General features: G+C 66.7%; 105 protein-coding genes, 3 tRNA genes and 1 riboswitch (1 of these 109 running past the window's edge). Of the genes, 42 read left to right on the top strand and 66 right to left on the bottom strand.

The features are described 5' to 3' along the window. Positions 1–800 precede the first annotated feature (800 nt). Complete coding sequence (locus ACXJJ8_RS10310) at positions 801–1,508, bottom strand: response regulator transcription factor (protein WP_499029617.1); 708 nt, start codon at positions 1,506–1,508, stop codon at positions 801–803. Positions 1,509–2,092: 584 nt separating this feature from the next. Here ACXJJ8_RS10310 and ACXJJ8_RS10315 point away from each other — a divergent pair. Further along, positions 2,093–2,503: a DUF2541 family protein gene (locus ACXJJ8_RS10315; RefSeq protein ID WP_499029619.1), complete on the top strand. Its 411-nt coding sequence runs from the start codon at positions 2,093–2,095 to the stop codon at positions 2,501–2,503. Between the two features lie 308 nt (positions 2,504–2,811). On the opposite strand, the gene ACXJJ8_RS10320 is transcribed toward ACXJJ8_RS10315, so the two are convergent. The 16 genes from ACXJJ8_RS10320 to uvrB all read right to left on the bottom strand — a co-directional run bounded on the left by ACXJJ8_RS10320 (position 2,812) and on the right by uvrB (position 19,642). Continuing rightward, positions 2,812–3,048: a hypothetical protein gene (locus ACXJJ8_RS10320; protein WP_499029621.1), complete on the bottom strand. Its 237-nt coding sequence runs from the start codon at positions 3,046–3,048 to the stop codon at positions 2,812–2,814. Positions 3,049–3,279: 231 nt separating this feature from the next. Further along, on the bottom strand, positions 3,280–4,383 hold the full coding sequence (locus ACXJJ8_RS10325) for a S41 family peptidase (RefSeq protein ID WP_499029623.1): 1,104 nt from the start codon (positions 4,381–4,383) through the stop codon (positions 3,280–3,282). A gap of 13 nt (positions 4,384–4,396) precedes the next feature. Then, entirely contained in the window at positions 4,397–4,861 is a 465-nt protein-coding gene (locus ACXJJ8_RS10330; protein WP_499029625.1) for a MarR family winged helix-turn-helix transcriptional regulator, read from the bottom strand. A gap of 693 nt (positions 4,862–5,554) precedes the next feature. After that, positions 5,555–5,631 (bottom strand) — tRNA-Pro (locus ACXJJ8_RS10335). Between the two features lie 46 nt (positions 5,632–5,677). After that, positions 5,678–6,034 carry a MerR family transcriptional regulator gene (locus ACXJJ8_RS10340; protein ID WP_036169922.1) on the bottom strand — a complete coding sequence of 119 codons (357 nt, stop codon included), beginning with the start codon at positions 6,032–6,034 and terminating at the stop codon, positions 5,678–5,680. Next, positions 6,027–6,329 carry an integration host factor subunit alpha gene (locus ACXJJ8_RS10345; protein ID WP_499029627.1) on the bottom strand — a complete coding sequence of 101 codons (303 nt, stop codon included), beginning with the start codon at positions 6,327–6,329 and terminating at the stop codon, positions 6,027–6,029. Before ACXJJ8_RS10345 ends, ACXJJ8_RS10340 begins: the two co-directional genes overlap by 8 nt. Before the next feature lie 18 nt (positions 6,330–6,347). Further along, the gene (gene pheT, locus ACXJJ8_RS10350; RefSeq protein ID WP_499029629.1) at positions 6,348–8,732 is read right to left on the bottom strand and encodes a phenylalanine--tRNA ligase subunit beta; all 2,385 of its coding nucleotides are present in this window, start codon (positions 8,730–8,732) and stop codon (positions 6,348–6,350) included. Between the two features lie 12 nt (positions 8,733–8,744). Then, a complete protein-coding gene (gene pheS, locus ACXJJ8_RS10355; RefSeq protein WP_499029631.1) occupies positions 8,745–9,740 on the bottom strand; it encodes a phenylalanine--tRNA ligase subunit alpha in 996 nt (331 codons plus the stop codon). 105 nt (positions 9,741–9,845) lie between these two features. After that, positions 9,846–10,205, bottom strand: a complete 360-nt coding sequence (gene rplT / locus ACXJJ8_RS10360; protein WP_055902745.1) for a 50S ribosomal protein L20 — start codon at positions 10,203–10,205, stop codon at positions 9,846–9,848. Between the two features lie 13 nt (positions 10,206–10,218). Continuing rightward, entirely contained in the window at positions 10,219–10,416 is a 198-nt protein-coding gene (gene rpmI, locus ACXJJ8_RS10365) for a 50S ribosomal protein L35 (protein WP_027083463.1), read from the bottom strand. 214 nt (positions 10,417–10,630) lie between these two features. Beyond that, entirely contained in the window at positions 10,631–11,155 is a 525-nt protein-coding gene (gene infC, locus ACXJJ8_RS10370) for a translation initiation factor IF-3 (protein WP_499030516.1), read from the bottom strand. A 66-nt stretch (positions 11,156–11,221) separates the two neighbouring features. Then, positions 11,222–13,138, bottom strand: coding sequence for a threonine--tRNA ligase (gene thrS / locus ACXJJ8_RS10375; RefSeq protein ID WP_499029634.1), 1,917 nt, complete (start codon positions 13,136–13,138; stop codon positions 11,222–11,224). 165 nt (positions 13,139–13,303) lie between these two features. Continuing rightward, positions 13,304–13,378 (bottom strand) — tRNA-Val (locus ACXJJ8_RS10380). Positions 13,379–13,459: 81 nt separating this feature from the next. Next, positions 13,460–16,027: a Calx-beta domain-containing protein gene (locus ACXJJ8_RS10385; protein ID WP_499029636.1), complete on the bottom strand. Its 2,568-nt coding sequence runs from the start codon at positions 16,025–16,027 to the stop codon at positions 13,460–13,462. A 99-nt stretch (positions 16,028–16,126) separates the two neighbouring features. After that, positions 16,127–17,413 carry a reprolysin-like metallopeptidase gene (locus ACXJJ8_RS10390; RefSeq protein WP_499029638.1) on the bottom strand — a complete coding sequence of 429 codons (1,287 nt, stop codon included), beginning with the start codon at positions 17,411–17,413 and terminating at the stop codon, positions 16,127–16,129. Between the two features lie 189 nt (positions 17,414–17,602). Beyond that, positions 17,603–19,642, bottom strand: a complete 2,040-nt coding sequence (uvrB, locus tag ACXJJ8_RS10395; RefSeq protein ID WP_499029641.1) for an excinuclease ABC subunit UvrB — start codon at positions 19,640–19,642, stop codon at positions 17,603–17,605. A 169-nt stretch (positions 19,643–19,811) separates the two neighbouring features. Here uvrB and ACXJJ8_RS10400 point away from each other — a divergent pair, with 169 nt between their 5' ends. Next, a complete protein-coding gene (locus tag ACXJJ8_RS10400) occupies positions 19,812–20,408 on the top strand; it encodes a GspH/FimT family protein (RefSeq protein ID WP_499029643.1) in 597 nt (198 codons plus the stop codon). 63 nt (positions 20,409–20,471) lie between these two features. On the opposite strand, the gene ACXJJ8_RS10405 is transcribed toward ACXJJ8_RS10400, so the two are convergent. From ACXJJ8_RS10405 to ACXJJ8_RS10425, 5 genes are all read right to left on the bottom strand, one after another. Beyond that, positions 20,472–20,548: transfer RNA gene (locus ACXJJ8_RS10405), tRNA-Asn, on the bottom strand. Then, the gene (locus ACXJJ8_RS10410) at positions 20,539–22,302 is read right to left on the bottom strand and encodes a prepilin-type N-terminal cleavage/methylation domain-containing protein (protein WP_499029644.1); all 1,764 of its coding nucleotides are present in this window, start codon (positions 22,300–22,302) and stop codon (positions 20,539–20,541) included. Before ACXJJ8_RS10410 ends, ACXJJ8_RS10405 begins: the two co-directional genes overlap by 10 nt. 11 nt (positions 22,303–22,313) lie before the next feature. Continuing rightward, positions 22,314–23,843, bottom strand: coding sequence for a hypothetical protein (locus tag ACXJJ8_RS10415; RefSeq protein ID WP_499029646.1), 1,530 nt, complete (start codon positions 23,841–23,843; stop codon positions 22,314–22,316). A gap of 30 nt (positions 23,844–23,873) precedes the next feature. Then, positions 23,874–24,365, bottom strand: coding sequence for a prepilin-type N-terminal cleavage/methylation domain-containing protein (locus tag ACXJJ8_RS10420; protein WP_499029649.1), 492 nt, complete (start codon positions 24,363–24,365; stop codon positions 23,874–23,876). Next, positions 24,365–24,940 carry a prepilin-type N-terminal cleavage/methylation domain-containing protein gene (locus ACXJJ8_RS10425; RefSeq protein WP_499029651.1) on the bottom strand — a complete coding sequence of 192 codons (576 nt, stop codon included), beginning with the start codon at positions 24,938–24,940 and terminating at the stop codon, positions 24,365–24,367. Before ACXJJ8_RS10425 ends, ACXJJ8_RS10420 begins: the two co-directional genes overlap by 1 nt. A gap of 164 nt (positions 24,941–25,104) precedes the next feature. Here ACXJJ8_RS10425 and ACXJJ8_RS10430 point away from each other — a divergent pair, with 164 nt between their 5' ends. Next, entirely contained in the window at positions 25,105–25,551 is a 447-nt protein-coding gene (locus tag ACXJJ8_RS10430; RefSeq protein ID WP_499029653.1) for a type IV pilin protein, read from the top strand. A 4-nt stretch (positions 25,552–25,555) separates the two neighbouring features. Here the strand turns inward: ACXJJ8_RS10430 and ppnN are convergent, their stop codons facing one another. From ppnN to grxD, 5 genes are all read right to left on the bottom strand, one after another. Beyond that, a complete protein-coding gene (gene ppnN, locus ACXJJ8_RS10435) occupies positions 25,556–26,929 on the bottom strand; it encodes a nucleotide 5'-monophosphate nucleosidase PpnN (protein ID WP_499029655.1) in 1,374 nt (457 codons plus the stop codon). An 80-nt stretch (positions 26,930–27,009) separates the two neighbouring features. Further along, complete coding sequence (locus ACXJJ8_RS10440) at positions 27,010–30,366, bottom strand: TonB-dependent receptor (RefSeq protein WP_499029657.1); 3,357 nt, start codon at positions 30,364–30,366, stop codon at positions 27,010–27,012. 249 nt (positions 30,367–30,615) lie between these two features. Then, positions 30,616–31,221, bottom strand: a complete 606-nt coding sequence (locus ACXJJ8_RS10445) for a YhgN family NAAT transporter (protein WP_499029659.1) — start codon at positions 31,219–31,221, stop codon at positions 30,616–30,618. After that, complete coding sequence (locus ACXJJ8_RS10450; protein WP_499029661.1) at positions 31,218–31,964, bottom strand: SDR family NAD(P)-dependent oxidoreductase; 747 nt, start codon at positions 31,962–31,964, stop codon at positions 31,218–31,220. The genes ACXJJ8_RS10445 and ACXJJ8_RS10450 overlap by 4 nt, the downstream gene beginning before the upstream one ends. Continuing rightward, on the bottom strand, positions 31,961–32,281 hold the full coding sequence (gene grxD, locus ACXJJ8_RS10455) for a Grx4 family monothiol glutaredoxin (protein ID WP_499030519.1): 321 nt from the start codon (positions 32,279–32,281) through the stop codon (positions 31,961–31,963). The genes ACXJJ8_RS10450 and grxD overlap by 4 nt, the downstream gene beginning before the upstream one ends. Before the next feature lie 89 nt (positions 32,282–32,370). Here grxD and ACXJJ8_RS10460 point away from each other — a divergent pair, with 89 nt between their 5' ends. Continuing rightward, on the top strand, positions 32,371–32,949 hold the full coding sequence (locus ACXJJ8_RS10460) for a superoxide dismutase (RefSeq protein WP_499029663.1): 579 nt from the start codon (positions 32,371–32,373) through the stop codon (positions 32,947–32,949). Positions 32,950–32,959: 10 nt separating this feature from the next. Here ACXJJ8_RS10460 and ACXJJ8_RS10465 read toward each other — a convergent pair whose 3' ends face one another. Both ACXJJ8_RS10465 and purE read right to left on the bottom strand, forming a co-directional pair. Then, positions 32,960–34,102 carry a 5-(carboxyamino)imidazole ribonucleotide synthase gene (locus ACXJJ8_RS10465; RefSeq protein WP_499029665.1) on the bottom strand — a complete coding sequence of 381 codons (1,143 nt, stop codon included), beginning with the start codon at positions 34,100–34,102 and terminating at the stop codon, positions 32,960–32,962. 4 nt (positions 34,103–34,106) lie between these two features. Then, positions 34,107–34,622 carry a 5-(carboxyamino)imidazole ribonucleotide mutase gene (gene purE / locus ACXJJ8_RS10470; protein ID WP_499029667.1) on the bottom strand — a complete coding sequence of 172 codons (516 nt, stop codon included), beginning with the start codon at positions 34,620–34,622 and terminating at the stop codon, positions 34,107–34,109. 79 nt (positions 34,623–34,701) lie between these two features. Between purE and ACXJJ8_RS10475 the strand changes: the two genes are divergently transcribed. After that, positions 34,702–34,971, top strand: coding sequence for a Trm112 family protein (locus tag ACXJJ8_RS10475; protein ID WP_499029669.1), 270 nt, complete (start codon positions 34,702–34,704; stop codon positions 34,969–34,971). Beyond that, positions 34,968–35,816 (top strand): carboxylating nicotinate-nucleotide diphosphorylase, encoded by an 849-nt coding sequence (gene nadC / locus ACXJJ8_RS10480; protein ID WP_499029671.1) that lies wholly within the window; start codon positions 34,968–34,970, stop codon positions 35,814–35,816. Before ACXJJ8_RS10475 ends, nadC begins: the two co-directional genes overlap by 4 nt. A gap of 4 nt (positions 35,817–35,820) precedes the next feature. Here nadC and ACXJJ8_RS10485 read toward each other — a convergent pair whose 3' ends face one another. Continuing rightward, positions 35,821–36,603, bottom strand: a complete 783-nt coding sequence (locus ACXJJ8_RS10485; RefSeq protein ID WP_499029673.1) for an FHA domain-containing protein — start codon at positions 36,601–36,603, stop codon at positions 35,821–35,823. Positions 36,604–36,695: 92 nt separating this feature from the next. Here ACXJJ8_RS10485 and ACXJJ8_RS10490 point away from each other — a divergent pair, with 92 nt between their 5' ends. Continuing rightward, on the top strand, positions 36,696–37,022 hold the full coding sequence (locus ACXJJ8_RS10490; protein WP_499029675.1) for a DUF3301 domain-containing protein: 327 nt from the start codon (positions 36,696–36,698) through the stop codon (positions 37,020–37,022). Between the two features lie 3 nt (positions 37,023–37,025). Here ACXJJ8_RS10490 and ACXJJ8_RS10495 read toward each other — a convergent pair whose 3' ends face one another. From ACXJJ8_RS10495 to ACXJJ8_RS10520, 6 genes are all read right to left on the bottom strand, one after another. Then, the gene (locus ACXJJ8_RS10495; protein ID WP_499029677.1) at positions 37,026–37,466 is read right to left on the bottom strand and encodes a ClpXP protease specificity-enhancing factor; all 441 of its coding nucleotides are present in this window, start codon (positions 37,464–37,466) and stop codon (positions 37,026–37,028) included. A gap of 28 nt (positions 37,467–37,494) precedes the next feature. Next, the gene (locus tag ACXJJ8_RS10500; protein ID WP_498961257.1) at positions 37,495–38,130 is read right to left on the bottom strand and encodes a glutathione S-transferase N-terminal domain-containing protein; all 636 of its coding nucleotides are present in this window, start codon (positions 38,128–38,130) and stop codon (positions 37,495–37,497) included. Between the two features lie 192 nt (positions 38,131–38,322). After that, a complete protein-coding gene (locus tag ACXJJ8_RS10505; protein ID WP_499029679.1) occupies positions 38,323–39,072 on the bottom strand; it encodes a cytochrome c1 in 750 nt (249 codons plus the stop codon). Beyond that, positions 39,065–40,339 carry a cytochrome b gene (locus ACXJJ8_RS10510; protein ID WP_499029681.1) on the bottom strand — a complete coding sequence of 425 codons (1,275 nt, stop codon included), beginning with the start codon at positions 40,337–40,339 and terminating at the stop codon, positions 39,065–39,067. Before ACXJJ8_RS10510 ends, ACXJJ8_RS10505 begins: the two co-directional genes overlap by 8 nt. Before the next feature lie 3 nt (positions 40,340–40,342). Then, positions 40,343–40,987, bottom strand: coding sequence for a ubiquinol-cytochrome c reductase iron-sulfur subunit (petA, locus tag ACXJJ8_RS10515; protein WP_499029683.1), 645 nt, complete (start codon positions 40,985–40,987; stop codon positions 40,343–40,345). 156 nt (positions 40,988–41,143) lie between these two features. Beyond that, on the bottom strand, positions 41,144–42,079 hold the full coding sequence (locus ACXJJ8_RS10520) for a lytic transglycosylase domain-containing protein (RefSeq protein WP_499030522.1): 936 nt from the start codon (positions 42,077–42,079) through the stop codon (positions 41,144–41,146). Between the two features lie 183 nt (positions 42,080–42,262). On the opposite strand from ACXJJ8_RS10520, the gene miaB reads away from it, so the two are divergent. Beyond that, the gene (gene miaB, locus ACXJJ8_RS10525) at positions 42,263–43,648 is read left to right on the top strand and encodes a tRNA (N6-isopentenyl adenosine(37)-C2)-methylthiotransferase MiaB (RefSeq protein WP_499029686.1); all 1,386 of its coding nucleotides are present in this window, start codon (positions 42,263–42,265) and stop codon (positions 43,646–43,648) included. On the opposite strand, the gene ACXJJ8_RS10530 is transcribed toward miaB, so the two are convergent. Genes ACXJJ8_RS10530 through ACXJJ8_RS10545 form a run of 4 tightly spaced genes read right to left on the bottom strand, consistent with a single transcriptional unit; the run spans position 43,645 to position 47,376 of the window. Further along, entirely contained in the window at positions 43,645–44,733 is a 1,089-nt protein-coding gene (locus ACXJJ8_RS10530; RefSeq protein WP_499029688.1) for an ABC transporter permease, read from the bottom strand. The genes miaB and ACXJJ8_RS10530 overlap by 4 nt on opposite strands. Further along, positions 44,730–45,659, bottom strand: a complete 930-nt coding sequence (locus ACXJJ8_RS10535; RefSeq protein WP_499030524.1) for an ABC transporter ATP-binding protein — start codon at positions 45,657–45,659, stop codon at positions 44,730–44,732. Before ACXJJ8_RS10535 ends, ACXJJ8_RS10530 begins: the two co-directional genes overlap by 4 nt. A 23-nt stretch (positions 45,660–45,682) precedes the next feature. Continuing rightward, positions 45,683–46,630, bottom strand: a complete 948-nt coding sequence (locus ACXJJ8_RS10540; RefSeq protein ID WP_499029690.1) for an HlyD family secretion protein — start codon at positions 46,628–46,630, stop codon at positions 45,683–45,685. 14 nt (positions 46,631–46,644) lie between these two features. Continuing rightward, complete coding sequence (locus tag ACXJJ8_RS10545; protein WP_499029692.1) at positions 46,645–47,376, bottom strand: TetR/AcrR family transcriptional regulator; 732 nt, start codon at positions 47,374–47,376, stop codon at positions 46,645–46,647. A 179-nt stretch (positions 47,377–47,555) separates the two neighbouring features. Between ACXJJ8_RS10545 and ACXJJ8_RS10550 the strand changes: the two genes are divergently transcribed. The 8 genes from ACXJJ8_RS10550 to ACXJJ8_RS10585 all read left to right on the top strand — a co-directional run bounded on the left by ACXJJ8_RS10550 (position 47,556) and on the right by ACXJJ8_RS10585 (position 55,410). Next, a complete protein-coding gene (locus ACXJJ8_RS10550; RefSeq protein WP_499029694.1) occupies positions 47,556–48,545 on the top strand; it encodes a PhoH family protein in 990 nt (329 codons plus the stop codon). Then, positions 48,542–49,012, top strand: coding sequence for an rRNA maturation RNase YbeY (ybeY, locus tag ACXJJ8_RS10555; protein ID WP_499029696.1), 471 nt, complete (start codon positions 48,542–48,544; stop codon positions 49,010–49,012). Before ACXJJ8_RS10550 ends, ybeY begins: the two co-directional genes overlap by 4 nt. A gap of 97 nt (positions 49,013–49,109) precedes the next feature. Further along, entirely contained in the window at positions 49,110–49,976 is an 867-nt protein-coding gene (locus ACXJJ8_RS10560; RefSeq protein WP_499029698.1) for a CorC family transporter, read from the top strand. Beyond that, positions 49,963–51,132, top strand: coding sequence for a lipoprotein N-acyltransferase Lnb domain-containing protein (locus tag ACXJJ8_RS10565; protein ID WP_499029700.1), 1,170 nt, complete (start codon positions 49,963–49,965; stop codon positions 51,130–51,132). The genes ACXJJ8_RS10560 and ACXJJ8_RS10565 overlap by 14 nt, the downstream gene beginning before the upstream one ends. A 14-nt stretch (positions 51,133–51,146) precedes the next feature. Next, positions 51,147–52,145, top strand: coding sequence for a magnesium/cobalt transporter CorA (gene corA, locus ACXJJ8_RS10570; protein ID WP_499029702.1), 999 nt, complete (start codon positions 51,147–51,149; stop codon positions 52,143–52,145). A gap of 23 nt (positions 52,146–52,168) precedes the next feature. Continuing rightward, entirely contained in the window at positions 52,169–54,226 is a 2,058-nt protein-coding gene (locus tag ACXJJ8_RS10575) for a carbon starvation CstA family protein (protein WP_499029704.1), read from the top strand. Next, a complete protein-coding gene (locus tag ACXJJ8_RS10580; RefSeq protein WP_499029706.1) occupies positions 54,213–54,413 on the top strand; it encodes a CstA-like transporter-associated (seleno)protein in 201 nt (66 codons plus the stop codon). The genes ACXJJ8_RS10575 and ACXJJ8_RS10580 overlap by 14 nt, the downstream gene beginning before the upstream one ends. Positions 54,414–54,537: 124 nt before the next feature. Then, positions 54,538–55,410: an SdrD B-like domain-containing protein gene (locus tag ACXJJ8_RS10585; RefSeq protein ID WP_499029708.1), complete on the top strand. Its 873-nt coding sequence runs from the start codon at positions 54,538–54,540 to the stop codon at positions 55,408–55,410. A 25-nt stretch (positions 55,411–55,435) separates the two neighbouring features. On the opposite strand, the gene ACXJJ8_RS10590 is transcribed toward ACXJJ8_RS10585, so the two are convergent. From ACXJJ8_RS10590 to ACXJJ8_RS10600, 3 genes are all read right to left on the bottom strand, one after another. After that, positions 55,436–55,624, bottom strand: coding sequence for a hypothetical protein (locus ACXJJ8_RS10590; RefSeq protein ID WP_499029710.1), 189 nt, complete (start codon positions 55,622–55,624; stop codon positions 55,436–55,438). 108 nt (positions 55,625–55,732) lie between these two features. Beyond that, the gene (locus ACXJJ8_RS10595) at positions 55,733–57,799 is read right to left on the bottom strand and encodes a S9 family peptidase (RefSeq protein ID WP_499029712.1); all 2,067 of its coding nucleotides are present in this window, start codon (positions 57,797–57,799) and stop codon (positions 55,733–55,735) included. Positions 57,800–57,827: 28 nt separating this feature from the next. Further along, positions 57,828–59,819: an OPT family oligopeptide transporter gene (locus tag ACXJJ8_RS10600; RefSeq protein ID WP_499029715.1), complete on the bottom strand. Its 1,992-nt coding sequence runs from the start codon at positions 59,817–59,819 to the stop codon at positions 57,828–57,830. Between the two features lie 130 nt (positions 59,820–59,949). Here ACXJJ8_RS10600 and ACXJJ8_RS10605 point away from each other — a divergent pair, with 130 nt between their 5' ends. Continuing rightward, positions 59,950–61,683, top strand: coding sequence for a peptide MFS transporter (locus ACXJJ8_RS10605; RefSeq protein ID WP_499029717.1), 1,734 nt, complete (start codon positions 59,950–59,952; stop codon positions 61,681–61,683). Between the two features lie 5 nt (positions 61,684–61,688). Here ACXJJ8_RS10605 and rfbD read toward each other — a convergent pair whose 3' ends face one another. From rfbD to ssb, 5 genes are all read right to left on the bottom strand, one after another. Continuing rightward, entirely contained in the window at positions 61,689–62,579 is an 891-nt protein-coding gene (rfbD, locus tag ACXJJ8_RS10610) for a dTDP-4-dehydrorhamnose reductase (protein WP_499029719.1), read from the bottom strand. Beyond that, positions 62,576–63,136 (bottom strand): dTDP-4-dehydrorhamnose 3,5-epimerase, encoded by a 561-nt coding sequence (rfbC, locus tag ACXJJ8_RS10615; RefSeq protein ID WP_499029721.1) that lies wholly within the window; start codon positions 63,134–63,136, stop codon positions 62,576–62,578. Before rfbC ends, rfbD begins: the two co-directional genes overlap by 4 nt. Further along, positions 63,133–64,038, bottom strand: coding sequence for a glucose-1-phosphate thymidylyltransferase RfbA (rfbA, locus tag ACXJJ8_RS10620; protein WP_499029723.1), 906 nt, complete (start codon positions 64,036–64,038; stop codon positions 63,133–63,135). Before rfbA ends, rfbC begins: the two co-directional genes overlap by 4 nt. Further along, complete coding sequence (gene rfbB, locus ACXJJ8_RS10625) at positions 64,035–65,090, bottom strand: dTDP-glucose 4,6-dehydratase (protein WP_499029725.1); 1,056 nt, start codon at positions 65,088–65,090, stop codon at positions 64,035–64,037. Before rfbB ends, rfbA begins: the two co-directional genes overlap by 4 nt. 118 nt (positions 65,091–65,208) lie before the next feature. Next, positions 65,209–65,724 carry a single-stranded DNA-binding protein gene (gene ssb / locus ACXJJ8_RS10630; protein WP_499029727.1) on the bottom strand — a complete coding sequence of 172 codons (516 nt, stop codon included), beginning with the start codon at positions 65,722–65,724 and terminating at the stop codon, positions 65,209–65,211. Between the two features lie 454 nt (positions 65,725–66,178). Here ssb and ACXJJ8_RS10635 point away from each other — a divergent pair, with 454 nt between their 5' ends. Then, positions 66,179–66,799 (top strand): response regulator, encoded by a 621-nt coding sequence (locus ACXJJ8_RS10635; protein ID WP_499029729.1) that lies wholly within the window; start codon positions 66,179–66,181, stop codon positions 66,797–66,799. 19 nt (positions 66,800–66,818) lie between these two features. Here ACXJJ8_RS10635 and ACXJJ8_RS10640 read toward each other — a convergent pair whose 3' ends face one another. Next, positions 66,819–67,145 carry a PilZ domain-containing protein gene (locus ACXJJ8_RS10640; RefSeq protein ID WP_499029731.1) on the bottom strand — a complete coding sequence of 109 codons (327 nt, stop codon included), beginning with the start codon at positions 67,143–67,145 and terminating at the stop codon, positions 66,819–66,821. A 152-nt stretch (positions 67,146–67,297) separates the two neighbouring features. Continuing rightward, positions 67,298–70,156, bottom strand: coding sequence for an aminomethyl-transferring glycine dehydrogenase (gene gcvP, locus ACXJJ8_RS10645; RefSeq protein ID WP_499029733.1), 2,859 nt, complete (start codon positions 70,154–70,156; stop codon positions 67,298–67,300). 160 nt (positions 70,157–70,316) lie between these two features. After that, a riboswitch (glycine riboswitch) is annotated at positions 70,317–70,405 on the bottom strand. A gap of 120 nt (positions 70,406–70,525) precedes the next feature. On the opposite strand from gcvP, the gene ACXJJ8_RS10650 reads away from it, so the two are divergent. After that, positions 70,526–71,521 (top strand): polyprenyl synthetase family protein, encoded by a 996-nt coding sequence (locus ACXJJ8_RS10650; RefSeq protein WP_499029735.1) that lies wholly within the window; start codon positions 70,526–70,528, stop codon positions 71,519–71,521. Positions 71,522–71,565: 44 nt separating this feature from the next. On the opposite strand, the gene ACXJJ8_RS10655 is transcribed toward ACXJJ8_RS10650, so the two are convergent. From ACXJJ8_RS10655 to ACXJJ8_RS10670, 4 genes are all read right to left on the bottom strand, one after another. Then, positions 71,566–72,348 (bottom strand): dienelactone hydrolase family protein, encoded by a 783-nt coding sequence (locus ACXJJ8_RS10655; RefSeq protein ID WP_499030526.1) that lies wholly within the window; start codon positions 72,346–72,348, stop codon positions 71,566–71,568. 84 nt (positions 72,349–72,432) lie between these two features. Beyond that, the gene (murD, locus tag ACXJJ8_RS10660; protein WP_499029737.1) at positions 72,433–73,845 is read right to left on the bottom strand and encodes a UDP-N-acetylmuramoyl-L-alanine--D-glutamate ligase; all 1,413 of its coding nucleotides are present in this window, start codon (positions 73,843–73,845) and stop codon (positions 72,433–72,435) included. After that, complete coding sequence (gene murL / locus ACXJJ8_RS10665) at positions 73,826–75,187, bottom strand: UDP-N-acetyl-alpha-D-muramoyl-L-alanyl-L-glutamate epimerase (RefSeq protein WP_499029738.1); 1,362 nt, start codon at positions 75,185–75,187, stop codon at positions 73,826–73,828. The genes murD and murL overlap by 20 nt, the downstream gene beginning before the upstream one ends. Further along, complete coding sequence (locus ACXJJ8_RS10670) at positions 75,184–77,775, bottom strand: bifunctional aspartate kinase/diaminopimelate decarboxylase (RefSeq protein WP_499029739.1); 2,592 nt, start codon at positions 77,773–77,775, stop codon at positions 75,184–75,186. Before ACXJJ8_RS10670 ends, murL begins: the two co-directional genes overlap by 4 nt. An 82-nt stretch (positions 77,776–77,857) precedes the next feature. Here ACXJJ8_RS10670 and ACXJJ8_RS10675 point away from each other — a divergent pair, with 82 nt between their 5' ends. Next, positions 77,858–78,736: a PhzF family phenazine biosynthesis protein gene (locus ACXJJ8_RS10675; protein WP_499029740.1), complete on the top strand. Its 879-nt coding sequence runs from the start codon at positions 77,858–77,860 to the stop codon at positions 78,734–78,736. 42 nt (positions 78,737–78,778) lie between these two features. On the opposite strand, the gene ACXJJ8_RS10680 is transcribed toward ACXJJ8_RS10675, so the two are convergent. Continuing rightward, complete coding sequence (locus ACXJJ8_RS10680; RefSeq protein ID WP_499029742.1) at positions 78,779–79,519, bottom strand: glycine zipper 2TM domain-containing protein; 741 nt, start codon at positions 79,517–79,519, stop codon at positions 78,779–78,781. A gap of 153 nt (positions 79,520–79,672) precedes the next feature. Next, a complete protein-coding gene (locus ACXJJ8_RS10685; protein WP_499029744.1) occupies positions 79,673–80,110 on the bottom strand; it encodes an OsmC family protein in 438 nt (145 codons plus the stop codon). 225 nt (positions 80,111–80,335) lie between these two features. On the opposite strand from ACXJJ8_RS10685, the gene fusA reads away from it, so the two are divergent. The 4 genes from fusA (at position 80,336) to ACXJJ8_RS10705 (ending at position 84,310) form a co-directional block, all read left to right on the top strand. Further along, entirely contained in the window at positions 80,336–82,408 is a 2,073-nt protein-coding gene (gene fusA, locus ACXJJ8_RS10690) for an elongation factor G (protein ID WP_499029745.1), read from the top strand. Between the two features lie 156 nt (positions 82,409–82,564). Next, positions 82,565–82,945 (top strand): HU family DNA-binding protein, encoded by a 381-nt coding sequence (locus ACXJJ8_RS10695; protein WP_498960603.1) that lies wholly within the window; start codon positions 82,565–82,567, stop codon positions 82,943–82,945. 127 nt (positions 82,946–83,072) lie between these two features. Next, the gene (locus tag ACXJJ8_RS10700; RefSeq protein ID WP_499029747.1) at positions 83,073–83,630 is read left to right on the top strand and encodes a DUF1439 domain-containing protein; all 558 of its coding nucleotides are present in this window, start codon (positions 83,073–83,075) and stop codon (positions 83,628–83,630) included. A 14-nt stretch (positions 83,631–83,644) separates the two neighbouring features. Next, a complete protein-coding gene (locus ACXJJ8_RS10705) occupies positions 83,645–84,310 on the top strand; it encodes a hypothetical protein (RefSeq protein ID WP_499029749.1) in 666 nt (221 codons plus the stop codon). 3 nt (positions 84,311–84,313) lie between these two features. On the opposite strand, the gene ACXJJ8_RS10710 is transcribed toward ACXJJ8_RS10705, so the two are convergent. Both ACXJJ8_RS10710 and ACXJJ8_RS10715 read right to left on the bottom strand, forming a co-directional pair. Continuing rightward, positions 84,314–86,590 (bottom strand): DUF5916 domain-containing protein, encoded by a 2,277-nt coding sequence (locus ACXJJ8_RS10710; RefSeq protein WP_499029751.1) that lies wholly within the window; start codon positions 86,588–86,590, stop codon positions 84,314–84,316. A 122-nt stretch (positions 86,591–86,712) separates the two neighbouring features. After that, positions 86,713–87,180 (bottom strand): SET domain-containing protein, encoded by a 468-nt coding sequence (locus ACXJJ8_RS10715; RefSeq protein ID WP_499029753.1) that lies wholly within the window; start codon positions 87,178–87,180, stop codon positions 86,713–86,715. 125 nt (positions 87,181–87,305) lie between these two features. On the opposite strand from ACXJJ8_RS10715, the gene ACXJJ8_RS10720 reads away from it, so the two are divergent. From ACXJJ8_RS10720 to ACXJJ8_RS10765, 10 genes are all read left to right on the top strand, one after another. Next, positions 87,306–87,884 (top strand): cytochrome C, encoded by a 579-nt coding sequence (locus tag ACXJJ8_RS10720; protein ID WP_499029755.1) that lies wholly within the window; start codon positions 87,306–87,308, stop codon positions 87,882–87,884. Positions 87,885–88,004: 120 nt separating this feature from the next. Continuing rightward, a complete protein-coding gene (locus ACXJJ8_RS10725; RefSeq protein WP_499029756.1) occupies positions 88,005–88,454 on the top strand; it encodes an SUF system Fe-S cluster assembly regulator in 450 nt (149 codons plus the stop codon). 2 nt (positions 88,455–88,456) lie between these two features. Further along, complete coding sequence (gene sufB / locus ACXJJ8_RS10730) at positions 88,457–89,899, top strand: Fe-S cluster assembly protein SufB (protein WP_499029757.1); 1,443 nt, start codon at positions 88,457–88,459, stop codon at positions 89,897–89,899. Between the two features lie 22 nt (positions 89,900–89,921). Further along, a complete protein-coding gene (gene sufC / locus ACXJJ8_RS10735) occupies positions 89,922–90,686 on the top strand; it encodes a Fe-S cluster assembly ATPase SufC (protein WP_499029759.1) in 765 nt (254 codons plus the stop codon). Next, positions 90,686–91,915 (top strand): Fe-S cluster assembly protein SufD, encoded by a 1,230-nt coding sequence (gene sufD / locus ACXJJ8_RS10740; protein ID WP_499029762.1) that lies wholly within the window; start codon positions 90,686–90,688, stop codon positions 91,913–91,915. Before sufC ends, sufD begins: the two co-directional genes overlap by 1 nt. Continuing rightward, positions 91,912–93,150: a cysteine desulfurase gene (locus ACXJJ8_RS10745; protein WP_499029764.1), complete on the top strand. Its 1,239-nt coding sequence runs from the start codon at positions 91,912–91,914 to the stop codon at positions 93,148–93,150. Before sufD ends, ACXJJ8_RS10745 begins: the two co-directional genes overlap by 4 nt. Before the next feature lie 35 nt (positions 93,151–93,185). Then, the gene (locus tag ACXJJ8_RS10750; RefSeq protein WP_499029766.1) at positions 93,186–93,710 is read left to right on the top strand and encodes a GNAT family N-acetyltransferase; all 525 of its coding nucleotides are present in this window, start codon (positions 93,186–93,188) and stop codon (positions 93,708–93,710) included. Beyond that, the gene (locus ACXJJ8_RS10755) at positions 93,707–94,024 is read left to right on the top strand and encodes a Rieske (2Fe-2S) protein (protein ID WP_499029768.1); all 318 of its coding nucleotides are present in this window, start codon (positions 93,707–93,709) and stop codon (positions 94,022–94,024) included. The genes ACXJJ8_RS10750 and ACXJJ8_RS10755 overlap by 4 nt, the downstream gene beginning before the upstream one ends. A gap of 120 nt (positions 94,025–94,144) precedes the next feature. Further along, positions 94,145–96,271: a TonB-dependent receptor gene (locus ACXJJ8_RS10760; RefSeq protein WP_499029770.1), complete on the top strand. Its 2,127-nt coding sequence runs from the start codon at positions 94,145–94,147 to the stop codon at positions 96,269–96,271. A 19-nt stretch (positions 96,272–96,290) separates the two neighbouring features. Continuing rightward, on the top strand, positions 96,291–96,965 hold the full coding sequence (locus ACXJJ8_RS10765; protein ID WP_499029773.1) for a PepSY-associated TM helix domain-containing protein: 675 nt from the start codon (positions 96,291–96,293) through the stop codon (positions 96,963–96,965). Between the two features lie 17 nt (positions 96,966–96,982). Here the strand turns inward: ACXJJ8_RS10765 and ACXJJ8_RS10770 are convergent, their stop codons facing one another. Continuing rightward, positions 96,983–97,570, bottom strand: a complete 588-nt coding sequence (locus tag ACXJJ8_RS10770) for a HutD/Ves family protein (RefSeq protein ID WP_499029775.1) — start codon at positions 97,568–97,570, stop codon at positions 96,983–96,985. A gap of 152 nt (positions 97,571–97,722) precedes the next feature. Next, a complete protein-coding gene (locus tag ACXJJ8_RS10775) occupies positions 97,723–98,055 on the bottom strand; it encodes a ComEA family DNA-binding protein (protein WP_499029777.1) in 333 nt (110 codons plus the stop codon). Between the two features lie 209 nt (positions 98,056–98,264). Between ACXJJ8_RS10775 and ACXJJ8_RS10780 the strand changes: the two genes are divergently transcribed. Both ACXJJ8_RS10780 and ACXJJ8_RS10785 read left to right on the top strand, forming a co-directional pair. Beyond that, positions 98,265–99,767 (top strand): M20 family metallopeptidase, encoded by a 1,503-nt coding sequence (locus ACXJJ8_RS10780; protein WP_499029780.1) that lies wholly within the window; start codon positions 98,265–98,267, stop codon positions 99,765–99,767. Between the two features lie 90 nt (positions 99,768–99,857). Further along, entirely contained in the window at positions 99,858–100,118 is a 261-nt protein-coding gene (locus tag ACXJJ8_RS10785) for a GlsB/YeaQ/YmgE family stress response membrane protein (RefSeq protein ID WP_499029782.1), read from the top strand. Positions 100,119–100,163: 45 nt separating this feature from the next. On the opposite strand, the gene cysN is transcribed toward ACXJJ8_RS10785, so the two are convergent. From cysN to ACXJJ8_RS10800, 3 genes are read right to left on the bottom strand one after another with little or no spacing between them, the layout of a single operon-like run. After that, entirely contained in the window at positions 100,164–102,062 is a 1,899-nt protein-coding gene (gene cysN / locus ACXJJ8_RS10790; RefSeq protein ID WP_499029784.1) for a sulfate adenylyltransferase subunit CysN, read from the bottom strand. Continuing rightward, complete coding sequence (gene cysD / locus ACXJJ8_RS10795) at positions 102,062–102,961, bottom strand: sulfate adenylyltransferase subunit CysD (RefSeq protein ID WP_499029786.1); 900 nt, start codon at positions 102,959–102,961, stop codon at positions 102,062–102,064. Before cysD ends, cysN begins: the two co-directional genes overlap by 1 nt. 5 nt (positions 102,962–102,966) lie before the next feature. After that, a complete protein-coding gene (locus ACXJJ8_RS10800) occupies positions 102,967–104,385 on the bottom strand; it encodes a mannose-1-phosphate guanylyltransferase/mannose-6-phosphate isomerase (RefSeq protein WP_499030528.1) in 1,419 nt (472 codons plus the stop codon). Positions 104,386–104,451: 66 nt separating this feature from the next. Between ACXJJ8_RS10800 and ACXJJ8_RS10805 the strand changes: the two genes are divergently transcribed. Together ACXJJ8_RS10805 and murU are read left to right on the top strand one after the other, a co-directional pair. Further along, positions 104,452–105,480 (top strand): aminoglycoside phosphotransferase family protein, encoded by a 1,029-nt coding sequence (locus ACXJJ8_RS10805; protein WP_499029788.1) that lies wholly within the window; start codon positions 104,452–104,454, stop codon positions 105,478–105,480. Further along, on the top strand, positions 105,477–106,178 hold the full coding sequence (gene murU / locus ACXJJ8_RS10810; protein ID WP_499029790.1) for an N-acetylmuramate alpha-1-phosphate uridylyltransferase MurU: 702 nt from the start codon (positions 105,477–105,479) through the stop codon (positions 106,176–106,178). Before ACXJJ8_RS10805 ends, murU begins: the two co-directional genes overlap by 4 nt. Here murU and hda read toward each other — a convergent pair. From hda to ACXJJ8_RS10825, 3 genes are read right to left on the bottom strand one after another with little or no spacing between them, the layout of a single operon-like run. Beyond that, positions 106,164–106,859 (bottom strand): DnaA regulatory inactivator Hda, encoded by a 696-nt coding sequence (gene hda, locus ACXJJ8_RS10815; RefSeq protein WP_499029792.1) that lies wholly within the window; start codon positions 106,857–106,859, stop codon positions 106,164–106,166. The two genes, murU and hda, sit on opposite strands and share 15 nt — an antisense overlap. Positions 106,860–106,863: 4 nt before the next feature. Continuing rightward, positions 106,864–108,012 carry an AI-2E family transporter gene (locus ACXJJ8_RS10820; RefSeq protein WP_499029794.1) on the bottom strand — a complete coding sequence of 383 codons (1,149 nt, stop codon included), beginning with the start codon at positions 108,010–108,012 and terminating at the stop codon, positions 106,864–106,866. Beyond that, a complete protein-coding gene (locus ACXJJ8_RS10825; RefSeq protein WP_499029796.1) occupies positions 108,012–109,094 on the bottom strand; it encodes a DUF2066 domain-containing protein in 1,083 nt (360 codons plus the stop codon). The genes ACXJJ8_RS10820 and ACXJJ8_RS10825 overlap by 1 nt, the downstream gene beginning before the upstream one ends. A 117-nt stretch (positions 109,095–109,211) precedes the next feature. Here ACXJJ8_RS10825 and purM point away from each other — a divergent pair, with 117 nt between their 5' ends. The 4 genes in view from purM to ACXJJ8_RS10845 are tightly spaced (at most 12 nt apart) and all read left to right on the top strand, a layout consistent with a single transcriptional unit that may run on beyond the window. After that, the gene (purM, locus tag ACXJJ8_RS10830; protein ID WP_499029798.1) at positions 109,212–110,258 is read left to right on the top strand and encodes a phosphoribosylformylglycinamidine cyclo-ligase; all 1,047 of its coding nucleotides are present in this window, start codon (positions 109,212–109,214) and stop codon (positions 110,256–110,258) included. An 11-nt stretch (positions 110,259–110,269) separates the two neighbouring features. Further along, positions 110,270–110,935: a phosphoribosylglycinamide formyltransferase gene (gene purN, locus ACXJJ8_RS10835; protein WP_499029801.1), complete on the top strand. Its 666-nt coding sequence runs from the start codon at positions 110,270–110,272 to the stop codon at positions 110,933–110,935. After that, entirely contained in the window at positions 110,932–111,693 is a 762-nt protein-coding gene (locus ACXJJ8_RS10840) for a DUF3108 domain-containing protein (protein WP_499029803.1), read from the top strand. Before purN ends, ACXJJ8_RS10840 begins: the two co-directional genes overlap by 4 nt. Positions 111,694–111,705: 12 nt before the next feature. Beyond that, positions 111,706–112,127 carry the 5' portion of a DUF3108 domain-containing protein gene (locus tag ACXJJ8_RS10845; protein ID WP_499029805.1) on the top strand. Its footprint extends 277 nt past the window's final position, so only the first 422 of its 699 coding nucleotides appear in the window; its start codon is at positions 111,706–111,708; its stop codon lies beyond the right edge, outside the window.

Consider the following 112,127-nt stretch of genomic DNA (forward strand, 5'->3'; position numbering starts at 1 on the left):
AGCGAGAACCATTGGTCTTTTGCCATCGCACCCGGCACCGACAGGAGTGCCAGGGAAGCAATGGCCGCAATGTTGAGCAAACCGATTTTCATCGGTGTCTCCTCAGTTTTCAGAGTGTCGTGGCATGCTACGCAAGCCGTGGCTGCGGTCGGTTACCGCACGTCGGACGACGCAGCGTTTAAGACTTTCGTTCCGCCCACCTAACGTCTCCATAATCTCTCGACATCCCACCGCGTAGCGCTGGCGAATCGATCGACATCTGATGCAAGAGGTCGTCCGTCGTTGCTCCGGAATCCGGGTTTTCCCCTAACACCTGGGAGGCGGAGCCGTCGCTCGCGCGCGCCTTGGCGCCCAACACCGAACCAAGCGTCACGTCTTCCAGGTTGACGGTTTCGGCTTCATGGCGGCGATGCGATTTTGCGCCCCCGAATTGGTCAGAGCACCCGAAAAAGAACTGGAAGCGGCCCCGTAAAACTACGGTTCTCCAACCCTGATCCTTGAATGCTTCAGCATTTTCGAAGCGCGCACCTCTCGACAGAGGCCGGTTCTTGATCGTGGCCTGCGTTCTTCATTGTGTCGGCACGGTGATCCGCGCCGTAGGACCACGCCGAGAGGCGGCTAGCCGACACGCGAATGCGCTCTCCCCAGCACATTCGCGCACCCTCCTACCGAGGCCTCGCTTCCCCTAGCGGGGCCTCGGTTTTTTTGGATTTACACGGACCCGCGGGGCGCTTCCCATGGAATTTCGGGCTGGAATCCAACCATTCCGGAGTACACGGATGCGCGGCAGAGATCATGGCTTAGCAGTCCCCGCCATGGGAAGGTGCCGAGAACCGACCACCTTTGGGCTCGATGTGCAGGCGTTCGGCAAAGCGCACGAGGTCGGCCAGTGAGCGTGTTCCGAACTTGAACATGACGCGCGCGCGATGCACCTTCACGGTTTTCTCCACCACGCCAAAATCGCTGGCAACTTGTTTGTTGAGCCGACCGGCAACCAGGTAGGGCAGCATTTCGCGCTCGCGCGGAGTCAAGGTGTCCAGCGCGGCAGCTAATGCGTGGTCTTCCGCTAAGCGCGCACGACTTACTTGGTCGATGGCAACGCCGCGCCGGACTGCGTCTAGCAGTGCGTCGGCATCAACCGGCTTTGTCAAGAAATCAATCGCACCGTCTTTCATTGCCTGTACGCTCTCAGGGACGGCGGCGCAGCCCGACAGGAAGATGACCGGTAAATCTAGTTCGAGGATGCGCATCTTCTGCTGGACGGCAAGTCCGCTAGTGCCGGGCAACGTCAGGTCAAGGATCAGACAGCCCGGCGTGCGGGGATCGTGGTCGTCGAAAAATGCGGCTGGCTCCGCATGCGCCTTACTGGCGAACCCGGCGCTGGCCAGCACCCGAGCGACGGCTCGACGGATGCTAGGGTCGTCGTCCAGCACATGCACTACTGGATTGCGGAGTGGAACTTCCCTTCCGGCGTTCGCAGTCAGCGAACGTGGAACTGTTAAATCCATGGCTTCCCCCCGCTCACGCTCCTCCGGAAACTAGCACCTCCTCCTGACGACGAGCCGCTCAAAAGATGAACACTTCAGGACGGGAACGGGTCGTGGCAATGCACAGCGTGTGCAACTGCGGTCCCTGCTCGCAGCGGTCAGCCGTATGAAGATGCGCGCATCTACGCGCCAGTTGAGATGTCTGACAGCGTGTACCTCGACCAGATCGCAACTCTGCCTCGGCCTGCGTCAAATGGTTGTCTCGACTGATCGGTGCTGGCCTCCGAGACTTATTCGCTACGCCGCTTACGCCCCGTAGTTGTTCAGTTCAATTACTGAATATCCCCAGCAGAAGTACGGATGCGATGTTTTGAAACGCGCGGTAGGTTGTACCTCGAAAAGGCCGCGCGGAGGTTCGGCAATGCCTACGGAGTGGATCGCAGGGATCGGGCCGTACGACGTTTACAAGTAGAGGGCGGTAGTGGAGGGATCCGCATCAATCACAGTCGGGCTTGATCTGGAACTAACATTTCTGTGGGTATTTTGCGATTGCCGGCAGGCAGACACCAATCCGGGGTTGACCCGGAATCAGAGAGGAAGCTCCGATGAAGACGAAGATGCATGCCTTGATGGCCACTTTCGTTGTCGCCTCCGCCGGATTCCTCGGCGCCTGCGCCAGCATGGCTAATGACCAATGGTTCGTGCTCGGCGAGCAGACGCTTCAGTCCGTTAATCCCAGCGTGGAGATCACGAGCGAAGGGGGGCGGTGGGATAAGGACGTCAAGCAAGTAAAAATGTCTGCCGAGGGTGCGGACGTGCAAATCACGAACCTCGTCCTCCATTGGGACAATCGCCCGGACGATACGTTGACGAATGTCGGAGTGCTGAAGTCTGGTGGGGAGACCGCCCCGTATAACGCACCTGGGCGCAAGGGGCGTCTGACAGCGGTGACGGTCCAATACCAAATCCTTGGCGGTGCGCCGTCGGCCGACCTCAAAATCTGGGGATTTGACTAAGGCGGGCGGTGAACTGATGGGCGGTGACCCGACCAGAGCAACAGAGCAAGCTCCAGCCGACTAGCTTCTCCGGACTGCCACCATGCACGACACGCCAGGTCCGGACCAGCACAGTCGTGCCAGACGCGGACACCGATCAGCGCAGCGTACAGTCCCCGCGATCAATGTCCGCTTTGGGTCGATAGCGGTCACTCGGTGACTGCCTGTCACCGGCCCGCGGGCCGAGTGTGCCCCCGAACGTCCGCTTTCGGCCAGAAGCGGACATCGCTAGCTGCCGTCGCCGGAAAGCACCGTGCGACGAAAGTGGTTCAAATACTTCTCGCCGAAGATGGGCTGCCATTGGTCAAGCGCATCGAGAGCGGCATGCACATCAATCCTCTCGCCGGAAAGAACCGCCAGGGCTTGGTTGTGAAACGTGTATGCAAATCGGGCAGCGGCGCCAGCAGGCGTGTCGTCTTCCCCAAGATGTCCAGAAACTGGACGCGCAACTCGTAGAGGGCCGCAGCAAGCAGCCTCTTTTCCAAATCCTGTTGTGCCTCGGGCATGTCGCGAATCTCGAAAGCGTTGCCCCATACGAGAAACGAGAGATCGCCAATGTCCGCTTTGGGTCGAAAGCGGACACACCTACGCGAGCCCCTGCCCCAGCCCGTGACAGTCACCCAGTGACCGCTATCGGCAAAAGCGAACATCCGAAAAGAACGCGATTCAAGCGCAAGCTCGCGGCCCTCGCGTACTGGAAGGCGACGCTACCAAGGGCTACTCCGGCCCCTCTCCGTTCAATCGATTTCCGAAATCCGGCGCTGCAGCCGATCGCGCTTCCCCGGATCGGTCTCGGTGCGCAGACGGTTTGTCAGGATCATCGTCTCAGCGCGCGACAGCGCGTCGTCGGCGTCGGTGGCTACGTCGGGCATGACGCCAACACCTTCCCAGTCGGTGTGGGTGATCGGGCTGATCGAACGGCCGCTCGGAACGATGGCGCCGAAGTGATCATTCAATCGGATCGCGGAACCCGGATGGGCGCCGCCGCCGGTGCTTTCGCCGATCAGCGTGGCGCGCTTGAGGTTCTTCATGGCGTAGGCAAAGTCTTCGCCTGCGGAGAAAGTCTCGTGGCTAGTCAGCAGGTAAACCTTGCGCTTGCCGCCGTATTTGGGCCCGGCCAGCTGGTCGGTGGTCCAGCCCTGTTCGGTGCGGTTGCTAGGGCGATCATAGATATCGTTGAGGCGCGTCCGGCTGTCGAACAGGTAGCTGGCCAGCATCACCACCGTTTTCGGGTCGCCGCCATTGTTCTTGCGCAGGTCGATGATCAGTTCGTCGGTGTCGTGCAGCAAGGTCATCGCGGCGGCAAGCCGGTTGCCCACTTGGTCGACTGGCGCGAACGCGCGCAGGTCCAGGTAGCCAATGTTGAAGTCCATGCGCTGCACGGTTTCGAAACCGTAGTTGCGCCGGACCATATCCTTGAGCTGTTCGGGCGACATGGCGTCAGGATCGGCGTCGGGCAGCGCAACCGGGATGACTTCCTCGCTGTAGCCGACATTGATGTGGCGGTCGTGGCTGACGCCCTGCAAGTCGTCGGTCAGGGTGCGGGCGAAATCTTCGGCGCTGGTGATCTTGTCGTACGCGCCGCTTTTCTGCCGGGCGCGGAGCGCGTTCTCCATCGCTTTCGCCTTGTCGGGGAAGACATACGCGCGGTTGAGGTTGGCAATGACGCTGTCCAGGACCTGGCTGCGCATGGCGCCGTCGATCACGATGTCCTGCTGTGGCCGGCTGATCCGGGCCACGTCCATCGGCGATGGGACGATGTCGAAATGGACTAGCAAGGCGGCTACCAGCAATAGGCCGCCAATCACGCCGCCTCCTTTCAAGACCGTAATTTTCTTCATCGTGTTCTCGGGGTTAGGTGTCGCGCTTGCGCGCTTCGGAAATTCGTTGGTCGAAGGACTTTTTTTCGAGCTCGGCGATGGCGCCGTCGAGAGCTTCGGAAAGAGGCAGCTGCAAATCCTTGTCCAGCCCGTCGGCCGCGGCCTTGGTCGCCGCCCAGCAAGCCTGCAGTTCCGGCAGCATCAGCCTGGTTTTCCGGGTGAAGCGGATCAGGCGCCGGCGGGCATCGCCCTTGCTTGCGGTAGCCGTGAGCAAGCCATCCTTCACCATCAACGCGATGGTCTGGGTGGCGGCCGGTTGGGAGATGCCCGCGGTCGTGGCGATCTGGCCGATGGTGGAAGGTTCGCGATCGATCAAGGCGCGAATCACCGGGGTGTAGCGAGGCCGCATGGTCAGGCCAGCCTTGTCATAGGCCGCCTGCACTGCCCCATCGAGCAGTTCGAGGAGGTGCGACAGCTGGGTACCAAGGCCGGGTTTCATTCGGACAATATATTAGGGCTTATATAACGTGTAAAGCATTATTCTCCGCGCGCCGTCATCGACTCCAAATGCCGCTGCCCGACAACAATTCCAGCCAACGGTTGCGAGCTGGGTTGGCCCACTGTTGTTGCGCTATTCACTGCGGTCGGAGAAATCGGCGCCGCAGCCTCAGCAATGCCGTGGGGGAACTCCGCTTTGGGGGGGAAACCGGTCACTCGCCGCCAACGGGGCCGCTCTCGGGGGAAGGCGCACAACAGCCCCTTCGACGGCCGCGTGTTCAGGCGTCCCCGTTATTGAACGCCTCGCTCTAACCCTCTCCCCGCGCTGCCGCAATCGCATCTCCACCATTCGCTACGTTCGCACCAGCGACCGCGTGGCGCCCAAGCCGCGTCGGCAGCGTGCGGTCTGACGTGCCCGCGCATGCGGCCAGTTCATCGAACGTCATGCTATCCACGAACTTGGCATCGACCGCCTCGGCCTCGGCCAATGCGAGCAGTGGTTTCCGCGTGCCCGTGACTCGGCAGGCGCTCTCTTGTCTCGCAGGCGTTTTTTCAACTTCGCCGCCGTTGCGAATTCCGCGAATGTTGCGAATTTGGGAGCGGGGCTCGGGGATGCCGCAATACGGCAGAAACAAAAAACCCCGCGATTTGCGGGGCTTTTGGTGACTTCCGGGGATGCCCCAGGAATCCAAGTTGGTCGGGGTAGCCGGATTCGAACCGACGACCACCAGTCCCCCAGACTGGTGCGCTACCAGGCTGCGCTATACCCCGGGTAGGCTGGCGATTATAGAGGAACTCGGGAACTGTGCGGTACGGCTCAGCGCCGCAGCAGCACCAGGATCTCTTCGAGCTCCATCCGCACTTGCTTGATAATCTGCGTGCTCAGCGCGCTCTCTTGCTTCGCGCCCTCGCCTTCCAGGCGCAGGCGCGCGCCGCCAATCGTGTAGCCCTGTTCGTACAGCAGGCCGCGGATCTGGCGGACCATCAGCACGTCGTGGCGCTGGTAGTAGCGGCGGTTGCCGCGGCGCTTGACGGGTTTCAGGCTCGGGAATTCGGTTTCCCAGTAGCGCAGCACGTGCGGTTTGACGTCGCACAGTTCGCTGACTTCCCCGATGGTGAAGTAGCGCTTGGCCGGGATCGGTGGAAGTTCCTTGTTGCTGCCCGGGTCAAGCATTGCCGGCTCCTGTGTAGGCTTCGACGCGTTCCTTCAGCTTCTGGCCGGGGCGGAACGTGACGACGGTGCGCGCGGAGATCGGGATCTCCTGGCCGGTCTTCGGGTTGCGGCCCGGGCGTTGGTTCTTGCGGCGCAGGTCGAAGTTGCCGAAGCCCGACAGCTTCACCTGGCGGCCCTGCTCCAGCGCTTCTCGGAGCGCGTCGAAGAACGCGTCGACGAATTCCTTCGCCTCGCGTTTGTTCAGGCCGACTTCGTCGAAGAGTCGTTCGGCCATTTCCGCTTTGGTCAGTGCCATCTCGTCCCCCTAGACGATTCAGCTGCGGATCGCGGCGTGGTGTTGCACCTGCAGTGCCGAGACCACCTCGGTCACCACGTGCTCCACGTCGCGGTCGGTCAGGGTGCGCGATTCATCTTGGAGAATCAAGCCCATAGCGAGACTCTTGAATCCCGATTCGACACCGGCACCGCTGTAGCGGTCGAACAGCACCAAGTCCCTTAAAAACCCGCCTGCGGCCGCTTTCACGGTGGCCTGCACGTCGGCCCAGCGCACCGCTTCCGGGACGATGAACGCGAGGTCGCGGCGGACGGACGGATACTTCGACAGGGCCCCCGCGCGCGGAATGTTGCGGGCCAGCATCGGGGCCAGGTCGAGTTCGAAGGCGATGACCTCGCCGGCGAGGTCGAGGGTCTTCGTCAGGCGCGGGTGGAGTTGGCCGATCCAGCCGATTTTCGACTCGCCCTCTTCCGTCAGGCGGAAGACGTCCGCCGAGCGGCCGGGGTGGCCGTGCGGGGCGGTCGCGGGGCGGAAGGCGAGCGGTGTGTTGGCCAGGAGCGCGAGGGATTCGAGGTCGGCTTTCAGGTCGTGGAAGTCGACGTGGCGCGGGCGGTCGGACCACTGCTCGGTCGTCGCGCTGCCGATGGCGACGGCGGCGATGCGTTGGGTCTCGACGGGCGCGCCGCCAACGTTGCCGTGGAAGACGTTGCCGATTTCGAACAGCCGCACGCGGGTCTGCTGGCGCGCGGCGTTGCGCGCGAGTGCGGCGACGAGGCCCGGGAGCAACTGCGTCCGCATCACGCCGAGTTCGGCGCTCAGCGGGTTCGCGAGGGGCACAGCGTTGTCGGTCGCGTGCCACGTGGTGAGCAGCGCTTCGTCGACGAAGGCGTAGTTCACCGCTTCCAGGTAGTCGCGCGAGGCCAGGTGCCTGCGCACGGTGGATTCTTCGACTTTCGTTTCCGTCGGCGCGGCCAGGCGCGTGCCGCCGCCGGGGAGCGTCGCGGGGATGTTGTCGTAGCCGAAGATGCGTGCGATCTCTTCGATCAGGTCTTCTTCGATCGCGATGTCGAAACGGCGCGTCGGGGGCAGCACGTTCCACCCATCGTTGGTCGGGACGACGGCCAGGCCCAGTGCGTGGAGGATGCGTTGGACTTCGGCGTCGGCGACGTTGGTGCCGAGCACGCGTGCGAGGCGCGCGCGGCGCAAGCCGACGTACTGGCGCTGCGGCAGGTGTTCGGGCAGCACGGCTTCGGTCACCGGGCCCGGGTTGCCGCCGGCGATTTCGACGATCAGGCGGGTGGCGATTTCGATGGCTTGACGCGGCAAGTCGGGGTCGACGCCACGTTCGAAGCGGTGGCCGGCATCGGTGTGCAAGCCGAGGCGTCGACCACGGCCGATGATCGCGCTCGGCACCCAGTGCGCGGCTTCGAGGAAGACGTTGTGCGTGGTGTCGGTCACGCGGGTATCAAACCCGCCCATGATGCCGCCCAGCGCAACAGCGCGGTCGTTGTCGGCGACGACGAGGAATTGGTCGTCGAGTGCGACGTCGCGGCCGTCGAGCAGCTTCAGCGCTTCACCGGCGCGCGCGCGGCGCACGCTGATCGGGCCTTGCAGCAGGTCGCGGTCGAAGGCGTGCATCGGCTGGCCGATTTCCAGCATCACGTATTGCGTGACGTCCACGAGCAGGCTGATCGGGCGGATGCCGCTGCGGCGCAGGCGTTCGGCCATCCAGATCGGGGTGTGCGTGTGCGCATCGACGCCTTCGATGACGCGGCCGACGAAGCGCGGGACATCGGCGCCGGCATCGAGCGTGATGGTCATCACCGCGTCGTTGAGCGCGGGCATCGGTGTTGCGTCGAAGGGGACGACTTCACTGCCGAAGGCGGCGGCGACGTCGTACGCGATGCCGCGCACGCTGAAGCAATCGGCGCGGTTGGGCGTGAGCTTGAGTTCGAAGCGCGCGTCGGGCAGGCCGAGGTATTCGGCGAGCGGCACGCCGATGGGCGCGTCGCTCGGGAGTTCGAGCAGGCCGGAGGCATCGGCGTCGAGGTTCAGTTCCTTCGCCGAGCACAGCATGCCGTTGGAATCGACGCCGCGCAGTTTCGCGGCCTTGATCGTCAACGTGCCGACTTGCGTGCCGATGGTGGCGAGCGGTGCGACGAGGCCGGGGCGTGCGTTCGGTGCGCCGCAGACGATCTGCTGCAGTTCGCCGGTGCCGATGTCGACCTTGCAGACTTGCAGCTTGTCGGCTTCCGAGTGCTTGGCGCATTCGACGATGCGCGCGACGACGACGCCGTCCAGGCCTTCGCCGAGCACGTCCATCTCTTCGACTTCCAGGCCGATGGCGGTCAGCGTGGCCGAGAGTTGCTCGCGCGTGGCGTCGGTGCGCACGTGCTGGCGGAGCCAGTTTTCATTGAACTTCATGCGATCCGATCCTCAGGCGAACTGGCGCAGGAAGCGCACGTCGTTGTCGAAGAAGCTGCGCAGGTCGTCGACGCCGTAACGCAGCATCGCGAAGCGTTCGACGCCCAGGCCGAAGGCGAAGCCGGTGTAGCGCTCGGGGTCGATGCCCACGTTGCGCAGCACGCTCGGGTGGACCATGCCGCAGCCGAGCACTTCCAGCCACTTGGTCGTGCCGTCGGGCTGGTGCCAGGCGATGTCGACTTCGGCCGAGGGTTCGGTGAAGGGGAAGTAGCTCGGGCGGAAGCGCATTTCGAAATCGCGCTCGAAGAAGGCGCGCACGAATTCGGCCAGGGTGCCCTTGAGGTCGGCGAAGCTCGCATGTTCGTCGACCAGCAGACCTTCGACCTGGTGGAACATCGGCGTGTGCGTCTGGTCGCTGTCGCTGCGGTACACCTTGCCGGCGGCGATCATGCGCAGCGGAGGTTTGATGTCCTTCATGTAGCGGATCTGCACGCCGCTGGTGTGCGTGCGCAGCAGCCGCCCATCACCAAAGTAGAAGGTGTCGTGCATCGCGCGCGCCGGGTGGTGCGGCGGAAAGTTGAGCGCTTCGAAGTTGTGCCAGTCGTCTTCGATCTCGGGGCCGGTCGAGAGCTCGTAGCCCAGGCGGCCGAAGATGTCGGCGATGCGTTCCAGCGTGCGGGAGACGGGATGCAGGCCGCCGCGCGCGGCATCGCGGCCGGGCAGCGTGACGTCGATGGATTCGGTGGCGAGCTTGTGCTCGAGGGCGGCTTCGTCGAGGGCGTGCTTGCGCGCCGACAGGGCGTCGCCGATGGCGTCGCGGGCGCGGTTGATCGCTTCGCCTGCGGCCTTGCGTTCGTCGGGCGGCAGCGTGCCGAGCGACTTCAGTTGCGTGGTGATGCTGCCCTGCTTGCCGAGCAGGCTGACGCGCAGCGCTTCGAGCGCATCGGGCGCGTTGGCGTCCGCGATCTCGCGGAGGGACTGCTGCAACAGCGAATCGATTCCGTCCATTTGTAATCCCTGACAAACGAAAAAGGGGGAAGGACTTGCGCCCTTCCCCCTGCGTTGCTTTCCGTCGAAAGCCGCGCAAGGAGCGCGGGCTTTCGGGGGTATTGCTTACGCCGCGAGCGCGCTCTTCGCCTTTTCGGCCAGCGCCGCAAAACCCACCGCATCGTGCACGGCGATATCGGCCAACACCTTGCGGTCGAGGGTGATGCCGGACTTCAGCAGGCCGTTCATGAAACGGCTGTAGCTCATGCCGTTGATGCGGGCCGCGGCGTTGATGCGCGTGATCCACAGCGAACGGAAATTACGCTTCTTCTGCTTGCGGCCGATGTAGGCGTACTGCAGCGCCTTGGTGACCGCCTGCTTGGCGACGCGGAAGACTTTGCGGCGGGCGTGGTAGTAGCCCTTCGCTTGCTTCAGGATTTTCTTGTGACGACGGCGGGCCGTCACACCACGTTTGACTCGTGCCATTTGTCAGCCCTCCTCAGAGATACGGAAGCATGCGGTCCAGGCGGCCCGCGTCCTCGGCACGAACATGGTTCGTCTGCCGGAGGTTGCGCTTCCGCTTGGTCGCCTTCTTGGTGAGGATGTGGCTCTTGTTGGCGTGGCCGCACTTGTACTTGCCGGAAGCTGTCTTCCGGAAGCGCTTGGCCGCCGCCCGATTGGTCTTGATCTTGGGCATTGGGGTGTCCGTTCGAAATCTGTCACTGGCCTGGGCGGTGGCTCGCGCCACACTTTCCGTCCTGCCCTAACCGGTCGTAAGCCATTGATCCGGAATGGATCAAGGCGGGTCCTGGTAACGCTACAGCTTCTCCGGACGTGCCGGAGCCGCGCATTATGCCGCCCCGCGGGGGACGGCGCAACGCATTTTCCGTGAAAAATCAGGGCCTTCCGCTTTACGTCTTCTTCTTAGGCGCGATCATCATCACCATCTGCCGGCCTTCAAGGCGCGGGCGCGACTCGATCACGATGTCCTCGCCCAGGTCCAGCTCGATGCGCTTGGCCATCTGCTGGCCCAGCTCCTGGTGGCTCATTTCGCGACCGCGGAAGCGGATGTTGACCTTGATCTTGTCGCCCTCTTCCAGGAAGCGGCGCATGTTGCGCAGCTTGATCTGGTAGTCGCCCTCGTCGGTCACGGGGCGGAACTTCACTTCCTTGATCTCGACCTGCTTCTGCTTCTTCTTGGCAGCCGCGGCCTTCTTTTGCGTCTCGAACTTGAACTTGCCGAAGTCCATGATGCGGCAGACCGGCGGATCGGCATTCGGCTGGATCTCGACGAGGTCCATGCCTTCGTCTTCGGCCATTCGCAGCGCTTCGTCGCGCGTGAGCACGCCGATCATTTCGCCGTCGCTGCCGATCACGCGCACGCGCGGCACGCGGATTTCGCTGTTCTTTCGATTCTGCTTTTCGGGGGTGCTGATGTTGCAATCTCCGTGGAGTATCGAGCCGCGCGCGCCAGGGGTCGCGCGCGGAACTTTGGTGTAACGCTACTGCTCGTCGCGCAGGCGCTGTGCGAAGTCGGCGACGGACATGGTGCCCAGGTCTTCGCCACTCCGCGTACGCACGGCGATCGCACCGTTTTCCTTCTCGCGGTCGCCGACCACGAGAAGATACGGCACGCGCTGCAGCGTGTGCTCGCGGATCTTATAGCCGATCTTTTCGTTCCGCAAATCGGCGTCGACCCGGAAGCCTTGATTCGTAAGGGTTTTCCGAACCTCGGCCACCCAATCCGCCTGGGCGTCGGTGATATTCATGACGACGGCCTGCACCGGGGCCAGCCAGGCGGGGAAATGGCCGGCGTGGTGCTCGATCAGGATGCCGATGAACCGTTCCATCGAGCCGACGATGGCCCGGTGCAGCATGACCGGGTGGCGCTTGGCGCTGTGCTCGTCGACGTACTCGGCGCCCAGGCGGCCGGGCATCATGAAGTCGACCTGCATCGTGCCCAGCTGCCAGGTGCGGCCGATGGCGTCCTTGAGGTGGTATTCGATCTTCGGGCCATAGAAGGCGCCCTCGCCCGGCAGCTCCTCCCATTCGACGCCCGCGGCACGCAGCGCCGAGCGCAGGGCGTCTTCGGCCTTGTCCCAGGTGGCGTCGTCGCCCAGGCGCGGTTCGGGGCGCAGGGCGATCTTCAGCTGCACGTCCTCGAAGCCGAAGCGGGCGTAGACGTCCATCGCCTGCTTGTGGAAGGCCGTGACTTCGGCCTCGATCTGGTCTTCGGTGCAGAAGATGTGCCCGTCGTCCTGGGTGAAGCCGCGTACGCGCAGGATGCCGTGCAGCGCGCCGGAGGGCTCGTTGCGGTGGCAGGCGCCGAACTCGCCGTAGCGGATCGGCAGGTCGCGGTAGCTGTGCAGGCCGGCGTTGAAGATCTGCACGTGGCCCGGGCAGTTCATCGGCTTGACCGCGTAGGTGCGCTTCTCCGACTCGGTGAAGAACATGTTCGACTGGTAGTTGTCCCAGTGGCCCGAGCGCTTCCACAGCGACACGTCGAGGATCTGCGGGCAACGCACTTCCTGGTAGCCGGACGCGCGGTAGACGCCACGCATGTACTGCTCGACGACCTGCCAGACCGACCAGCCCTTCGGGTGCCAGAACACCAGGCCAGGCGCCTCTTCCTGCAGGTGGAACAGGTCCTGCTGCCTGGCGATCTTGCGGTGGTCGCGCTTCTCGGCTTCCTCGAGCTGCGTCAGGTGGGCCTTGAGGTCCTTGTCGTTCAGCCACGCGGTGCCGTAGATGCGGCTGAGCATCGCGTTGTTGTGGTCGCCGCGCCAATAGGCGCCGGCCACCTTCATCAGTTTGAAAGCGCGCAGCTTTTCGGTGCCGGGCACGTGCGGGCCGCGGCACAGGTCGGTGAACTCGCCCTGCGAATACAGCGAGAGCTCCTCGTTGGCGGGGATCGATTCGATGATCTGCGCCTTGTAGTCCTCGCCCATGCCGCGGAAGAACTGCACGGCCTCGTCGCGCGATTTCACGCTGCGCGAGACCGGCTGGGCCTCTTTGACGATCTTCTGCATTTCCGCCTCGATCGCCGGCAGGTCCTCGGGCGTGAACGGGCGCTCGTACGCGAAGTCGTAGAAGAAGCCGTTGTCGATCACCGGGCCGATGGTGACCTGCGCGCCGGGATACAGGCGCTGCACGGCCTGCGCGAGCAGGTGCGCGGTGGAATGGCGCAGCACGTCGAGCGCGTCGGGGTGCTTGTCGGTGACGATTTCGAGGGCGGCGTTGCGATCGATCCGGTAGCTGGTGTCGACCAGCTTGCCGTCGACCTTGCCCGCCAGCGCGGCCTTCGCCAGGCCCGCGCCGATCGAGGCGGCGATCTCGCCGACGGTCACCGGGTGGTCGAAGTTGCGGACGCTGCCGTCGGGCAGCGTGATCGCGACGGGGGTTTGGACTTCTGCATTCATTGCGGGGCACCAGAAATGAAAAAAGCGCCCGAGGGCGCCTGCTGTCGCTGCGACTCGGGAAAGGTCAGGACTCGATGCGCTTAGTGCTCATGTCGCACGCTTGGCCGGCGTTTCCGCGGACCACCTTTCTGTCTTCGTCACCAAGGGTGCCACGCTTTGGAAGCGTGGTGGGCGGTACAGGGTTCGAACCTGTGACCCCTACCATGTCAAGGTAGTGCTCTACCGCTGAGCTAACCGCCCGCATTGCCCCGCCGGGCCTTGCGGCCGAGCGGGGCTGCGCAGTTTAACGAAGGTGCTGCGCTGCGACAACAGGCGCAACGCTCAGTGCGCCACGGTTTTCGGGCCCGGACCGCCCGTGCGGCGGTCGTCGTCGGCGATGGTCATGTGCAGGCGCGTCGAACCTGATGTCGCCCCCACGACGCTGAGGATCTGCACCTCGAACCGCTCGCCATGCTCCGGCGTCCTGTCGCCCATCACCGGCACGCGGATTCGCTGCAGCGTGCTGCCGGCCGGGAATGTCACCGACGCGGACGATGTCCCCACGTAATCGCTGCCGGCCTTCGCCGTGCCATCGAGCGTGCGGTAATACACCTGTACCGGCGCGGGCGCTGCTTTCGAGAGGCGGAGATCGAAGACCGCATCGCGCGTGCCGGCATCGCCCTCCCCGACCGACTGCACGTCGGCATCGAGGTAGACCACGGCGCCAGTCGACTGCGCGACGATGAACCCGAGTGGGCCGGTGACTTCATCCACGACCTGCCCGTAATTGTCGGGGGCGGCCGTGGACTGGATGCGCAGGCGATCGCCCGGAAGCACGCGCTTCAACAACGCATCGTTCGCGCCTGCGAGGGACCAGTTGCGGCTCATGAGCGCCAGGTTCGGGACGCGCCCATCGTTGAGGCGGGCATTCACCGGGATCGTTCGCTCGACGACCACGTCCGCCCAGCGATCGGCGACCACGTGATTGGCGAACACCGGATGCGCCCAGAGATTCACGTTGGGATCCGTCGTGGCCTTGCCTTCCATTTCCAGGCGCACGCTCGCCCCGCGCACGACCGGGAACGCGAACGCGTAATCGGGCGCCTGCGCGGTCGCGGTCCTGTAGCCGCCGGTGTCGTCGATCGCGTTGCCGTTGGCGCGGAAGGCTTTCACGATCACGGTGCCGGGCGTCACGCCGTCGCCGAAGCGCACGTGGCCGCGCAAGACTGCCCGCGGATCGGCATCGTGGAGGGTGAGCGTGGCGGTGGTGCGTTCGATCGTGACACCGGAGACCGGTTGCACCTGCAGCAAGAGCGTCTTGTCGCCATCGATGACGCCGTCGCCGAGCAAGGACAGCGACACGAAGCTCTCTGGCGCCAGGGTCGTTGTCATGACGCCACCAGGCGGCATCTGGTAATCCACGCCCGCCACCGCCGTGCCGCCGATGATGCGCACCGAAACTTGCGGTGTGCCCGTCGGCTGGCCGGAGTAGCGCAGCGGAATGTTTGCGGAAACGCCCGTAGCACCGTTGGCCGGCTCCCACGCCGTCGCATCGGCCAGCGACAGCGTGTTGGGCGTCCCGCGGAACTGCGCGACCTCGTCGGCGATCAGGTTCATGCTGCGCACGTTGTCGGCTTCGCCTGCGATACCGCACGGGCCCGCCATGCACGTGTTGAGGGCGGGATTCGAATACACACCGAGCACCGGCAATGCACCTGGCTCGGACATGATCGTGGCGAACTGCGTTTCACGGACGTAGCCGAACGAGAAGGGATACGCGCCGTGCTTCTGCTCGCCCCACGGCGCCATTTCGGCGAGGCGATCGTCGGCGTTGCCCAGGTTGTGTCCCAACTGGTGCGCCATCGTGTACGGGCCGCAGGGCGTGGTGTCGACCACCGAATAGCCGTTGACGTCGCTCACGCCGCCCACGGCACCCGTGCCGTTGCGCGTCATGTTCGCGCCCGTCGTGTTCGCGGCGCCGCAGTTGGTGTCGCCGGCGCCGCGCACGCGCAGCAGGCTCACCAGGTCGGCGGCGAACTGGTTGCGCTTGGCGAAGATGCCCTTCTCCTGGTCGGCATCGTCGGTGATCCAGGCCAGGGCCTCGGCGTTCTCGGCGAAGGTGTCGTGGATCGCGAACGTGCCCGCGAGCGTGAACCGCACGCGCGAGCCGCTGTCGATGTGCGCCTGCGTCGCGACGGCGAGGTGGTTGGCGATTTCCGTTTGCACGGCGGCTTCGGTGCCGCGCAAGGCGACGATGTCGTCGCCGTACAGGCCGAGCACGCGGATGTCGACGGGCGTGGTGCCGGCGGCGGCGCTGGCCCGCAGCGCGGCGGGCTGCGCCATTGCGATCGCTTCCGGTCGCACCGCAGTTGAAAGCGATACGCCCCCCGGGGTGCTGATCGTGGTGACCCCGCGCGTCGTCGCGATCTGCAACATTCGTCCATCGGGCCTGGGCAATGCGCCGAACACCGCACCCTGCCCGAACGTCAGCACCATCGCCTGCGATCCGAGCGCCGATGCCACGCGACCGACGACGGTCCAATGACCGAAGGCGTCCTTCGATTGCTGTTCGATACGCACCGGATACGTCGAACCCTCCGACAACGCAATGCGCAACTGGCCTTCGTGCACCGCGCGACGCACCATCGCTTCGTCGATACCGAAGGGTTGCGGCGTGTCGCCGATCAACTCGGGAACGCGCACGACGGCGCGTGCGGTGGCAACGTCGAAGGCGAACGGTTGCGGTGCGCGGGTTGCGTCAGCGGGGATCGCCGACGTCGCGCGCATCGTCGCGGCGTGCGTTCCCCACGCGACGCTGCGCGCAGGCGTCTGACTTCCGTTCCACCACGCGAGACCGGCGCCGAGCGCAATCACCGCCGACACCCTCCACAACGCCTTCCGAGATCGCATCGAATTCCCTTCGAATGCGCGCATCCCCCGACGCACGCTCCCTCGGCCGATCATAGCGGCCACCGCGGGGCGGCGCGAGGTGACCGCCGGTAGCCGTGCCTAGCGGAACTTCGCGATCGCAGGGGCCATCAAGTCGACGCCGCGGGCGTTGTCGATCCGCCCGGCCACGCCGCAGGGCGCGCCGTCGCAGGCGCGCGGATCGGGACTCGAGAAGCGGCCCAGCCAGATCCCTTCGCCCGGATCGGTCATGAGCGTGCCGAAGGTCGGCGTGCGCAGGTCGAAGGAGAACGCAAACGCGCCGTAGGTCACGGTGCCGTCGTCCGCCGTCTGCGCGGCGAGGTCGTGCGCCGCGCCCATCGCGTGGCCGAGTTCGTGGGCGAGGACGTAGGCCCCGCAGGGCGCGACGTTCGCGACGACATAGCCGTGCGTCGGATCCAGGTCCGCATCGCCATGCTGGTTGGCGCCGTTCAACCACGAGGCGCCGCAGGTGTTGTCGTCCGCGTCCGGCGTCGGTCGGATGAAGGCCGCCAGGTCGGCGGCGGTTGCATCGCGCATGGATTCGAAATCGCTGTCGCCGTACGCACCGGAGGTCAGTGCGTCGAGCGCTTGCGCATTGGTGAACGTCGCGGGGATCGCGATCCCGCGCGCGCCAACCATGTCGAACCGCACGCGCGTGCCGCTGTCCAGTTGCACCTGGTTCGCCACGGCGATCAGGTGCGCAATTTCTGTTTCTGCGGCGGCGCGACTGCCGCGCAGTGCGACGAGTTCGGGCGAATACAACCCAAGCACTCCGATGGGCACGGGTCCGCGATCCTCGAAACGCATCGGACGCTCGGCGGCGGCCTTGAAATATTGCGCATCGAATTCGCCACCGGGCGGAATGCGATAGTCCGGCGTCGCCGGATGCCCCGTCGTGCCACGCGGCACGAGATTGCGCGCGGGCGCGACCGTCACCATGCCGCTGCCTTCGGTTTCGATCTGCATCGCGTGGCCGTCGGGCATCGGCAGTTGGCCGAATACGGCGTTCGGGCCGAAGGTCAGCACCATCGATTGCGAACCGGCGACCGTCGAGACGCGGCCGACGAGCGACCAGTGCCCGCCGCCGTGTGTTTCCTGGCGTTCGATCTTCACCGGGTAGGAGCTGCCGTCGGGCAGCACGACTTCGAGCGTGCCGTCGCGCAGCGCGCGGCGCGCCATGGCGGCGTCCAGGTGGATGCCGCGTGCAGCGTTGCCGAGGAACAGCGTCGGCACGCCGGTTTCGACGACGGCTTGCGGCAGGGACGCAGGCGCGGCCTCGCGCGCGCGTTCCGCGTGCAAGCTCCACATCGCCAGACCCAGACTCGCGACGACCAGCGCGCAGGCCATCGCCCCCTTGACCATCCCCATCGAAAACCACCGCTCGGAACCCACCGCAGCGCGCATCTTAGCCGCGCCAGCGGCCGCGCACAGGGCCATTGGTCAGGCCGGCGCCGGCCGACATACGGTGTCCCGCATTCAGCTGATGGAGGCAGCGCCGCGGGCCTCGCGCTCCGGTGATCCGCGGTGGCCGATCTCGCGCAGCTTCCGGCAATGTGATCAGGTCGCGAGGCTTGCGTCCTTGAGCTTGCGGATCTGGTCGCGCACGCGCGCGGCGTCCTCGAATTCCAGATCGCGCGCATGCTTGTACATGCGGTCTTCGAGCTGCTTGAGCTTGGCGGCGATCTGCGAAGCGTCGAGCGCAGCGTAGTCGACGCGTTCCTCCGCCACCGCGGCCACCCGGCCCTTGCCCTTCTTCTTCGCCTCGCCCGGCTCGGTGCGCGCGCCTTCCATGATGTCGATGATCGGCTTGGAGACCGACACCGGCACGATGCCGTGTTCGAGGTTGTATTCGACCTGCTTCGCGCGGCGGCGGTCGGTTTCGTCGATCGCCACCTGCATCGAGCGCGTGACCTTGTCGGCGTAGAGGATCGCCTTGCCGCGCAGGTTGCGCGCCGCGCGGCCGATGGTCTGGATCAGCGAACCGCCGCTGCGCAGGAAGCCTTCCTTGTCGGCGTCGAGGATGGCGACCAGCGACACCTCCGGCATGTCCAGGCCCTCGCGCAGCAGGTTGATGCCGACCAGCACATCGAACTTGCCCAGGCGCAGATCGCGGATGATTTCCACGCGCTCGACCGTGTCGACGTCGGAGTGCAGGTAACGCACGCGGCAGCCATGTTCGCCGAGATATTCGGTGAGGTTTTCCGCCATGCGCTTGGTCAGCGTGGTGACGAGCACGCGGTCGCCCATCGCGACGCGCAGGTTGACCTCGCCCAGCAAATCGTCGACCTGCGTGGCGACGGGACGGATTTCGACTTCCGGATCGATCAGGCCGGTCGGGCGCACGACGAGCTCGACGACTTCGCCGGCGGACTCGCGCAATTCATACGGGCCCGGCGTCGCCGAGACGTAGATGCTGCGCGGCGAACGCAATTCCCATTCCTCGAACTTCAGCGGCCGGTTGTCCATCGCCGAGGGCATGCGGAAACCGAACTCCACCAGCGTTTCCTTGCGCGAACGGTCGCCCTTGTACATCGCGCCGATCTGCGGAACGGTGACGTGCGATTCGTCGACGACCAGCAACGCATCGGGCGGCAGGTAGTCGTACAGGCACGGCGGCGGCTCCCCCGGCATGCGGCCGGTGAGATGGCGCGAGTAGTTTTCGATGCCGTTGCAGTAGCCGACTTCGGCGAGCATTTCGAGATCGTAGGTCGTGCGCTGTTGCAGGCGCTGCGCTTCGACCAGCTTGTTCTGCGAATACAGGAATTCCAGGCGATCGCGCAGTTCGGCCTTGATCAGGTCGACGGCCTGCAACACCGTGCGCCGCGTGGTGACGTAATGCGACTTCGGGTAGATCGTGTAGCGCGGCACCTTGCGCAGCACCTCGCCCGTGAGCGGATCGAAGATCGACAGCGTTTCGATCTCGCCGTCGAACAACTCGATGCGCAGCGCTTCCATGTCGCTTTCGGCCGGATGCACGTCGATGGTTTCGCCGCGCACGCGGTAATGGCCGCGCTGGAGTTCGAACTCGTTGCGCGTGTACTGCATCTCGGTGAGGCGGCGGATCAGCTCGCGCTGCTCGATGCGCTCGCCGCGCACCATGTGCAGCACCATGTTGAAGTATTCGTTCGGATCGCCCAGGCCGTAGATCGCGGAGACCGTGCAGACGATGATCGCGTCGCGCCGTTCGAGCAGTGCCTTGGTCGCCGACAGGCGCATCTGCTCGATGTGCTCGTTGATCGAGCTGTCCTTCTCGATGTACGTGTCCGACGAAGGCACGTAGGCCTCGGGCTGGTAGTAGTCGTAATAGCTGACGAAGTATTCGACCGCGTTATGCGGGAAGAAGGCCTTGAACTCGCCATAGAGCTGCGCGGCGAGCGTCTTGTTCGGCGCCATGACCAGCGTGGGCTTCTGCACCTGGTTGATGACGTTCGCGATCGTGTAGGTCTTGCCCGACCCGGTGACGCCGAGCAGCGTCTGGCGCGCGAGGCCGGATTCGAAATTGGCGACGATCTTCTCGATCGCCTGCGGCTGGTCGCCGGCCGGCGAATACGGCGAGACGAGCTGGAAGGGCGTGGCGTTGGACGACTCTGGGCGCATCGGGTCTTCGGGAGAGGGGTGCAGCGGGGGGATCGGCGAGTGTAGCGCCGGGAGGATGAAGCCTGAGGCGCCGGCGCGGCGATATCTGACGGCAGGCCGCGAGCCTCGCCGAGGGTGGTCGCAATGCGTGCGCCGCAGCATCGGAAGGCCTGAACGCGAGGCCTTCGTTATGCGTCCCCTGCCCTTTGGTTTCAACAGGTTCGACCACCGTCGACGTGCGTGCGACCGCCGTCGCGCGCGGGGCGTCACCTTGCTCGAGGTGTCGATCGTCGTGGCGGCCGTTGCGACGCTCGCCGCCCTCGCGCTCCCGCGTTTCGCCGCCGCGCGGGAGGCGGCGCGCAGCAGCGCAGCGCACCAGGCATTGCTTGCCGCATTGATGGTCGCGCCCACACATGCGGCGTCGAGCGGCTCGGAGGTGGTCGTCTGCCCCGGAACCCCCGCGGGATGCGCGGGCACGCACGACTGGAGCGCGGGCTGGATCGTCTTCGCCGACCTGGACGGCAATCGCCTTCGCGATCCCGCGCGCGAATCGTTGGTGCATCGCGTCGGCCCCGTCGGCGGGCACACGCATTTGCGCACGACGGCGGGACGCACGCGACTCGTGTTCCAGCCGGATGGCAGCGCGGTGGGCTCGAACGTGACCTTCACCTTGTGCGACGGCCGCGGGCCGCGCCGCGCCGTGGCGCTGGTGATGAACAACACGGGGGCGATACGCGCGGCGCCGGCCACGCTTGCGCAGGCGAATGCGTGCATGGCGGCGATGTAGGCGCCGCGCCCTGCGCGCAAGAAAAAAGGCCTGCATCGCTGCAGGCCTTTCATCAATCGAATCTGGCGCCCGAAGTTGGACTCGAACCAACGACCCCCTGATTAACAGTCAAGTGCTCTAACCGGCTGAGCTATTCGGGCGGGGGCGCATATTCTGGCCGCCCGTGCGGGGCTGCGTCAATCCGCGCGACGCCGCTTTCGCCGATTTCGAACGTTTGCGCGTCTTCGAGCTCGATTTCATCGCCTTGCAGGTCGGTTGCGCCGGGGATCCGCGCGCTGGCGACGGTGCCGGAATTGGAGGTGCGAGCGGACGCGATGGCATCGGACACGCCCGGTGCGAGGCCGCGCACGCGGCCGCCGGCGGCCGGTACAGGCGCCGCGGGATCGCGCGATTCGACGGCAAGGATCTCGGAATCGCGCGCGGACCAGCGCGCGAGGTCGGTGAGGTCCAGCGTGACGAACGGAAGGAACGGCAGAACGCAATCGGCGAGGATCGCACCGCCGGGGGCGCATGCGCCCTGTGCTCGGCGCGCCTGGATGGCGGCGTCGAGTACCGCGCGTGCCTGTGGCTCCAGGTGGTCCACGTAGAGCGCGCGGGCGTGGAGGTGGCGTCGGTCGTTCGATGCGGGCGCGGGCAATGCGATCCGGTCCGGCGCGTTGAGGCCGCGTGCGGGTTCGTCGTGCAGCACATGCGCATTCTCCGGCGTGCCCTCTGCATATTGCGCGAGGTAGTCGCGGAGGAAGTTCGCATAGCGTTGCCCGGCCGCCCGGTCCGGTCTGGGCGAAGCCGCGGGAACGCCGTCGACGGTTTCAGTCTGCAGCAAGGCGAAGTGGCGCGCCTGGAGATCCGCAGCGGTGCGCCACCAACCGTCGATGCGCACCAGGCGGCAACTGTCGACGTACGCGCCCGAAGCGGTGTCCTCGACGGGAACGAGCGCGCCGACTTCGTCGAGGGCGTATTTGCGATACACCGGATCCGTACTCGCGACATCGAATTTCGGATGCAGCGACGGCCCGGGCGCATCGTGCCGGTCGCGACAACATTCGCGGCAATGCGGGCTCTGCTTGACGTCCGGATTCGGACCGGCGGCATATCGCTCGCCAGGTGCTTGCGCGTTGTCCGCCGGCGTGTGGACGGCGTAGCGCAGGCCCGTCCAGATCGCGGGCCAGCGTGCGGCGCGGTGCAACACGCCGAGCTGCGGGCCACCAGCGCCGTATCGACATTCGCATTTGACGACCCGCATCTCGATGCGGTTGTCGATACGCGCGCCTGTTCCATCTTCGGTGTATGTCAGGACATCGAATCGCGTGTTGCCCAGCGGATCGATCGACGGTGACGTGGCGGCGGTCGCGCGGCCCTCGCCGATGGAGACTGGAAGCATGTCGGCGTGCTCGACGGGCGCGTTTGCCGCACGACGCACCCGTGGATGCAAGGGTGCGGGCGTGGAGGCATGAAGCCGATTGGGTTCGAGCGCCAGTTCGCCGAGCACCGTGCGTAGTTCCAGCGTCCGGGTGTCCCCGGTCGGCGCGGTCCACTCCGCACTGACGCGGGCCGTCTTCAACACGTGGGTCGATGCATCGATCGTGCGATGCAGGACAAGCCCGCGCAGTCCGCTGTCGCATGCGGCGTGTTCGACTTCGTTGGCGGGCGCGCCGCAGGCGGCGTTGCGCGCGTCGATCGGTCCATCCAGCGATGCGATGTCCGCGAATGGCGTCGCGCGCAGTGCGTCGAGTTCGCTCGTCACCAGCGCGAGCACGCGCGCGCGCCCTTTCGCCTCCGCGGCGCTTCGCGCGAGTGCGCCCTGCAGGGCTGCGAGCGCCAGCAGGCCGATGGCGAGCAAGACGACGGCGACGAGGACTTCGAGAAGTGAGAACCCGGTGCTCGTTCGTTTCATGGCAGCGCCCATCAGTACGACACGCCATCGCTCCACGCGCCGGGAATCGGCGCGTGGGCGGTCGGCACGGTGTCGTGAAGCTTCGCGACGACATCCGGTGCGGACACGATGGCGCTGTCGCCGCCGGCCTGTTCGATGCGGCCCTGGACGACGACGGCCCCGTAGATCGCAGCGCCGGATTGCAATCGGAGATGCGCGCTGCCGCCCGAAGCGGGATCCAACACGTCATCGCGGGAGCGCACGAACACGAGGCCGAAAACGCGCCCGTGCACGTGCAGCGCGCCGTCGACCACCAGCAGCACGGGGGCATCGGGTGCGCCGAGTTGATCGCCGGCGCCGATGTCGCAGTTCGCCTGGCACCAGAGCAGGCCGGAAAGCTGCGGCGAGGGATAGGATTCGTGCAGCGCCTGGTCCGGTCGCGTCAGTGCGCCGGCAGCGGCATCGCGCGGAACGATGCGCCCGGCATGGCGGTAGAGGAAGGCCTCGTCTGCGGCAAGTTCGACCCGGCGCATCGTCGACGGGACGACGAACGCGCCCGACGGCGTGCGTGTTTCGCAGAACCCGTCGCCGTCCGCATCGCCGCGCGCGGAAACGCCGAACACCTCCGCGAACAGATCGCACGGAAACTCGCCTGGCGCCACGTCGTCGTTCGCGCCGAGGGCATTCGCGCCGTCGCTGCCGTCGACATCGAGCACGTCGATGCCTTCGGGATCGCGACTGTCGACAAGGCTGCCGTCGAGGGGACACCGGCACGTGTCGCAGGTCGCGATCCCGGCCTCCAGTACTGGCGTACCGCCATCGAAGAACTCGCCTGCGTGGCAGGAGTTCGCCGCGGATTTCCGCACATCCTTCCGGCTCCACGCGGACACCGGGAGGCCGTCGCCACCGGCGTTCGGATTGGCGACGACATGCAAGGGCGCGCGCAGGTCGATGTCCCCGCTCGCAATCACCGGCGGCATGCGAGCGTTCGGGACGAAAACATCCGACCGCGCAAAGGTCTGCGCCACGGTCGCGCGCGCGCCTTGGCCCGGCAGTCGCGCGAGGCCGACGACGGTGTACCGGAGTGCGTTGCCTGCTTCGGCCGGATCGGTCGTGCAGCGCGCGGCATCGTCCCGGGCCACGCGGCACAACACCACTCCCGCTCCGTGCGCGAGGCGTTCGAATGCCCCCACCTGTGCGATGCGAACAGGCAGGGGCAGCATTCGCGTGTCGAACACATCCACGGTGCCATCGCCATCGCGATCGCCGCCGGGTTCGGTCCAGTAATACATCGCGGCGCGGCGCGCGGCGTCCGGGATCGCCCCGCACGGAAACGCCATTGCCTGCGCCAGTTCGGCGCAAGGCTTCCACTGTGCCCCGTGCGCCAATCGCGCCGGGTCTTCGTATAACCACGCCGCGCCCTGGGCAACGGCTGCCTCCGCGAGCTCGCCGACAACGCGGGCCCGTATCGCGTTTCCCGAAGCGCGCTGTTCGAACACGCCGACATGCAGCGTCAGCAACGTCACGACGCTCGCCAGCAACAGCACGACGATGGCGGCCACCAGGGCATTTCCTTCGGCAGACTGCATCGGTCAGCCGCCTCCGTTCGAACGCAGCGCAACGACATGCCGCAGCGTGGCTTCGCGACCAGTCAGGAACGCGGGTGGATCGCGCAACGTACCGGTCAATGCGATCTCGACCCGACGATCGTTCACCGACCCGTCGTGGACGAACCGGAGCGTGCTGATGCGCACTGCGTCGCTGCCGACCACCAGGCCCGGGCCGTCGCAGTCGACACCGGCCCCACGGCGGACTTCGATCTTCCCCGCATGTTCGCGAATCGCGATGTCCGCGCCGCGAAGACAGCCGGCCGCGACCTGCACCTCGGCGCCGGCGACGCGCGCGCGCCGCACCTCCGCCACCACCAGCGCCATCGTCGACCGCAGTTCCTGCTGCAAGCGCGTCGCCACCACCGTCTCGCTTCCGGCACGCAACAGTTGCAGGAAGAAGCCGAGCGCCGCGGTGATCACCAGCAACCCCAGCCCAAGCGCCACCAGGAGCTCCACCAGCGTGAACCCACGCATCAGCACGCGCGGATCCCCGTGATTGCGCCGCCGTTGCTGCACATGGACGCGTGGCCCAAGGGCGATACGGCGACGGTCAACGCAAAACGCCCGCTGCGCGACGCCAGCCGCACTGCGTCGCGTACTTCGCCAGTGCGCATCCCGTTCGCGCCTTCGAACGCGAACGCGTCGACCGCCGAAAGCAGGACCACGCCGCCGTACAGGGTGCCCGGTACCGTCGCGCGCCGCGCATCGACCATGCATGCATCGCCATTGGCGAGACAGTCGCACGCATCCAGGCCCGCCATCGGCATCCCTGCCGGCGGCAACTGCGCCTCGCGCGCGCCTGCGCACCATTGCGCGCCGTGCCCGGAGAACCGCACCGACACGGCGCGCGCCTGCTTCACGGACGCGAGCCGTGCTTCCGCGATGAGCGCAACCACTGCATCCGCGGCACCGCGCAAGCGTGCCTTCTCGAAGTAGATCGTGAATGCAGGGACCGCCAACGTCGCGAGGAGCGCCACGACCGTCATCGCCACGATGAGTTCGACCAGCGTGAAACCGGGCGCCCGCCGGGCGCGCATGTAACGAGGCATCCATGCCTCCTCCGTGTTGTCCATTGCGCAGTGGTGTAACACGGCGTTCCGGCGCGCAAACCAGTGCAGACCGACGAGCGGGAACGGATGGGGGTCCCAACGGTTCCGGAGCGGCGAACAGGCGGGCGTAGCATCCTTCGCAAGCTTCAAAAGGAGTGCCCGCGATGCGTCGCCAGGTCGGCTTCACAATGATCGAACTGATGGTCGTCGTCGCGGTCGTCGCGATCCTCGCGATCATCGCGCTGCCGATGTACGGCGAGCAGTCGCGCAAGGGCAAGCGTGCCGAAGCCGCGCAGGCGCTGGGCGACCTGCAGTTGCGCCAGGAGAGTTTCCGCGCGGATCACCCCATCTATGGCGACACCACGACGGACTCCGACACCGCGAACGTGCTCGGCAGCGTCGCCAACGTTGCGGCGTACAACCTTGGCCTGAAGTACTACACGGTGAGCGTCACCGGCACGCCGACGGCCACCGGTTACACCCTCACCGCAACCCGCAAGGGCGAAATGACCTCCGACCCCAAGTGCGGCAACTTCACGATAACCATGGTCGCGGGCGTCGTGACCAAGGGCGTCAGCACCGGCGACGCGGACTACTGCTGGCGCAAGTAGCCGCTCAGGTCACCACGCGGTAACAGGGGCGATATTCCCCGGCAATCTTCATGCGCCGCTGTTCGACGAACGCGCGTAGCAACGCATCCAGCGCTTCCATCATGTCGCGGTCGCCGTGGATCTCGAACGGGCCACGTTCCTCGATGCGTCGCAAGCCCTCTTCCTTGACGTTGCCGGCCACGATGCCGGAGAACGCGCGGCGCAGGTCCGCGGCGAGCTCGTGCGGCTTCCGCCCATGGTGCAGATCGAGCGCCGCCATCGCTTCATGCGTGGGCACGAAGGGTTTCTGGAATTCCAGCGGCACCTTCATCGCCCAGTTGAAGAAGAACGAATCCTTCTGCGCGATGCGGTAGTCCTTCACCTTGCGTACGCCGGTCGCCATGCGCTTGGCGGCCTTCACCGGATCGCCGACGATGATCTCGTAACGCGAGGTCGCGGCCTCGCCCAGCGTCAGGCGCAGGAACTGGTCGATCTGTTCGAAGTACGGGGCCGCGGCCGCCGGGCCGGTGAGGATCAGCGGGAACGGCAGGTCCGCGTTTTCCTCGCGCAGCAGGATGCCGAGCAGATACAGGATTTCCTCCGCCGTACCGACGCCACCAGGGAACACGATGATCCCGTGGCCCATGCGGACGAAGGCTTCGAGGCGCTTCTCGATGTCCGGCATGATCACCAGGTGGTTGACGATCGGGTTCGGCGATTCGGCCGCGATGATGCCCGGCTCGGTGATGCCGATGTAACGCATCGTGCGGCGGCGTTGTTTCGCATGCGCGATCGTTGCGCCCTTCATCGGCCCCTTCATCGCACCGGGTCCGCAGCCTGTGCAGATGTCCAGGCCGCGCAGGCCCAGCTCGTAACCGACCTGCTTGGTGTACAGATATTCGTCGCGGCCGATCGAATGGCCGCCCCAGCACACGACGAGGTTGGGTTCCGAGGGTTGCAGCACGCGCGCGTTGCGCAGCAGTCCGAACACCGCATCGGTGATGCCGTCGCCGCTGTCGAGGTTGCGTTCGTTCAATTCGATCGCGGTGTAGGCAAGATCGCGCACGACGGCGAACAACAACTCGGCGACGCCGCGGATGATCTCGCCATCGACGAAGGCGATGGCCGGCGCGTGATGCAGATCGATGCGCACGCCGCGATCCTGTTGCAGGACCTGGATGTCGAATTCGGGATAGAGCTCCTGCGCGGCGCGTGGGTCGTCGGTGGCGCTGCCGCTGGTCAGCACGGCGAGTGCGCAGCGGCGCAACAGGTCGTGCATGCCGCCGGACGAGGCATCGCGCARACGCGCCACTTCGGCGCGCGAGAGGACATCGAGGCCCCCACGCGGATAGATGCGCGCGTTGACGGTGGGAAGCAGCTTGGTGGTGTCGTCGTTCATGCGCGCAAGGGTAGCGCAAAACGAGAAACGGCCGGGTTTCCCCGGCCGTTTCCCTTATAACGCTGTTACCGATTAACCGATCAGAACTCGTAACGCAGCGTCACGTTGGCAGCCCAACGCTGCGAGGGCGTGAAGCTCTCGTTGACCGGCAGCGCGGTCGGCGCGTAGTTGCCGTTCGCATCCAGGTACGGACGGATGTCGTAGATGTAAAGGCCCTGCGCGTCCACGCCGGTCACGTTGGCGAGCGTGCGCTCCAGCGGGAAGCTGGCGCGGTGCTCGACACCCCAATCCTTGTTGAGCAGGTTGAGGAAGTTGAAGATGTCGAGGCGGATCTCACCCTTGTGGCCTTCGCTGAAGCCCGGGATTTCCTGCGCGAACGACAGGTCGAGCTGGTTCACCCACGGCGCGCGGCCTTCGTTGCGGTCGAAGATGCCGCCCTGCTGGCGCACGAGCTGCGAGTTGTTCGCGATGTAGTTGAAGAACGAATCGATCGAAGCCTGCGTCGTGCCATTCGTAACGGTCGGATCGTTGAAGCCGACGAACGACACATCGTCGCGATTCACCGGGATGTAGGCGAGGTCGCGGAACGACGAATCGCCGTTCACGTCGTTGCCGAAGACCCAGCTGTACGGCGCGCCGGAGTGGCCGTCGTAGATCGCCGAGAACTTCGTCGCGTACGCACCGAAGAACGCGTGTTCCCACGCGAAGGTGGCGAGCAGGCGCTGCGGGATCGAGTAGTTCGACGTCGCCAGGTAGTCGTCGTTCGGGTTGATCCAGTCGCGGTTGCCGTAGGAGCTGCTGGCGACCGAGCTGGTGCCCGGGTTGACTTCCTTCGCATCCGACAGCGTGTACGACACCGACGCGGCCCAGTTTTCGGCGAACGGCTTGCGCCACTGGAAGGTCAGGTTGTCGGCGTAACCCTTGTCGGTGTTGGTCAGCAGGATGTTCTGGCCGAACGAAGGGTTGGCGTTGTCGCGCGCCGGGTTCGAACCGCTGGTGCCCGTGGTCGTGCCATTCGGGTTGCGCTGGTAGGCCAGGCGGCCGTCAGGCAACACGCCGGTCGGCGCACCGAGGTTGATGTTGTCGTACTTGATGCCCTTGATCGTGTCGATGTGCTGCGCTTCGACCGTGAACACCGAATCCAGGAACGGCAGCTGCAGGTCGTAGCCCAGCGTGTACTTGGCGACGGTCGGCAGCTGGAAGTCCGGATCGACGAGCGCGAGCGACATGGTCGAGCGGCCCAGGCCCGGGTCGGTCGCCGCGGCGCCCGGCGGCGTCTGCGTCGAACCATTCGGGTTGAACGGCAGGGCCGGGTCGAAGCCGACGTCGTAGGTCGACACGGCGACGCCGTTGTTCGAGAACGGATTGCCGAGCCACACGGCCGGGGTGTTGGAAACGAACACGCCCGCGCCGCCGCGGATCTGCGACTTGTCGTCGATCATGAAGTTGAACGACGCACGCGGCTGGAAGACGTCGTTGCCGTCGATGGTGCCCTGGTTGCTGAAGCCGTAACCGCCGGTGGCGGCATTGGCGTTGGTCGGGTTGTTGCGCAGACCGCAGGGACCGAGGTCGACTTCCGTCGCGCCGGTCGTCGGATTGACCACGCCACCGGCCGGGAGGCCCGGGGCCGCGGCGAAGCACGGGTTGAACGTCGGGGTGTCGTTGATCTGCGGGATGTCGTAACGCAGGCCGTACTGCACGGACAGACGGTCGTTGACCTGCCAGGTGTCCTGCAGGAAGAAGCCGTACTGCTTGCTCGTCAGCACCGCGGCGACATTGTTCAGGTCGTAACCCGGCGCCGGCGTGGCGAGCTGGTAACGGTTGTAGGTGCCGTTGATGAAGTTCTGCAGGCCGTTGAACTCGTACGCGCCGTTGTAGTTCTGCAGGAACAGGTTGTAGAGCTCGTCGCTCTGGTAGTCCACGCCGCCCTTGAGCACGTGGTCGCCGAGGTAGTAGCTACCGGCGAAGTACGCATTCCACGTCTTGACGTTCAGGCGGTTGGCGTGGGTCGGCGGTTCGGTGCCGAGGAAGATGCCCGGGCCGCTGTTGCCCGTGCCGGCGCGCACGAGGATCGAAGGCTGGTGGCCGCCGACCATCGGGTCGCGGTCCTGGTTGAATTCGCTGTAGGCCACCGAGGTTTCGGTGCTGAAGCTGTCCGCCCAGTCGTCGTAGAAGCTCAGTGCGTAGCTCGTCGACTTCTTGTCGAGGGTGTACCAGTTCGACGACAGCGACAGGCGCGGCGAGGAACCGGTGACCGTGCCGTTGATGACGATGGGTTCGAATTCCTTCGTCTGGCTCAAACGCAGGCTGGCGCGATGCGCGTCGCTGATGTTCCAGTCGAGCTTGACCAGGCCACGCTTGGTGTCCATGTCAGGCGCCTGGCCATTGTCGCCCGGGGTCAGGCCCTTGGCGGTGGCGGTGGCGATGACGTTGTTGATGAAGTCCTGCGAGATGCCGGGGACCTTCAGCGTCGCATTCGATTCGGCCGGGCCGGTGATCGAGCCGATGCCGTCCTTCTTCTGCTTCTCGAGCGAGACGAAGAAGAACAGCTTGTCCTGGACGATCGGGCCGCCGAGCGTGAGGCCGAGCGTGCGGTCCTTGTCGTAGCCTTCCCAGCCCTTGCCCGACGCGTTCTCACCGACCATGCCCGCGGCATTCTGGTAGACGAAGTACGCCGAACCGTGCAGGTCGTTGGTGCCCGACTTGGTGACGGCATTGATCGTCGCGCCGACGCCGCGGCGCGTGGCCACGTCGTAGTTCGCGGTCGAGATGTTGTATTCCTGGATCGCGTCCTGCGAGATCGGCGTGCCCTTGGTCGGCAGGCCGTTGTCGTTCAGGCCGAAGGGGTCGCCGGCGTTGACGGTGTCGACGGTGATGCTGTTGTAGCGGAAGTTCTGGCCGTTGGCCGAGAACGCGCCACGGTCGCGGTCGGTGATGACCACGCGGGGATCGGCGCGCACGATGTTCTGGATCGAGCGGTCGGGGGCCGGCATGCGGTCCATGTCTTCGCGCGAGAGCGTCGTGGCGATGCCCTTGTTGTCGGGCTGGATGATCGAGGAGCCCGTCACCGTGACGGCGGCGAGTTCCTGCTGGGCGAGCGACAGATCGACCTGCGAGACCTTGTCCAGGCCGAGGTAGACGTTCTGCTGCGACTTCGTGCCGGCATCGGCCTTGTTGACCGTCACCGTGTACGGGCCGCCGACGCGCAGGCCGCGCGCTGCGTAACGACCGTTCGCGTCGGTCACCGCCTTGCTGACCGTGCCCGATTCGGCGTGCACGATCGTCACTTCGGCGCCCGCGACGGGCTGGCCGGAACCATCGACCACGCGGCCACCGACACCGGCGGACGTGCTCTGTGCGAACACGGGCGCGGCAGCGAGCGCCGCGATCAGCGCAACCGACAGCTTCGACAGCCGGACGCGATTTCGATCAGTCATCTTGGATCACCTTGGATGGGAATGTTTTCGAACAGACGCAGCCTCACGCCCGCATGTCCTTATGCGATGCCTGAGACCGAACAGGTTGGGTGTGTCCCCCGCCCACTGCGCTGTGCGCTTGGGCTAACGACAGTTTAACACCATAGATCCGGGGGATGACCGCGAAATGACCGCTGCGGGACAGTGTTCGCGGAAGCAGGCCGCCCTGAATCCTTCAGCTGGCGACCAGTGGAAAACACGCGCCGTGGGTCATGCCCCCGGGGCGATCGTGCTCGTCAGGTAAGTGCCCAGTCCGTCGAGGAACATCTGCACGGAGATTGCAACGAGCAGCATGCCCATCAGGCGTTCGACCGCGATCAGCACGCTGGTGCCGAGCCAACGATAGAGGAAGGTCGCCGAAAACAGGATCGCCGCCGTCGCGCCCCACGCGATCAGGAGCGCCAGGCTCCATTCCGACAGGCGCGTGGGCTCGTTGCTGCCCATCAGCATCACGGCCGCCATGCCCGAGGGCCCGGCGACCAGCGGGATCGCCATCGGCACGATGAAAGGTTCGCCGCCGGGCATCTCGCCCATCAGGCCTTCCGGGGGCGGGAAGATCATGCGCAGGCCGATCAGGAACAGCACGATGCCGCCGGCGATGGACACCGATTCCTGGCGCAGGTGCATCAACTCGAGCGCGTACTTGCCGCCCCACAGGAACAGCATCAGCACGACCAGTGCGATGAGCAGTTCGCGCGCGAGCACCACGCGCCGGCGCCTGGGTTCCAGCGGCTTGAGCAACCCGAGGAACACCGGGATGTTCCCGAGCGGATCGAGGATCAGGAAGAGCAGCAGCGCGGCCGACGCAATGGTCATTCGAGCGAACCGCGCGCGCCCTGCGCGATTTCGCCATTGAACGGCGCGCCCATCGGCGAGAGCAATTCGACGCAGGCCTGCGCGGCGAACGCCGGATCGCGCGCGTCGCGATCCATGTCGTCGACGAAGGCCTTCGCGCGCAGGCCCGTGCGCATCGGGCCCGGTTGCAGGCCGGCGACGCGGATGGGCGAGTTCGCGAGTTCGGCATGCAGCATCGACACCAACCCGACGCGCGCATGCTGCGCCAGGCCGTATGCGCCCCAGTAGGCGCTCGACACGCGCTCCAGATCGTCGACGACGAACACCACGGACGCATCCGTCGACTTGCGCAACACCGGCAGGCACGCCTGGGTGAGCCACGCAGGCGCGGTGACGTTGACGTGCATCGCGCGCGCGAATGCAGCCGGTTCGGTGTGTTCGATCGGCGTCAGGCCGCGGAAGTCGGCGGCGCAATGCAGGATGCCGTCGAGGCGCCCGTAGGCATCGTCGATGCGATGCGCGAGCTCGGCGAAATCATCCGGCGATGCGCCTTCCAGATCGAGCGGATACAGCACGGGCGTCTTCGCGATCGCCGCAATCGCGTCGTGCAGCTTTTCGAGCTGGCGCACGTTGCGGCCGAGGAGCACCGCGGTGGCGCCGGCTTGGGCGACGGCCTTCGCCGCGGCGCTGCCGAGCCCGCCATGCGCGCCCGTCACAAGGATGATGCGCCCGGCGAGCGGGGCGTGGTCGGTGGGGAAACTCACGCCTTCTGCGCTTCGGCGATCATCCGCGCCAGTTCGCCGGCTTCGGCCAGCTCGCAGGTGATGTCGCAACCGCCGATGAGCTCGCCGTTGATGAACAACTGCGGGAACGTCGGCCAATCCGAGTAACGCGGGAGGTTGGCGCGGATCTCGGGTTCTTCGAGCACGTTGACGGTGTGGAGCTCCGAGGCGCCGGCGGTCCTGAGCGCCTGCACGGCCTTGCTGGAGAAGCCGCACATCGGGAACTGCGGGGTGCCTTTCATGAAGAGCACGATGGGGTGGCCGGTGACTTCGGCCCGGATGCGCTCCTGGATCGGCACGGACTGCAGGGACATGGTGGCTCCGTAAAAGCGTTGGTGCGACGTGGGGCTAGAATTGTAAGTCTTCACCGCCCCCCAAGGAGTCCGACATGGCGATCGAGTTGCCGCCCCTGCCCTACGACCGCACCGCGCTGGAACCCCACATTTCGGCCGAAACGCTGGATTACCACCATGGCAAGCACCACAAGGCCTACGTGGACAACCTCAACAAGCTGATCGCCGGGACCGAGTTCGAGTCGATGGAGCTGGTGGAGATCGTGCGAAAGTCGCAGGGAGGCATGTTCAACAATGCCGCCCAGGTCTGGAACCACACGTTCTACTGGAACTGCATGAAACCCGCCGGCGGCGGCGAACCGCAGGGCAAGCTCGGTGATGCGATCGCCAAGGCCTTCGGCGACTTCGGCAAGTTCAAGGAACAGTTCACCGATACGGCGATCAAGACCTTCGGTTCGGGTTGGGCCTGGCTGGTGCAGCGCCCCGATGGTTCGCTCGCGCTGGCGAGCACGCCCAACGCGGCGACGCCGATCACCGGCGAAGACGTGCCGCTGCTGACGTGCGACGTGTGGGAACACGCGTACTACGTCGACTATCGCAATGCGCGCCCGAAGTACGTCGAAGCGTTCTGGAACCTCGTGAACTGGGACTTCGTTTCGAGCCAGATGCGCTGAGGCGCAATCGCTACTGACGCAGGGCCGCGATCACGGGTTCGACCTGGGATTCGCGGCCCAGTGTTTTTCCGACGCGCGCAAGCGCCTGCGCCAGTTCCTGCGGTGAATCCGCCCGCAGTGTCGCGTGCCCCACCTTGCGGCCGGCGCGCGCCTGTTTTCCGTAGTCGTGCCAATGCCCGCCCGCTTCGGCGAGGACGGCGTTGGCGTCGGGCATCGCGCCGATCCAGTTGAGCATGCACGCCTCGCCGACCATGCGCGTGGCGCCGAGCGGCAAGCCGAGCACCGCGCGCAGATGGTTCTGGAACTGCGAGGTCTCGCTGCCTTCGATGGTCCAGTGGCCGGAGTTGTGCACGCGCGGCGCGAGCTCGTTGGCGAGCAGCTCGCCGCCGCGGCAGAACAACTCGAGCGCGAACACGCCGACATAGCCGAGCGCGTCGGCCAGCGCGCGCGCATGTGCCAGCGCCTTGTCTTCCAGCGCTTGCGGCACAGGCGCGGGCGCCAGGCTCGCCGACAGCACCCCGTCGACATGCCAGTTCTGCGTCAGCGGCCACGCGCGGAATTCGCCGTCGCGACCGCGCACGGCGACCACGCTCACTTCCTTGTCGAAGGCGACGAAGCCTTCAAGGATCAGGCCCACCGTCCTTGCCTGCGCGCCGAGTGCATCCCACGCGGCATCGGCATCGGCCGGCGATTTCAGGCGGAACTGGCCCTTTCCGTCATAGCCCAGGCGGCGCGTCTTGAGGATGCACGGCGTGCCGATCGATGCGAGCGCGGCGTCGAGGCCTTCGCGCGAATCGATCGGCGAAAACGGCGGCACCGGGATGCCGAGTTCGCGGAACAGGGTTTTCTCCGCGAGACGATCCTGCGCCACCGCGAGCGCGCCCGGGCTCGGGAACACGGGGACGCGTTCGGCAAGCCACTGCGCGGATTCGGAAGGGACGTTCTCGAAATCGAACGTGGCGACATCGATGCGCGAGGCGAACTCGGCGAGCGCGCGTTCGTCTCGCCAGTCGCCGACGATCATCGGCGCGCATTGCGCGGCACACGCATCGCCGACGGTATCCATCACCAGGAAGCGCAGGCCGAGGGGTGCGCCGGAAAGAGCCAGCATGCGAGCCAGCTGGCCGCCGCCGAGGATGCCAACGGTCGTCATCGCACTATTTTCGCGGATCGTCGTTGTTGGCGACGTCGTCGGTCTGGCGCGCGCGGAATTGCGCGAGCGCCTCGCCGATGGACGGGTGCGTGGCGGACAGCATCGCAGCGGCGAACAACGCCGCGTTCGACGCGCCCGCGTTGCCGATGGCGAAGGTCGCGACGGGGATGCCGGCCGGCATCTGCACGATCGACAACAACGAATCCATGCCGTTGAGCGCCTTGCTCTGCACGGGCACGCCGAGCACGGGCACCGGCGTCTTGGAGGCGAGCATGCCGGGCAGGTGCGCGGCGCCGCCGGCGCCCGCGATGATCGCGCGCAGGCCGCGTTGCTGCGCCGTGGCGGCGTAGTCGAACAACACGTCCGGCGTGCGATGCGCGGAGACCACGCGCACTTCGTGCGGCACGCCCAGCGCTTCGAGCTTCTGGGCCGCGTGCTGCATCGTCTCCCAATCCGAGCGTGAGCCCATGACGATACCGATCAGCGGCGCGGCGTTGCCCGCGTCTTCCTTTGAGGCCATGGCGTTCCCGTGCGGCTGGCGCCTTCTGCGAAGGGGGGTATTCTAGCGGGCCTTCCGTTGCCCTGCCCCGCGCACGCCCATGGATCGCAAGTTGCTCGACATCCTCGCCTGCCCCGTCACGCGCCAGCCGCTGTCGATGCTCGATGCGCGCGGCCTGGCGGCGCTGAACGCCGCAATCGCGCAGGGCGGCATCCAGCGCGCCGACGGCCAGCCCCAGGGCGAGGCCTTGCGCGAAGCGCTCATTACGCGCGACCGCAAGCTGGTCTACCGCATCGACGACGGCATCCCGGTGCTGCTGGCCGAAGAGGCGATCGCGGCCGGACAGGTCCCGGACTTCCCGCCGGCATGACCGACGTCCTGACGCCGCCGGACGAGATCGTCCAGACCGACGTGGCGCGCGCGCTCGCGGAGGATATCGGCACCGGCGACGTCACCGCCGCCCTGCTCCCGGACATTCGCGACACCGCTTACCTGCTTTGCAAGGAATCGGCGGTGATCTGCGGGCGGCCGTGGTTCGATGCATGCCATCGCGCGTTGTCGCCGGAAGTCGCGATCGCCTGGCACGTCGCCGAGGGCGACCGCGTGCGCGCCGGCACCGTCGTCGCGACGCTCGAGGGCCGCGCACGCGCACTGGTGTCCGCCGAACGCGCGGCGCTCAATTTCCTGCAGACGCTGAGTGGTACGGCGACCGTCACCGCCGATCACGTCGCCGCCGTGGCAGGCACGCGCGCCAAGATCCTCGACACGCGCAAGACGATCCCGGGCCTGCGCGTCGCGCAGAAATACGCGGTGCGCGTGGGCGGCGGCGTCAACCATCGCATGGGCTTGTTCGATGCGGTGATGTTGAAAGAGAACCACGTGCGCGCCGCGGGTTCGCTGTCGGCGGCCATTCGAAACGCGCGCATGGCGCAACCTGCATTGCCGCTGATCGTGGAAGTGGAAACGCTCGATCAGCTCGACGAAGCGCTGCGCGAAGGCTGCGAGCGCATCCTGATCGACGACTTCGACGCCGACATGCGCCGGGAAGCCGTGCGTCGCGCGGCGGGGCGCATTCCGTTGGAAGTGTCGGGCGGCGTCGACCTCGACACCGTGCGCGCGATCGCGCAGGACGGCGTGGATTGCATTTCGATCGGCGGGCTGACCAAGCACGTCCGCGCGATCGACCTGTCGATGAAGCTGGGGCGGCGCGGTTAGGCCGTCAGCGGAACGCGAACACCAGCACCGCCGCGGCAACGACCGCAATCCCGGCGATCAGCATCCACATCCGGTTCGGCGTGGTGGCGTCCGGCACCTGTTCCTCGTGGTGCGAATCCGCCATGCCCGGCGCGATCAGCCGGAAGCGCAGCGTGTCGAAACCGATCTCGTCGCCGACGCGCGCTTCGCCGCGCAGCACGCGCTTGCCGTTGAGGAAGCTGCCATTCGTCGAACCGAGGTCTTCCAGCAACACGCCATCGTCGGTGGGCAGCAAGCGGGCATGCATGCGCGACATGCCCGGTTCGTCGAGGCGCAGCGTGCATTCGTCGGCTCGGCCCACCGTGCTGCTGCCATGCAGCGGATACGTGCGGCCGAAGGCTTCGCCCGACACACCGCGCAGGACGTAGCGCGGCAACACCGGTCGAACCGCGGTCGCGCCCGGATCGTCGTTCGCCGATTCGGGCAGGCGGCCGGCGATGCCGACGCGATGGCGCACCGCGGCCGGCGCTTCCATCGACGAGAGTCTGGCTTCGACGCCGTCGAAGGCGACGCTGTCGCCCGGGCGCAGCGCGATCAGGCCGTCGACCTGGCGGCCGTTGACCGACACCGTCGTGCCGTGCGGAACGTCGAGCATCACACCGCTGGGCGTGACATGCAGTTGGCAATGCTGGGGGCGCACGCCGGGCCGGTCGAGCACGATGGTCGCCTGCGGATCGGACCCCACGCGATTGACGCCGGGACCGAGCAACACCTGCGGGTGTTCGCCGCCTGGAAAGACGAGTTTCATGCGCGTGGCTCCGTCGCGTCCTGCGTATAGCGTCAAGGAATTCCCCCGCCGGCGCCCTTGCAGGGCTGCCAGCGCGCCGTCACATTAGGTGGATGGGAAGTCTACTGGTTGTGATGATCGTCGCAGGCTTCGCCTTCGCGTATTGGAGCGCAGGGCGCGCCGCCGCCGAGCGTGCCGAGTCGCTCGGGCGCGACGCGTGCAGCGCCGCGGGCGTGCAGTGGCTCGACCAGTCCGTGCACGCCGCCGGCTTGCGCCTGCAGCGCGGGGAAAACGGATGGCTCGGGTTCGAGCGCACCTTCCGTTTCGAGTATTCCTACGATGGAAGCGACCGCCACATCGGCCGGCTCGTCTTGCGCGGGGGGCGCCTGGTGTCGTTCGCCGGGCCCGTACGGGCGGCGAACGTCATCCAGTTGCACTGAGCGTTACTTGATGACGCGCAGGTGGCCGCGACGCGGCGGCGTTCCGCCCGTCTCGGGCGTGGTATCGGCCGGCGGCGTCGGTTCGTCGTGCGGGCCCGAGGGATCATCGGGCAGCGCCATGCCCTGCCCGGTTTCGCGCGCGTAGATCGCGAGCACCGCGGGGATCGGCACGATCACCGGATGGCTGACGCCACCGAAGCGCGCGGTGAAGGTCACCGAATCGTTGTCGATCAGCAAACGCGCAACCGCGCGCTCGGCGATGTTGAGCACGACCTTGCCATCGCTCACCGATTGCGGCGGCACCTGCACGCCCGCCCGCGTGGCATCGACGAGCAGGTGCGGCGTCATGCCGTTGTCGGCGATCCATTCGTTGAGCGCGCGCAGCAGGTACGGGCGATGGCTGGTCATCGAAGGGCCGGTGTCGCCGGTACGTTCGTCTTCCATGAATCGAGTCTAGCCGCTTCGCCCGCCCTCAGGCCGGCACGACGCGCAACTTCCTTTCCTGGTCGGTGAGGCTGCGGAGGAAGCCGGGATTCCGGAAGATGCGGTTGCCGTAATCCTCGATCACCTTGCCGTCCTTCGGCAGCGGGATGTCGAGCGCTTCCAGGCGCCAGATGATCGGGGCCATCGCGCAGTCGGCGAGGCTCATTTCCGGATTCAGGAAGAACTTGCTGGCCTTGAACAGCGGCACCGAGGCGGTGAGCAGTTCCTTCAGGCGCTTGCGGCCGGCTTCGGCCTGCTGGCGGTTACCCAGCTGGATGGCCTGCACCTGCGGCACCCAGTCGTGCTCCAGGCGAAGCATCGCCAGACGCAGGCGGGCGCGCGAGAGCGGGTCGACCGGCATCAGCGGCGGATGCGGGTAGCGCTCGTCGAGGTATTCGGTGACGACGGACGCGGCGTACAGCACCAGCTCGCGCTCGACGAGGGTCGGCACCGAGTGGTACGGGTTGAGGTCGATCAGGTCTTCCGGCGGATTCTGCGGATCGACCGGGATCAGGTCGTAGGTGACGCCTTTGGCCGCCAGCACCAGGCGCACGCGGTGGCACAGCACGTCGTCGGTCGACGAGAACAACGTCAGGGCATTACGCATACGCGGGCTCGCGGCCATCATCGATCTCTCCATCGATCGCAGCGCCGATCGCGGACGGGACCCTGCAAGGCTTCCCATCCATCGGCTTGGCGCCGCCCACCCCTTGCGAGCGGTCGCCACGAATCCCGAGCCTAGCGCCGGTTCCGGAAAAAGTCGCCACCCCTGGCGCCCGCTTCCGGTGGCCGAACCGGACGATCCGGCCCACCGCGCTTAGTGCACGTCCTTCCAGTATTCCTTCTTGACCAGATACGCGAGGAACGTGAACGCCGCAAGGAACAGGACCACCCACACGCCGAGGCTCTGGCGCTTGAGGGCGGCCGGTTCGCCGGCGTACTCGAGGAAAGCGGAGATATCGCGAACGCTCTGGTCGTACTGCTCGGCCGACTGCGTGCCGGGCGAACGCAGTTCCAGGCGCTCGACGTGCGTCTCGCCGGAGGCATCCGGCTTGGTCAGCACGGCATGCTGCAGGCCCTGCATTTCCCACAGCGGGTTGGGCATGGACACGTTCGGGAAGAGCGTGTTGTTCCAGCCGACCGGGCGGGTTTCGTCCAGGTAGAACGACTTGAGGTAGGTGTAGATCCAGTCGCTGCCGCGGACGCGCGCGATCAGGCTCAGGTCCGGCGGCATCTTGCCGAAGGCCTGCTGCGCGTGTTCGGGCGTCATCGCGGTGCCGATGGTCTCGCCGACCTTGACGCCCGTGAGGTTGAGGTTGGCCTGCACGTCGTCTTCGCTCAGGCCGAGGTCTTCGGCCATGCGCGAGTAACGCAGGTACTTCAGCGAATGGCAGCCGCTGCAGTAGTTGATGTACAGCTGCGCGCCGCGCTGGAGCGAAGCGCGATCGTCGAGGCGTGCGCCGGACTGCTGCAGGTTGCCGCCTTCGCTGGCGAAAGCGAGCGAAGCGGTGAGCAGGCCCGCGGCGAGCACCGCGGCCTTGCCGGCGCGGACGAAGAAGTTAGTCATGCATCGTCACCCGTTCCGGCACCGGCTTGGTCCGATCCAGTTTCGTCCAGATCGGCATGGTGATGAAGAATACGAAGTAGAGGAACGTCAGCACGCGGCCGATGATCACCTCGGACGGGTCCGTGCCCGGGCCGCCGCCGATCTTGCCGAGCCACACGAAGCACACGGCCAACATCAGCAACATCGCCCACGACAACTTGCCGCGGTAGCGATACGACTTCACCGGCGATTTGTCGAGCCACGGCACCAGGAACAGCACGGCGATCGCGGCGAACATCACCAGCACGCCCCACAGCTTGATGGCGAAGAACGACGGGATCACGCGCAACATCGCGTAGTAAGGCGTGAAGTACCACGTCGGCTTGATGTGCTCCGGCGTCACCAGGCGGTTGGCTTCCGTGAAGTTGTCGTGCTCCAGGAACAGGCCACCGAAGGTCGGCGCGAAGAAGATGATGAAGGCCGCCAGGATCAGGAAGAACCCGACGCCGAACAGATCCTTGCCCGTCGTGTAGTAGGGGTGGAACGGGATGCCGTCGGCCGGCGCGGTGGTCGACCAGCGGTTGCCCTTCGGGCCCTTCTTGATGTCGACGCCGTCGGGGTTGTTGGACCCCACTTCATGCAGCGCGCCCAGGTGCAGCACGACGAGCAGCAGCAGCACCAGCGGCAACGCGATGACGTGCAGCGCGAAGAAGCGGTTGAGCGTGGCGTCGCCGGGCAGGTAGTCGCCCATGATCCATTCGGTCAGGCCGTTGCCGATGACCGGGATCGCACCGAAGAGCGAGATGATCACCTTCGCGCCCCAGAACGACATCTGGCCCCACGGCAGCACGTAGCCCATGAAGGCTTCGGCCATCAGCACCAGGTACAGCACCATGCCGATGACCCACACCAGTTCGCGCGGCTTCTGGTAGGAGCCGTACATCAGGCCGCGGAACATGTGCAGGTAGACGACGATGAAGAACAGCGAGGCGCCGGTCGAATGCATGTACCGGATCAGCCAGCCCCATTCCACGTCGCGCATGATGTATTCGACCGACGAGAACGCTTCGGCCGCGGAAGGCTTGAAGTGCATCGTCAGGAAGATGCCGGTCAGGATCTGGTTGACCAGCACGACGATCGCGAGCGAACCGAAGTAGTACCAGACGTTGAAGTTCTTCGGCGCGTAGTACTCGGTCATGTGCTTGCGGTACACCGGCATCATGCCGGGGGCGCGCGCATTGACCCAGTCCATCACGTTGGTCGTGGTCCGCGTCAGGAAATTGGCCATGGCTTATGCCGCTCCCTTGCCGGGGTCGACGCCGATCACGATCGACGTGTCGCTTTCGTAGTGGTGCGGCGGCACGAGCAGGTTGATCGGCGCGGGCACGCCGTCGAACACGCGGCCGGCCATGTCGAAGCGCGACTTGTGGCACGGGCAGAAGTAGCCGCCCTTCCATTCCGGATCGAAGGGCTCGGGCTTGATCTCGGCCTTCATTTCCGGCGAGCAGCCCAGGTGCGTGCACAGGCCGACCAGCACGGAGATCTGCGGCTTGATCGAACGCAGTTCGTTCTTCGCGTACGCCGGCTGCTGGTCGAGGTTTTCCGACTTGGGATCGCGCAGGCGCGAATCGAGCGTCGGCAGCACGTCGAGCATCTGCCTGGAGCGCTTGACGATCCAGATCGGCTGGCCGCGCCACTCGAGCACCATGCGCGTGCCTTCGGCCAGCGCGCTGATGTCGGCGGTCACCGGGGCGCCGGCGAGCTTGGCGCGCGCGCTCGGGTTCCAGGACTTGATGAAGGGCACGGCAGCGAAGCCGACACCGACCGCACCGACCACGGCGGTGGTCGCGGTCAGGAACCGGCGACGGCCCTGGTTGACGGGTTCCCCGTCGTGGACATGAGCGGGATCGTTGACCCCTACCCCAACATTGGCCATCCGACACTCCGCAGTAAGGCGCTGAACCGAAGCGCTGGCCCGCCCCGCGCGAGTGCGTGGAGGCGGCCAACAAAGACGGGGAAGTGTAACGGAACGCTTAATCGGCCGACAATGTTATCGGCCGATCGGGTACGTGCCGGCCGTACCGCGGCGGACTTACTTGGTGGCCAGCGCGCTGGAGGCGATGGCGCCGCGGTAGCGGTCGGCCAGCACCGAGACGCGCTCGACGTAGCGGCGGGTCTCGCTGTACGGCGGAACGCCGCGGTATTTGTCGACCGCGCCCTCGCCCGCGTTGTAACCGGCGGCGGCAAGGCTGAGATCGCCGTTGAAGCGCTTGAGCAGCCAGGCGAGGTACTGCACGCCGCCGGCGATGTTCTGCGTGGCGTCGAAGGCATTGCCCACGCCGAAGCGACGGGCGGTCGCCGGCATCAGCTGCATCAGGCCCTGCGCGCCGACGCGCGAGAGCGCATTGGCGTTGTAGGCCGACTCGGCATGGATGATCGCGCGGACGATCGCCTCGTCGACGCCGTACTGGCTCGACGCGGCGCGGATCTGCGCGGCGTAGGCATCGGTATTGAGGCGCAGCGTGTTGAAGTTGACGCCCGGGCGCGCGCCGCAGGCGTAGCACGTCTCCATGAAGCTGTAGCGGATCGTGCGCAGCGACGTCGCACCGGCGACGCCCTTGGGCGCCTTGCTCGTGTAATGGCGCACGCCGTCCTGGATGTACGAATACACCTGCCCCTGCACCAGGCGCGGCGCCTGGTAAGGCTTCAGCGCGGGTGCGGGCGTCGGCGCAACGGTGTTGGCCGGGACGACGTCGCCGGACACTTTTTCGGAGATCGGGGAACCGGCGACCTTGCCCGCCGTCGTCGTGCTGCCCACGGCGGCCGCGCGCGGCGCGGCTGCGGGCTGCTTCGAATAACTGATGACGGTGCATTTCGCGCCGGGCGTGCGCTTGCTGACGTAGCTGCGCGCGCCGTCGGCGGAGTCGCAACGATAGAGCGCGCCCGCGAACGCCGGCATCGCCGCGGAGGCGGCGAGGCCGAACACGAGGGCGGCCAGGCCGCGCGAGAATCCCCTTCCCCTAGTCATGGCGCGCATGCTGCTCTCAATCGTGAGGCTTGACAAGTTCTTGATTCATATGAACAGACCGTTGATCCATGTGAACGAGACCCCCGTCGCGAACCGGACGTGCGGCACCCCGCGGTAGACTTCGCCCCTTTCACACGACCCACCTGCCGGCGCGGACTAACCGCCGCCCTCCCGGACCCAGACATGACCGAATTGACCGTCCTTCCGGACGTCGCGCCCACCGCCGACGCCCATCGCCCCGCCCCGCGCGGCAAGCTCTTCATCAAGACCCACGGTTGCCAGATGAACGAGTACGACTCGGCCCGCATGGCCGACGTGCTCGCCGCCACCGAAGGCCTGGAGCTGACCGACAACGTCGAGGAGGCCGACGTCGTGCTGGTCAACACCTGCTCGATCCGCGAGAAAGCGCAGGAAAAAGTCTTCAGCCAACTGGGCCGCTGGAAGGCGCTGAAGAAGGACGGCAAGCCGGTGATCATCGGCGTCGGCGGTTGCGTGGCCTCGCAGGAAGGCGCGGCGATCGTGAAGCGCGCGCCCTACGTGGATCTCGTGTTCGGCCCGCAAACCCTGCATCGCCTGCCCGAGCTCATCCGCGAACGTCGCGCTAGCGGGCTGCCGCAGGTCGACATCAGCTTCCCGGAGATCGAGAAGTTCGACAAGCTGCCCGAGCCGCGCGCAGAAGGCCCGAGCGCGTTCGTCTCGATCATGGAAGGCTGTTCGAAGTATTGCTCGTTCTGCGTCGTGCCCTACACGCGCGGCGAGGAAGTCTCGCGGCCGTTCGAAGACGTGCTCGTCGAAGTGGCGCAGCTCGCCGCGCAAGGCGTGCGCGAGGTCAACCTGCTCGGGCAGAACGTCAATGCCTATCGCGGACCGCTGGGCGACGAGGACGTCGCCGACCTCGGCCTCCTGATCCGCGCGATCGCCGGCATCGACGGCATCGGCCGCATCCGTTTCACCACCTCGCACCCGCTGGAGTTCTCCGACTCGCTCATCGAGGCTTATCGCGACGTCCCGCAACTCGCGAACTACCTCCACCTGCCCGTGCAGGCCGGCAGCGACCGCATGCTCGCGGCGATGAAGCGCGGCTACACGGCGCTGGAATTCAAGCAGAAGATCCGCAAGCTGCGCGCGGTGCGCCCGGACATCTCGATCTCGTCGGACTTCATCGTCGGCTTCCCCGGCGAAACCGACGCCGATTTCGAGAAGACGATGAAGCTGATCGAGGACGTCGGCTTCGACCAATCGTTCTCCTTCATCTATTCGCGCCGCCCCGGCACGCCGGCAGCCGATCTATCCGACGACACCACCGACGCGGTGAAACACGCGCGCCTGGAACGGCTGCAGGCGCAAGTCAGCGCGCATGCCGCGCAGATTTCGCAGGCGATGGTAGGCAGCGTGCAGACGGTGCTGGTGGAAGGCCCGTCGCGGAAGGACCCGAACGAGCTGACCGGCAAGACCGAGAACATGCGGTCGGTGAACTTCGCCGGCAACGCGCGCCTGATCGGCCAGTTCGTCGACGTGGTGATCACCGAAGCGATGCCCAACTCGCTGCGCGCGCGCGTGGTGGCCTAGTCCAGGCGCTTGCGGAACCTGCGGATCGCCACCGTCATCATCACGGCGGTGAACGCGATCAACGCCAGGGTCTCCGGCCACAATTCCCACAGGCTCGCGCCGCGCAGCATGATCCCGCGCACCAAACGCAGGAAGTGCGTCAGGGGCAGCACCTCGGCGAGCCACTGGATGATCTTCGGCATGCCGGCGAAGGGGAACATGAAGCCCGACAACAGGATCGACGGCAGGAAGACGAAGAAGGTCATCTGCATCGCCTGGAACTGCGACTGCGCCTTCGTGGAGATCATCAATCCCAGCGAAAGGTTCGCCAGTATCAGCAGCACCGAGGCGATGTAAACATCGAGCAGTGCGCCGCGGATGGGCACTTCGAACAGCCACGCGCCCAAAATGAGCACCAGCGTGGTCTGGATCAGGCCGATGCCGGCGAACGGCAGCACCTTGCCGATCATCAATTCGCTGCTGCTCACGGGCGTTGCGATCAGCAGTTCCATGTTGCCCCGCTCCCGTTCGCGCACGATCGATACCGCGGTGAACATCACCATGGTCATCGTCAGGATGATGCCGATCAGGCCCGGCACGATGTTGATCGCCGAACGCCGTTCGGGATTGTAGAAACCCACCACGCTGATCTGCGAAGGCGCCTTCTGCACCGTCGACGCGCTGTCGAGCGGCACCTGCGTGAGTTGCCCGGCGGCGCCCTGCACCGCCGTGTCGCTGCCGTCGACGAGGATCTGCACCGCTTCGCGGCCATCGATGCGGCGCCGTTCGAAATCCGGCGGCACGACGACACCGACGCTGATCTCGCCACGTCGCAGCATCGTCATCAACTCCTGCGGCGCGCTCGCGTCCTTCACCGGGTTGAGCACGCCGGTGTTCTGCAGGTCCATGATCAGCGCGCGCGATCCGGCGGTGTTGGCCTGGTCGGCGATCGCGGTATCGAGATTGCGCAGCGTGAAGTTGATCGCGTAACCGAACAGCACCAGCTGCATCACCGGGATGCCGACGATCATCGCCAGCGTGATGCGGTCGCGGCGCATCTGTCGCAGCTCCTTGACCATCACGGCGAACAGGCGGCGCCAGCTCATGCGGCTTCTCCGGCCTGCGCGGTTTCGCGCCCGCGCGTGGCGGAGACGAACACGTCTTCGAGGTTGGGTTCGGATTCGGCGATGTCGCCGTGCAATCCGGCATCGGCGATCACGCGCTGCAGGCGATCGGCAAGACCACTTTCGCTGGTGAGCACGCGCAAGGTATTGCCGACCTGCGCCGCGCTGATCACGCCCGGTGTGTCCATCAATGCGCGGCGCGCGCGGCGCGGCGTGTTCGATTGCACGGCGAGCGTGCGGCCGGCGATCGCGCCGGTGAGTTCGGCGGGGCTGCCGTCGGCGACGAGCACGCCGCGATCCAGGATCGCGATGCGATGGCAACGTTCGGCTTCGTCCATGTAGTGCGTCGAAACGAGGATCGTCGTGCCGCCATCGGCGAGTTCGAAGAGTTTTTCCCAGAAGTCGCGGCGCGATTCGGGATCCACCGCGCTCGTCGGTTCGTCGAGGAACAACAGTTCCGGCGAATGGATCACGGCGCCGGCGAGCGCGAGGCGTTGCTTCTGCCCGCCGCTCATCGTGCCGGCCAGTTGTTTCTGCCGATCTTCGAAGTGGTAACGCTGCACGAGCTCGTCGATGCGCGTACGCGCCTTCGCAGGCGGAAGTCCCTGGACGGCGGCGAGGAACTCCAGGTTCTCGCGCACGCTCAGGTCGTCGAACAGGGAAAACTTCTGCGTCATGTAACCGATGCGCAGGCGCAGCGCCTCGGCTTCTTTCGGCAGGTGCAGGCCGAGCACTTCGATCTCGCCTTCCGTCGGGGTCATCAACCCGCACAGCATGCGGATCGTCGTGGTCTTGCCCGAACCGTTGGGCCCGAGGAAGCCGTACACGTTCGCCTTGGGCACGCTCAGGTCGACGTGGTCGACCGCGACCAGGTCCTTGAAGCGCTTGGTCAGGCCGCGCGCGCGGATCGCCAGGTCGGTGGCTTGCGCATTCACTCGGCGAACTCCGCGCGCACCGGCAGGCCGGCGGGGAGCCTGGCATTCGCGTCGTCCACCTGGATCTCGGCGATGTACGACATGCGCGCGGCGTCCTTGCCGATCAGCGCGAAGTACGGCGTGAACGTCGGCTCGGTGCGGATCATGCGCACGGTGCCGGCGAGCGCATCGTCCTTGCCGTCGATGTAGAGCCTGGCCTTCGTGCCCACGGCGACCTTCGCGCGGATCGGTTCGGGCACGTAGACGCGCGCGAAGGGTCGGCCGACGAGCAGGATCGCGAGCGGTTGCCCCACCGCGGCCTGGTCGCCGAGCTTGTACGGCAGGCTGTCGACGAGGCCGTCGCGCGGTGCGACGACGGACAGTTTCCGCAGCGTGACCTGCTGCGCGGCGACGTCCGCTTCCGATGCGGCGAGCGCGGCTTCGCCCTGCGCGATCTGCTCGACGCGCGTGCCTGCTTCGAGTTCGCGCAAGGCCTGTTGCAAGGCGCGCGCGGTGCCCGCGGCGTTGTCCGCGGCGGCGCGTGCGCGGTCGATGTCCGAGGCGGCCATCAACTGGCGCGCACCGAGCTGGCGCACGCGGTTGTAATAGACGCGCGTGTCGTCGGCCTGTGCGTTGGCGGCGGCCAGCTCGGCGCGTGCACGGGCGATGTCCTCGGCGCGCGGTCCGRCCTCCATTTCGGCCAGGCTCGCGCGTTGGCGCGCCACCTGCGCGCGCATCGATTCGGTGCCGGCGCGCGTGCGATCCGGTTCCAGTTGCAACATCGATTGCCCGGCCTTGACCTGCTGTCCCTCGCGCACGCCGATGGCGACGATCTTCTCCGCCGCGGGCGCGGGCAAGGTGATGCGGTCGTATTCGAGCGTGCCGAGCGCCTGCGGCGCATCGTTGCGGCAGGCGGCGAGCGCGGCGAGCGCGCACAGGACGATCAGTCGGGGGCGTAGGGGCATGGAAGGACTCGTGCTCAGGGGGCGCCGATGCCGGAATCGAGCAGGGCGATGGCGTGGTTCTTCATGGCGGCCGCGTCGATGTCCTCGGCGTCGAACAGGCGGCGCCAGATCGGCGCGCCCGCGGCGGGGAACAGGGTCAGGCCGATCAGCGAAGTGACCAGCAGGCGCGGGTCGAGTTCGCGATTGAGCTGGCCAGCGGCCTGCGCCTGCGCGAACTTCGCCGCGAGGATTTGCGGCATCTGCGGCGCCATCGTGGTGAACAGCAATTCGCGCAACGCGCCGCCTTCGCACAGCACTTCGCGTACCCACAGCGGCGGCAGCCAGGGATGCTTTTCGACCGTTTCGCACATGCCGCGCACGAAGCCGGCGATCACGCCGGAGATGTCGTCGCCGCCCTGGAGCGTCGCGTCGCGCACGTCGGCGAACGCGGGCATCAGCCGTTCGGATATCACCGCCTGCAGCAGTTGTTGCTTGTCGCCGAAGTAGTAGTGGACGAGCGCGGGATTCACGCCCGCCTCGTGCGCGATCTCACGCAGCGTGCTCGCCGAGATGCCGTGGCGCGCGAAACAGGAGACGGCGACATCGAGCAGGCGGGTGCGCAGATCGCCCCCTTCGCCCGCCGGGCGCCCGACCGCGCGACGGCCGGGCTTGCGGGGATGCGGTGCGCGTGGAAGCTCAGCCGTTTCAACGACTTCCGGCCCCTTGGGGGCGGCTTTCCGGCGGACTTTGGTAGGGAATGGGCTCATGCGGCAATTATTTAATTCAGGAATTAATTGTGGCAAGCGAGGCCCGACGGGCGGTCGCGCAGGCCCATCGAGGACCACGCATTGCATTGGAGTCGACGGCCGTCCTTTTTGGCCTACTTTTTCGAGGCGCCGCGGCGTTCATCGCGCACCGCACGGCGACCGCGCTACCCTTTCGCCGCATGAACGAACCCTCGCAGCGCGACTTCACCCTCGAACCCGACGACACCGAGCGCTTGGCCAACCTGGCAGGCGCCTTCGACGCGCACCTGCGCCAGATCGAACTGCGCCTTGGCGTGGAGATCGCCAACCGCGGCAACATCTTCCGCATCACCGGGCCGGACCCGGCGGCCGCGCGCGCCGAGAAATTCCTGCGCGCCCTCTACGAGGAAGCGGGCGAGGAGACGTTCGACGGCCACGCAATCAACCTGCGCCTCAACGCCGTGGCCGACGACGCCGGGGCGGCGCGGGACATCGAGCCGCAGGACGTGGCGATCCGTGTCAAGCGCGGCACGATCCGCGGCCGCGGCGCCAACCAGGGCAAGTACCTGCACGCGATCGCCACGCACGACATCAATTTCGGCGTCGGGCCCGCGGGCACGGGCAAGACGTTCCTCGCGGTGGCGATGGCGGTCGAGGCGCTCAACGAATCGCGCGTGCAGCGCCTGATCCTCGTGCGGCCGGCGGTGGAAGCCGGCGAGAAACTGGGCTTCTTGCCCGGCGACCTCACGCAGAAGGTCGATCCCTACCTGCGCCCGCTCTACGACGCGCTGTACGAAATGCTCGGCGTGGAAAAGGTGGTCAAGCTGCTCGAGAAGAACGTCATCGAGATCGCGCCGCTCGCCTACATGCGCGGGCGCACGCTCAACGACGCGTTCGTGATCCTCGACGAAGCGCAGAACACCACCATCGAACAGATGAAGATGTTCCTGACGCGCATCGGGTACGGCTCGACCGCCGTGGTCACCGGCGACGTGACGCAGATCGACCTGCCCAAGCACATCAAGTCCGGCCTGCGCGATGCCATCGAGGTCTTGCGCGCCGTCGACGGCATCAGCTTCACCTTCTTCCAGGCGCGCGATGTCGTGCGCCACCCGCTGGTGGCGCGCATCGTCGATGCTTACGACGCGCGCGACACCGACGACAAGGCCACCGGAGCCGGCACGCAATGACCAAGGGCCCCGTTCGCCTCGATGTCTCGGTCGAATACGCGCTGCCCCGCCTCGGCCTGCCCGCGGCCGTGAGCTTCCGCAAATGGGTCGGCGCCGCGCTCAAGGGCCGCATCCGGGAGGCCGATCTCGCCATCCGCATCGTCGGAACCAAGGAAGGCCGGGCGCTCAACCGCCACTATCGCGGCCGCGACTACGCGACCAACGTGCTGAGCTTCCCGGCCGAATTGCCCGAAGGCGTGGTGATGCCCCTGCTCGGCGACATCGTCATTTGCGCACCGGTCGTCGCACGCGAAGCGCGCGAGCAGAAGAAGGCGCTGACCGCCCACTACGCCCATCTCACGGTCCACGGCACGCTGCACCTGCTCGGCTGGGACCACGAAGACGCCCGGGAAGCCGACTGCATGGAGCAGCTGGAGCGCGAAATCCTCGCCGAGATGGGCATCGACGACCCCTACGCCGAAGACTGACCACCCCGTCCAAGCGCGATTCACCGGCCCGCCCCCCGCCTGCGATAGACTCGCCGACGGTCGCTCCACGCATCCGGAGCTTCTCCCCCCGACCCCCATGGCCGACGACGACAGTCCCCCGCAAACCGAAGACAAGAGCCGCCGCACCTGGCTCGATCGCATCACCGCCGCGCTGTCCGGCGAACCCACCACCCGCGAGGACCTGGTCGAGCTGCTGCGCGACGTGCAGGCCGACGGGCTGATCGCGGCCGACACCCTGCGGATGATGGAAGGCGCCATCGCGGTGTCCGACCTGACGGTCGGCGACGTGATGATCCCGCGCGCGCAGATGGTCGCGCTCTCCGCCGATGCCCCGCTCGAGCTGCTGATGCGCCTGGTCGTCGAATCGGGCCATTCGCGCTTCCCGGTGCACGGTGAAGGCAAGGACGAGATCCTCGGCATCCTGCTCGCGAAGGACCTGCTGCGCGTGGTCGTCGCCGACCATGACCACGCCCGCAACAGCGTGCGCGAATTCCTGCGCCCGGCCGTGCTGATCCCCGAGTCGAAGAAACTCAACGTGCTGCTGCGCGAGTTCCGCCAGTCGCGCAACCACATGGCGATCGTGATCGACGAATACGGCGGCGTCGCCGGCCTGGTCACGATCGAGGACGTGCTGGAACAGATCGTCGGCGACATCGACGACGAGCACGACGAGGCGGTCGACGAGACCACGCTGATTTCCGCGCAGGCCGATGGGCACTTCGTCGTCGACGCACTGACGCCCATCTCCGATTTCAACGAACGCTTCGGTTCGGATTTCGATGACGACGAGTACGACACCATCGGCGGCCTGCTGACCGCGGCGATCGGGCATTTGCCGGAAGCGGGCGAAGAGTTGACGCTGGGCCGCTTCGGTTTCCGCGTCGCGCGCGCCGATGCGCGTCGTTTGCACGCGTTGCACGTCAGCGTGCATGCAGACGCGTAAGGTCGGTTTCCCGCTGCTCGCGTTGCTGCTGTGGCTCTTCGCCACGGCAGCCAGCGCCGCGACGCCGCGCATCGGCGTGATGACCATGCAGCCGGGCGAGATCTTTTTCGAGCGCTTCGGCCACAACGCGATCGTCGTCGACGATCCCGATGCGCCCACGCCGCTGTCCTACAACTTCGGCTTCTTCGATCCGGGCGAAGCCGGCTTCATCGGCCGCTTCGTGAAAGGCGACATGCGGTACCTGCTCGCCGTGCTGCCGATGTCGGAAGACCTGGCGTATTACCGCGAAGTCGGTCGCGGCGTGTCGATCCAGTGGCTCGACCTCACGCCCGCGCAGGCGAACGCGCTCGCGCAGGCGCTGGCGTTCAACGCGCGCCCGGAAAACGCGCGTTACCGCTACGACTACTTCACCGACAACTGCTCCACGCGCGTGCGCGACGCACTCGACCGCGCGATGGGCGGCGCGCTGCGCAAACAACTCGCGGTGCGCTCGGCGGGCGATACGTTCCGCAGCGAATCGGTGCGCCTGGCCTCGCCTGCGACGTGGATGTGGCTCGGGTTCGACATCGGGCTCGGGCCGTCCGCGGACCGTCCCCTCTCGCGCTGGGAAGATGCCTTCGTGCCGATGCGCCTGGCGGCGAGCCTGCGCGAAGTGAAGAACACGCAAGGCCGCCCGCTCGTGCGCACCGAATCGCTGCTGCTGCCGCATCGCCTCCCGCCCGAACCGCCGGATGCGCCGCGCCGGTGGTGGCCGTGGTTGATCGCCGGACTGTTGCTAGCCGCCGGCATGCGCTGGCTGATGACGCACAGGCCGCGCGCCCTGGGCGCCGTCGCGCTGCCGTTCTGGTCGGCGTGCGGCACGCTCGGCTTGGTCCTCGCGTTCATCTGGTGCTGCACCGAACACATCGCGGGCTGGGCGAACCACAACCTGCTGTTGTTTTCGCCGCTTTGCCTGTTGCTGCTGCCGGGCGCGTGGGCGCTGCTGCGCGGGCGTGCGCCCTCGCGGTTCCACCAATGGGTCCGCATCGCGATCGTCGCGTGCGGCGCGATCGCCTGCCTCCTGCAGTTGCCCCCGGGCACGCAGTTCCAGGCGCCGTGGCTGGCATTGCTGCTGCCGATCCACGCCGCGCTGGCCTTCCCCGCCCGCCGCGCTTGAGGCAGCATGCGGGCATGACCGAGCCCGCTGCCGCCCTGCCTGTCTGCGTCATCAATTGCGCGGCCTACGACCGCCACGGCAAGCGTCGCGACATCACGCTCGACGAAATCAGCGACGTGTTGTCCGTCGAGGACGACACCTTCGTCTGGGTCGGGTTGTACGAACCGGAAGACACGCTGCTCGAGAAACTGCAGGAAGAGTTCGGCCTGCACGAACTGGCCATCGAGGACGCGCTGCACGCGCACCAGCGCCCGAAGCTCGAGGCCTACGGCAATTCCCTGTTCGTCGCCGTGCATACCGCGCAACTGGTCGACGACAAGATCCGTTTCGGCGAAACACATGCGTTCCTCGGGCCGCGTTACCTGGTGACCGTGCGCCACGGCGCATCGTTGTCCTACGCGCCCGTGCGTTCGCGCGTGGAGCGCGAGCCCGAACTGCTTGCGCTTGGCCCGGCCTACGGCCTCTACGCGGTCCTCGACTTCGTCGTCGACAACTACCAGCCGATCGTCGAAGGCTTCCGCGATTCGCTCAACGCGCTGGAGCAGGACATCTTCGCCGAAACCTTCCGCCGCGAAACGATCGTCAAACTCTACGAACTCAAGCGCGAACTCACCCAGCTGCGCCTGGCGGTCTCGCCGATGCAGGACATCCTCGCGCAACTCACGCGCATGCACGGCGCCCTGGTCCCCGACGAAGTGCGGCTGTATTTCCGCGACGTGCTCGATCACGCGATGCGCGTGAACGAATCCACCGACACCATGCGCGAGATGCTCACCGCCGCGATGAGCGTGAACCTCTCGCTCGTCACCGTGAACCAGGGCGAGGTGGTGAAGAAGCTCGCCGGCTGGGCCGCGCTGCTGGCCGCGCCGACGCTGATCGCGAGTTGGTACGGCATGAACTTTCAACACATGCCGGAGCTGCACGGCCGCCACAGTTACGCGATCCTCGTCTGCGTCGTCGGCGTCGTCGTGATCGGCCTGTACCGTTACCTGAAGAAAGTGCGCTGGCTCTGAGCCGGCGCGGGGAGAAGCATTCGATGCGGAAGGTGGCTTGGCTCGGCTGGGGCGCGCTCGCCCTGTTCGCGGCGACGTGCCTGGCGACGCTGGCGCTGTCGCGCGGCGAGTCGGTCGGCGCAGTGTGGATCGTGTCGGCGGCGGTGTCGGTGTTCTGCATCGGCTATCGCTTCCACGCGCGTTACATCGCGGACAAGGCGCTGCGCATCGATCCGACGCGCGCGACACCCGCATGGCGCCGCAACGATGGCCTGGATTACGTGCCGACGCAGAAGTCGGTGTTGTTCGGGCACCACTTCGCAGCCATCGCGGGCGCGGGTCCGCTCGTCGGACCGGTGCTAGCGGCGCAGATGGGCTACCTGCCGGGATTGCTGTGGATCCTGTTCGGCGTCGTGCTCGCCGGCGCCGTGCAGGACATGATGATCCTGTTCCTTTCGGTGCGCCGCGACGGGCGCTCGCTCGGCGAGATGATCCGCACCGAACTCGGCGCCGCCGCCGGCGTCACCGCGATGATCGGCATCCTCGCCATCATGGTGATCCTGCTCGCGGTCCTCGCACTGGTCGTGGTGAAGGCGCTCGCGATCAGCCCGTGGGGCACGTTCACCGTCGCGATGACGATTCCGATCGCCTTGCTGATGGGCGCGTGGCTGCGGTGGTTCCGACCGGGGCGCATCCTCGAAGCCTCGATCATCGGCCTGGTGTTGCTGCTCGCCTCGATCTGGTTCGGCGGCCACGTGGCTGCATCGGAACAATGGGCGCCGCTGTTCACCTTCGATGGCAAAGCGCTGGCGTGGATGCTGATCGCCTACGGCTTCATCGCAGCGGTGTTGCCGGTGTGGATGCTGCTCGCGCCGCGCGATTACCTCTCGACCTTCCTCAAGATCGGCACCGTCGTGTTGCTCGCCGTTGCGATCCTCGTCGCGATGCCCGAGTTGAAGATGCCGGCGGTGACACGCTTCGTCGACGGCACGGGGCCGGTGTTCGCCGGCGCGTTGTTCCCGTTCCTGTTCATCACCATCGCGTGCGGCGCGATCTCGGGCTTCCACGCGCTGATCGCCTCGGGCACGACGCCGAAGATGATCGCCAGCGAAGGCCAGATCCGTGCGATCGGCTACGGCGGGATGTTGATGGAAGCCTTCGTCGCCGTGATGGCGCTCGTCGCCGCGTGCGTGCTGGACCCGGCGGTCTACTTCGCGATGAACGCACCGGCCGCCGCGATCGGCGCGACGGCGGAGTCGGCGGCGCACGCGATCGCGCAGTGGGGCTTCTTCGTCACGCCCGACGTGCTGACGCAGACCGCGCGCGACATCGGCGAAACCACGATCCTCTCGCGCACCGGTGGCGCGCCGACGCTCGCCGTCGGCATGGCGCAGATCCTCCACGGCATCGCCGGCGGCACGGGGATGCTGGCCTTCTGGTACCACTACGCGATCCTGTTCGAAGCCTTGTTCATCCTGACGACGATCGATGCGGGCACGCGCGTGGCGCGTTTCATGATCCAGGAAGTCGTCGGCCTCGCAGTGCCATCGTTCCAGCGAACGGAGAGTTGGACCGCGAACCTGGTTTGCACCGCGCTCGCGGTCGCGGGCTGGGGGTGGTTCCTCTACCAGGGCGTCGTCGATCCGCTCGGCGGCATCAACACCTTGTGGCCGCTGTTCGGCATCGCGAACCAGATGCTCGCGGGCCTGGCGATGATCTTCGTCTGCGCCGTGCTGGTGAAGATGAAGCGCGAGCGTTACCTGTGGGTCGTTGCGGTCCCCACCGCGTGGTTGCTCGTGTGCACGCTGACGGCGGGCTGGCAGAAACTCTTCCACGCCGATCCGAAGATCGGCTTCCTCGCGAACGCGCGCCGTTTCGGCGACGCACTCGAACGCGGCGAAGTACTCGCTCCGGCGAATTCGCTCGACGAAATGCGCCGCGTGATCTTCAACTTCCAGGTCGACGCGGCCCTGTGCGCCTTGTTCATGGGCGTGGTCGTGCTCACGCTGGTGTTCGCCACGCGCGCGGCCTTGCGCGCACGTCGCAGCGACACGCCGACCGCGAAGGAGACGCCGCATGTGGCGCTCGATGCGATTGGTTGAACCGCTGCGCGAAGCGTGGGCCGCCGCGAAAGCGACCGCGCGCCTGGCGATCGGCTTGCCCGATTACGACGCGTACGTCGCCCACGTGCAGGCCCGGCATCGGGATACGGCGCCAATGACGCGCGAGGCGTTCGCGATCGAACGCATGCAGGCGCGCTACGGCAAGGGGCGTTCGCGTTGCTGCTGATGTGAGGGCCGCGTGAGCGCTTGTCGTTAGCCGCGCGTGAAATCGGCGAATCTTGACGAACGGCTGGCCGGTCATCGCCGAACTCATCCGTTGGGTTGGAAACACAACCCGAGGATGGACTTCCATGAAACGGACGCACCTGCTCACCGCCCTGGTCGCCGCGACGCTCGCGACAGGCACCGCGTGGGCCTGCTATTGCTCCACCGGCACGATCATCGTCAAGAAGTTCTACGACAAGAACGCCAACGGCATCCAGGATGCGAACGAAGTACGCCTGGCCGGCTGGCCGATGACACTCGGCTCGGCGACGCTCGGCACGCTGGGGACATTGCCGACCGACGGCTTCGGCTACGCGCAGTTCTCCAACATTCCCGTCGGCGTGGACTACACGGTGTCCGAAGCCACGCCGCTCGGCGGCAACTGGGTGCAGTCCACGCCCGTCGATGCACAGGGCCATCCGATCAATCCGCAGACAGGCATCGCGGTACAGGTGGGCAAGACGACGCAACTGACGTTCGGCAACTACTGCACCAAGCCCAGTGGCGGGAAGACGCCGGGCTTCTGGCACAACAAGAATGGCCTGGCGACATTGATGGACGGCGGCTCGCTCGCGCCCGAGTTTGCGCTGCTCTCCGCGCTCAACCTCGTCGGCGAGAACGGCGCCGCCTTCGACCCGACGACGCATCCGCAGTTCGCCACGTGGTTGCTCGACAGCAATGCGACCAACATGGCGTGGAAGTTGTCGACGCACCTTGCGGCGATGCGGCTGAACGTGGAAGCGGGCCTGGTCGACGGCACGCGCATCTACGCGCCCTTCGGCGGAACGATCAACGAGTTGATCGCGGTGGCGAATGCCTCGCTCGCCGACAGCCCGTACACGCCGGCCGGCCATCCCGATCGCGCGGAGCAGGAAGTGCTGAAGAACTACCTGGATGCATTGAACAACGGTGCCGGCGTGGTGAATCCGACGCCGTGCGCACGCGTGTTCGAATACTGACGGGGCTCCCGGCGCGTCGCGTACCTCAGGTGCGCGACGCGATCGTCCCCCACGCTGCCGCCTTCCGCCGATCCTTCCCGCTGCGGCGGTCGGCCTTGTCCGGTTCGAAGCGAATCATTTCCCGCCGATCGTTGCCTACCCTGCGCTCGGCGTTCTTCCGCCGGTCCGGCCCGCGATAGGCCTTGAACTCGCCCCCGTGGTCGATCTCGTACATGCGGCGTCCCCTCGTTGGAGCGGCCACCCTCGTGCCGCCACCGTCGAGCCTGCGTGAAAAGAAAAGGCCCCGCAAGCGCGGGGCCTTCCGTCGGTCGAATCGGCCGGATTACTGGCCGATGTGCGCCTTGAGCCAGGCATTGACCGTGTCGTGCCAAAGCACGCTGTTCTGCGGCTTGAGGACCCAGTGGTTCTCGTCGGGGAAGTACAGGAACTTCGACTCGATCCCCTGCCGCTGCGCCGCGGTGAACGCGCCGATGCCCTGCTCCACCGGGATGCGGAAGTCCTGCTGACCATGCACCACGAGGATCGGCGTCTTCCAGTTCTTGACGTGGTTGACCGGATTGAAGCGTTCGTAATTCTCCGGATGCTCGAACGGCGTGCCGCCGTTTTCCCATTCGCTGAACCACAACTCCTCGGTCGCGTAACCCATCATGCGCTGGTCGAACACGCCGTCGTGCGTGACCAGGCACTTCCACGGTGTGTTCCAGTTGCCGGCGATCCAGTTGACCATGAAGCCGCCGTACGAGGCGCCGAGCGCGCAGGCCTTGGAGCCGTCGAGGAAGTCGAACTGCTTCTGCGCGGCATCCCAACCCTTCTGCAGGTCTTCGAGCGGGCGGTCGCCCCAATGCTGGCTGATCGCGTCGGTGAAGGCCTGGCCGTAGCCGGTCGAACCGTGGAAGTCGATCATGACCACCGCGTAGCCCTGGCCCGCATACGTCTGCGGGTTCCAGCGATAGCTCCAGCCATTGCCGAAGCTGCCCTGCGGGCCGCCGTGGATGAGGAACGCGACCGGGTACTTCTTGCCCGGCTGGTAGTTCCAGGGCTTCACGACGTACCCGTGCACGGTCTCGTTGTTCCAGCCGGCGAACTTGAACTGCGTGGCTTCGCCGAACTTCACGTCGGGCAGCGTTTCGCCGGCGTTTTTCGTGATCGCGCGCGGCGTGGCGCCGTCGGGCTGCGCGGCGAACAACTGATCGCCGGTCTGCAGGGTGTTGCGCGTGTAGACCAGCGTCGGGCCCTTGAGGTCGAGCGCGGTGACCGTGCCGTCCTTGACGATCGAGGTGACTTCGCCGCTGGCGATGTCGACGGAGAACAGCGGGGCCTGCCCGAGTTCCTCGGCGGTGGTGTAGATCGACTTGCCGTCTCCTGAAAGCAAAATCCCGTTTGCGGAGGCATCCCACTTCGACGCGATCTCCCGGGTTCTGCCTGTCGCAGGGTCCATCGCCATCAGCGCGAAACGATCGGCTTCGAAACCCGGGCGCTTCATCGCACGGTAGTAGAGCGTCTTGCCGTCCCGCGAGAACACCGGCGTGGTATCCCAAGCCTTGTTGGCGGCGGTGAGATTCTTCGCCGTGCCCGTGCCGTCTGCGTTGACGAGGTACAGGTCGAAATTGGTCGACCACGGTTCGACGTTGTCGGCCTTGCGCGCGGACAACACGAGCGACTTGCCGTCGGGCGACCAGGTCATTTCGCTGGTGTCGCCGAACGGACGCGAGGGCACGTCGCCGATCACGTCACCGCCGACCAACGTGGCCTGCGTGATCTTCGCACCATTGCCCGGGAAGGGCGCGACGAACGCGCGATTGAGCTTGCCCTCGTTCCAGGCATCCCAGTGGCGGATGAAGAGACGGTCGAATACCACGCCCGACGCCTTGCGACCTTCGCGGTCCTTGTTGCGCTTGACGTTGCACTGCAGGTCGGATTTGCAGTCGGCGAAGGTTTCGAGCGCCAGCGCGACGCGCTTGCCGTCGGGCGAAACCACGTAGCCGCCGACATCGCCGGCGAGGTCGGTCAATTGCACCGGCGCGCCGCCGGCGACCGGGATCGCGTAGAGCTGCATCGACCCGCCCTTCGCGCTGAGGAAATACACGCGCGTGCCGTCGTCTGCGAACGTCGGGGAATTGACGTTCCAGCCTTCCGGCGTGAGTCGCGTGGGCGGCGCGGCATCGCGCGCGGCCAGGTCTTCGATCCAAAGCGAGGTCGCGCTCTTGTTCGCGTCGAAGTCGACGATGCGCTTGGCGAACACGACCTTGCGGCCGTCGGGCGACAACACGGGCGCGGACACGCGATCGAGTTTCGCAAGATCACGGACCTCGAAGCCGCGGTCGGCCTGTGCGACGACGGGCAACGCGGCAAGCAGTGCGAGGGACAACAGGGTGTGGCGCAAATTCATGTCGTGGATCCTGCAGTGATGCGTGGGGTCAGGCGTCGACGGTGCGGGCAGCGCGACCGACCCAGCGGTAGAGGAAGAAGATGGCGGCGACGAACGCGACGCCGCCGATCCAGGCGCCCGGGCCGTTGGCGAATGCGTCTCCGGCGATCGCGAGCGGGAACAACTGGAACGCCACGATGCCGGCGATCAGCACGCCGACCAGGCCTTCGCCGACGATCATCCCGGAGGCCAGCAGCACGCCGAGTTGCTTGGTCGCTTCGGGGCGCGGACCGCGGTCGGCACGCTTGTCGAAGTACCAGCCCACGATCGAACCGACCACCACCATCAACGTCGCCGAGGTCGGCAAGTAGATGCCGAGGCCGACGGCGAGCGGGGAGAGATGCGCGCTCTTCGTCGTGCGGCGCAGCACTTCGTCGACGACGATCAGCACGACGCCGATGTAGGCGCCGATGCGGATTAGGCTCCAGTCGATGCCGCCCTCGATCACGCCCTTCGCCAGCGCGGAGATCAGGCCGGCCTGCGGCGCGGCGAGCGCGTTCTTCGTCGCGTTGGGCGCGCCGACGAACCCGTAGGCCTGGTTCACCACGTCGAGCACGAACGGGATGATCGCCGCGCCCGCGATCACGCCGACGACCAACGCCCATTGCTGCTTGGACGGCGTGGCGTCGACGAGCTGGCCGGTCTTGAGATCCTGCAGGTTGTTGTTCGCGATCGCCGCCACGGTGAACACGACCGCGGTGACGAACAGCGCGAACGCGACCAACCCCTTCTCGTGCCCCGGTTCGAGCATCGGCTTGATGCCGAACACGAGCAGCAGGGCCGCGCCGATGACCACGAGGATGCCGATGCCGGACAGGGGACTGTTCGACGAACCGATCAGGCCCGCCATGTAACCGCACACGGTGGACACCAGGAAGCTCATCACCACGATGTAGAACAGGCCACCGACGATCAGCGGCATCGCGTGCGCGTCCAGGCCGGTTTCGGTGCTGAAGTGCGAGAGCAGGAAACCGAGGGGCACGAAGCAGGCGAGCATCACCGCGCCCACGACGGTGATCGGGATGTCGTGTTCGGTGCGCGGCATCGAGGCGAGGTCGCCGGACTTGCGCGCGCGATTGGCGGCCATCGCGGAGGTGAGGCCGGAGACGACGGGCTTGACCAGCTTGCCGAGCGTCCAGATCGCGGCGACACCGATCGTGCCGGCACCGACGAAGCGCACGTTGGTGCTCCAGGTCGCGCCCGCGATGTCCTCGAAGCTGCCGGTGAGCCCGATGGCGTGCGCGGAGAAATGGGGCACGCCCCAAACCCACGCGATGATCGCGCCGAGCAACATCGCAAGACCGACCCACAACCCGACCAGGTGGCCGACGGCGAACAAGGCCATCGACAGCGCGAAGTCGAAACCCGTGACGCCCTCGCCCACTTTGAAATAGCTCTTGACGTCGCTGGCGAAGACACGCGTGGCGACGACGACGGCGAAGACCGCGGCAACGACCGCGCCCCACACGACCGCCATCAAACCGGCGCGGCTGTCTTCTGCACCGTGCGCCGTGCCTTCATCGCCCGGGCTGCCGACCTTGAGCACTTCGGCGCACGCCACGCCTTCGGGATACGGCAGGTCGGAATTGGTGACCAGCGCGCGGCGCAACGGGATCGAATACATCACGCCGAGGATGCCGCCGAGCGCGCAGATCAGGAACGAGGCCCAGTACGGAAAGCCCGTCCACCACCCGATGATCACCAGGCCCGGCAGCACGAAGATGATCGAGGACAGGGTGCCGGCCGCGGAAGCGACCGTCTGCACGATGTTGTTTTCCTGGATCGTCGAATCCTTGAAGTTGCGCAGCAACGCCATCGAGATCACCGCCGCCGGGATCGACGTGGCGAAGGTCAGGCCGGCCTTCAGGCCGAAGAAGACGTTGGCGGCCGTGAAGGCCAGGGTGACGACCACGCCCAGGACCAGGGCGCGCAGGGTGAATTCGGTGCGCGGCTCGAGGCCGGCCGGAGCGGTACTGGACACGGCGGGCGATCTCCCGGAAGGATGACAAAAAACCGCGCCCACCCTAAGCGCACGGCCGGTCACAAGTCCAGCGTGCGGCCGCGCGCCCTATACTCGCCGCGCCTGTCCGGCCCCGGGGGGAGCCAGCGCGATGTCGTCGCCCGTCACCGCTTACACCGACATTCCGCGCAGCGAGGATTTCCTCGGGCACCCGAAAGGCGTCTTCGTCTGCTTCTTCACCGAGATGTGGGAGCGCTTCTCGTTCTACGGGATGAAGGCGCTGTTGTTGCTCTACCTGCTGAAGCACCACGGCTTCAACGACGATGCCGGCTACGACCTCATCGGCGCCTATGGCGGCCTGGTTTACGCGGTGCCGGTGATCGGCGGCCTGCTCGCCGATCGCTGGCTCGGGATGCGCAAGGCGGTGGTGCTCGGCGGCATCCTGTTGTGCCTCGGGCACCTGGGCATGGCGGTCGAAGGCGAGGCGGCGCATCGCGTCAATGGCGTCATGGTGCGCGACGCCGGCGCGCTGCAGGTGTTCTACGCCTCGCTTGCGCTGATCATCATGGGCGTGGGCTTCCTCAAGCCGAACATCTCGACGATCGTCGGCAAGCTCTACGCCGAAGACGATCCGCGACGGGATTCGGGATTCACGCTGTTCTATGCGGGCATCAACGTGGGCGGCTTGTTCGCCGGGTTGATCTGCGCGTTCCTCGGCGAAACCTACGGGTGGAAATACGGGTTCGGCGCCGCGGGCGTGGGGATGCTCGCAGGGCTGGCGATGTTCCTGTGGGGGCAGAAGTACCTGCATGGGCATGCCGAGCCGCGCGATCCGGTTGCGTTGCGCACGCGCGTCGCGGGGCTGTCGCGCGAATGGTGGATCTACCTCGGCTCGATCGCCGGCGTGGCGGTGGTGTGGCAACTGATCCAGACCACGGGCGCGGTGCATTGGTCGATGCACGTCGTGGCCGCGTTGTTCTTCGCCTGGTTCGCCTGGTACGTCGTCGCGCGCTGCACGCGCGAACAACGCGAACAGATGATCGCCCTGCTGATCATCATCCTCGGCGTGCTCGTGTTCTTCACCCTGTACGAGCAGACCTACGGCTCGTGGCTGACGTTCACCGATCGCCTGATGACGAAGGACATGTTCCCCTCGCTGGTCAGCGATGCGAGCGGCACGTTGCCGTGGTCGATCTGGCTGATGGCGGGCTCGCCGGTCCTGATCGTGATGGCGTTGCGCGCGAGCGATGCAGGGCGGCGCGGCTTCGCGCGCGTGCTCGTCGGGATCTGGGTGGCCGCGATGGCGGTTGCGTGCTTCCGCGACGTGGTGCTCGTGCCGCAGACCGCTGGCTCGCTCACCTTCCTCGGGTCGTTCTTCGTCGTGCTGCTGTCGCCGTTCTTCGCGTGGCTGTGGCCGTGGCTCGAAAAACGCCGGGCGAACCCGAGCAAACCGTTGAAGAGCGCGATCGGGTTGTTGTTCGCGGCGTTGTCGTTCCTGCCGCTGCTGGCGGCTGCGCACACCGTCGGCCCGAACGCGATGGCGAGCGTGTGGTGGCTGGTGCTCGCGTACTTCCTCCTGGAATTCGGCGAGATGTGCCTGTCGCCGATCGGGCTGTCCGCGGTGACGCAGTTGTCCGTCGCGCAAGTCGTGGGCTTGATGATGGGCGGCTTCTGGCTGGCGACGGCGTATTCGGAAGTGCTGGCGGCCTCGTTCGGGAAACTCGCCTCGATCGAGATCCCGGAAGGCGGTGCGATCGACGTGGTCGACGCCGCCGGGCGCTACGCGCACCTGTTCCACCTGATGTTGTGGATCGGCATCGGGAGCGCGGTGGTGTTCCTCGTGATCACGCCGCTGTTGAAGCGGTGGATGCACGGGGTCAAGTAGACGCGTTACAGACGGTCGAGCGTCGCGTCCAGCGCCGATTTCCAGTCCGGCAGCGCGATGCCGAAGTCGCGCCGGACGGCGGAGGTGTCCAGCACCGAGTACGCGGGGCGCGCCGCGGGCGTCGGGTAATCGGCCGTCGGAATCGGTACGACGCGCGGCGCCTTCGCCAGCAGCCCGCGTGCAATGGCGCCTTCGAAGATCGCGGTCGCGAAGCCATGCCAACTCGTCTGGCCCGTCGTCGCCAGGTGCCACAGGCCGGTGCGCCGAACCGGGCTGCGCAGCACCTGCGCGGTGACGTCGGCAAGCAGCCACGCCGGCGTGGGCGTGCCGACCTGGTCTTCGACGACGCGCAGTTCGTCGCGTTCGGCGCCCACGCGCAGCATCGTTCGGAGGAAATTCTGCCCGTGCACGTCGTACACCCACGCGGTGCGGAAGATCGCGTGGCGTGCGCCGCTGTCGATGATCGCGACTTCGCCCGCGCGCTTGGAATTGCCGTAGACGCCGAGCGGCGCCGTCGCGTCGTCTTCGCGGTAGGGGCGCGTGCCCTGCCCGTCGAAGACGTAGTCGGTCGAGTAATGCACGAAATACGCATCGCGCGCGGCGCAGGCGGCCGCGATGCGGGCTGGCGCCTCCGCATTGACGCGATGGGCGAGCCCTGGTTCGGATTCGGCGCGGTCGACGGCCGTATGCGCGGTGGCGTTGACGACGATGTCGGGCGCGACGCGTGCGAGGAGTGCATCGATCGCGTCGAGATCGGTGAGGTCCAGGGCTTCGCACACCGTGCCGTCGGAGAGCGTGCCGCTCCGGCAGGTGACGACCACGTCGCCCAGCGCGGCGAGCGTGCCGCGCAAGCGCCGGCCGAGCTGGCCGTCGCCACCGAGGAGCAGGACGATCATGGCGTGCCGTAAACCGGCAGGCGCTCTTGCGCGACGTCGGCGAGGAAGGGCGCGTTGGCATCCTTGTCGGAGAGCGACGGGTGCCCGATCGGCCAATCGATCGCGAGTTTCGCATCGTTCCAGCGGATGCCCGCATCGGCGGCCTTGTCGTACGGCGCCGTGCACAGATAGCTGAAGAGCGCGCGTTCGGACAACACCGCGAAGCCGTGCGCGAAGCCTTCGGGCACCCAGAAGTGGCGCTTGTTGTCGGCGCTGAGGATCACGCCGGTGTGCTGGCCAAAGGTCGGCGAGCCGCGGCGGATGTCCACGGCGACGTCGTACACCTCGCCTTCCAGCACGCTCACCAGCTTGCCCTGCGGATTCGGCCATTGGTAATGCAGGCCGCGCAGGACGCCGCGACTGGAGGACGAGACATTGCTCTGCATGAAGTTCGTCGGCAACCCGAGGGCAGCGAAGCGCTCGGCGTTCCAGGCTTCGTAGAAGAAGCCCCGTGCATCGCCCCAAACCGCCGGTTCGATGACGACGCAGCCCGGCAATCCGGTTTCGACCACTTTCATTCGACGCGTCCGTGTTCCAGCAGGCTGAGCAGGTACTGGCCGTAACCGTTCTTCGCGAGCGGTTTGGCGAGCGCTTCGAGCTGCGAGCGATCGATCCATTTGTTGAAGTAGGCGATCTCTTCCGGGCAGCAGACGCGCAGGCCCTGGCGCTTCTCGATCGTCTCGATGTACGTCGAGGCTTCGACCAGCGATTCGTGCGTGCCCGTGTCGAGCCAGGCATAACCGCGGCCAAGTTTTTCCAGGTGCAGGCGACCCTGCTCGAGGTAGACGCGGTTGAGGTCGGTGATCTCCAGCTCGCCGCGCGCCGAGGGCTTGAGTTGCGCCGCGTACGCGCTGGCATGGCCGTCGTAGAAGTACAGGCCGGTAACGGCGTAGTTGGAGCGCGGTTTTTCGGGCTTCTCTTCCAGGCCGACCACGCGGCCGTCGGGGTCGAACTCGGCGACGCCGTAGCGCTCCGGATCGCGCACCCAGTAACCGAAGACGGTCGCGGCATCGTCGGTGCGGTCGTCCGCGCGCTGCAGCAGCTCCGTGAGGCCGTGGCCGTAGAAGATGTTGTCGCCGAGGACCAGGCAACTGGGCTTGCCGTCGACGAATTTCTCGCCGATGAGATACGCCTGCGCGAGGCCATCGGGACTCGGCTGCACGGCATATTCGATGTTCATGCCCCACTGCGAGCCATCGCCGATGAGGTTCTTGAACAGCGCCTGCTCATGCGGCGTGTTGATGATCAGCACGTCGCGGATCCCGGCGAGCATCAGCACGCTCAGCGGGTAATAGATCATCGGCTTGTCGTAGACGGGCAGCAGCTGTTTGCTGATCGCCTTGGTGATCGGATACAGGCGCGTGCCCGATCCGCCGGCGAGGATGATGCCCTTGCGTGCCGTCGTGCGCGCCGGCGTCATGCGGCCGTCCCGATGCGTTCGAGGCGATAGCTGCCGTCGGTCACGCGGCCCACCCAGTCCTGGTGCGCGAGGTACCAGTCGACGGTGTCCGCGATCCCCTGTTCGAAGGTATGTTCGGGTTTCCAGCCCAGTTCGCCCTTCAACTTGTCGGCGTCGATGGCATAGCGCCGGTCGTGGCCGGGGCGGTCGGCCACGAAAGTGATCTGCGTCTCGCGCTTCTTGCCGTCTTCGCGCGGGCGGCGTTCATCGAGCAGCGCGCAGATGGTCCGCACGACATCGATGTTCTGCCGTTCGGCATCGCCGCCGACGTTGTAGGTTTCGCCGACGCGGCCGCCATCCAGCACGGCGCGGATCGCGGCGCAGTGGTCGCCGACGTACAGCCAGTCGCGCACGTTCTTGCCGTCGCCGTACACCGGCAGCGGTTCGCCGGCGAGCGCGCGCGCGATGATCAGCGGAATGAGTTTTTCGGGGAACTGGTACGGCCCGTAATTGTTCGAGCAGTTGGTCGTCAGGACCGGGAGGCCGTAGGTGTGGTGGAACGCGCGGACCAGGTGGTCGGAGGCGGCCTTCGACGCGGAGTACGGCGAATTGGGCGCGTACGGGGTGGTTTCGGTGAACTTGCCGGTGTCGCCCAGCGAGCCGTAGACCTCGTCGGTGGAGACGTGCAGGAAGCGGAAGGCGGCCTTGGCAGCGCCTTGCAAGGACTTCCAGTAGTCGCGCGTGGACTCCAGCAACGCGAGCGTGCCGACGACGTTGGTCTGCACGAACGCCGCCGGGCCATCGATCGAACGGTCGACGTGGCTTTCGGCCGCGAAGTTGATCACCGCATCGGGTGCATGGTCGCGTAGCAACCGGTCCACCAATGCGCGGTCGCCGATGTCGCCGTGCACGAAAACGTGATTCGGGTCGTCGGCCAGCGGCGCCAACGTGTCGACGTTGCCGGCGTAGGTCAACGCATCGAGATTCACCACGCGCACGCCGCGGCGTACCGCGTCGAGTACGAAATTGCCACCGATGAATCCGGCGCCGCCGGTCACCAACCAGGTCGTCACATCAGCCTCCAGTGCCTTGCCAGTCGCCGCCCCGTCCGGCGAAGTGAGCGACCCCTCTCCCGGGCCGCGTGTCTTGCGTCGATGCCGCCCGCGCCTCGAAGGCGCGGGCGGCGCGGGATCAGAACGGGATGTCGTCGTCCGCGAAGTCGTCGCCGAAATCGCGCGCGGCCGGCGCGGACTCGCGGCGCGGCGCGCCTTCCTGGCCCTGGCCCTGGCGCTGCGGAGGCGCGGAACGCTGCGGGCGATCGCCGCCACGCTCGGCGCGGTTGCCACCACCACCGCCGCCGCCACCGCCTTCGGGGCGCCCGCCGAGCATCTGCATCTCGTCGGCCACGATGTCCGTGAAGTATTTCTCGACGCCATCCTGGCCGGTGAACTTGTCGTAGCGAATCGAACCTTCGACGTAGACCGACGAACCCTTGCGCAGGTATTCGCCGGCGATTTCGCCGAGTTTTCCGAAGAACTTCACCCGGTGCCACTCGGTGCGCTCCTGGGTGTTGCCTTCCTTGTCCTTGCGCACGCTGGTGGTGGCGAGGCTGATCGAGGTGACGGCCATGCCGCCCTGCGTGTACTTGGTTTCCGGGTCGTTGCCGAGATTGCCGACCAGGATCACCTTGTTGATGCCACGTGCCATCGTGCGTGTCCTCGAATGCGGGTTGGAGTCGGCCGCTCGGGTGCCGGACGCGGGCGGCCGGCGGGCCAGTGCGCACATGTTACCAGCGGCCGGGGACGCCGCCTGCCGACCTGTCGGCGGAATCACACCCGGCCCGTTCAGCGCCCCGGGGGCACCACCGCGGACAGGCGGCCGATGCCGGGGTGGCCCCGCACTTGCGCATCGACGAACGGGCGCGGATGCGGACAAGAAACGTCTCCACTCCGCAAATGTTTGGACTCCATGCATTTCGCGGGATTCGCGCTTGCCTTCTAATCCGCGCCTTCGCGATGTCGTCCCTGTGCGACACGCGTGCCCCTTGGTGCAGATCTGCACCACATGCCGTCGTCCACGGCGATCGCGTGCCTAGAATCGGGTCGCATGCGATCGCGGGGGCGCGCTCGCTCGCCACCTTCGTCCAACCAGGGCCAGATCCATGTATCGAGTCATCATCGTCGACGACCATCCCATGGTCTCGGCCGCACTGAAAGACCTGCTGGAAATCAACGAGACCTTCGAGGTGGTCGCCGTGCACGACAACGGCGGCGCGGCCCTCTCGGCGGTGCGCACGCTGCAACCCGACCTGCTGATCATCGACCTGGGCGTGCCCGTGCTCGGTGGCGTGGAGGTGATCTCGCGCCTGCGTGCCGGCGGTTCGGGCGTGGGCATTCTCGTCGTCTCGGGCGGCGAGGCGCACGAAAGCGGCCTGCGCGCCTTGCGTGCCGGCGCCAACGGCTTCGTGCACAAGACCGATGCGATGAGCGAGATCGCGATGGCCGCACTCGTGGTGGCGCGCGGCAAGTCCTACTTCAACCAGGAACTGCTGATGCTCGCCGGCGACGGCCAGACCGACGGCCGCCCGGTCACGCGCCTCACCGAGCGCGAGTTCGAGGTGTTCCGCTGCCTCGTCTCCGGGCAATCCAACCGCGACATCGGCGAGCACATGCGCCTGAGCAACAAGACGGTCAGTGCGTACAAGATGAAGATCATGCGCAAGCTCGGCGCGCGCAACATCCGGGATCTCATCGAACTCGCGCGCGAAACCGATTCGGCGTAGCGCGCGTGCCGGGCGCGGATCACACCGCGCCGGCGGCTTCCATCAATCGTTCGATCTCCGGGCCCTGTTCGGCGTCGAAACGCAACCCCATGTGGTCGACCGCCACCCAGGCGACATGCGTCTGCAAGGTGATCGCGTCGCTGTCGGGCAAGTCGAAGAACATGCGCAGCTCCGTGCCGTCGGTGGGCGTCCAGCCCGGCACGAGGTCCACGCGCGCGCCGCCTTCGGACAGATCGAGGATGTAGCCCTCGTGCGAATGCCCGTTCGGCGCGACGAGGACGGCGCACAACACGTTGAACCGGGCGTGCTTGCGCTTGTCGGCAGCGACGGCAGCAGAGGTTTCCATGCGCCGATGCTAGCCCCGTACGGCGCCCCTGATGACGAGCGCGCACGACAAGGCGTCGGCAGGCGCACCGCCCGGACCGGCGGCGCGCTGCGGGGGAAGGACGGTCGCCGGAAAGGCCGGCATTGCGCACTGCACAACGCCGGCCGTAAACCTTACTCGGCGTAGGCTTCGAGCGGCGGGCACGAACAGACGAGGTTGCGGTCGCCGTAGACGTTGTCCACGCGCGCCACCGGCGGCCAGTACTTGCCGGCGATCAGCGACGGCAGCGGATACACCGCGGCCTCGCGCGAATACGGATGCGTCCATGCACCCACCACTTCCTGCGCGGTGTGCGGCGCGTTGCGCAACGGGTTGTCGTCCTTGTCCAGCGTGCCGTTTTCGACCGCGCGGATCTCGTCGCGGATCGCGATCATCGCCTCGCAGAAGCGGTCGAGTTCTTCCTTCGATTCACTCTCCGTCGGCTCGATCATCAGCGTGCCCGCCACCGGGAACGACATCGTCGGCGCGTGGAAGCCGAAATCGATCAGGCGCTTGGCCACGTCTTCGACGCTGATGCCGCTGCTGTCCTTCAACGGGCGCAGGTCGAGGATGCATTCGTGCGCGACGAGGCCTTCGTGGCCGGCGTACAACACGGGGTAATGCTCCTCGAGGCGGCGCGCGATGTAGTTGGCGTTGAGGATCGCCATCTGCGAAGCCAGGCGCAGGCCGGTGCCGCCCATCATGCGGATGTACATCCACGTGATCGGCAGGATGCTCGCGCTGCCGTACGGCGCCGCGGCCACCGCGCCATCCTTGCGTGCGAGATGGCCGGTGCGATGCCCCGGCAGGAACGGCGCGAGGTGCGACTTCACGCCGATCGGGCCCACGCCCGGGCCGCCGCCGCCGTGCGGGATGCAGAAGGTCTTGTGCAGGTTGAGGTGCGAGACATCGCCGCCGAACTTGCCCGGCGCGCACAGCCCGACCATGGCGTTCATGTTCGCGCCGTCGATGTACACCTGGCCGCCGTGACCATGCACGATTTCGCAGATTTCGCGCACGCCTTCCTCGAACACGCCGTGCGTGGAGGGATACGTGATCATGATCGCCGCGATCTTGTCCGAATGCTGCGCGGCCTTCGCGCGCAAGTCGTCGAGGTCGACGTTGCCGCGCGCGTCGCACGCGGTGACGACCACGCGCATGCCGGCCATGTTGGCCGTCGCGGGGTTGGTGCCGTGCGCCGACGACGGAATCAGGCAGATGTCGCGGTGCCCTTCCCCGCGGCTGGCGTGATACGCGCGAATGGCGAGCAGGCCTGCGTATTCGCCCTGCGAACCGGCGTTGGGCTGCAGCGACACCGCGTCGTAACCGGTGGCCTCGCACAGCATGCGTTCGAGGTCCTGCGTCAACTTCGCGTAACCCCGGGCCTGGTCCTCCGGGGCGAAGGGATGCAGCGCGCCGAACTCCGCCCACGTCACCGGGATCATCTCGCTCGCGGCGTTGAGCTTCATCGTGCACGAACCCAGCGGGATCATCGTGCGGTCGAGCGCGAGGTCGTAGTCGGCAAGGCGGCACAGGTAACGCATCAGCTCGGTTTCGGAGCGATGCGTGTTGAACACCGCGTGCTGCAGGAACTTCGACGTGCGACGCAGGGCCTTGGGCAGCGTCGCGTCGGTGCCGTGCAGCGCATCGAAATCGGGAATCGCCGCGCCTTCGCCCGCGAAGACGTGCCACAACGCTTCGATGTCGCCGCGCGTGGTGGTTTCGTCGAGCGACACACCCAGGCGCGAAGGATCGATCTGACGCAGGTTGTAACCCGCATCGCGCGCCTTGTCGTGCAGCGCACCGGTGCGGCCGCCCGTGGCGAGGGTGATCGTGTCGAACCAGGTCTTTTGTTCGACTTCGACGCCGAGCTGCTTCAGCCCCGCTGCGAGAATGACGGTGAGCGCGTGGACGCGCTCGGCGATCGCCTGCAGGCCTTCGGGGCCGTGGTAGACCGCGAACATGCTCGCGATGTTGGCCAGCAACACCTGCGCGGTGCAGATGTTGGAGGTCGCCTTCTCGCGGCGGATGTGCTGCTCGCGCGTCTGCATCGCCAGTCGGTAGGCCGGCTTGCCGTGGCGGTCGATCGAGATGCCGACCACGCGGCCGGGCATGTCGCGCTTGAACGCATCCTTCGTCGCGAAGTAGGCCGCGTGCGGGCCGCCGAAACCCAGCGGCACGCCGAAGCGCTGGGCGCTGCCGATCGCGAGGTCCGCACCGAATTCGCCCGGCGGCGTGAGCAGCGTGAGCGCGAGCAGGTCGGCAGCGACTGCGACGAGCGCATTGGCCGCATGGAACTTGCCGACGATGGCACGCAGGTCGTGCACGTCGCCGTTCGTCGCCGGGTACTGCAGCGCGGCGCCGAAGAACTTCGACACGTCATCCAGCGCGAACTCGTCGCCGACGACGACTTCGTAACCCAGCGGCTCCGCGCGCGTGCGCACGACGTCGATCGTCTGCGGGTGGCAATGCTGCGAAACGAAGAACGCATTCGCGCCCTTGTTCTTCGACAGGCGCTTGCAGAAGGTCATCGCCTCGGCGACGGCGGTGCCTTCGTCGAGCAGCGAGGCATTCGCGATTTCCATGCCGGTGAGGTCCGCCACGAGCGTCTGGAAATTGAGCAAGGCTTCCAGGCGGCCTTGCGAAATTTCCGGCTGGTACGGCGTGTAGGCCGTGTACCACGCGGGGTTCTCGAGCAGGTTGCGCAGGATCGGCGCGGGCGTGTGCGTGTTGTAGTAGCCCTGCCCGATGAACGAACGCAGCAGCGTGTTCTTGTCGGCGTAGGTGCGCAGTTGCGCGAGCGCCTCGGCCTCGCCGAGGCCATCGCTGGCCGGAAGGACCGCGGTGCCGCGGATGCTGGCGGGGACGACGCTCTCGGTGAGGGCGTCGAGCGAGGCGTGGCCGAGCAGGTCGAGCATCGCCCGGGTGTCGGCCTCGCGCGGGCCAATATGGCGCGCGATGAATTCGTTGCGGGTATCCAGCGGGGTGGTCATGGGCGCGCCTTGGGAAAATAGGGCGCCCCATCTGTCTATTCGCCTGAGAGCGTTACTCCTTCGGCGGGCCGGGGACGGGTCGCATGCAGGGTCGCGCGGCCGGATGGGGGAGGAACTCCGGGACGCACGGTGCGAGACCGCCGGTCACTTTTCAGATTGTGTCTGCCACGAGGTCCTTTTGCCTGAGAGTTTCCGGGGCGGTTGCTCCTTCGGCGCCGGCGTCGAACCGGTCTCTCCCACGCGACAGGTGCTGCTTGATGATGCCCGCGAATGGTCTCATGCCCCCGCCCCGCGCGGCAAACGCGGGACGGTGAATGTGCGGGGCTGCCTATAATTGCCGCCCGACCTGCCGCCTTGCCCGCCTCCGACGTGAACGCAGCCCCCGACCGCAGCCTCCCCGACCTGCCCGCGATCCAGGCCCTCGCGCAGGAGGACATGGCCGCCGTCGATGCGCTGATCCGCAAGCGCCTGGCTTCCGACGTCGTCCTGATCAACCAGGTCAGCGAATACATCATCGGCGCCGGCGGCAAGCGCCTGCGACCGATGCTGCTGTTGCTCGCCGCGCGCGCGCTCGGCCATCGCGGCCCGCACGCGCACCAGCTCGCCGCGGTGATCGAGTTCATCCACACCGCGACCCTGTTGCACGACGACGTCGTCGACGAATCCGACCTGCGCCGCGGCCGCCGCACGGCCAACGCGGTGTGGGGCAACGCGGCGAGCGTGCTGGTCGGCGACTTCCTCTATTCGCGCAGCTTCCAGTTGATGGTCGAACTCGACCGCATGGAAGTCATGCGCATCCTCGCCGACACCACGAACCAGATCGCCGAAGGCGAAGTGCTGCAGTTGCTGCACGTGCGCAATCCCGACACCGACGAGGCGGCGTATCTGCGCGTCATCGAGCGCAAGACGGCGGTCCTGTTCGCCGCCGCCACGCGACTGGGGGCCTTGCTCGCCGGCGCGGATGCCGACACCTGCGACGCGATGCACGAATACGGCCTGCAACTGGGCTACGCCTTCCAGATCGCCGACGACGTGCTCGATTACGCCGCAGACGCCGACGCCCTGGGCAAGAACCTCGGCGACGATCTCGCCGAAGGCAAGGCCACGCTGCCGCTGATCCACGCCATCGCGCACAGCGACGCGGTCACGCGCGCTGCGTTGCGCAACGCCGTCGAACACGGCGACGTGGAGGCGATGCCGCATGTGGTCGCCGCCATCAACGCAACCGGCGGGTTGGATTACAGCCGCGGGCGCGCGTTCGAATTCGCCGAAGCGGCGGAAGCGGCGCTCGACGCACTGCCGTCGAACACCACCGTGGATGCCTTGCGCGGGTTGGCGCGGTATTCGGTCTCGCGCGACCGCTAGTTCACGCGGCTCCCGATGGGCGCGGCGACCGGTTGGCACGGCGCCTAATTGGCGAACCTCTCCGCGAAGAACACCCGCATCATCCGTTCGGCACGCCGCATCGCCAGGTCGTTGTAGACGCAGCCCGGCGGCTTGTTCGCATCCGGCAGCGCGAAGCAATGCACCGCGCCGCTGAAATTCACGAACTGCCAGTCCACGCGCGCTGCGTTCATTTCGTTTTCGAATGCCGGGATGTCGCTGGCCGTGTACTGGTCGTCGGCGCCGTTGAGGACGAGCACACTCGCCTTCACCGTGCCGGGCTTGGCGGGCATCGTCGTGGCGAGGGCGCCGTGGAAGGTGGCCACGGCGGAGACGTCGGCGCCGCTACGCGCGAGTTCCAGTGCGGTGGCGCCGCCGAAGCAGTAGCCGATCGCGCCGATGTGCTTGATGTCGAGCGGCACGTCCTTCGCGGCGCGCAAGACCTCGAGCGCCCTGGCCGCACGGGCACGCAGGCCCGCGCGATCGCCGTAGAGCTTTTTCACCTGCGCCTGCGCTTCGGCATCGGTCTTCGGCCGCACGCCCTTCCCGTACACGTCGGCGAGCAACACGACGTAATCGTCGCCGGCGACGTGCTTTGCCTTGGCGATCGCAGAATCGGTCACGCCGTACCAATCGGGCACCATCAACACGCCCGGGCGCTTGATCGCATTCGTGTCGTCGTACACCAGGTAACCGCTGAAGGTGTCCTTGCCGACCTTCCATTCGACCGGCCTGGCCTGCATTTCGGCGTGCGCGGCCGAGATCCCGAATGCGCAGAGCAACAACGCGAACATCGTGTCACGTAACATCGTACGACGCATGGCGGACTCCGTTTGCCTGGGGCGGTACTGCTGCGCGAGCCTACGCCGGACGCGCCCGCACCGCGTGAACGCTCACGCGATGCCGATGCCCGGGATCGCGCTGATCGTGTCGGGGTCGAAGCCCGCCAGCGCCGCGAAATGGCGCCCGCGCGCGACGTAATCCTTGTAGGCGCCGAAGCTGGGCGCGCCGGGCGAGAGCAGCACGACGCCCTCGCCCGCCAGGGCCTCGCGTGCCTGGGCCATTGCGTCGGCGAGGTCGGTGGCCGCACGCAAGACGAATCGGGCCCGCAGTGCGACGGGTTCCAGCAAGTCGTGGATCTTCGGACCGTTCTGCCCGAGCGTGACGATGGCGGCGGGCGCATGCGCGTGCATCGCTTCGGCGAAACCCGACCAGTCGATGCCGCGGTCGTGGCCGCCGGCGATCAACGCGACGCGGCGGTCGGCGAAGCATGCCAACGCCGCGAGGCTCGCATGCGGCGTTGTGCTGATCGAATCGTTGACGTAGGTGATGCCCTCGCGCGCGCCGATGGTCTGCAGGCGATGCGGCAACGGGCGGAATCCCGCGGCGTGCGGCGCCAGCGCGGCGGCGTCGAGCCCCAGTGCTTCGATCGCCGCCAACACCGCGCACAGATTGCCGCGGTTGTGGTGGCCCGGCAGCGGCAAGGACGTGGTGTCGAACACTTCGCGATCGCCCCGATACAACACGTCGCCGCGCAGGTGCCAACCGTCGTCGCGATTGAACCAGCGCACCTGCGTTTCATCGTCCAGGCGCAATGCCGCGAGCGTCGGGTCGGCGGCATTGAGCACGGCGATGCGCGGGCGCGCATCGGTGACCAGGCGCAACTTGTCGGCCACGTAGCGTGCTTGTCCGCCGTGCCAGTCGAGGTGTTCGGGAAACACGTTCAGTGCGATGGCGACATCCGGCTGCGCGCCGCTGTCGGCGACATCGCCGGTCTGGTAACTCGACAACTCGATCGCCCAGTACGCCGGTGCCAGCTGCGCGGACGCATCGGCGTCGAGCAATTCGAGCATCGGCAATCCGATGTTGCCTGCCAGCGCGGTGCGGTGGCCCCCGGCGCGCAACAGGTGCGCAAGTAACGCAGTCGTGGTGCTCTTGCCTTTCGTCCCGGTGACGCAGAGGGTGCGACCGTGGCCCTTCGATGCGTGTTCGCCGAACCACAGCGCCGTCCCACCGATGAAGCGCGTTCCGCGCGCCGAAGCGGAGACCGCCTCTGCGCGATACGGGCTGATGCCGGGGGATTTCACGACCACCTCGAAGGTGGACAGCGCGTCGGCATCCACGTGCGTGCGCGTCGCCAGCGCGGGATCCTGCAGCGCCGCGGCCTGATCGGCTTCGGCGGCATCGCAGAACAGCGTCAGCGGCTGGTGCGGCAGGCGCGCGCGCAGCGCGCGATAAGCGGCGCGGCCTTCGCGGCCCCAGCCCCAGAGGGCGACGGACTTGCCCTCAAGCGACGAAATACGCACGCAGTCTTGCCCAGAGTGCCGGCGGAATGCGGTGTTCCTCGTCGATCTCCATCAGGCCCGCGACGTCGAGTTCGCCCGCGTCCAGTTGCGGGGCGATCTCGCGCGCGAAGCGTTCGACCAGCGCGTCCTCGCGCCATTCCGGACGCGCGGCGAGCGCGGCCATCGCGGCGCGCGATTCGCGCCCCTCGCCCACGCATTCGAAGGGTTTGTGGTCCTGGTATTCCAGCAGCGCGTCGTAACCGGCAGTCTGCGCCGGATCGTCGAGCAGGTTGCGCCCGAAGATGCCGACCAGGCGCGGCTTCGGCATGAACGGCGCCAACGCGAGGAACACGAAGTGGCATTTCGGGCACACGCCGCACCAGCGGTTCGCGGGGCGTTCGCCGAGCAGGTGGAAGTTGCGGTTGCAACTGGAGAAGTGCGCGTCGTAGCGGTCGGTCTTCGCGAATTGCCGCGCGACCGCGAGCTCGCTCATCGGCCGCAGCAAGGAGTAGTAATGCAGGTCGGCCGCGACGTGCGACTGCACGAAGTCGGCGAGCGCGCGTTCCCACGCCCAGCCCTTCGACCACTGGTGGTTCACTTCGCCCGTGCCCGGAATCAGCGAGCCATAGCTCGCCGAGCGTTCGTTCGAGAAGACCACCTGGTTGGCGCCGAGCACGATCGCGGCGAACAGCATGATCGCCGAATTCACGCCCGTCACCGGGATATGGCCGTTCAACGCGCCCTGACGATTGAACTCGAACAGCGCCGGCGCCAGCGCGCGGCCGATGTTGAGCGTCGGCAATCCCGTGCGCTCGGCGCAAGCCTTGATCAACTGCGAACCACCGATCCACGTGACCGTTTGCGCAACACCCGCCGACCGCAGCGCCTCGATGGAAACGAGCGAATCCTTGCCACCGCCGATCGCGACCAGGGCCTGTTCCGGCAATCCGATCGCAGGCGCGGCCGGTGCTTCGTTCGCCGCATGCGGGAACTTGATGCGTTCGTGCAACTGCAGCCCGTTGCGGTACGCGAACTCACCCAGGCCATTGAGATAGAACGAATCGAGCATCGCCGCCGTCGCCGCATCGATCGGCTCGCCTTCGATCCGGATGTGTGCGGGCACCGCGGCCTTGTAGTAACTCACGCCCGCCAACAGGTGCAGCAAGCGCAGTGCGCGCTGCGCGGCCTGCGCGCGCGCACCGTCCAGGGTGAAGGGCGCACCGGGCAAGGTGATCGTTTCGATCATCTCCGGGCCGTCGTCGAACGCATAGACGAGTTGCGCCACGCCGGTTGCGGCATCGAAAGTGTTACGCACGAAGCGGAACGCGCGGATCGCGTCGCGCGAGAAAGTCCAGCCGGTCATTCGATGGTGTCCTCTGCAGGCAGGGCCCGCAGGTTGTAAGTGCTCGCCATGGCCATGCCGTAGGCGCCCGCGTCGGCGACGAGGATCACATCCCCTTCCGCCGTCGCCGCCGGCAACAGGCGGGAATGGCCCAGCACGTCGCCGCTTTCACAGATGGGGCCGACGACGTCGAATTCCAGCACGTCGACGTCGGACAGCCGCGAGAGATTGTGGATGCCGTGGTACGCACCGTACATCGCCGGCCGGGCGAGCGCGTTCATGCCCGCATCGCAACCCACGCGCCGCACGCCGTCCTTTTCGACGACCTGCGTGGCGTGCAGCAGCAACACGCCGCACTCGGCCACCATGAAGCGGCCCGGTTCGACCACGAGCTTGAAGCGCGGATACGCGGCGCGGATTTCCTCCAGGCCCGTGCGCCACGCGACGAGATCGAAGTCCTCCGCATCGGGCGTGTACGCGACCGGCAGGCCGCCGCCGATGTCGATGGATTCGATGGTGCCCACGCTGTCGGCCATGCCCGCGAGTTCGGCGTAAACCACGCGCCAGTGGCGGGGATCGTCGATCCCGCTGCCCATGTGCGCGTGCAAACCGACGATGCGAACGTCGAGCTTGCGCGCTTGTTCGACGAATTCGTCGAACCGCTGCAAGGACAGGCCAAACTTGGCCGCCACGCCGCCGGTGTTGACCTTCGCGTGGTGGCCGCCCCCGTGCCCGATGTCCAGGCGCAGCCAGATCGTGCGGCCGCCGAACACGTCGGGCCAGCGATGCAACGCTTCGACATTGTCCAGCGTGACCGTCACGCCCATGGCGAACGTGGCCTCGTATTCGGTGCGCGGCGCGAAACTCGGCGTGAACAGCACGCGCTCCGGCGACAACGCAGGCACGTTGCGGAAGACATGTTCGAGTTCGCCGATGGAGACGCATTCCAGGCCGAAGCCTTCTTCGACCAGCGTGCGCAGGATCGACGGATGCGGATTGGCCTTGATCGCGAAGAAGCGGCGGTCGATCGCATCGATGGACGCCAGGTCCCGCGCGCGGTTGCGGACGGTGGCCAGGTCGTAAGCGTAGGTCGGCGTGGCGTGGTCCGCGATTGCAAGCAACGCCTCGCGCTTGCCCACCCACCACGGCACGCGGCGCACCGGCTTGCCGTGTGCGATGTCACGCCAACTCGGGCCGAAGACCGTGGTGTCCTGCACCGGCATCGCGCCGCCGCGGATCAGTGCGGCGTGCAGTTGCGGGAGCATGCCGTCGGCGTCGGCTTCGTCGACGACGAAGGTGAGGTTCAGATCGTTCGACGACTGCGAGATCAGGTGCACGCGCTCCTGCCCGAAGGTCGCCCACACGTCCGACAATTTGTGCAGCAGCGAACGCATGCCGCGGCCGACGAGCGTGATCGCCGCGCACGGCGCGATGACCTTGACGCGGCAGACTTCGGCAAGATCGGCCGACAGGGCTTCCAGCACGTTCGTCGTGACGAGGTTCTCGCTGGGATCCAGCGACACGGTGACGTTGGTTTCCGACGAACCGATCAGGTCCACCGACAGCCCGTTGCGCTTGAAGCGCTCGAACACGTCGGCGAGGAAGCCGACCTGTTGCCACATGCCGATGCTTTCCATCGACACGAGCACGATACCGTTGCGTCGGCTGATCGCCTTCACGCCGGGCACGGTCGCGGCGCTCGCATCGATGCGCGTGCCAGGCAGATCGGGGCGTTCGGTGTCGAGGATCGTGATCGGCACGCCGCCATCGCGACAGGGCGCGATCGAACGCGGATGCAGGACCTTCGCGCCGGTCGTCGCGATTTCCTGCGCTTCGGCGTAATCCAGTCGCGTGAGCAGGCGCGCATCGGGCACCTCGCGCGGGTTCGCGGTGAACATGCCGGGCACGTCGGTCCAGATTTCCACGCGCGCGGCACCGAGCAATGCGCCGAAATACGCGGCGGACGTATCGGAGCCACCGCGACCGAGGATCGCGGTGCCGCCATCGTCATGACGCGCGATGAAGCCTTGCGTCACCAGCATCGGCGAAGGCTGCGCATCGAAGCGGGCCTGCAGCGCGGCATCGGGTGCGCATCGGCAATTGACCGACAGGCGCTGCGCCCACGGGCTTGCGTTGGGCAGCGACACGGCATCGAGCCAGTCGCGCGCATCGCTCCAACCGAAATCCAGTCCCTGCGAACGCAGGTAGGCCGCGCCGAGCGTCGAGGACAGCAATTCGCCCTGTGCAAGCACGTCGGCTTGCCAGGACAACGCGCGCAGTTGCGCGCGTGCGTCGGTCGCGAGTGCGCGCAGTGCGTGCAGGCGTGGCCCGAGAACGGTATCGGCATCCAGGTCGAGCTCGGTGCAGAACGCGCGGTGGCGCTCGACAAGCGCATCGATGCGGTATTCGAAAGCTTCGCCGGGCGCCGAATACGCGATCGCCTGCAGTTCATTGGTCACGCCGGAGAGCGCGGACACGACGACCAGGACGCGCACGCCTTCATCGCCGACCCGTTTGCGCGCGAGGCGGCCGATCGTATCCCAGCGATTGCGACGCGACACCGAGGTGCCGCCGAACTTCAAGACCACCCACCGCACTGGTTGCGACACCACCGACCTCGTGTTCCCGGGAATGCGCGACTCTCGCGCCGGATGCCTGCAAAATGCGGCTCCGGGATTCTAGGGTATTGCCATGGCCTTGCGCCGCTACATGCAGGTGGATGTCTTCGCCGACCGGCCGGGCGCCGGCAATCCGCTGGCCGTCGTGCTGGATGCCGAAGGGCTGGATGATGCGGCGATGCAGGCCATCGCGCGCTGGACGCGCTTGCCGGAGACGACCTTCCTGTTCCCGGCGGCCGCGGCCGACAGCAGCTATCGACTGCGGATCTTCTCGCCGCGCAGGGAGGTGCCGTTCGCGGGCCACCCGAGCGTCGGCAGCGCGCACGTCGCGCTGGCCGCGGGCCTGGCGCAGGAAAAGGACGGGTTGCTCGTGCAGGACGGCATCGCCGGCAAACTTCCGCTGCGCGTGACGGGCAGCGGACGCAAGCGCACCATCGCCGTGCGCACGCCGCGGTCGAAGGTCCTGGAAACCGCGTCGCCCGACGATCCGCGCCTTGCGCCCGCCCTCGCCGGCCTGCCGCTCGGCGCATTGCCGCCGGCGCTGGTCGAAGGCGGGCGCCGCTGGTGGCTGGTGGAAATGGCGGACGAACGCGCATTGCGTGCCGCTTCGCCCGATTGGGCCGCAATCGGCAGGCTCGCGCAGGACACCGAGAGCATGGGTGTGTGCGTGTTCGCGCGCAGCCACGACCCGGTGTATTACCTCGCGGTGCGTGCGTGGGTGGGCGCGCCGGCGCAGTTCGAGGATGCAGCGTCCGGTGCGGCGAATGCGACGCTCGCCGCGTGGCTGTCTTCGCAAGGCGCATTGCCGGGCGACGGCGGCTTCTATCGCATCAGCCAGGGGCGCGAAGTCGGGCACGACGCGATCATCGAACTCACGGTCGATGCCGATGGCGAAGTCTGGTCGGGCGGCCGTACATGCACGGTGGTCGAAGGCCACATCGACTGGCCGTGACGAAAAAAAGGGGCCGCAAACATCGCGGCCCCCTCCCTGAAATCACTGTTCCGGATTCACGTCCACGCGCACCCGGATGCGGTCGCCGGGGTGATGGTCGGTGCGCGTCCTGAACTGTCGGCCTGCGTATTCGTAGGTCACGTCGTAGCCGACCACGCGGCCGTCGTTGCCCGTGTTGTAACTGCCGTAGCTGTTGTTGTTGTTGCCGTTGTAGCCAGTGTTGTTGCCGTACTGGTCGTCGCACACGGTGACGCTGCTGCGCTCGTACTTGCGGCGCTGCGTGCCTTCGTAGACCTGCCGGCCGGCGAGTCCGCCGACCATCGAACCGATCGCCGCCGCGGCCACCTGCCCGCTGCCGCCACCGACCTTGCTGCCGAGCAGCGCACCGGCCAGGCCGCCGACGACGGTCGCGACCGTGCGGCCCGTGTCGGTGCCGTAGCGGCCCTGCTGCGGGTAGTACGGGTCGTTGGGCGGGTACGTGCCGTTCGATGCGTAGCCGCGATTGGTCGGATAGGAACCGCCGGAGGTGTAGCAGCGATTCGCGTTGTTGTTCACGTACCCGTTGTTGGCGTACCCGTTGTTGCCGTAGCCCGACGCGTAACGCGAATCGATCACCGGATCCACGCGCACGACGCGCGCCCAGTCGTAGATCGCGTTGGACTGGTTCGAATCACCGGGGTTGGAATATCCCTGGTTCGAATAACCGCCGTACGTCTGCGCCGACGCCGTTCCCACGGCAGCGGCCAGGCCCAGTGCGAGCAAGGTGGCGGACAAGCGCTTCATGGCGGGACTCCAAGCGCCGGAATGGCGCGTGGGGATCGTCGGGTCGGCGCGGGCAATGCACCCTGAATCGATCGGGCGTGGAAACGCTTGCAGCCAGGAACGTTTAGCGCGCCGACAGCAGCGCGTCAGCGCGCGTTGTGCAGCGTCAAGACCTCACCCCAGCAATTCGGCTTCCAGCGAGATCGGAACGGCGCTCAAGGCCTTGGACACCGGGCAGTTCTGCTTGGCATCGTCGGCCAGCGCGCGGAACTTCGCCGGATCCAGCCCGGCCACGCGCGCCTGCGTCTTCAATCGGATCTCGGTGATCGTCGGTCCACCGTCCATGCCGAGTTCCACTTCGGCCTGGGTGTCGAGCGTTTGCGGCGGATGGCCGGCTTCGGTGAGTTTGGCCGACAGCGCCATCGTGAAGCAGCCCGCGTGCGCGGCGGCGATCAGTTCTTCCGGATTGGTGCCTTTCTCTCCACCGAAGCGCGTGTTGAAGCCGTAGCGCGTGCCCGCCATCAGGCCGCTCTGCGGCGTGTCCAGCTTGCCCTGGCCGGACTTGAGGTCGCCTTCCCAATGGGCGGTGGCTTTGCGGGTGATCGAGGCCATGGCGCTGCTCGCGGGTGGGGGATGGCCAGCCTACTCCACGGCCATGCTTGACCCTTCACCGCTGCTGCGGGAGATTTGCCATCCCGGCGACGCGCTCGCCGGGGCCCCCGCCATGACGGCCCGCCCGGCGAACAGCCAGGACGGCAGACACGCTCCGGTTCGTCTCGCACTCGCGGACAGCCATGACGGCCTGACTTCCACCCGCACATCGGGAGAGACGGCCTCATGTCCTATTCCACCGAAAACATTCGCAACGTGGCCCTGGCAGGCCACCCCGGCGCCGGCAAAACAATGCTCTTCGAAGCCCTGCTGCATGCCGGCGGCGCGATCCAGACGGCAGGCAGCATCGAGCGTGGCACGACGGTTTCGGATTTCGACCCGATCGAAAAGGAACGCGGCCATTCCATCGATGCGGCGATCGCGAGCATCGACACCGGCACCGACAACGCACCGGTGCACGTCAACCTCCTCGATACCCCCGGCTATCCGGATTTCCGCGGCCCCACGCTCTCGACCCTCGCGGCCGTGGAAACCGTCGCGATCGTGTGCGATGCCGGCGCGGGCGTGGAATACGGCACGCGCCGCATGATGGAGTACGCGAAGGCGCGCAACCTGTGCCGCGTCATCATCATCAACAAGATCGACCACGCCGAAGCCGACAACGCACGCCTGCTCGATGCATTGCGCGAAACCTTCGGCCCCGAAGTGCTTCCGCTCAACCTGCCCGCCGACGGCGGCACGCGCGTGGTGGATTGCTTCGGCTATTCGGGCAAGCTCGCGCAAGGCGATTCGGACCTCGGCCCGGTCGCCGATTGGCACCAGAAGATCATCGACCAGGTGGTCGAGGTGAACGAAACCGTGATGGACCATTACCTCGACCTCGGCGAGGACGGTCTGTCGGGACAGGAGTTGCACGACGCCTTCGAACAATGCCTGCGCGAAGGGCACCTGGTGCCCGTGTGCTTCGTCAGCGCGCGCAGCGGCGTCGGCATGGACGATCTGCTGCAGATCACCGACAAACTCCTGCCGCATCCGGGCGAAGGCAATCCGCCGAGTTTCATCAAGGGCCTGGGCGAAGGCGCCACGCCGATCGACGCGCAGCCCGATCCGGCGAAACACGTCATCGCCGACGTCTTCAAGATCGTCAACGATCCCTTCGTCGGCAAGCTCGGCATCTTCCGCGTCTACCAGGGCACGGTGAAGAAGGACACGCAGTTGTTCGTCGACGACGGCAAGAAGCCGTTCAAGGTCGCGCACCTGTTCAAGCTCAAGGGCAAGGACCACGTCGAGGTCGCGCAGGCCGTGCCCGGCGACATCGCGGCGGTGGCCAAGATCGACGAGCTGCATTTCGACGCGGTGCTGCACGATTCGCACGACGAAGACCAGATCCGCCTGGCGCCGGCCGAATTCCCGAAGCCGATGTTCGGCCTGGCGGTGGAAGCCGCGCACAAGGGGCAGGAACAAAAACTCTCCACCGCGCTGCACAAGCTCGCCGAAGAGGATCCCGCCTTTGCCGTCGAACACCATGGCGAGCTCAACGAAACCGTCGTGCGCGGCCTGTCGGACCTGCACCTGCGCGTGATGTTGCAGCGCCTGAAGGACAAGCACGGCGTGGAAGTGGCCACGCGTCCGCCGCGCATCGCCTATCGCGAAACCGTGAGCTCGCGCGCCGACGGCCACCATCGCCACAAGAAGCAGACCGGCGGCGCCGGCCAGTTCGGCGAAGTCTTCCTGCGCATCGAACCCTTGCCGCGCGGCGGCGGTTTCGAATTCGTCGACGAAGTCAAAGGCGGCACGATCCCCGGGCAATTCATGCCCGCCGTGGAAAAGGGCGTGCGGCAGGTGCTGGGCGCCGGCGCGGTCGCGGGCTACCCATTGCAGGACGTGCGCGTGGTCGTCTACGACGGCAAGCACCACAGCGTGGACAGCAAGGAAGTCGCCTTCGTCGCCGCGGGCAAGAAAGCATTCCTGGACGCGATCGCCAAAGCGCGGCCGCAGGTGCTCGAACCGATCGTCGACCTGGAGGTCGCCGCGCCCGAACAGCACATGGGCGACATCAGCGGCGGGCTGTCGTCCAAGCGCGCGCGCATCAGCGGCACCGATTCGCTGCGCGGCGGCGAAATCGTGATCCGGGCGCAGGTGCCGCTTTCGGAACTGGAAGGCTACGCCGCCGAGCTGAAATCCGTGACCGCCGGCCGCGGCCGCTACGCGCTCGACTTCAGCCACTACGAGCCGGTTCCGGCGCAGGTGCAATCACGCCTGGTGGAAGCCTTCAAGCCACGGATCGAAGAGGATTGACCGGCCAAAACATGCCCCGTTCGTCCGTAGCTTGAAAAAAGCCCGAAAAAAACCGCCTCCGGGGCTTGGCGGCAACGCGGGCATGCCCTACATTCCGCTGGCCGAGGGGGACAACCAGGCATTCCATCAACTCAAACACGAGTCATCAGGACACATATGGCGAAGAAGAAAGCCGCATCGAAGAAGGCCGCTCCGAAGTCCGCAGCCAAGTCGGCCGCGCCGAAGCCGATCAAGGAAGCGCTGGGCAAGTCGGGCCTGGTTGCGCACATTTCCGAACAGACGGGCGTCGCTCCGCGCGACGTGCGCGCCGTGATGTCGTCGCTGGAAGGCGCCGTGCACGGTTCGGTCAGCAAGAAGGGCGCGGGTGCGTTCACCCTGCCGGGCCTGCTGAAGATCACCGTCGTCAACGTGCCGGCCAAGCCGAAGCGCAAGGGCATCAACCCGTTCACCAAGGAAGAGCAGTGGTTCGCCGCCAAGCCCGCCAGCGTCAAGGTGAAGGTGCGCCCGCTGAAGAAGCTCAAGGACGCGGCCGCCTGAGGCGCCTGACCAAGGCTTCATGAAAGACGCCCGGTTCGCCGGGCGTTTTTTTTGCCCGCTTGCGATGGATCGACGATTCACGCGCGGTGGCGCACGCTGCGCGCATTCCCCGACGGAGACCCACCGGATGCGCCGCCCCGCCCTCGCCTTCGCGTTTGCCGCCACCTTCGCCGCCCTGCTGACGGCCTGCACGACGATCAGTGCCCTGGTGGGCAACCAGGTCGCGTTCACCGCGCCGCAGTTGCAGCGTTACCTCGATCGGCAATTCCCGCGCGACTACGAGAAGCTCGGCGGCCTGGTCACGTTGCGCGTGATGCACCCGCGGTTGACGATCCCGCAAGGCAGCAACCGCCTGCAGATGGACTTCGACGTCGGCTTCGGCGGCCTGGGGATGGACCACACGTCGACCGCCGGGCACTTCGCGCTGCAGAGCGGGTTGCGATTCGATCCTTCCACGCGCGGCCTGCACCTGGTGGACCCGGCCCTCATCGACGTGGACGTCCCCGCGCTCGGCGGCGCGATGACCGCGCCCGCCCGCAGCGCGATCAACACCTGGCTGTCCGATTACGCGAAACAGGAACCGGTCTATCGTCTCGACGATAATGCGTGGGGGACGCTGGCCGGGCGCCGCATCGGGGAAACCACGATCGGCGACGGCAAGGTCGTCCTGCACCTCGACCAATAGCCTTCGGACCGTCCATGTCGCGCGTCGCCCTGCTTTGCCTGTTGTGCCTGACTGCACTGTCGATCGCCGCGTGCGGCGAGAAACCCGGCGGCGTCGCCCGCCGCCCCGACGGCAGCGCGATGGATCCCTTGCCGACGCCGGAAGGCACGCGCGGTTCGATCACCGGCATGCCCACCGCGCCCGGCCCGGGGCAACCGGAAGACAACGCGACCGTCGCCGACCAGGAAGACATCGCGATCGACGATTCGGATCCGGCGGCGAGCGATGACGGTGCGAACGACGACGGCACGGCCGCCACCGATGCCGAACCCACGTCGGACGACGCCGTGCAGGCCATCCAGCGCTACTACGACGCGATCCGCTCGCACGATTACCCCAGCGCCTACGCCCTGTGGAGCGACGGTGGCCGCTCGAGTGGGCAGACGCCCGAACAGTTCGCCGCAGGCTTCGCCGATACCACCGATGTCGTCGTGACGCTCGATGCGCCCGCACGCATGGAAGGCGCGATGGGATCGCGGTACATCGAAGTGCCGGTCGCGGTGGAAGCGACTTCCCGCGACGGCACGGTGCGCCGCTACGTCGGCGCCTACACGCTGCGCCGCGCGGTGGTCGACGGCGCCACGCCCGAACAACGGGCGTGGCATATCGCGTCGGCCGACCTGCGCGAAATCGCGCAGTAGCCCTTACAGCTCGAAGCGGTAGCTCAGCTTGACCACGAGCTGCTCATCGTCGCGCAGCGAGAACGCGTCGTTGAGCGCGTCGCGCGTCTGATCCTGCGAGAACTCGTTGAACAGGTCGCCGCCGCGGCCGTACACGACGTACAGGTAGGACAGCGGCTTGAACTCCCAGCGGTAGCGCACCTGGAAACCCAGGTTGCTCAGGCTGAAGTCGTTGACCGGATCGTTGGTCGGTACCGGCGTGCCGTTCGGAGCGACGCGCCAGGCCTGGCGCAGGTCCGCGTTCAAACCCAGCGCCTGCATCTTGACGCGCAGCTCCTGGTTGCCGCGGAAATTCCAGTCCACGCCGAAGTCGAGCTGCTGCGCATGCTCGTTGAAGGTGCCGATGAGGTTGTCGCCGAACCAGAGCATCCATTGCGGCGTGCGCTCGGCGTAAAGCGTGGTGTAGACGCTCAGGTCGTCGTTGATGAAGTACGTGGGCTTGAACTGCGTGTTCCAGCCGATGTGGCGATCGTTGTTGGCGTCGCCGATGCCGTTGTTGTCGAAGCCGAAGTTCGCGTAGAACGCCCACGCGCCCTGGCGGGGCCAGTTCTTTTCGGCGAAGGCGTTGAAGTTCGCCGGCGTATCCAGGAAAGCGTCGCTGCGCAGGATGCGGTCGTCGTGGCCCGCACTGTTGATGTTGATCTGTGCGTAATCGTTGCCGCCGTCCTTGAGCTGGCTCGAAACGCTCATGCGGAACTGGCGCTGCAGCCGCAGGCCCGAGTCGTCGTTGGAGCCGTCAACGCGCCAGCGCCAATCGTGGGAGGAGTACGCCGATTCCTTCGCCATGTCGGTGATGCGCTTCTTGATCTCGTAGTGCGCGTAATTGAGGTCGGGGCGCGAAAGGAAACCGAAGTCGTTGATTTCCAGGTCGTTGCTGAAGTGCATGGCGAGGAATTGCTGGCGCCAGCCGTGGTCCATCTCGTAGTCGACGATGGTGGTGAAGCCGTCGCCCTTGCCGGCGCGGCCCCAGTCCGGGCTCGCCGCCGCGCCTTCGTCGATGTCGCTGAAGATCAGGCGGTTCTGGATGTTCCACTTCTGGTTCGGGCGCCAGTTCTGGTCGAAACCGACGACCGTCGCGGTGCGATCGAAATACGGGCGATCGACCTGCGTCACCATCATGCCGACGTTCTGCGAGGCGAAGTCGTGCGACAGGCGCAGCGCGGTGAATGTGCGGCCGACCGGGTCGGCTTCATCGGCGATGAGCACGCCGTACTTGGTCGCGCCGAAGCTGCCGTTGGCCTTCACCGCCGCGGTGATGTCGCCCGCGCCCGAGTCATCGTCGGTGGGCCCGCCGACCCGGCGGGTGTAGACGAGCTGGCTGAAGTCGGACGGCGTGGTGAATTCGAACGGGCCCTGGTTCTCGGTGAAGAACGGGCGCTTGTCGCTGAAGAAGGTTTCGTTCGCGCTGAAGTTGACGACGATGTCGTCGCTCTCGACCTGGCCGAAGTCGGGATTGAGCGTGGCGGTCAGCTGGAACTGGCCGTTGGGCTTCCAGAAGATGTCGGCGCCGGCGTCGAAGTTCTCGTTGCTACCGACGATGTCGTACAGCCCCGACACGTAGGGCGTGATGGCGATCAGTGCCTGGTTGTAGACGGGCAACTCGATCGGGGTGAAGTCCGACAGGAAGCGCGGGCGCTCGAAACTCGCCGCCGGCCACGCACTGCGTTCGCCGGTGTCGCCGATCACGCGGTCGAGGTAGATGCGGAACGTGCGCTTGCCGTCCTTGCCCTTGGCCATCGGCGCGATGTACCAGGGAATCAGCATCTCGCTGTACCAACCGTTCTCGTCTTCGCTCGCGGCGTGTTGCCAGTTGCCGTCCCAGTCGGTCGAGAAGCGGTTTTCGTTGGTGATGACCGCATCGTTGATGCCGTCGGTGGAACTCACCATGAAGTTGTAACCGGTGCGCCCGTCGCCGTCGAAGTCGATCATCAGGTTGTTGCGGTCGACCTGCGCCTGCTCGTCGCGGCGGATCTTCTGCCGGTTGCGCGGGATGCTCGAGGGCTGCGTGTTGCGGAAACCGATCGCCAGGCCTTCCGGCGTGGCGAGGATCCAGGCTTCGGTCGGCTGCGAACCCGGCGCGCCGGTGAGCGGTTGCGTGATGCGGAAGTCGGTGACGTGTTGCGCGCCCTGCCATTCGGCCGGATCGATCTTGCCGTCGACCGTGATGGCCAGGGCCTGTCCCGAAGAAAGCGCAAGCAGGATGGCGGCGGTCAACGCCGCGGCGGTGAAGCGGCTGCGCATGGAGAAGGACGTCCGGGTCGGAGGAGATGCGCGCAGGCTATTCACGCGGGACGCGCGCGCCGCGTCCCGAGAGTCATGCAAACCTTTTCCCTACTCCGGGCATCACGCCCGGAAGCGGTGGCTCAGCGCTTGGGCTTGAGCATGGTCCCCGTGCACTTCTTCGACCCGCAGTGGCAGGCCCAGATCTTCTTCAGGCGGGCGGTGTGCGGCTCGTCCAGGGTGATGCCGTAGTCGTACGTCAGTTCCTGGCCCGGCTTGATGGCGCGGATCGCCTCGATGAACACGCGGTCCTTGCGGCGGTCGTCGCCGTCGGCCTCTTCGAGAACGGCTTCGCAGTTGGGATCGCAACTGTGGTTGATCCAGCGCGCGGTGCCGCCGCCGTGGTTGGCGTCGATCACGTACTCGTCGTTGAGCGTGAAGAGGAAGGTGTGGCCGCTCTCGACGTCGCCGGTGGTGTCGTTGTCGACTTCTTCGTGGGTGCGCCGCTGGCCCTTGTATTCGATGAGGCGCTCGCCCTTCTTGAGGGGGGCCGCGGCGAACACGCCGTTGCCGTGGATCTGCGAACGACGGGCGACGATCTTGCGGGTCATGCAGGCATCCGAACGAGGAAAGATGCGGATTGTGGGGCTTCGCGAGTGAAGTCGCCATCTTCGTGGCCGTTCGAAAGCGCGCGATGCGTATTCCCCGGTTCCATCCAAGTTGCCGACCCCGACCGATGCGCGTTACGACCCTCATGATTCCCGCCGCCCTTGTCCTCGCGCTGGGCGCGTGCAAACCCGCGAATGAAGGCAAGGCCGATGCCGCCGTCGCGACGCCGCACCTGGCCGCCATGCCCGCCGCGCTGACCGATGCGCAACTGATCGAACGCGGCGACTACGTGGTGCGCATCGCCGGCTGCAACGATTGCCACACGCCCGGCTATGCCCAGAGCGGCGGCACGGTGCCGAAGGCGCAATGGCTCGTCGGTTCGCCCGTGGGTTGGAACGGACCGTGGGGCACGACGTACGCCGCCAACCTGCGCCTGAAGGCCGCCGACATGGACGATGCGCAGTGGCTGGCCTATACCGCCGCGCTGCACACCCGCCCGCCGATGCCCGACTTCGCCGTGCGCGCCATGAGCGACCAGGACCGTTTGGCGATCCTGCGTTTCGTGAAGTCGCTCGGCGCGGGCGGTGAACCGGCGCCGGCGTACCTCCCGCCGGGGCAGCAACCGCCGGTGCCCTTCGTCGAATTCAAGCTGCCGCCGCCTCCGGCGACTGCTGAAGCGCAGGCCAGGCCCGCTGCTGCGGGCTGATTTCACGCCTCCCGACTGAACCCCTCCCTGGCCCTCCCCTGCCGTCGCAGGCGTGGGTGCTGGCTCGGCGGCCGGTTAAAACGTACAATTTCAGTCCGTTTTACAGGTCGCTTCCTTGCCATGCTGCGGGTCACGAAATTCACCGATTACGCGACGGTCGTCCTGACCGTCCTGGCTGCAGCGCCCGAACGCGTGCACAGCGCGGCCGAGCTCGCCGAACGCGCGGGCCTGGAAGTCACCACCGTCGCCAAGCTGCTCAAGCCGCTCGCGCAGGCGGGCCTGGTCGCCGGCTTCCGCGGTGCGCATGGCGGCTATCGGCTCGCACGCGAAGCGCACGCCATTTCGCTGGTCGACATCGTCGAAGCGATGGAAGGGCCGCTGGGCATGACCGAATGCAGCCTGCATGCGAGCAACTGCGGCATCGAATCCTCCTGCGGCGTGCGCGCGAACTGGCGACGCATCAACGATGTCGTCGCGCACGCGCTGCGCGAAGTCACGCTCGCCGACATGCTCGGCCCTGCGCCCATCGAATCGCGCCGCTCCATTCCCGCCACGTTGGCGACGGTTTGATCATGAACCACGAAAGCAACGCCGAAATCCTCGAACAGCTTGGCCGTCGCTACGACGCCGGCTTCGTCACCGACATCGAATCCGACGCACTGCCGCCGGGATTGTCGGAACTCACCCTCCATTTCCTGTCGGCGAAGAAGGAAGAGCCGGAATGGATGCTGCAGTGGCGGCTGGCTGCGTATCGCCATTGGCTGACGATGCCGATGCCCAATTGGGCGAAGCTCGACATCGCACCGATCGACTTCCAGGCCATCAGCTATTACTCCGCCCCGAAAGCCAAGTACGCCTCGCTCGACGAAGTGCCGCAGGAATTGCTCGATACCTACGAGAAGCTCGGCGTACCGCTGCACGAACGGGCGAAGCTCGCCGGTGTCGCAGTGGACGCGGTGTTCGACTCGGTCTCCGTCGGCACGACCTTCCGCAAGGAACTCGCGGAGAAAGGCATCATCTTCTGTTCGATGTCCGAAGCCATCCGCGAGCACCCGCAGCTCGTGCAGCAGTACCTGGGCAGCGTCGTGCCGACGGGCGACAACTATTTCGCCGCGCTCAATTCGGCGGTGTTCTCCGACGGCAGCTTCGTCTTCATCCCCAAGGGCGTGCGCTGCCCGATGGAATTGAGCACGTACTTCCGCATCAACGCGGTGAACACCGGGCAGTTCGAGCGCACGCTGATCATCGCCGAAGACAAGAGCTACGTGTCCTACCTGGAAGGTTGCACCGCGCCGATGCGCGATGAAAACCAGCTGCACGCGGCGGTGGTCGAACTGGTCGTGCTCGATGATGCAGAAATCAAGTACAGCACCGTGCAGAACTGGTATCCCGGCGACGAAGAAGGCCGCGGCGGCGTCTTCAACTTCGTGACCAAGCGCGGCGAATGCCGTGGCGCGCGCTCGAAGATTTCGTGGACGCAGGTCGAGACCGGTTCGGCAATCACCTGGAAATACCCGAGCTGCGTGCTGCTCGGCGACGATTCGGTCGGCGAGTTCCATTCGGTCGCGCTGACGCATCATCGCCAGCAGGCCGACACCGGCACCAAGATGATCCATGTCGGCAAGCGCACCAAGTCGAAGATCGTCAGCAAGGGCATCAGCGCGGGCCGCGGGCAGAATGCGTATCGCGGCCTGGTGAAGGTGGAACGCAGCGCGCAGGGCGCGCGCAACCACACGCAGTGCGATTCGTTGCTGATCGGCAAGAAGTGCGGCGCGCACACGTATCCCTACATCGAAGTGAAGCACCCGACGGCGATCGTCGAACACGAAGCGACCACTTCCAAGATCAGCGACGACCAGCTGTTCTACTGCCGCAGCCGCGGCATTTCCGAAGAAGACGCGGTGTCGATGATCGTCGACGGCTTCTGCAAGAGCGTGTTCCGCGAACTGCCGATGGAGTTCGCGGTGGAAGCCAAGAAGCTCCTCGAGGTTTCGCTCGAAGGCGCCGTCGGCTGACCGAACCAGGACAAGACCCCACATGTTGAAGATCGACAACCTCCACGTCCGCGTCGCCGGGCGCGACATCCTCAAGGGCCTTTCGCTGGCGCTCGCACCGGGCCAGGTGCACGCCATCATGGGTCCCAACGGCGCGGGTAAATCCACGCTGGGCAACGTGATCGCGGGGCGCGAAGGCTACGAAATCGTCGAAGGTTCGGTTTCGTTCGAAGGCCGCGACCTGCTCGCGCAGGCACCCGAAGAACGCGCCGCCGCCGGCGTGTTCCTCGCGTTCCAATACCCGGTCGAAATCCCGGGCGTGAACAACACCTACTTCCTGCGCTCTGCGCTCAACGCGCAGCGCAAGGCGCGCGGGGAATCGGAACTGGATTCGATGCAGTTCCTCAAGTTGGTGCGCGAAAAGCTCGCCGTGCTGCACCTGAAGGATGACCTGCTGCATCGCGGCGTCAACGAGGGCTTCAGCGGCGGCGAGAAGAAGCGCAACGAGATTTTCCAGCTCGCGGTGCTCGAGCCGAAGTTGGCGATCCTCGATGAAACGGACTCGGGCCTGGACATCGATGCGCTGCGCAATGTCGCCGAGGGCGTCAACGCGTTGCGCTCGCCCGAGCGCGCGTTCCTGGTGATCACGCATTACCAGCGTTTGCTCGACTACATCAGGCCGGATGTCGTGCACGTGCTCGCAGACGGCCGTATCGTCGAATCCGGCGGACCGGAACTGGCGCTCGAACTCGAGCAGCACGGGTATTCGTGGATCGCCGACCGCAAGGCGCCGGAGGCCGCTGCCTGATGAGCGTGTTGCTGGAATCGTTGGCGCAAGGGTTCGAAGGCGACGCCGCGCGTCGCGCGACGCTCGATGCCGCGCTGCGCGATGGGCTGCCGAAGGCGCGCAGCGAGGCGTGGAAGTACACGTCCCTGCGGGCACTGGAGCGGCGGGTGTTCGCGCCCGCGCGCGCCGACGCGATCGATGCGGCCTTGCTTGCGGGCATCGACGGCCCACGGCTGGTATTCGTCAATGGCATGTTCGATGCGACGTTGTCGTCACTCGCTGCGCTACCCGAGGGCGTGTCGATGGACGCCGGCCCGGTGGTCGAGTGCGTCGATGTCGGCGGGCCCGATCGCGTGTTCGCGTCGCTCAACGCGGCGCTGGCGAACACCGGCGCGCGTATTCGGGTCGACGCGGGCGCGCAGATCCAGGCGCCCTTGCATCTCGTGTTCGTCGGCGCTGCGGCCGCGCAGGACCAGGCGTGGCACTTGCGGCATGCGATGGATGTCGGCGAAGGCGCGTCAGTGCGCATCGTCGAGCATCACCTCGCATCCGGCGTGCATTCGCATCTTGCGAACAGCCTATCGACCGTTCGCGTCGCGCGTGGTGCATCGTTGATGCACGTGCGCGTGCAGGATGAAGCAGCGGGCACGACCTTGTTCGCACGCACCGATGCCTCGCTGGAAGCCGATGCCCGCTATCGTCGGCTCGACCTCGAACTCGGCGGCGCCCTGTCGCGCCACGAATTCGGTTGCCGGCTCCTCGGCGCAAACGCGAGCGTGCAGGCCGATGGCGTGTTGCTCGGAACGGGCCGCCGCCACATCGACACGCGCCTGAACATCGATCACGTCGCGGGCGATACACGTTGCGACCTGAAGTGGCGCGGGCTCGCGGCCGATCGCAGCCGTGCCGTCCTGCACGGTGGCATCCTCATTCGCGCAGGCGCCGATGGGAGCAATGCCGCGTTGTCCAGCCGCAACCTCTTGCTCAGCGAGAACGCGGAGATCGACGCACAGCCCGTCCTGGAAATCCACGCCGACGAAGTGCAGGCCGCGCACGGCGCGGCGGTCGGTGGACTCGACCCGACGGCGTTGTTTTACCTGCGTTCGCGTGGTTTGCCGGAAAGCGATGCGCGCCGCCTCCTCACCGCCGCGTTCTGCCGCGATGTGTTGACCGGGCTCGACGCCCAGCTGCGTCCCTTCGCCGAAGGCGCGCTCGACCGCGCCCTGGCTTCCCTGGAGCGCGCCGCGTGAGCATCGTCGCACCGCTCGCCGACATCGATTGGGCCCGCGTCCGTGCAGATTTCCCGCTGCTGCGCCGCGAGATCCACGGCAAGCCGCTGATCTATTTCGACTCTGCGAACACCGGGCAGAAGCCGGCGTCGGTGATCGAATCGGTCGATGCGTTTTACCGCCGCCACAATGCCAACGTGAGCCGAGCGGTGCATACGCTCGGCAGCGAAGCGACGGAGGCTTACGAAGGCACGCGCACGTCGCTCGCCAGGCACCTGAACGTGGCGAGCGAAGACCTCGTGCTCACCAGCGGCACGACCTTTGCGATCAACCTGGTCGCGTACTCGTGGGGATTGCCGCGGCTGAAGGCGGGCGACGTCGTCTTGCTCACGCGCATGGAGCACCACGCGAACATCGTGCCGTGGCAGCTGATCTGCGAACGCAGTGGCGCGACGATCCGCGTGGCGGAGCTGCGTCCCGACGGCGCGCTCGACATGGACGCGCTGTATGCGGCGATGACGCCCGAGGTGAAGCTGCTCGGCGTCGCGCACGTGTCGAACGTGCTGGGCACGATCAACCCGGTCGCGGAGATCTGCCGGGAGGCGCGCAGGCGCGGGATCACGACGGTCATCGACGGCTCGCAGGCGCTGCCGCACATGGCGGTGGACATCGCCGCAATCGGTTGCGATTTCTACGCCTTCACCGGCCACAAGATGTGCGGGCCCACGGGGACCGGCGCGTTGTGGGCGCGACGCGAATTGCTGGCCGCGATGCCGCCCTTCCTCGGCGGCGGCGAGATGATCAGGGAAGTGCGTTACGAAGGCACGGTCTACAACGATCCGCCGCATCGTTTCGAAGCGGGCACGCCGAACATCGCCGGCCACGTCGGCCTGGGCGCCGCGGTGGCGTATCTCGACGAGATCGGCATGGACGCGATCGCCGCGCGCGAAGCCGCGCTGCTCGCGCACCTCAACGAAGCGATGGCTTCGATCGACGGCGTGCGCATCATCGGCACCGCGGAGCGCAAGGCAGCCGTCGTTTCGTTCCTCGTCGAGGGCGCGCATGCGCACGACCTCGCGACGTTGCTCGACCTCGAAGGCGTCGCGGTGCGCTCGGGCCACCATTGCGCGCATCCGCTGATGGCCTTCTACGGCGTGCCGGCGACCTGCCGCGCCTCGCTTGCGTTCTACAACACGCACGACGAGATCGAGGCCTTCGCGGTCGCCCTGCGCAAGGTGCGGCGCCTGCTCGGCTAGACTGTGCCCCCGTGATCCCAGGGACTGCGCAGCACATGGGCGAATTGCAATTCCGCGCGGCGGGCCTCGGCGATCTCGATGCGCTCGTCGCCCTCGTCACCTCGGCCTATCGCGGCGACGAGAGCCGCGCCGGCTGGACCACCGAAGCCGACTTCCTCGACGGCGCGCGCATCGACGCCGACGTCCTGCGCCTGGACATCGCGCGCCCGCGCAGCCGCGTGCTCATCGCCGAACGCGACGGCGCCATGCTTGCCTGCGCACACGTCTGCGAAGACGGCGGCGCCGGGTATTTCGGCATGTTCTCCGTGCAGCCCGGCATCCAGGGCGGCGGCATCGGCAAGGCGGTCCTGGCCGAAGCCGAGCGCATCGTGCGCGAGGACTGGTCGCTGCCGACGATGCGCATGACCGTCATCGACATCCGCGACGAACTGATGGCCTTCTACGAGCGCCGCGGTTACGCGCGCACCGGCATCAAGAAACCCTTCCCTTACGGCGATCCGCGCTTCGGCATCCCGCTGCGCGAGGATCTGCGTTTCGAAGTGATGGAGAAGGCGCTGTGACCTGGGTGCGGGTGTGCGCGACGTCGGAGCTGCTGCCCGGCGAATCGAAAGTCGCCTGGGACGGCGATACGCCGATCGTCGTCTTCAACTACGACGGCGATTACTACGCACTCGAAGACCGGTGTTCGCACGAAGACTTCGACCTTTCCTCCGGCCCGTACGACGGCGAAGAGGCGACGGTGGAATGCGTGCTGCACGGTTCGAAGTTCGACGTACGCGACGGACGCGCGCTCAACGCGCCCGCCTATGCGCCGGTACGCAAGTACCCGGTGAAGGTCGAAGACGGGGCGGTGTGGACCCGCGACGACACCTGAAGGTGCAGGCGGGGCCGCCGCCGGTCGGCACTCGATGCAAACCATTTGCATTTGCGAATCGCTCGCATTTAACATGGCGTCGCCGCGGCCCCACGCCGCACCGACAATCCTGAGGACGTCATGCCCCACGCCGCTCTCCGCGCGACGCCGCTTGCGCTTGCGCTTGCTTTCGCCATCGCCCCCGTCCACGCCGCCGACGAAGCGCAACGGAAGACGCGCGAGCTGGACGCAGTCGAAGTCGTCGGCAAGCGCGACGACTACCTCGTGCCCGAGTCCTCGACCGCCACGAAGACGCCGACCCTGCTGCGCGATACCCCGCAATCGATCACCGTCATTCCCCAGCAATTGATCGAAGACCAGGCGATGACCAGCCTCGCCGACGTCTTCCGCTTCGTACCGGGAGTGGGCGTCGCGCAGGGCGAAGGCAATCGCGACACGCTCGTCTTTCGCGGCAGCAGCACCACCGGCGACATGTTCGTGGACGGGATGCGCGACGACGTGCAGTACATCCGCGATCTGTACAACATCGAAAGCGTGGAGGTGCTGAAGGGCCCGAACGCGATGATCTTCGGTCGCGGGGGTTCCGGCGGCGTCGTCAATCGCGCCACCAAACAGCCTGACGGAAAGACCGTGCGCGAACTCTCCGCGCAGTTCGGCAGTTGGAACAGGCGGCGCGTGGCCGCCGACTTCGGCCAGCCCATCAACGAGCGCGTCGATTTCCGCGTGAACGGCATGTTCGAGGATTCCGAAAGCTACCGCGACGACTTCAACGTCCGTCGCTGGGGCCTGAATCCGACGATCGGCTTCTCCGCCGGCGAATCCACCGACATCGTCCTGTCGTATGAGCACTTCGAAGACGAGCGCGTCGCCGATCGCGGGGTGCCCTCCGAGCCGAACGCGTACAACGGTCGCCGCACGCCCCTAGACGTTGATCCGTCCACGTTTTTCGGCGATCCGAACCGCAGCGATGTGACCGCCGACGTCGATGCCTTCACGGCGCTCGTCGAACATGGGTTCAGCGGCGGCGCGTTGCTGCGCAATCGCACGCGCATCGCCGACTACGACAAGTTCTACCAGAACATCTTCCCCGGCGCGGTCAACTCGGCACGCACGGAAGTCGCGATCAACGCTTACAACAACGCCACCACGCGCAGGAACTTCTTCAACCAGACCGACTTCACCTGGAAGGCCACGACTGGCAACCTGCAGCACACCTTGCTCGCCGGTGCCGAATTCGGCCACCAGGACACCGACAACCATCGCGAAACCGGCTACTTCGGCGCGCCCGGCTCCAGCGCGACGTCCGTCAACGTGCCCCTGTCCTACCCGCGCTACGAGGGGCCGATCGCTTTCCGTCCGTCGGCGACCGACGCCGACAACAACAGCGTCGCCAACACCGCTGCCCTGTACGTGCAGGACCAGGTGGAACTGAGCGATCACTGGCAGGCGATCCTCGGCGTACGCTTCGATCGGTTCGACGTCGACTACACCAACAATCGACTCACTGCCGGCAACCCGGCACGAAACCTCAACGCGACCGACAACCTCTGGTCTCCTCGTGCAGGCGTGGTCTACAAGCCCGTCGATGCGATGTCGATTTACGCGAGCTACAGCGTGGCCTACCAGCCGCGTTCGGGCGACCAACTTTCCTCGCTCAACGTCACCAACCAGGCGCTCGATCCCGAAGAGTTCACCAATTACGAAATCGGCGCGAAGTGGGACATCACCTCGCGCCTGGCCGTGACCGCGGCGGTCTACCGCCTCGACCGCTCGAACGTGATCGTCCCGATCGACGCCCAGACGTCCATCCTCGTCGACGGCCAGCGCGCGAAGGGCGTCGAGTTCGGCTTGGCAGGTTCGCTGACCGATTGGTGGCACGTCATGGGTGCGTATGCGTGGCAGGACGGCGAAATCCTCGCTGGCGCCGATAGCGGCAAGCGCCTCTCGCAACTTCCTGAAAACACGTTTTCGCTCTGGAATCGCTTCGACGTCTCCGAGCGCTGGGGCCTCGGCTTCGGGGCGCAGTACCGCGACGAGGTTTTTGCCAACATCAGCAACCTGGTGACCCTGCGGAGCTACACGCGCTACGACGCGGCTGTATTCTTCGACGCCAACGAACATCTGTCGCTGCAGCTCAACGTCGAAAACCTCTTCGACAAGGAATATGCGGTCACGGCGAACAGCGACAACAACATCACGCCCGGGTCCCCGCGCGCCGCGACCGTAAGCCTCCGCTACAACTTCTGACCCGAGTGGCCCGAGCCCGATGAACGCATCCACCGCCCTGCCCGCCCGACGTTCCGCCACCACGTATCGATGGATCCGCCAGGTCCATCTTTGGATCGGTGCATGGGGCGCGCTCGCCGCCGTGATCTACGGCTTCACCGGACTGGTGATGAACCATCGCTTCGGCGACGGCGCGTGGCCGCAGGGCAAGAGCGACGAGAAAGCGCGCGTGACGCTGCAGATCCCCGTCGATGCGCAAACCTCTCCCGAGGCCCTGTCGTTGTGGCTGCGCGCGACGCAGGGCCTGGATGCGCAGGTCATTCGCAAGGGCCCGCCCGGTGGTGCGAACCCGGGCGCGAAGCGCGACGGTGCCAAGGAAGGCGCCGCGAAAAAGCCTCACGCACCCAAGTGGACGTTCTCCGGCGGCAGCGCGAGCGAGGCGTGGTCGATGGATTACACGCCCGGCACCACGACTGCCGAAGTGAAGCACATGCGGCACGACACGCTCGCCGCCTTCAACCGTTTGCACAAGGCGGTGGGCGGCGGCATCGGCTGGACGATCCTCGCCGACAGCTTCGCCATCGCAATGTTCCTGCTCGGCCTGTCGGGCATCTGGATGTGGGCGCGCGGCCGTAACGCGAAGGAACTGGCGGTCAGTGTCCTCGGCGTGTCCCTCGTGGTGATGCTTGTGGTGCTGGTGCCGGCCTTGTTCTGATGACGATGGCCTGACGCTCAGCGCGGCCGCAACTGCGCCAGCAAGACCTCGCCACCGCCATCGAGCACATGCCGCAGGCGCGCATCGCCCGCCTGCAACAACGCGGTGTCCCCCGCCGCGAGCGACGGCAAGCCCGAGTCGTCTGCGAATCGGGCCTGCCCCGCGAGCAGGTGCACGACCCACGTCGTGCCGGGCTCGGCGAAGATCACCATCGGGCCCACGAGCGGCCGATGCCAGAGTTGTGCTTCGATCGCCTCGCGGCGCCACATCAGGTTGAAGTCCTGCGTCGCGCCGTCGATCAACGCACCCGACACGTTGGCCTCGCCCGCGAACCGCAACCGCCCGTGCGGCGGCTCGAGCGCATGCACGCTGCCATCCTCGAAATGCAGGCGAACGCCGTTGCCGGACAACAACACGATTTCGCGATCGATGCCTTCGAAGCGCGAGAACGGCGCGTCCTGTTCGATCTCCGCGATCGACAACCGCCACGCCCATTCGCCGCGCGCCGGTTCGGCCGCGATCTCGCGCGTCCACCCCGCGCCGTTGCGCCAGCGCTCGCGGCGATATTCGTTGGCGGGCACCACGCGGGAGCGAGCGGTCGGCATGCGCGCCAGCCTACCTGTCCCTTCGCCAAAAAAGATAGGAATGAAAAGGGCAGGAATGGGCAGCCATCCGTTGCGGCCCATCCCTGCACGACGCCCCGCCCAACGGCGGATGCCGCCGGGACGCCACCTGTAAAGCCGGATCGCGTTGCCGATCAGGGCGCGGCGGCCGCCGACGCCGGTTTCGCCGCGCCCTTCGTGCCGCCACCGCCCAACTGGATGCGGTCGCGGTTCTTCTCGACCGTCTTCAGGCCGATGCCCTTCACCTTCGCGAGTTGCTCCAGGCTCTTGTACGGCCCGTTGGCTTCGCGATGGGCGACGATGGCCTGCGCCTTCGACGGGCCGATGTTGACCAGGACGCGATCGATGGTCTGCGCGTCGGCGGTATTGATGTCCACGGAGTCGGCCGCGTATGCGGCGCCCGCGAACAGGACGGCGAGGGCCATCGCTTGCAGCGCGACGGCGGTGGTTTTGACGAACGAGTACATGGGTCTCTCCCTGACGAGGTGGGCGTTGCTTCCTTGCCCGCCACACGATGCGGCGGACACGTGCAGTTTCCCGATCCGCGCCCTGCGAACCCATCAGGTTTTGCCGCGCCGCTTCGTCACTGTTTTCAGGCCGGGCGTGTAGGGAATGTCTGATGCGGCTGGACCCCCCGCGTTAGAATCGTGGCCTTTCCCGCCCCAGGTGCCTCCGCATGGATCGTTCCCTCGACGCCCCCGCCCTCGAACGCTACGTCGAGCGCAAGTGGGACGACGACATCGTCCCGCGCCTCGTCGAATACATCGCCATTCCCAACAAGTCGCCGATGTTCGACGCCGATTGGGTGCAGCACGGTTACATGGACCAGGCCGTCGCGCTGATGGAAACCTGGGCGAAGGCGCAGACGATCGCCGGCATGAAGGTCGAAACGGTGCGCCTGCAGGGCCGCACGCCGCTGATCTTCCTGGAAATCCCGGCGGCCAATGGCGGCAGCGACGACGACGTCGTGCTGCTCTACGGCCACCTGGACAAGCAGCCGGAAATGACCGGCTGGGACGACGACCTCGGCCCCTGGAAGCCGGTGATCAAGGGCGATCGCCTGTACGGCCGCGGCGGCGCGGACGACGGTTACGCGATCTTCGGTTCGCTTGCCGCGATCCTCGCGCTGCAGGAACAACAGCTTCCCCATGCGCGCTGCGTGATCCTGATCGAAGCCTGTGAGGAGTCCGGCAGCTACGACCTCCCTGCCTACGTCGATCACCTTGCCGATCGCATCGGCAAGCCTTCGCTGGTCGTGTGCCTGGATTCGGGCTGCGCGAACTACGACCAGCTCTGGTGCACGACCTCGCTGCGCGGCCTGGCAGGCGGCAACCTCACGGTGAAGGTGCTGAGCGAAGGCGTGCACTCGGGCGATGCGTCCGGCATCGTGCCTTCGAGCTTCCGCATCCTGCGCGATCTGCTTTCGCGCATCGAAGACGAGGACACCGGCCGCATCCTGCTCGACGGGCTGCACGACAAGATTCCCGACGAACGCCTGGTCCAGGCGAAGGAAGCGGCGAAAGTCGTCGGCACCGCGGTGTACGACAAGTTCCCCTTCCTGCCCGGCGAAAAGCCGATGGCCGACGACCTCACCGAACTCGTGCTCAATCGCACCTGGCGCCCCGCGCTGTCGGTCACCGGTGTCGATGGCATGCCACCCCTGTCCTCGGCCGGCAACGTGCTGCGCCCGCATACCGCCGTGAAGCTCTCGCTGCGCCTGCCGCCCACGCTGGACGGCAAACGCGCCGGCGACGTACTCAAGCAGACCCTCGAAAAGGACCCGCCCTACGGCGCGCAAGTCACCCTGGATCTCGAAAAGGCCTCGACCGGTTGGAACGCCCCGGCAATGTCGCCGTGGCTCACGAAGGCCATCGACGAGGCCAGCCGCGAATTCTTCGGCCAGCCCGCGATGTACATGGGCGAAGGCGGCACGATCCCCTTCATGGGCATGCTCGGCGAGAAATACCCCGACGCGCAGTTCATGATCACCGGCGTGCTCGGCCCGCATTCCAACGCCCACGGCCCGAACGAATTCCTGCACATCCCGATGGGCAAGCGCGTGACCGCGTGCGTGGCGCGCGTGATCGCGCGTCACCACGAAGCCAGCGCGCGCGGCGAGACGAAGGGCAGCGCGGCCGCCGCGGGTGGCACGGAACGCGGCGAGCACGGCTGCTGCTAGCGAACCGCCGGTCGGCATCGCAGCGATGCTGCGCCGCACACACCGCTAGCATCCCCCTCGGCGCCATCCGGCGCCCCGAGGAGGAACACCATGTTCGAAGGGCTCCTGATGTACATCGTCGGCGGCGCCGTCATCGGCATCCTGGCGCGCTTCTTCAAGCCCGGAGCGGATCCGGTCGGCTGGATCATGACCATCGTGCTCGGCGCACTCGGCGCCGCGGCAGGCGGCTACATCGCAGGCATGCTCAACGTAAACAACCGCGCGCTGGTCTGGGTCATCGCGATCCTGGCGGCAATCGTCCTGCTGTTCCTTTGGGAATCGGTCCGCGGCAAGAGGCCGCGCGCCGCGTAACAGCGTTCCCGGCCCTCCCCCGCGTTGCGTGGGGAGGGCTTTGCTTCACTCGCCGAGCAACATCCGCACCACGCGCTCGGCCAGCGCCTCCGGCGATTCGGCCGTCGTATCCAGGCGCAACTCGGGCGATTCCGGCGCTTCGTACGGCGAATCGATGCCCGTGAAATGGGGCAACTCGCCTCGCCGCGCCTTCGCGTACAGGCCTTTGACGTCGCGCGTTTCGGCCACCGACAGCGGCGTATCGACGAACACTTCGATGAACTCGCCGGCGTCGAACATCGCGCGCGCCGCCGCACGCTCGCCGCGGAACGGCGAGATGAAACTGACCAGCACGATCAGCCCCGCATCCGTCATCAACTTCGCCACTTCGGACACGCGGCGCAGGTTTTCGACGCGATCTTCGTCGGTGAACCCCAGGTCGCGGTTCAAACCATGGCGCACGTTGTCGCCGTCGAGCACGAAGGCATGCTTGCCCATCGCGTGCAGGCGCTTGTCGACGAGGTTGGCCACCGTCGACTTGCCCGATCCCGACAGGCCGGTGAACCAGACGCAACGCGGCGCCTGCCCCATGCTGCGCGCGCGCGTGGCACGGTCGACGTCGATGTGCTGCCAGTGCAGGTTGCCCGCGCGCCGCAACGCGAAGTCGAGCGTCCCCGCCGCGACGGTCGCATTGTCGATGCGATCGATCAGGATGAAACCGCCGAGCGCGCGATTGTGCGCATACGGCTCGAACGGGATCGCCTGGTCGAGCGAAAGATTGCAGTAACCGACCTCGTTCAACGACAGGTGCGTCGCCGCCAGCGGCGCCTGCGTATCGATGTCAACCTTGTGCTTGAGCGTCGTCACCGTCGCGCCGACGGTGCGCGTGCCGAGCTTCAGCCAATACGGACGACCCGGCAGCAACTGCCCTTCGCCCATCCACAGCACGTGCGCGGCGAATTGATCGGAGACTTCCGGCGCGTCGTCGGCCGCCGCGATGACATCGCCGCGGCTGACGTCGATTTCGTCGGCGAGCACCAGCATCACCGCCTGGCCCGTGACGGCGACATCCATCGCGCCATCGGGCCCGAGCACGCGCGCGACATGCGAACGGCGCCCCGACGGCAACACGACCACCGCATCGCCCGGCCTGACGCTGCCCGCGACGAGCGTGCCCGCGAAACCGCGGAAGTCACGGTTCGCATCGCTGCGATCCGGGCGCTGCACCCACTGCACCGGCAGGCGGAAACCGCCTTCGACCTGCGGGCGTTCGATGTCGACCGTATCGAGATACTCGAGCAGCGAGGGGCCGTCGTACCACGGCGTCGCGTCGCCGCGATGCACCAGGTTCTCGCCCTTGAGCGCCGAGAGCGGAATGCACTGCACGTGCGGGATCCCGAGCGAATGCGCGAGTTGCGTGTACTCGTCCGCGATCGCTTCGAAGACGCCCTCGTCGTACCCGACCAGGTCCATCTTGTTCACCGCAAGCACGACGTGCCGCAAACCGAGCAGCGCGGCGATGTACGTATGCCGGCGCGTCTGCACCAGCAACCCCTTGCGTGCATCCACGAGCACCACCGCGAGCTCCGCGGTCGATGCGCCCGTCGCCATGTTGCGCGTGTACTGCTCGTGCCCGGGGCAATCGGCGACGATGTACTTGCGCTGTTCGGTATCGAAGAAGCGATACGCGACGTCGATGGTGATGCCCTGCTCGCGTTCGGCGGCCAGGCCGTCCATGAGCAGCGCGTAGTCGATGTCCGCGCCTTGCGTTCCGTGGCGACGGCTGTCGGCGGCGAGCGCGGCCAGTTGGTCGTCGAACAAACGCTTGCTGTCGTACAACAAGCGTCCAATCAACGTGCTCTTGCCGTCGTCCACGCTGCCGCAGGTGATGAAGCGCAGCAGGCCCTTGTGTTCGTGGCGGCGCAACGCCTCGGCGACGCTGGTCGCGGGGTCCATGAGGTCCATCAGAAGTACCCTTCCTGCTTCTTCTTCTCCATCGACGCGGTGGGATCGTGGTCGATCACGCGGCCCTGTCGTTCGGAGGTTGTCGCAACCAGCATCTCTGCAATGATCTTTTCCAGCGTGTCGGCGTCGGAGTCGATCGCACCGGTCAACGGATAGCAGCCGAGCGTGCGGAACCGCACGCGGCGCATCTGCGGAACTTCGCCTTCGCGCAGCGGCAGGCGTTCGTCGTCGACCATCAACAACGCGCCGTCGCGTTCGACGATGGGGCGCTCCTTCGCGAAATACAGGGTCGGCACCGGGATGCCTTCGCGGAAGATGTAGAGCCACACGTCGAGCTCGGTCCAGTTCGACAGCGGGAAGACGCGCACGCTTTCGCCCGTGGCGATGCGGGCGTTGTACAGATCCCACAACTCGGGGCGCTGGTGCTTCGGATCCCAGCGATGCTGCGCGTTGCGGAAGGAAAACACGCGTTCCTTCGCGCGCGACTTCTCCTCGTCGCGGCGCGCGCCGCCGATGGCCGCGTCGAAACCGTATTGATCCAGCGCCTGCTTGAGGCCCTGCGTCTTCATCACGTCGGTGTGGACCGTCGCGCCGTGCGAGATCGGGCCGATGCCACGGGCGACGCCTTCGGGATTGGTATGCACGCGCAGGTCGACGCCCGTTTCCGCCGCGCGGCGGTCGCGGAATGCGATCATCTCGCGGAACTTCCAGCCGGTATCGACGTGCAACAGCGGGATCGGCGGTTTCCCCGGCGCGAAGGCCTTCAACAGCAGATGGAGCAACACCGAGCTGTCCTTGCCGACCGAATACAGCAACACCGGGTTGCGGAAGCTCGCCGCCACCTCGCGGAGGATGTGGAGACTCTCCGCTTCAAGGCGGTCCAGATGGCTCAACTGCATGAAAATCAGGCTCCCTGGCCCGTTCGGCCGTAGACGTCATCGTAACGGACGATGTCGTCTTCGCCCAGATACGCGCCGGATTGCACTTCGATCAGCTCCAGCGTTTCGCGGCCGGGATTCTCCAGCCGATGCTTGGCGCCGATGGGGATGTAGGTGCTCTCGTTGGCGCGCAGGTCGTAGACATCGTCATTGCGCGTGACGCGGGCCACGCCGCGCACGACGATCCAGTGCTCGGCGCGATGCGCATGCGACTGCAAGGACAGCGACGCGCCGGGCTTGACCTTGATGCGCTTGACCTGGAATCCGTCGCCGACGTCCACCGAGTCGTAGCTGCCCCAGGGGCGATGCACTTCGCGATGCAACGCCACCTGCGTGCGGTCGGCCGCCTTGAGTTGCGCGACAACCTCCTTCACTTGCTGGACGCGGTCCTTGCGCGCGACCAGCACGGCATCGTCGGTTTCGACCACGACCAGATCATCGACGCCCACCAGCGCCACCAGCCGCCGCGCATACGCATACGAGTTGCGGCTGTCCACCGCTATGACATCGCCGTGGTGCGCGTTCCCCTGCGCATCGCGTTGCGTGACGTCCCACAACGCGGACCACGAACCGACGTCGTTCCAGCCGATGTCGACCGGCAACACCATCGCCGCATCCGTGCGTTCCATCACCGCGTAGTCGATCGAGTCCGACGGACACGCGGCGAACGCCTCGCCGTCCAGGCGCACGAAATCGCCATCGCACCTGGCGGCATCGAACGCCGCGCGGCATGCAGCGACGATGTCGGGGCGGAAGCGTTCCAGTTCTTCGAGCACGCGCGAGGCGCGGAACAGGAACATGCCGCTGTTCCAGTAATAGCCACCGGCGTCGAGATATTGCTGCGCGGTTTGCGCATCGGGCTTTTCGACGAAACGCTTCACCGCACGCACGCCATCGCCCGCGCCACCGCCTTCGATGTAACCGAAGCCGGTTTCCGGCGCCGTCGGCACGATGCCGAAGGTGACGAGCGCGCCGTCGTTCGCGACTGCCGATGCTTGGCGCACGGCAGCGCGGAACGCATCGACATTGGCGACCACGTGGTCGGAGGGCAACACGAGCAGCAACGGATCGCCCCCGTCGGCCAACGCCTGCAACGCGGCCACGGCGATCGCCGGCGCGGTATTGCGGCCGACCGGTTCGAGCAGGATGCGCGGCACGGGCGCGCCGACCTGCCGCAACTGCTCGGCCACGAGGAAACGATGCAATTCGTTGGCCACGACGATTGGGGCTTGCGCCGAAAGTGGCCCGACGCGTTCCCACGTCGCCTGCAACATCGTTTCCTCGCCGACCAACGGCAGGAACTGCTTGGGGTAGGCCTCGCGCGACAACGGCCACAGCCGCGTGCCCGACCCCCCCGACAGCAACACCGGCCGCAATTGCATCATGTCCATCTCGCCCAATTCATTGCCCGCAGTTTACCCTTCGCGATCCGCCCGCCGACGACGCCGCCCATGACCGACGCACCCCTGACGCGCGAAGCACGGCGCCTGGCCTGGACGCGGCAGATCCTCGGGGATACCAACGTGGGCCTGTCCCGCGCGTCCGCCGATGCCGGCTTCCGCAGCTACTGGCGCACCCTCGGCGCCGAGCCCAGCCGCATCGTGATGGACTCCCCGCCGGACAAGGAAGACGTGAAGCCGTGGCTGCGCATCCGCGCGATGCTCGAAGGCGCCGGCGTGCGCGTCCCGCAGGTGGCCTGCGAGGACGATGCCCAGGGCTTCCTGCTGATGGAAGACCTCGGCCCCGACACCTACCTGAGCGTCCTGCACGCCGACAACGCCGATGCATTGTTCGATGCGGCGATCGGACAATTGCTGCGCATCCAGGCCATTCCGGTCCCCGATGATTTCCCGCGTTACGACGAAGCGCTGTTGCTGCGCGAGCTGCGGCTGTTCGACGAATGGTTCCTCGGCAAGCACCTGGCCGTGGTGCCGGACGTGCACGACGAACAGAACCTCGAACGCGTGCATCGCCTGTTGATCGATGCGGCCTTGAAACAACCGCAGGTCTTCGTGCATCGCGATTTCATGCCGCGCAACCTGATGCCCGCGAACGACGGCCCCGCCGTGCTCGATTTCCAGGATGCCGTGCGCGGCCCGATCGCGTACGACCCGGTCTGCCTGTTCAAGGACGCGTTCGTGAGCTGGCCGGAAGACCGCGTCGATGCGTGGCTGGCGCGCTATCACCAGCGCGCGCAGGCAGCGGGCCTGCCCGTGCCGTCGCTGGAACAGTTCCGCCGCGACGTCGACTGGATCGGCGTGCATCGCCACCTCAAGGTCATCGGCATCTTCGCGCGGTTGCATCATCGCGATGCGAAGCCACATTACCTCGAAGACGTCGCCCGCTTCTTCGTTTACCTGGATCGCGTGGTGCCGAAGTATCCGGAACTCGCGCCGCTGGCCGCGCTGATCGAACGGCACGTGCGGCCGACGCTGAAAGAGTATTCGCACTGGACCGATCTCACCGGCGACGAACCGTGAAGGCACTGATCTTCGCCGCCGGCCTCGGCGAACGCATGCGGCCGTTGACGAACACCACGCCCAAACCCTTGCTGGAAGTGGGCGGCAAACCGTTGATCGCGTGGCACCTGGAAAAGCTGGCGGCGTTGGGTGTGCGCGAGGCGGTGATCAACACGAGTTGGTTGGCGGATCGGTTTCCCGAAGTCCTCGGCGACGGCAGTCGCTGGGGAATGAAGCTGCATTTCAGCTTCGAAGGTCCGACGCCGCTGGAAACCGGTGGCGGGATGCTCAATGCGTTGCCGATCCTCGGCGACGCGCCCTTCGTGACGGTGAACGGCGATGTGTGGACGGATTTCGACTTCGCGCAGTTGCCGCTCGCGATGGATCGCGATGCGCACCTGGTGTTCGTCGACAACCCGCCGCAACACCCGGAAGGGGATTACGACTTGCAACCGGACGGCACGGTCAGGGCGCATGGCCACGAGAAGCTGACCTACGCCGGCATCGGCGTGTTTCGCGCCGCGTTGTTCGAAGGATGGCGCGGGATCATCGGCGATGTCGAAGGCGTGGAACGCACGCCGCCGCGCTTCAGGCTGYCCCCGCTGCTGGTTGCCGCGATGGCGCGCGGCGCGGTGCAGGGCGCGCATCACATGGGGCGTTGGACGGACGTGGGAACGCCGCAAAGGCTCGCGGAGTTGAACGCCTCACTCCTCGTGTAGCGTCTGCCTCAGGAAGGGAACCGTGATCTTCCGCTGCGCCGCCAGCGATGCGCGGTCCAGCACGTCCAGCAATCCGGTCAGCGTCGCAAGATCGCGCCCGCGCCGCCGCAACAACCAATCGATCGCCGCTTCTTCCAGCATCAGCCCGCGACGCTGCGCACGCGAACGCAACACGTCCCGACGCGCTTGGTCGTCGAGCGGCGAAAGCATCACGCGCGCGCACTGCGACAAACGCGAGCGCAGGTCGGGCAACGCCAGCGCCAACCGATCCGGCGAGGCCTGCGCGGCGTACAACACGCTCGCGCCCGATTGCCGTGCGCGATTGTGGAAATCGAACAAGGCCACTTCATCTTCTCGTTCGCCTGCGATCGCTTCGAGTCCGTCGAGCGCGACAAGCGCCAGTCCATCGAAGGCGTCCAACGCGTCGCGCAAACGCCCCGCGGCGCTCTTCAGCGGCAGATACGCGGCCGTGCGACCCGCAGCTTCGGCGGCCGCGCACGCCGCCAGCAACACGTGCGTCTTGCCGACACCCGCGGGCCCGGCGACGAACAACCAATCGCCTCCCTGCCCTTCCGCGAGCGCACGCACCTGCGCGAGCGCGCCTGCGGGCGCGCCGACGAATGTTTCCAGACGCTGGTCCGGCGGGTAACGCAGGGCCAGCGGAAGCTGCGGCGCAGGCATGGGATTACAAAACGTGATCGTCTTCGGGCGAAGGACGCTCGAGCCCCGCGTCGACATAGGGATCCAATTCGATGCCCGGCCGGTCGCCGGTGAACAGGCGGCTGTGCGTGTAGCGATCATGCGCGTAACGCAACAGCACGTTCGCGACCGCAGCCACCGGCAATGCGAGCAACACGCCCAGGAAGCCGAACAACTGGCCGCCGGCCATGATCGCGAAGATCACCGCGACCGGATGCAGGCCGATCTTGTCGCCGACCAGGCGCGGCGTCAGGACATAGCTTTCGATCACCTGGCCCACGCCGAACACGCCGAGCACGAGCGCGACATGCGTCCAGTCGCCGTATTGCACGAGCGCGGCGATCACGCCGAGCACCACGCCGCTCGCCGGTCCGAGATACGGCACGAAACTGATCAGGCCCGCGATGAGCCCGATCAGCAACCCGAGATCCAGGCCAACGGCCCACAAGCCGATCGCGTACATCACGCCCAGCACGAGCATCACCGTGAACTGCCCGCGCAGGAAGGCGCCGAGCACATTGTCGGATTCCTTCGCCAGGCGGGTGACGGTGTCGATGTGATCGCGCGGAACGAGCGCGGCGACGCGTTCCTTCAGCACGTCCCAATCGCGCAGGAAGTAGAACGTGAGGAACGGCACGAGCACGATGTTCGCGATCCAGCCGATCAGCGCGAAGCCCGAGCGCGACAGATACCCGAGCATCGTCGTCGCCACGCCGCCGGCGCGTTCCCAGTGGTCGCGCACGAGCTGGAACAGGCGGTCGGGATCCAGCCACGCCATCAGGTCCAGGCCCGTGTGGCGTTCGAACCACGGCAGCACCGTGCCGATGAACCAGTCGCGGTAGCGCGGCAGCGATTCGATGAGCGTGACGATCTGGCGTTCGATCAGCGGGAGCAGCAACACCAGCGTCACCAGCACGATGAAGGCCATCGTGCAGAACACGATCACCACTGCGATGTGGCGCGACCAGCCGCGACTTTGCAAGCGGTCCACCGTCGGATCGCCGAGCCAGCCGAGCAGCGCGGCGAACACGAAGGGGGTGAGGATCGGCGCGAGCAGCCACAGCAACAGGCCCGCGATCAGGACGATCCCCGCCCACTGGAAGCGGCGCGCGACCGGCGAGAGGAGGGCGTCCATCAGCGCAGGTGCAGGACGGGTTGGTCTTCTTCGGCGAGCAGCACATCGCCCGTGCCGACCACGCGCCGCAGGCCCGGCAGGCCGGTGATCAGCTCGAGCTCGACGATGAAGCCGTCGGGCGCCGCGCGCACCGGCGCCATGCCGCGCACGACGGGCAGGCCCTGCAGGTAGGACATCAGGCGGATGTAATCGCCGGCGTTGCGGATGCCGTCGATCTGCACGGTGTAGCGGCCGGGCTCACCGGCGGCGGTGCTGCGCCTTGCGTACTTCTTAGACAGCGCATCGGCCGCGCCGTCGGCGCCGGTCGCCATCGCGCGGCGCGCGTCGGGCTGCGAGGAGGTCCAGGTCGACAACACTTTGCCCGAATCCACGAAGGTCCACTCGGCGGTCCAGCCGCCGCCTTCCTTCGCGCGATAGAGCTTGCCGATCAGCTGCATCGGCGGGCTGTAGCGCGAGGATGCGCGCGCGATGGCGGCCGTGTCGCCGCGCCAGATGGCGCCGACGGCCGCTTGTTCGGCCGCGCTGCCCGACGGCAGGCCCAGGCGATAGCCGCGTTCCTGTGCGCGATCGAGCACGGCGCGCGCGGCGTTGGTCTGCGCGAGCGCGACCAGCCGCGGCCCCCGGCCATCGTCGATCGCCAGCCACAACACCGGCTTGGGCCGTGGTTCGGCCCACACCGGCAACCCGAGGGTGGCGGCGATGCCGTCGATCTGTTCCTGGTCGAAGCGGACCACCAGCGTCGTGTTGAACGTCGGCGCGCCGGTGCTGGAGCGGCCTTCGTCCTGCTTGTAGTCATAGCTCTTCACGAAATCCTTGGCGTGGCGCAGCTCCTGCCCCACGCCCGGGCGGCTCGGCGCGGACCGATCGCCGGTGAGCTTGCCCAGCACGATGGTCATGGCGCGCGCGAAGCCCGCGTTGCGCTCGGACTCGCCCTGACTGTTGACCTTCACCTCGGCCTCGTAGAGGCCACGCGCGCCGGCGACGACGTCGCCCTCGGTGCGTTGCGCGTACGCGGTTCCGAACGCGACCCACAACACCGCCACGGCCACGAAGGCCTTGCCCATGCGAAATGCCAGGTGCATCGATCCATCCTTGCCTGCTCGACGGCCTGCATGGTGCCGCAGCCATGCCCGAAGCGCCAACCCGGCGCGTCCGCCACGCCTGCTAAAATCCTCCTCCTTGCCGCTTTCCGGCGCCCAATGGCCACCCGCGTGACCACCCCCACTCCGCTTACCTACCGGGACGCCGGCGTCGACATCGACGCGGGCAACGAAGTCGTCGAACGCATCAAGCCGCTGGTCAAGCGCAGTTTCCGGCCCGAAGTGATGGGCGGTCTGGGCGGCTTCGGGGCGCTGTTCGACCTCTCGGGCAAGTACAAGGAGCCGGTGCTCGTCTCGGGCACCGACGGCGTGGGCACCAAGCTCAAGCTCGCCCAGCAGCTGAACCGACACGACACCATCGGCATCGACCTGGTCGCGATGTGCGTCAACGACGTGCTCGTACAGGGCGCCGAACCTCTGTTCTTCCTCGACTACTTCGCCACCGGCAAGCTCGACGTCGACACGACGGTCGCGGTCGTCGGCGGCATCGCGAAGGGTTGCGAACTCTCCGGTTGCGCGCTGATCGGCGGCGAAACCGCCGAGATGCCCGACATGTATCCGCCGGGCGAGTATGACCTCGCCGGTTTCTGCGTCGCCGCGGTCGAGAAGTCGCAGATCCTTGACGGTGCGAAGGTGCGCGCCGGCGATGTGCTGCTCGGCATCGCGTCCTCGGGCCCGCACTCGAACGGCTATTCGCTGGTACGTCGCATCTACGATCGTGCCGGCCGTCCGGCCGATCTCGACGTCGGCGGCGTGAAGCTCGTCGACGCGCTGATGGCGCCGACGCAGTTGTACGTCAAGCCGATCCTGGAATTGCTCGGCAAACACGATCTCCACGCGATGGCACACATCACCGGTGGCGGCCTCACCGAGAACATCATCCGCGTGATCCCCGATGGCCTGGGCCTGGAGATCGAAGCGCCGAGCATCGTGTTGCCGCCCGTGTTCGACTGGCTGCAACGCGAAGGCGCCGTGCCGCGCGAAGAAATGTGGCGCACGTTCAACTGCGGCGTGGGCTTCGTGCTGGTGCTTTCGCGCGACGACGTGGCCGCGGTCTCCGCCGACCTGCAACGCCTCGGCCTCGCGCATCGCGAGATCGGCCAGGTCGTGGCGGCAAGCGGCGCGGAACGCGTGCGCATCGGCTGAGACGCATCGCGATGCGTCGCCTCGCCGTCCTCGCCTCCGGCCGCGGCAGCAACCTGCAGGCGCTGCTGGATGCGATCGCCGCGGGCACGCTGGATGCGCAGATCGTCGGCGTGTTTTCCGATCGGCTCGATGCCCCGGCACTCGGACGCGTGCCGGCCACGTTGCGCTGGAGCCGCGATGCGAAGGCATATTCGCCGCGCGCGGAATTCGATGCCGAACTCGCCGATGCGCTCGATGCGGTGCGGCCGGACTGGATCGTGTGCGCGGGCTATCTGCGCTTGTTGGACGAGGCCTTCGTCGCACGCTTCCGCGGCCGCGTGCTCAACATCCACCCCTCGCTGTTGCCGGCGTATCGCGGTTTGAAAACGCATGCACGCGCACTCGCCGACGGCGTCGCCGAACACGGCGCGAGCGTCCACTTCGTCAGTCCCGAACTCGATGCCGGTGCGGTTGTCGCGCAGGCTCGCGTGCGGGTCTTGCCTGGCGATACGGCCGATGCGCTGGCCGAGCGCGTGCTCGCCGCCGAACATCCCCTGCTGGTGCATGCGGTCGGCCTCGCGGTCGCCGGCCGGATCGCTGAACAGGGCGACACGGTGCTCCTCGACGGTCATCCCCTGTTGGCTCCGCTGACCGTAGATTCCGCCGAACTCGACTGCATGGCCCTGCCGACCCGGTGAAGTCCTTCGTCCGTCCCCTGCTGGTTGCCGCGCTGGTCGTGGTCGCGGGGGCGTGCCCGGCGGTCGCGCAGCAGGCGCCTGCGCCGGCGACCGTTGCGGCGCCCGAACCGGCGATCCAGGCGTTGTTCCCGTTCAACGCCCGCTACGCGGTCTTCCGCGACGGCAAGCCGCTCGGCGACGCGACGCTGGGCCTGGTGTCGCTCGCCCCCAGCCGCTGGCGCATCGACCTGCGCATCGAAGCCACCCACGGCCTGATGTCGCTCGCCAACCTCGACCTGCAACAGAGCACCGTCTTCGACGAGACGCCCGCCGGCTTCCGCCCGCTGAGCCAGGCGACCGTGCGCAAGGCGCTCTTCAGCAACAAGAAGATCACCGGCACCTACGATTGGTCCCGCAACGTGGCCCAGTGGACCGGCGATGTGAAGAAAACCCGCCGCGCGCCCGTGCCGTTGCAGTCGGGGGATATGAACGCCCTGCTCATCAATCTGGCGATGTTGCGCGACGCCGCCCCCGGCGCCACCCTGCACTACCGGTTCGTCGACGACGGGCGCGCGCGCGACCAGGAGTACCGCGTCGCCGACGCGCGCGAATCGCAGGTCGTCGATGATCTGTCCTACGCCGCATTGCGCGTGGATCGCGTGCGGGGTGGCGGGAATGCCACCACTTTCTGGGTCGTCGAATCCGTTCCGACGCCCGTCCGCATCGTGCAGCACGACGATGACGGGGATCTCGAACTGCAACTGGTCGCGTACCAATAGGAACCCCTGCCCATGCGCCCTACCCTCGATCGTTTTCGCCGCACCTTCGTCGCGACCGCATTCCTCGCATTGGCGACGCTGCCCGCGCTCGCCGCCGGGCCGTCGCTCAAGCCCTTCGATGCCGAGTACGTGGCCAATTACATGGGCATGGAAGGCGCGGCGCACATGCAGCTCGCGCAGACCGGCGCGCAGTGGATGTATTCGTTGAAGATCCAGAGCAGCCTTGCGTCGCTGAGCCAGGTCACGACGTTCGAGGAAAACGCGGGCCAGTGGCGTCCGCTGTCGGGCAGCGACAACTCTTCGGTGCTGATCAAGAAGGTCACGAAGAACGCGCAGTACGACTGGAACAAGCGCGTCGCCACCTGGACGGGCAACGTGAAGCCCGATCGCGCGGGGCCGGTCGAACTCAAGCCGGGCGATCTGGATGCGATGTT

It is taken from the genome of Lysobacter sp. P5_C4 (assembly GCF_054049695.1).

Bases quoted from the DNA above. Each gene is read 5' to 3' on its own strand.
- ACXJJ8_RS10310 (WP_499029617.1), bottom strand. From the start codon at position 1,508: ATGGATTTAACAGTTCCACGTTCGCTGACTGCGAACGCCGGAAGGGAA.
- ACXJJ8_RS10315 (WP_499029619.1), top strand. From the start codon at position 2,093: ATGAAGACGAAGATGCATGCCTTGATGGCCACTTTCGTTGTCGCCTCC.
- ACXJJ8_RS10320 (WP_499029621.1), bottom strand. From the start codon at position 3,048: ATGCCCGAGGCACAACAGGATTTGGAAAAGAGGCTGCTTGCTGCGGCC.
- ACXJJ8_RS10325 (WP_499029623.1), bottom strand. From the start codon at position 4,383: ATGAAGAAAATTACGGTCTTGAAAGGAGGCGGCGTGATTGGCGGCCTA.
- ACXJJ8_RS10330 (WP_499029625.1), bottom strand. From the start codon at position 4,861: ATGAAACCCGGCCTTGGTACCCAGCTGTCGCACCTCCTCGAACTGCTC.
- ACXJJ8_RS10340 (WP_036169922.1), bottom strand. From the start codon at position 6,034: ATGCTTGACCCGGGCAGCAACAAGGAACTTCCACCGATCCCGGCCAAG.
- ACXJJ8_RS10345 (WP_499029627.1), bottom strand. From the start codon at position 6,329: ATGGCACTGACCAAAGCGGAAATGGCCGAACGACTCTTCGACGAAGTC.
- pheT (WP_499029629.1), bottom strand. From the start codon at position 8,732: ATGAAGTTCAATGAAAACTGGCTCCGCCAGCACGTGCGCACCGACGCC.
- pheS (WP_499029631.1), bottom strand. From the start codon at position 9,740: ATGGACGGAATCGATTCGCTGTTGCAGCAGTCCCTCCGCGAGATCGCG.
- rplT (WP_055902745.1), bottom strand. From the start codon at position 10,205: ATGGCACGAGTCAAACGTGGTGTGACGGCCCGCCGTCGTCACAAGAAA.
- rpmI (WP_027083463.1), bottom strand. From the start codon at position 10,416: ATGCCCAAGATCAAGACCAATCGGGCGGCGGCCAAGCGCTTCCGGAAG.
- thrS (WP_499029634.1), bottom strand. From the start codon at position 13,138: ATGAATGCAGAAGTCCAAACCCCCGTCGCGATCACGCTGCCCGACGGC.
- ACXJJ8_RS10385 (WP_499029636.1), bottom strand. From the start codon at position 16,027: ATGCGATCTCGGAAGGCGTTGTGGAGGGTGTCGGCGGTGATTGCGCTC.
- ACXJJ8_RS10390 (WP_499029638.1), bottom strand. From the start codon at position 17,413: ATGGGGATGGTCAAGGGGGCGATGGCCTGCGCGCTGGTCGTCGCGAGT.
- uvrB (WP_499029641.1), bottom strand. From the start codon at position 19,642: ATGCGCCCAGAGTCGTCCAACGCCACGCCCTTCCAGCTCGTCTCGCCG.
- ACXJJ8_RS10400 (WP_499029643.1), top strand. From the start codon at position 19,812: ATGCGTCCCCTGCCCTTTGGTTTCAACAGGTTCGACCACCGTCGACGT.
- ACXJJ8_RS10410 (WP_499029644.1), bottom strand. From the start codon at position 22,302: ATGAAACGAACGAGCACCGGGTTCTCACTTCTCGAAGTCCTCGTCGCC.
- ACXJJ8_RS10420 (WP_499029649.1), bottom strand. From the start codon at position 24,365: ATGCGTGGGTTCACGCTGGTGGAGCTCCTGGTGGCGCTTGGGCTGGGG.
- ACXJJ8_RS10425 (WP_499029651.1), bottom strand. From the start codon at position 24,940: ATGCCTCGTTACATGCGCGCCCGGCGGGCGCCCGGTTTCACGCTGGTC.
- ACXJJ8_RS10430 (WP_499029653.1), top strand. From the start codon at position 25,105: ATGCGTCGCCAGGTCGGCTTCACAATGATCGAACTGATGGTCGTCGTC.
- ACXJJ8_RS10440 (WP_499029657.1), bottom strand. From the start codon at position 30,366: ATGACTGATCGAAATCGCGTCCGGCTGTCGAAGCTGTCGGTTGCGCTG.
- ACXJJ8_RS10445 (WP_499029659.1), bottom strand. From the start codon at position 31,221: ATGACCATTGCGTCGGCCGCGCTGCTGCTCTTCCTGATCCTCGATCCG.
- ACXJJ8_RS10460 (WP_499029663.1), top strand. From the start codon at position 32,371: ATGGCGATCGAGTTGCCGCCCCTGCCCTACGACCGCACCGCGCTGGAA.
- ACXJJ8_RS10465 (WP_499029665.1), bottom strand. From the start codon at position 34,102: ATGACGACCGTTGGCATCCTCGGCGGCGGCCAGCTGGCTCGCATGCTG.
- purE (WP_499029667.1), bottom strand. From the start codon at position 34,622: ATGGCCTCAAAGGAAGACGCGGGCAACGCCGCGCCGCTGATCGGTATC.
- ACXJJ8_RS10475 (WP_499029669.1), top strand. From the start codon at position 34,702: ATGGATCGCAAGTTGCTCGACATCCTCGCCTGCCCCGTCACGCGCCAG.
- nadC (WP_499029671.1), top strand. From the start codon at position 34,968: ATGACCGACGTCCTGACGCCGCCGGACGAGATCGTCCAGACCGACGTG.
- ACXJJ8_RS10485 (WP_499029673.1), bottom strand. From the start codon at position 36,603: ATGAAACTCGTCTTTCCAGGCGGCGAACACCCGCAGGTGTTGCTCGGT.
- ACXJJ8_RS10490 (WP_499029675.1), top strand. From the start codon at position 36,696: ATGGGAAGTCTACTGGTTGTGATGATCGTCGCAGGCTTCGCCTTCGCG.
- ACXJJ8_RS10495 (WP_499029677.1), bottom strand. From the start codon at position 37,466: ATGGAAGACGAACGTACCGGCGACACCGGCCCTTCGATGACCAGCCAT.
- ACXJJ8_RS10500 (WP_498961257.1), bottom strand. From the start codon at position 38,130: ATGGCCGCGAGCCCGCGTATGCGTAATGCCCTGACGTTGTTCTCGTCG.
- ACXJJ8_RS10505 (WP_499029679.1), bottom strand. From the start codon at position 39,072: ATGACTAACTTCTTCGTCCGCGCCGGCAAGGCCGCGGTGCTCGCCGCG.
- ACXJJ8_RS10510 (WP_499029681.1), bottom strand. From the start codon at position 40,339: ATGGCCAATTTCCTGACGCGGACCACGACCAACGTGATGGACTGGGTC.
- petA (WP_499029683.1), bottom strand. From the start codon at position 40,987: ATGGCCAATGTTGGGGTAGGGGTCAACGATCCCGCTCATGTCCACGAC.
- ACXJJ8_RS10520 (WP_499030522.1), bottom strand. From the start codon at position 42,079: ATGACTAGGGGAAGGGGATTCTCGCGCGGCCTGGCCGCCCTCGTGTTC.
- miaB (WP_499029686.1), top strand. From the start codon at position 42,263: ATGACCGAATTGACCGTCCTTCCGGACGTCGCGCCCACCGCCGACGCC.
- ACXJJ8_RS10530 (WP_499029688.1), bottom strand. From the start codon at position 44,733: ATGAGCTGGCGCCGCCTGTTCGCCGTGATGGTCAAGGAGCTGCGACAG.
- ACXJJ8_RS10545 (WP_499029692.1), bottom strand. From the start codon at position 47,376: ATGAGCCCATTCCCTACCAAAGTCCGCCGGAAAGCCGCCCCCAAGGGG.
- ACXJJ8_RS10550 (WP_499029694.1), top strand. From the start codon at position 47,556: ATGAACGAACCCTCGCAGCGCGACTTCACCCTCGAACCCGACGACACC.
- ybeY (WP_499029696.1), top strand. From the start codon at position 48,542: ATGACCAAGGGCCCCGTTCGCCTCGATGTCTCGGTCGAATACGCGCTG.
- ACXJJ8_RS10560 (WP_499029698.1), top strand. From the start codon at position 49,110: ATGGCCGACGACGACAGTCCCCCGCAAACCGAAGACAAGAGCCGCCGC.
- ACXJJ8_RS10565 (WP_499029700.1), top strand. From the start codon at position 49,963: ATGCAGACGCGTAAGGTCGGTTTCCCGCTGCTCGCGTTGCTGCTGTGG.
- corA (WP_499029702.1), top strand. From the start codon at position 51,147: ATGACCGAGCCCGCTGCCGCCCTGCCTGTCTGCGTCATCAATTGCGCG.
- ACXJJ8_RS10575 (WP_499029704.1), top strand. From the start codon at position 52,169: ATGCGGAAGGTGGCTTGGCTCGGCTGGGGCGCGCTCGCCCTGTTCGCG.
- ACXJJ8_RS10580 (WP_499029706.1), top strand. From the start codon at position 54,213: ATGCGATTGGTTGAACCGCTGCGCGAAGCGTGGGCCGCCGCGAAAGCG.
- ACXJJ8_RS10585 (WP_499029708.1), top strand. From the start codon at position 54,538: ATGAAACGGACGCACCTGCTCACCGCCCTGGTCGCCGCGACGCTCGCG.
- ACXJJ8_RS10590 (WP_499029710.1), bottom strand. From the start codon at position 55,624: ATGTACGAGATCGACCACGGGGGCGAGTTCAAGGCCTATCGCGGGCCG.
- ACXJJ8_RS10595 (WP_499029712.1), bottom strand. From the start codon at position 57,799: ATGAATTTGCGCCACACCCTGTTGTCCCTCGCACTGCTTGCCGCGTTG.
- ACXJJ8_RS10605 (WP_499029717.1), top strand. From the start codon at position 59,950: ATGTCGTCGCCCGTCACCGCTTACACCGACATTCCGCGCAGCGAGGAT.
- rfbD (WP_499029719.1), bottom strand. From the start codon at position 62,579: ATGATCGTCCTGCTCCTCGGTGGCGACGGCCAGCTCGGCCGGCGCTTG.
- rfbC (WP_499029721.1), bottom strand. From the start codon at position 63,136: ATGAAAGTGGTCGAAACCGGATTGCCGGGCTGCGTCGTCATCGAACCG.
- rfbA (WP_499029723.1), bottom strand. From the start codon at position 64,038: ATGACGCCGGCGCGCACGACGGCACGCAAGGGCATCATCCTCGCCGGC.
- ssb (WP_499029727.1), bottom strand. From the start codon at position 65,724: ATGGCACGTGGCATCAACAAGGTGATCCTGGTCGGCAATCTCGGCAAC.
- ACXJJ8_RS10635 (WP_499029729.1), top strand. From the start codon at position 66,179: ATGTATCGAGTCATCATCGTCGACGACCATCCCATGGTCTCGGCCGCA.
- ACXJJ8_RS10640 (WP_499029731.1), bottom strand. From the start codon at position 67,145: ATGGAAACCTCTGCTGCCGTCGCTGCCGACAAGCGCAAGCACGCCCGG.
- gcvP (WP_499029733.1), bottom strand. From the start codon at position 70,156: ATGACCACCCCGCTGGATACCCGCAACGAATTCATCGCGCGCCATATT.
- ACXJJ8_RS10655 (WP_499030526.1), bottom strand. From the start codon at position 72,348: ATGTTACGTGACACGATGTTCGCGTTGTTGCTCTGCGCATTCGGGATC.
- murL (WP_499029738.1), bottom strand. From the start codon at position 75,187: ATGACCGGCTGGACTTTCTCGCGCGACGCGATCCGCGCGTTCCGCTTC.
- ACXJJ8_RS10675 (WP_499029740.1), top strand. From the start codon at position 77,858: ATGGCCTTGCGCCGCTACATGCAGGTGGATGTCTTCGCCGACCGGCCG.
- ACXJJ8_RS10680 (WP_499029742.1), bottom strand. From the start codon at position 79,519: ATGAAGCGCTTGTCCGCCACCTTGCTCGCACTGGGCCTGGCCGCTGCC.
- ACXJJ8_RS10685 (WP_499029744.1), bottom strand. From the start codon at position 80,110: ATGGCCTCGATCACCCGCAAAGCCACCGCCCATTGGGAAGGCGACCTC.
- fusA (WP_499029745.1), top strand. From the start codon at position 80,336: ATGTCCTATTCCACCGAAAACATTCGCAACGTGGCCCTGGCAGGCCAC.
- ACXJJ8_RS10695 (WP_498960603.1), top strand. From the start codon at position 82,565: ATGGCGAAGAAGAAAGCCGCATCGAAGAAGGCCGCTCCGAAGTCCGCA.
- ACXJJ8_RS10700 (WP_499029747.1), top strand. From the start codon at position 83,073: ATGCGCCGCCCCGCCCTCGCCTTCGCGTTTGCCGCCACCTTCGCCGCC.
- ACXJJ8_RS10705 (WP_499029749.1), top strand. From the start codon at position 83,645: ATGTCGCGCGTCGCCCTGCTTTGCCTGTTGTGCCTGACTGCACTGTCG.
- ACXJJ8_RS10710 (WP_499029751.1), bottom strand. From the start codon at position 86,590: ATGCGCAGCCGCTTCACCGCCGCGGCGTTGACCGCCGCCATCCTGCTT.
- ACXJJ8_RS10715 (WP_499029753.1), bottom strand. From the start codon at position 87,180: ATGACCCGCAAGATCGTCGCCCGTCGTTCGCAGATCCACGGCAACGGC.
- ACXJJ8_RS10720 (WP_499029755.1), top strand. From the start codon at position 87,306: ATGCGCGTTACGACCCTCATGATTCCCGCCGCCCTTGTCCTCGCGCTG.
- ACXJJ8_RS10725 (WP_499029756.1), top strand. From the start codon at position 88,005: ATGCTGCGGGTCACGAAATTCACCGATTACGCGACGGTCGTCCTGACC.
- sufB (WP_499029757.1), top strand. From the start codon at position 88,457: ATGAACCACGAAAGCAACGCCGAAATCCTCGAACAGCTTGGCCGTCGC.
- sufC (WP_499029759.1), top strand. From the start codon at position 89,922: ATGTTGAAGATCGACAACCTCCACGTCCGCGTCGCCGGGCGCGACATC.
- sufD (WP_499029762.1), top strand. From the start codon at position 90,686: ATGAGCGTGTTGCTGGAATCGTTGGCGCAAGGGTTCGAAGGCGACGCC.
- ACXJJ8_RS10750 (WP_499029766.1), top strand. From the start codon at position 93,186: ATGGGCGAATTGCAATTCCGCGCGGCGGGCCTCGGCGATCTCGATGCG.
- ACXJJ8_RS10760 (WP_499029770.1), top strand. From the start codon at position 94,145: ATGCCCCACGCCGCTCTCCGCGCGACGCCGCTTGCGCTTGCGCTTGCT.
- ACXJJ8_RS10765 (WP_499029773.1), top strand. From the start codon at position 96,291: ATGAACGCATCCACCGCCCTGCCCGCCCGACGTTCCGCCACCACGTAT.
- ACXJJ8_RS10770 (WP_499029775.1), bottom strand. From the start codon at position 97,570: ATGCCGACCGCTCGCTCCCGCGTGGTGCCCGCCAACGAATATCGCCGC.
- ACXJJ8_RS10775 (WP_499029777.1), bottom strand. From the start codon at position 98,055: ATGTACTCGTTCGTCAAAACCACCGCCGTCGCGCTGCAAGCGATGGCC.
- ACXJJ8_RS10780 (WP_499029780.1), top strand. From the start codon at position 98,265: ATGGATCGTTCCCTCGACGCCCCCGCCCTCGAACGCTACGTCGAGCGC.
- ACXJJ8_RS10785 (WP_499029782.1), top strand. From the start codon at position 99,858: ATGTTCGAAGGGCTCCTGATGTACATCGTCGGCGGCGCCGTCATCGGC.
- cysN (WP_499029784.1), bottom strand. From the start codon at position 102,062: ATGGACCTCATGGACCCCGCGACCAGCGTCGCCGAGGCGTTGCGCCGC.
- cysD (WP_499029786.1), bottom strand. From the start codon at position 102,961: ATGCAGTTGAGCCATCTGGACCGCCTTGAAGCGGAGAGTCTCCACATC.
- ACXJJ8_RS10800 (WP_499030528.1), bottom strand. From the start codon at position 104,385: ATGATGCAATTGCGGCCGGTGTTGCTGTCGGGGGGGTCGGGCACGCGG.
- ACXJJ8_RS10805 (WP_499029788.1), top strand. From the start codon at position 104,452: ATGACCGACGCACCCCTGACGCGCGAAGCACGGCGCCTGGCCTGGACG.
- hda (WP_499029792.1), bottom strand. From the start codon at position 106,859: ATGCCTGCGCCGCAGCTTCCGCTGGCCCTGCGTTACCCGCCGGACCAG.
- ACXJJ8_RS10820 (WP_499029794.1), bottom strand. From the start codon at position 108,012: ATGGACGCCCTCCTCTCGCCGGTCGCGCGCCGCTTCCAGTGGGCGGGG.
- ACXJJ8_RS10825 (WP_499029796.1), bottom strand. From the start codon at position 109,094: ATGCACCTGGCATTTCGCATGGGCAAGGCCTTCGTGGCCGTGGCGGTG.
- purM (WP_499029798.1), top strand. From the start codon at position 109,212: ATGGCCACCCGCGTGACCACCCCCACTCCGCTTACCTACCGGGACGCC.
- purN (WP_499029801.1), top strand. From the start codon at position 110,270: ATGCGTCGCCTCGCCGTCCTCGCCTCCGGCCGCGGCAGCAACCTGCAG.